Raw genomic sequence first — 111715 nt, forward strand, 5'->3', positions numbered from 1 at the left:
TTTGGCACGCTGTTGAGTTCTCAAGGAACGGACGCTTCCTTCGGACTGCCTTCCAGCAGGCCCTCCGGGCTTCGTTCTTTCGTGTTTCCAGCTTACCAGATGTTTTCCGCTCCGTTTCCGGGGCTTCGTTCATCCAACTCGCCGGTGTCTTCGGGGCTTTGACACCCTGTCCGACGTTTCAAACTCTAGCCGATCCCCGCTCCGAAAAGCGAATCCGACCGCAATCCGATAAAATGCGCACGCCGAATAAGCCCCAGGCCGTCACGCGGAAAAGCGAAACGACCGGCACGAACCGGAAGTGGTGATTCAAAGGATTGGCCACCCGGGGGCCGTCCGCGCAAACGCGTGTCCGGTGCTCCCTGCCAGGCAACTCGAAGAACTCTAGACCTCTGGGGTGGCCGGGTCAAGCGGCGCAAGCGGATTTTCGGCGCCCTCCTCCGCCGGCAGCTGGAAGGCCAGGACGGCGACGTCGTCGTCGTGCTCGGAGGTCACGCCCATCGCCCGGAGCAGCCGGGCGCAGATCACCTCGGGGGCGCCGATCGCGCCGGTCAGGGTGCGGGCCAGGAGGTCGAGGCCTTGGTCGATGTCCTCGTCGCGGCGCTCGACCAGTCCGTCGGTATAGAGGACGCCGGTCGTTCCGGGGAGCAGGCGCAGGGTGTGGGAGACGTGGGTGCCGCCGCCGGTGCCGAGCGGCGGGCCGTTCTGCTCCTCGCTGCGCAGGATGGTGCCGTCCGGGCAGCGCAGCAGCATCGGGAGGTGTCCGGCGGAGGCGTAGGAGAGGGTGCGGCGCCGCGGGTCCCAGACGGCGTAGGTGCAGGTGGCGATCTGGTTGGCGTCGATCTCCATGGCGAGGCCGTCGAGCAGGCGCATGACCTCGTGCGGGGGCAGGTCGAGGCGGGCGTAGGCGCGGACGGCGGTGCGCAGCTGGCCCATGACGGCGGCGGCGCGCAGGCCTCGGCCCATCACGTCGCCGATGACCAGGGCGGTGCGTCCGCCGTCGATGGCGATGACGTCGTACCAGTCGCCGCCGACCGCGGCCTCGGCGCCGCCCGGCTGGTAGGTGGCGGCGACCCGCAGGTCGGCCGGCTGGTCGAGCTTCTGCGGGAGCAGGCTGCGCTGGAGGGTGACGGCGGCCTCGCGCTGCCGGCGTTCGGCTTCGCGCAGCCGGGCCGCGGCGAGCACCTGGTCGGTGACCTCGGCGGCGAAGACCAGCACTCCGGCGGGCGGGCCCTCGGCCGGGGCGTCGCGGTTCTCGCCGGTTCCGAGCGGGACGCAGGAGACGTTGTAGTAGCGGTTGCCGGTGAGGCCGAGGATGCAGCGGGCCTTGACGCTGCGCGGGCGGCCGCCGCGGATGACCTGGTCCATCAGGGGCAGGACGCCCATGGTGCCGAGTTCGGGGAGCGCCTCGCCGGCGGGCAGGCCGGTGGGGCGCTCGCCGAACAGTTCGCGGTAGGCGCGGTTGGCGTAGCCGAGCTGGTGGTGCGGGCCGTAGGTGACGGCGACCGGCGCGGGGATGCGGTTGAGGACCTCGCGCAGGTGCTGCGGCTTGTGCGGGTCGAGGAGCTCGGCGGTGGCGGTGGGGCCGCTCGGGTCACGGGGGCTGGGCACGACGACGCCGTCGGGGCAGGGCGTGCCGTCTCCGGGGCCGGTCCCGTTGGCCGGGACGGCACGCCAGGGGACTCCGGTGAGCCGGGCGCTCCAACGCATGAGGTTCAAACGACGCCCGCTTCCTCGTTTTCCAGGCATATCATCACTTTTTGTGTACGCGAAAGCACACGGGGTAATGACCAGGTCGGGCTGATCCTGTCAGGCGGAGGCCCGGTTCCGGAAGTCGCGCGCCCGGCGTGGCCGCCCGATCCACCACCCGATCCGCCGTCCGATCGACCACGGGCCCGGGTCGGCGGGTGCGGTCACCCGGGGGCATCCGGTCCGGCGTCGGTCTGCCGTCCGGACTTCGGATCGAACCCGCCCTCGAAGGCCGAGCGCGGGTGCTCCATCGCTCCCAGCGAGACCACTTCTCGGGAGAACACCCCGCCGAGCACCCAGTCCATCAGCACCCGGACCCGGCGCTCCGCGCTCGGCAGCCGTCGCAGGTGCCTGGCCCGGTGCAGCCACCAGGCCCGCCGGCCGGTCAGCTTCCCGCCCCGCCGGGTGTGCGCGACGGCCCGGCGCGGGCCGAGCGAGGTCGAGCAGGCGGCGGGCCCCGGCCGGTAGGCCGCCAGGCCCGGGGCGTGCGGCCCGCCGTCCAGGGCGACCACGACGTTGCGGGCGAGCAGCTCGGCCTGGGCGAAGGCGTGCTGGGCGTTGGGGGCGCAGGGGGCGCCGTCCGCGTTCGGATCCGGTACGGCGGCGCAGTCGCCGGCCGCCCAGACGCCGGGCAGGGCGCGGCCGTCCGGTCCGACGGCCTGGAGGGTCGCCAGACATCGGACCCGGCCGAGGGTGTCCAGCGGCAGGTCGGTCTCGCGCAGCAGGGGGGCCGGCCGGACACCCGCCGTCCAGACCAGGGTGCGGGCACCGAAGCGGCTGCCGTCGGAGAGCGCCACGACCCGGTCGGCCGCGGACTCCAGGGTGGTGCCCAGCCGGATCTCGACGCCGCGTTCGCGCAGTTCGCCGAGGGTGTGCTCGGCGAGCTCGGGCGACTCCTCGGCGAGGATCCGGTCGGTCGCCTCGACCAGGACCCAGCGCAGGTCCTCGGGACGGACGTTGTGGTAGGTGCGCACGGCGGCGCGGGCCATGTCCTCCAGTTCGGCGAGCGCGCCGACGCCCGCGTAGCCGGCGCCGACGAAGACGAAGGTGAGCGCGGCCTCGCGCAGCGCGGGGTCGCGGGTCGCGGAGGCGAGGTCGAGCTGCTCCAGGACGTGGTTGCGCAGGCCCACCGCCTCCCCGACGGTGGAGAAGCCCAGGCCGTGCTCGGCGAGGCCGGGCACCGGTGCCGTCCGGGAGACCGAGCCCGGGGCCACCACGAGGACGTCGTAGGGCAGTTCGACAGGCGCGGGGGGTTCGCCCGGGCCGGCGGCGTCGGCGAGCGCCCGGCGGGCGGCGTGTTCGATCCGGGTGATCCTGGCGGTGAGCACCCGGCAGTCCGGCAGGACCCGGCGCAGCGGGACGACCACGTGTCTCGGGTCGATCGAGCCGGCCGCCACCTCGGCCAGCAGCGGGTGGTAGGTGAAGTAGGCCTGGGGTTCGACGACGGTGATCTCCGCCTCGCCGCGCCGCAGCCGTTCCCGCAGGGCGCGCTGGAGGTGGAGTGCGGCGGCCGTTCCGGCGCAGCCGCCGCCGGCGATCAGGATCCTGATGGTGCGCCTCCTGCCGATGTGACGTTTCGCCCCGGCCCCGCGGCCGGGGGTGTCCCCCCGTTCACGCCCCCTATGAAGTACCGGCGGGGGGCGTCTTGTCCACAGTCCGTACGGTGCTGGTTGCGACCCGAGTGGCCACCGGGGCCAGATGTGCTTGCCGGGCGACTTTCTGACGCACTTTCGGCCGCGAAGAGTGGTGAACTATGGTCGGATTGTGTACCGGGGCGGCCGTCGCCATGACAATCGGCGGCGACGCACCGTGGAGCGGCCATTACGGCCAGTTCCAGCGTTGGCGTGAGAACCCGACTGGGGGACAGTCATCCGGGGAAGGGTAGTTCCCGGACAGGGCCCCGGACGGTGCCGACGCGCCGAGCCGGACGTGGACCCGGCACGGCGGCACGAACCGTGGTCACCGGAACGGGACGGGCGGCACGAGCGATGGTTCATCGGGTCATTTCTGACGGGCTGAGCTGCACCGGGGGGTGCAGGGGCGGGCGACGACAGGGTCCGGTTTCGGACGCCTGCGGGGGAGAGTTGGGATGATGGAGCAGGAGCAGGTGTTGGGGCGGGTAGGTGCACCGCAGGCCGGACCGGGCATGGTTCCCGAGCAGCGTGGTCCGGTGGATCTGCCGCCACAGGGCGGATCGGGACAGGCCGCGATGGCGCGGGCCCCCGTGCCGTACCGGGCCGAGCCGGCGCCGGCCGCCGTGCCGGTGCCCGGGGCCCGGCTGCGGGTGGACGCCCGGCGGAACCTGGAGAGCGTGCTGCGGGCGGCCCGCGAGGTGTTCGGCGAGTTCGGCTACGGCGCGCCGATGGAGGAGGTCGCACGCCGGGCCGGGGTCGGGGTCGGCACGGTCTACCGACGCTTCCCGAGCAAGGAGGTGCTGGTCCAGCGGATCGCCGCCGAGGAGGTGGCGTGGCTGACCGCGCAGGCCCGGGAGTCGCTGTACGGCGGCGACGGAGCCTGGGAGGCGCTGGCCGGCTACCTGGCCCGCGCGGTGAGCAGCGGCGCCGGGCGGCTGCTGCCGCCGGAGGCGTTCCGGTACGCGGAGGAACTGGGCCGGGTGCCCGAGCAGCGGGCGCCGGAACCACCCGCGGCCGTCCGCTTCGACCTGCGCGGCGAGGAGGCCCGTTCCGGCGGGGTGGTCGAGCCGTCGGCGGCGGACGCCGATCCCCGGCTGCTGCTCCAGTTACTGGCCGCCCTGGTGGCGCGGGCCGGTGCGGCGGGCGAACTGCGGCCGGGCGTCACGGTGTCGGACGTGGTGCTGGTGCTGACCGCCTCGGTGCCGGTGCACGCGACCCGTGCCTCGGTCTCCGCACCGGCGGCCGGCGGTTTCTCGCCGATTTCTCCGCAGACGGACGGCCAGCCGGCCGCCGGACCCGCGGACCGGCTGCTGGAGATCCTGCTGGACGGCCTGCGGGCGCGCTGACGCCCGGCGGCCGGCCGGGCGTCACCCGCGACGGACACGGGAGTTGGAGGGATGACCGGCGCGCGGCCCGAGTGCGCGCGCCGGGTGTGGGAGTCGCACACCCCGTCGCCGCACGCTGGGCGAACGCACCCGCGACGGCCCCACGGAGGAGGGACGGCGGCCGGTCCGGCTACCGTCGGTCCCTGCGCTATGCCATCCTTTGCCCGTGGTTGGAGTCAATGTCCCGATGCGCGCCCTTCGCGCGCCGTCGGCGCCGTACGTCGGGGAACCGTGCGCCTACGCACTCCCGCGCGCCCTGCCACACTACGGGGGCTGTCGTGGAATCTGGGGTCCGTTGTGAGCGCCGAGGAACAGAACGACTACGGGTACGGGCTCGACTTCGGAGGCTTCTCCGGTAGTACGGCCGGGGGGTCCGCCGCGGGCCCCGGTGGTACCGGCGGTGCGGGCCAAGTGCCGGGCGCCGCCGCGGGTCCGACCGCCGGTCACGTCCCCGACCAGGCCGGGATGCCCAGCCGCGAGTCGCTCTCCGCCTCCGGCGCCGCGCTGCCGCCGGGCCGGGTGCCCGGGCAGGCCCCCGCGGGCCTCGGCGGCGTCGCCCCCGAAGCGTTCGTCGGCGAACCTTTCCCCGGCCGGACCGCCCGGCCGACCGTGCCCGCACCCGCCGACCCGGTGGACGGCGAGCGCCCCGCCTCCGACGCCGAGTTGACCGCCAGGGTGCGGGCCGGCGACGACACCGCGTACGAGGAGATCTACCGTCGGCACGCCGACTCGGTGCGCCGCTACGCGCGCACCTGCTGCCGGGACAACTTCACCGCCGAGGACCTCGCCGGCGAGGTGTTCGCCCGCACCCTCCAGGCGCTGCGGGCGGGCAAGGGGCCCGAGTTCGCCGTCCGCGCGTACCTGCTGACCGCCGTGCGCAACGTCGCCGCCGCCTGGCACCGCAGTGAGCGGCGCGAGCAACTCGTGGACGACTTCGCCGTGTTCGCGCAGACCTCGGCCGCCGTGGTCGACTTCGACCTGGCCGACCCGGGCGCCGACGCCTGGGCGATGGCGATGGCCGACCAGCGGATGGTCATGCAGGCCTACGCCGAACTGCCCGAGGACGACCGGGTGGTGCTCTGGCACACCGAGGTCGAGCGGGAGTCGCCGAAGACCGTCGCGGTGATGCTCGGCAAGACCGCCAACGCCACCGCCGTCCAGGCCCACCGGGCCCGTGACCGGCTCGCGGCCGCGTTCCTCCAGGCGCACGTCTCGGGCAGCCAGGAGAGCGGGTGCGAGGCGTACGCCAACCGGCTCGGGGCGTACGCGCGCGGCTCGCTGCGCAAGCGGGCCTCGGCGGAGGTCGGCCGGCACCTCCAGGAGTGCGACCGCTGCACGGCGGCCTGCCTGGAACTGACCGAGATCAACACCGGGCTGCGCGCCCTGCTGCCCGGCGGGGTGCTCGTCTGGATCGGCGTCGGCGGGTTCGGCGCCGCCGCGGCCGCCGTGGGCGGTGTCGCCGCGGCCGGCGGTGCGGCCGCCGCGGGCACGGCCGCCGCGTCCTCCGGGACCTCGGGCGCCGCCGCGGGTGCGGCCGCCGCCGGGTCGGCCGGTGCGGCCTCCGGCGGGAGCGGGGCCGGCGCGGCCGCGGCCGGCGAGGGACTGGGCACCGCGGCCAAGGCCGGGATCGCCGCCGCGATCGCGGTGGCGGCGGCCGCCGTCGCCGCGTACGCGCTCACCGGCTCGCCCGAGCCGAAGCCCCCGGCGGCCGCTCCGCCGGTCACCAGCGCCCCGGCCGTCCCCGCCCCGGCGCCGCCCGCGACCGCGGCTGCGGCCGCGCCCGCTCCTGCTCCCGCGCCCGCCGATGCCCCCGCCCCGGCGCCCGGCGCCGCCGAGCCGGCTCCGGCGGCACCCGCGACGAGCCCCGGCGCCAAGCCGGCCGACAAGCCCGCCCCGGCGCCCCCGTCCGCCGCCACCCGGGCACCGGAGGAACCCACGACGCCCGCGTCCGGCACCCCGAAGGCGCCGAAGCCGACCACCGCTCCCCCGGTCGTGCCCGTGCCCACCCTGCCGCCGCTGCCCACGCCCGACGTGCCGGTCATCCCGACGCCCACCGTGCCGCCGGTGCCGACCCCGACCTTCACCCAGCCCTCGCCGCCCGCGCCCACGGACTTCTGGGGCAACTCGCTGCCCGTGCTCAAGCCCGGCAACAACCGGGTGCCGCCGCCGGAGCCGAGCATCCGGCAGAAGGGCAGCGACGCGTTCTGGCAGCGTGACGGCGGCTGGATCGGCGGCGACTACCACCAGCACGCGATCACCGTGCACGCCCCGGCGACCACCCTGATCGACCTCAACCGCACCTGTACGTCCTTCGACGCGGTGGCCGGGGTGGACGACGCCACGCTGTCGCCGGGCGGGGTCGTCTTCTCCGTCCAGGGCGGCGACGGCACCACGCTGTGGCGTTCCCGTCCGCTGGCCGTCGGCGACGAGGCGGTGCCGGTGCACGTGCCGCTGGCCGGGCAGAAGTCGGTCAAGCTGGTGGTCGCCCCGGTCAACGGGATCTGGTCGGCGCTGAACGTCGCGAACTGGGCCCAGGCCCGCTTCCGCTGCTCGTGACGAGGGCCCGCGCCGGGCGGTCGTGACGGGCGGTCGTGACGGGCGGTCGTGACGGGCGGTCGTGACGGGCGGTCGTGACGGGCGGTCGTGACGGAGGCCCGCTCCAGGGGTCCTGGAGCGGGCCTCGGGTCCGCGGCGATCCGGGCGGGGGCCGCCCGGGGACGTCAGATGGCGCAGGAGCCGTCCGCGCAGGCCTCCCCGGCCGGGGCGACCTGCACCGGGACGGGGCGGCGCTCGCCGATCTCGGTGGCGACCTGCTCCAGCACCTTGCGGAAGGTCGCGGCGTCCTGACCGCCCTGGACGGCCCACTTGCCCTCGAAGACGAAGGTCGGCACGGCGCTGATGCCCAGCTCCCGGCCCTCGGCCAGCTGGGCGTCGACCTCGGCGGTGCCCTCGTCGCCCGCCAGGTAGCCGGTCACCCGGTCCCGGTCCAGGCCGGCCGACACGGCGACGTCGGTCAGCGCGGCCCGGTCGCCGACGTCCACGCCGTCGGTGAAGTGCGCCTTCAGCAGTGCCTCCTTCAGCCGGCCCTGGACGGCGGGGCCGTACTCCGTCTCGGCGAGGTGCAGCAGGCGGTGGCCCAGGAAGGTGTTGGCGTGCAGCGCGGCGTCGAAGTCGTAGCTGATGCCCTCGGCGCGGCCCAGCTCGGCCACCTGCGCGTCCATCGCCACCGACTGCGGGCCGTAGCGCTCGGCCAGCCAGGCACGGTGCGGGCTCGCCGTCTCCGGGGCGTCCGGGACCAACTGGTGCGGACGGTAGACGACCTCGACCTGCTCCTTGCCTGCGAAGTCCGCGAGGGCCTGCTCGAAGCGGCGCTTGCCGATGTAGCACCAGGGGCAGGCGATGTCGGACCAGATCTCGACCTTCATGCGGATGGCTCCAGGGGACGTCTTGTGGGATGCGGACAAGATGGGTGAACGATGAACCATCTCGGTACATTCCCGGCACCTCATGGGCGTCCCGGCCGGTCAGGCCCCGGACGGGCCGGTCAGACCCCAGGCGGGCCGGTCAGGCCCCGGACGGCGCGGGGACCACCAGCACCGGGCAGGCCGCGTGGTGCACCACCGCCGAACTCACCGAACCCAGCAGCAGCCGGGCGAAGCCGCCGTTGCCCCTGGTGCCGATCACCAGCGTGTGCTGCCGGGTCGCCGCCTCCAGGAGCACCTCGATCACGTTGCCCAGCACCACGTGCAGCGACAGCTCCCCCGCGTACGGCACCGGGCGCTGGCGCTGGACGACGGCCACCGAGCGGCGCAGCCCGTCCGCCATGCTCTCGACCAGCGTCTCCACGCTCTCCTGCACCAGTTCCGCCATCCCCGGCGGGTAGCCGGCCGGCGCCGGGTTGACCACGGCGAGCACGTACAGCGGCAGCCCGAACAGCCCGGCCTCCGTCATCGCCCGGTCCAGCGCCCACAGCGACCCGTCCGACCCGTCGCACGCCACCAGCACCCCCGGCACCCGCCCGGCGGGCGGACGCCCGAGCACGGACAGCACGACCGGCACCTCCCTCCCCGCGCTCCCACCGGCCACCGCACGTCCTCCTCACCCCGGATGCACAACCCCGCCATCATCACCGGCCCCCCGATCCGGAACCGGCAACCGCGCCGCAGGGAGGAGGCGGCCGGAGAGGCGGGCGGCCGGAGAGGCAGCGGGCCCGGACCGGGTCAGGGGCTGAGGGCGGGCTGCCGCGGACCGGGCAGGCCGGTCCAGCAGGCGCCGTGGCGGCGGGCGCGGACGCGGCGGAGCCAGAGTTCGGTGGCGACGAGGTCGGCGAGGCCCGCGAGGGCGAACGGCGAGAGGGCGGAGGGGTCCGCGGAGCGGGCGAGGCCGGCCCGGACGGCGGTCAGGTCGATGAGGCCGGCTTCGGCGAGCAGGGGGGCGTCGAAGAGTTCGGCGAGGCCGTCGGCGGCGAGGCGCAGGCCGGCCCTGGCGGGGGTGGTGCGGTCGGGGCGGGGGGTGCGGCCCCAGTCGGAGGGCAGGTCGGTGCGGCTGGCGCCGGTGAGGACGGCGCGCAGGAGGGCGTGCCGGGCGCCGGGCTGGAGGCGGACGTCGTCGGGCAGCAGCCGGGCGGCCCGCACCACCTGGTTGTCGAGGAAGGGCGCGTGCAGCCGCTGGCCCGGCTGTTCGGCGGCGTGCACGAGCGTGCGGAAGGAGCGCGCCTGCCGGTAGAGGGCGTGCCGGGCCCGATGTGCGCCCGGATGCTCCTCGGGCGCCGGCTTGCGCGCCGCCAGGCGGAGCCGCAGGGCCACCGCGGAGAGCGCCTCGTCGGAGAGCCAGCGGGCGGCCGGGCCCGGCACGCACCAGGCGAGGTCGGCGGCCGAGCGGGCCCCCGCGGTACCGACGCCGTCCGGGACGTGGCGGGCGGTCAGCTTGGCGGCAGCCTCGTCCAGCGCCTCGGCGTAGCGGACCCGGGAGAGCCGGTGGGCGGCCCGGAGCACGGTGAGCGGGGTGCGCAGCGCTCCGGTGAGGACGCCCGCGGCCGCCCGGTCGGCACCGGCCAACGCGGCGACCGGGGGCAGCAGTTCACGCGTCCGGCCGGCCCGGATCAGGTCGGCGAGCCTGGCCGGGTGGCCGTCCAGGACCTGCCGGGCGCCGTAGCCGGTGAGGTGGTCGGTGCCGCCGGCGTCGAAGCGGGCCTCGGCGCGGGCGGCGGCGACGAGTTCGGGCCCCGGCTCGTCGGTGAGCCGGCCGGCCTGCGGGTCGGCGCCGGGGCCGGCGTAGGGGAGGGTGTCGGGGCCGGGGTCGAGCACGGTGTGCCGCAGCCGCGGAGTGTCGGGGGCGAGCGCGAGGCCGGCCGGGGGGTCGGTCTCGCCGAGCGTGACGGCGGCCAGCTGTTCGGGGGCGGCGGGCCCCTGAACGGCGGCGCGGGCCCAGGAGCCCTTGACCGCGCCGCTCCTGGCCCCGGCGGTGGCCACCCGGGCCGCCGCGGTGGCCGAGGGCAACGGTGGCAGCGGTACGGCGGCGGCGAGCAGCGCGACGGTCGCGGAGGCCGTCCCGTACGAGAGGTCGACGCCGAGCCTGGCCCGCCCCGCGGCGTCGAGGGGCGGGGCGGTGGTGCGGACCCGGGAGCGGACGGACTCCAGCAGCGCGCGGGTGAGTTCGCGGACGGCGGGCGCCTCGTCGCGCGGCTGCTCGGCGCCGGCCGGGTCGTCGTAGCCGGACAGGTACGGACGTCCGCCGCGGACGGCGAGCAGGTGGCCGGGCGGCACCTGCTGGACACCGAGGTACGGGGTGCCGGTGCCGAGCGCCTCGGGGGACTCGGGGCAGGCGAGCCGGGCGGCGAGGTGGCCGGTGTCCAGCGGGGCGCCGACCAGGTCGGCCAGTGGCAGGGCGGCGGTGGCGTACGCGGTGCCGCCGGCCCACGGGGTGTGGAAGACCGGCCGGGCGCCGGCGAGGTCGGTGAGCAGCAGGGTGGAGCGGGTGCCGGAGCGCAGCACCACGGTGTAGCTGCCGGGCCAGGCGGTGAGGTGGCGGACGGCGCCGCCGCGGGCGGCGGCGAGGCCCGCGGCGAGTTCGGCGTCGGTGGCGCCGCAGTGGCCGAGGACGGCGAGCCTGGAGGTGGCGGGGGTGTCCTCGGCCTGGTCGGGGGTGGTGGGCCCGGTGCTGACCACGGCGGCGGCACCGGGGCGGAGGGTGACCAGGCGGATCTCCCCCGGGCGCCAGTCGCCCACGGCCCAGAGCGGGTCGGGCCCGGTCCACAGGGGGCGCGCGGCGATCGGCGTGACCGTGCCGAGCACCTCGTGTGCCGGAGTGCCCGCGCTCGGCGCACCCGTGCACCAGCCCGTCAGCCACCGCATCGTGCCTCCACCGGACGAGGACCTGCATCCGTGCGGCACGTTCGCCGCCCGCCGGGCGGCCGGGTGGTGTGCCGTGGCGGCCCGGGCGCGTCCCGACGTGCCCCCGCAGCCCGACGCGCCGTCAGGAGACATCGTGCCATCGCCGGACGCCGCCGTGGCCGGTGTTGCGGGTTCCGCCTCCGTTCGAACCGATCGCGCGACGGCCGTGCCGTCCCCCACGCGGCGTTGCCGCGGCCGTACGGGCCGGAGCGGGCGCGCTCCGCGGCGCCGGGCGGCTCCGCCGGCCGATCACTTCGGGCGGGCAAGTCGGGTGCACCGGCCGGGAGTTCGGATCGTCCTGCGGTTGCGGGGTCGGGCGGGCCGGACCTCCCCCTCCCCGGCCCGGACCGCCCGCGAACACCTTTGTCATGGGCATCGCGAGATGGCCGAAAGGCGTCGCCCAGCCCGGGAGGGCATCCGCATGCCCTCCCGGACTTCACCGCCGCCCGCGGGGATGGAGACGGCGGCTTCCCCCGGCCTGCCGGGTCCTCGACGGCAGGCCGGCCCACGACCACCAGCGAATCGCCGACCAGCCGGTCGGGCCAGGGGGCACGGCCGGGCGCACGTGAACACGGGACCGGAGCACGAGGCTCCGGCGCGCGGCGCGGGCGGCCGGATCCGAGTGGTCCGGACCAACTCCCGTGCGACACCGCCGAGTGCACGATCCCGCCATCCGGAATGCGACCTCTTAACCGTCGGAACGCGTCCGACTACTCTAGGTGCAGCAGCTACGGCCCGGTGCCGCCCGGGCCCCGCGCACAAGGCCGCAGGAGGTGCCGCCGCCACCATGACCGTCAGCCCACGAGGACCGAACGAACGGCTCGGCACGCTCCTGACCCTCGCCCAGATCAGCAACGCCGGACTGGCCCGCCGGGTCAACGACCTCGGCGCCCAGCGCGGACTGACGCTGCGGTACGACAAGACCTCGGTGGCCCGCTGGGTCAGCAAGGGCATGGTCCCGCAGGGGCCGGTCCCGCACCTGATCGCCACCGCGATCGGCGGCAAGCTCGGCCGGCCCGTCCCGCTGGAGGAGATCGGCCTGGGTGACACCGACCCGGCGCCCGAACTCGGCCTGGCCTTCCCGCGCGAGGTCGCCGACGCGGTCCGCTCCGCGACCGACCTGTGGCGGATCGACCTCGACCTGCGCCGCGGCCCCGGCGGCGGCCGCTGGAGCGACAGCCTGGCCGGCACCTTCTCGGTCGCCGCCTACGCGACCCCCGTCTCCCGCTGGCTGATCACCCCCGCGGACGGCTCGGTGGCCCGCGAGGTGCCGCGCTCCCCCACCGACACCTCCTCCTACCGGGTCGGCCACTCGGACGCCGCAAAGCTCCGCGAGGCGGCCCAGGAGGCGCGCCGCTGGGATTCCAAGTACGGCGGCGGGGACTGGCGTTCGTCGATGGTGCCGGAGTGCCTGCGGGTGGAGGCGGCACCGCTGCTGCTCGCCTCGTACAGCGACGCGGTCGGCCGGGCGCTGTTCGGCGCGACGGCCGAACTGACCAGGCTGGCCGGGTGGATGGCCTTCGACACCGGGCAGCACGAGGCCGCCCAGCGCTACTACATCCAGGCGCTGCGGCTCGCCAGGGCCGCCGCCGACGTGCCGCTCGGCGGCTACGTGCTGGCCTCGATGAGCCTCCAGGCCGGCTACCGGGGCTTCGCCGAGGAGGCGGTCGACCTCGCGCAGGCCGCGCTGGAGCGCAACCGGGGCCTGGCCACCGCCCGCACCATGAGCTTCTTCCACCTGGTGGAGGCCCGGGCCCAGGCCAAGGCCCGCAACGCGGCGGCGTGTGCGACGGCGCTCGGTGCGGCGGAGAGCGCGCTCGAACGGGCACGCGCCGGGGATCCCGATCCGGCGTGGATCGACTTCTACGCCTACGACCGGCTCGCCGCCGACGCCGCCGAGTGCTTCCGCGACCTCGGAGTGCCCTCCAAGGTCCGGCAGTTCACCCGCGAGGCGCTGGCCACACCCACCGAGGGCTACGTCCGCTCGCACGGCCTGCGGCTGGTGGTCTCGGCGATGGCCGAGGCGGAGGCGGGCAACCTGGACGCCGCGGTCGCCGCCGGCGAACGCGCCGTCGAGGTGGCCGGCCGGATCTCCTCGCAGCGGAGCCGGGAGTACGTGGTGGAGATGCTGCGGCGGCTGGAGCCGTTCCAGGGTGAGCGCCGGGTGCGGGAGCTGACCGAGCGGGCCCGGGCGGTGATCGTCGCCCCGGCGTGAACGCCGGGGCGAGCAGCGGGCCGTACGGCAGGACGTCGCGGCGGTGCTGCGCCGCGCCGTCGAGCCCGGCGAGCTGCTCGCCCACTGGACCTCGCGGTACGGCCGGGCGCTGCCCAGCCGCTCAATCGCGGCGTCACGGACGCCATCGCGCGCCGGTACGGCGCCCGTTCGCTGCTCGAATACGACACCGCGGGCAAGGGCTACCGCTCCGGCGCTTCTGGCGTCGATGCACCCGGCTCCTGATATTGCGAAACCCTGGGCAGTGCGCGCCGTTCCGTCACCCGCCGGGTTGCCGGCAGCGCCGTCCCGCACCCGACCGGCCGGTCACCTGCCGCCGACCGCGCACGATCCAGGTAGCTTGCAGCAGCTCGAAGCCGTTCAGCCTCGTCGGCGAAGAGACCGAGTGCCGTGTTGCAATTCGAGCAGAGCAATCCACGCGTCGCCCCGGTCGCGTGACAGTGGTCCACCACGAACCGGCTGGCGAAGGCCGTACGGCAGATCGCACACCGCCGCCCCTGTGACTCCCACAGCGCACCGATCTCCGCACGATCCAAGCCGTACTTCCGGGCCCAGATGCGGGCTCGCTCGGCGCCTCGGCATCGCCAACTTCGCTTTTCAGAGGCGAACTTCCGCTGTTCGATTCGCTCACGGATATCTATGGGGCCGCACACCGAACACAGGGCCGTCCGACTCGCCTCGTCTATCTCCGTGAGACAGTGCCTGTTCCGGATGTTCGCCGCGAGCAGATCTGCCAGTTCCGGCGAACTGTACCGACACTTGGGCGAGCAGAATCGCTTGTTGGACGACGGGTAGGCATCGAACGTGGCATCACACTCGATCCCCTTACACACCCGGCTCTGCTTGCTCGACTCCCGAATCGGCCGACGGCCACTCCCAGGCCGCCTGATCCGCACACCGATCCCGCGGAGTGCACTGATCACGGGCTTGTAGGTTTCGAGCCCGCATTCTGTTGCCAGACTTTGCGCAGACTCCCCGCTTTCATAGCGCCGACGGACTTCATCGAACGAGATCTGCCACGGAGTTCGAGGTCGTCCCATACAGGCGATTACGCTGTCGCCGGCTCCGTCGGCTCTGGGATTCGCAACAAGTCATACCGGAGCAATGCGCGAGGCGGCTCAACACCGTTCGGCGCCCCGGACGGACGCCCGCTGGTCCTGGGAGGAGTAGCGGCGGCGCCGGCCGGGGGCCGCCGCCGGGAAGGAGCCACCACAGAGGGGGACTCCTTCCTTCGTCCTCCTCGCGGCCTGGCGGTGGCGGCCCGCAGGGCCCCGCCGGGGCCCGGATGAGCCCGGTCACAGGCCCGGCCGGAGCGCCCCGACAGCCCCGTAGACTCGGGTGATTGTGACTGCCACCGCCCCGATCCCCCAGCCCTCGCCGTCCGCCCGGATGTCCGCCGCGCCGGCCGCCTACCCCGCGCCGATGTACCCGCACAAGGCCACCGAGGCCCAGCACCGCGAGCGCCGCATCCGCAGCTTCCAGCCGCGCCGGGGCCGGATGACCAACGCCCAGGCGAGCGCCCTGGACCGGAGCTGGGAGACCTACGGCATCCCGATCGACGGCACCCCGCTGGACCTGCCGGAGCTGTTCGGCGGGCTGCCGGTGACCCTGGAGATCGGCTTCGGCATGGGCGAGACCACCGCCGCGATGGCCGCCGCCGACCCGGCCATGGGCATCCTCGCCGCCGACGTGCACACCCCGGGCCACGGGAACCTGCTCGGCCTGCTGGAGCGCGACGGTTCCCGGAACGTCAGGACCGCCGCCGGCGACGCGGTGATCCTGCTGCGCGACATGCTCCCGGACGCCTCGCTGGCCGGTCTGCGGGTCTACTTCGCCGACCCGTGGCCCAAGCCCAAGCACCACAAGCGCCGGCTGGTCCAGCCCGCCTTCCTCGACCTGGTGCTCCCCCGGCTCGCCCCCGGCGCCCTGGTGCACTGCGCCACCGACTGGGAGCCGTACGCGGAGCAGATGCTGGCCGTGCTGTCCGCCTCGCCCGAGCTGGAGAACCTGCACCCCGAGGGGGACGGGACCGGCTGGACGGAGCCCGCGGACCACCCGGACGGCAGCATCCCCGGCTACGCCCCGAGGCCGGACTGGCGTCCGGTCACCAAGTTCGAACGGGCCGGGATCGCCAAGGGCCACGTCGTCCACGACCTGCTGTTCCGCCGCCGCTGACCCACCGGCGCCGTTCGAACAGGCGGCCGCGCGGCAGCCGTACGGGCGGGGAGGGGCCGGACGGTTCGTCCCGAGTCCTCCCGGCGGGCCGCCGCGGTGGCCTACCCTGTGCCGCATGGGCAGCCCGTCCGGCGGCGGGTCCGGGACGAACGGCCGGACGACCGGTCGAGCCGCCGCCGACGCAGCGGAGGCGGTCCCGAGCACCGGCGGCACCCGGACCATCCCGGGGCCCCGGAGGCGCCGGGCCCACCGGCTGCTGCCCCGGCCCGCCCCCGCCCTGCCGGTCTTAGCCGAGGCACCCACGGCCGTCCCGGCCGCCGCGGCCCCGGCCGCCGCTCCCGCCCCGGTCACCGCCACCCCCGGGGCCCCGCCGGGCCGCAACCGTTCGGTGGCACTCTCATCCGTCACCGCGACCGCCGTGCTGACCCTGATCGGCTGCGGGGTGCTGATCCTCCACCTGGTCCAGCGGCAGACCGGCACGGTCGGGCTGCTGGTCGGCCTGGGCCTGGCGATGGTGCCGCTGCCGTTCGTGCTCGGCGGCCTGGCCTGGCTCAACCTCACCGCCAGGGTCCCGCTGCGGCACACCGTGTTCTGCCTCGGCTGGGGTGCCTGCGCCGCCACCACCGTCGCCATCCTGGCCAACAACTGGACGGCGAGCTACCTGACCCGGCACCGGGGACCGTTCGGCGAGCTGCTGGGCGCCGGGATCGCCACCCCGGTGATCGAGGAGACCGCCAAGGCCACCGCCCTGCTGGTGCTCCTGCTCCCGCTCGGCCAGCGGCTGCGCTGCCACGGCCGCCGCACCGGGCGCCCCTGCGCGCCGCTGCTGCGCCGGCTGCCCGCGCCCCGCAGCCCCCGCCCGTACCCGCGCCACCCGGTCGGGCCGCACGCCCGCGGCCGGCTGCGGCTGCGCCCGTACCTGCGGCCGCTGCCCTACCTGCGGCCGGCCCCACCCGCCGGTGGCCCGCCGCACCACCGCTCCCGGCCCCGCACCCTGGCCGCCGGGGTGGTGCTCGGCGGGATGACCGCCTGCGGCTTCGCGTTCACCGAGAACGCCCTCTACCTGGGCCGGGCCTTCACCAGCGACCAGCGGCAGCGGCTGGACAGCATCGGCCTCGGCGACCCGCCCAGCCTGCGCGACTTCGACAGCACCGTGCAGACCTTCGTCCTGCGCGCCCTGCTCTCCCCCTTCGCCCACCCGCTGTTCACCGCGCTCACCGGGATCGGCCTGGCCGTCGCCCTCACCACCGCGCGGCGCTGGCTGGCCCGGCTGGCCGTGCCCGCCGGGCTGCTGATGGCGATGACCCTGCACGGCACCTGGAACGCCGCCGCCGACCTCGGCACGGACGGCTTCCTGGTGGTCTACGGGGCGCTGATGGTGCCCTGCTTCGCCGCGCTGGTCTGCTTCGCGGCCTGGGCGAGGTCCCGCGCGTCCCGGCACCCCCCGCCCGGCCGGCGGCAGGCGGAGGGACGGGCGGAGGGACGGGCGGAGGGACGGGCCCGGGGACGCGCTTCCCGGCAGCCCGCCGAGGGCGTCTGAGGAACCGATTTCCCATCTCGGCGACTTCCCCGTATTGTTGTGTTCACCGACGCGGGGTGGAGCAGCTCGGTAGCTCGCTGGGCTCATAACCCAGAGGTCGCAGGTTCAAATCCTGTCCCCGCTACTCAGTAGCCGAAAGGCCCGGAGGATTCTTCCTCCGGGCCTTTCGCGTTCCCAGGTACGGGCAGGGCACGGTCCTGCCACGAACCTGTAACGGCGGCCTGTCCCGTAATCCCCTGTCAGCGGCCTGAACCATACTGAGGAAAAATTCATCCGATTGGGGGCGGCTCGACCACCCCGGACAGGAAGCACCACATGTTGTCGAAGCGACTGGTCAGTACCACCGCGCTCTGCCTCGTCCTGGCAGCCGGCACCGCCGCGTGCGGCAGCTCCACGAGCGACGGCAAGGCCGGCTCCGCGCAGAAGCTCGACACCGACAAGCTCAGCGCCCAGGACATCTCGAAGCAGGCCAAGGAAGCCCTGGCCTCCGCGGGCTCCCTCAAGATGGTCGGCAACATCAGCAGCGACGAGGGCAAGATGGAGCTGAACCTGACCCTCGACAACAAGAGCCAGTGCACCGGCAGCATGTCGATGCCGGGCATGGGCAAGTTCGACATCATCAGCGACGGCAAGACCTCGTACGTCAAGCCGGACACCGCCTTCTGGACCAACATGGGCGGCCCGAACGGCGCCAAGGCCGCCGAGCTGTTCAAGGGCCGCTACCTGACCGGCTTCGAGAACGACCCGTCGATGGGCTCCCTCATCAGCGTCTGCAACCTCGCCGAGTTCAGCAAGAAGATCACCGAGGACAAGAGCAGCAGCGACAAGGTCGAGAAGGGCTCCGCCGGCAACGTCAACGGCGTGAAGACCTTCAGCCTGAAGTCCACCGACTCCGACGGCGAGACCTCGACCATCCACGTCGCCACCGAGGGCAAGCCCTACCCGGTGCGGATCGAGCACACCGGCGCCAAGGACGGCAACGGCCAGATCGACTTCACCGACTTCGACAAGCCGCTGACCATCCAGGTCCCGCCGGCCGACAGCACGATCGACTTCACCAAGTTCCAGGACCAGCTCAAGACCGCCTGAGCGGCGGACGCGGGTACCGCGGAATAATCCGTTGCCCTCCCCCGGGTGCGCTGCCTACGCTGGCAGCACACTGAAGGGAGGTGATCCTGAGTTGAGTTCCATCAGGATGTGTGAGGTGGCTGCTCGCTAGAGCGCCCCTGCCTGCGCAGGGTGAGGCCCCAGGCCTCCGGCAGGCGAAATCCATAGCAGTCACCCGGCCCGCGGGCTCACCGGTTCATCCCCGGTGCCTCGGCGCCTGGCCAGTGCACGGGCCGGCGCGGAGGAGCAGCCCGCGGGTCGTCTGCGTTCCCGGGGAGCTTCCGGCATCGGTTCCGGAGGCTCCCCGCGGCGTGTCCCGGGGGACGGGTCGGGGGGACGGGTCCGGGGGGCGGACCCTGGGAACGGGTCCGGGGGAAGGGCCTTGGGCGTCCGGCGGACGTTCTCGTGGGCGTACAACCGGAGGGACGGCGGCGCTAGAGTTCGGCGCGGGTCCCGGAGCGGAGCCGCGCGGACACAAGGGGTAGGGGATGGCGAAGGCGAGGCGGCCGGGCGGCGGGACGACGCCGCGGACGGCGCGGTGGGGCGCCGGAGTGCCGGCCGGGACGGGGCTGGCCGGGCTGCTGCTGTTCGCGCTCGGCCGGGAGCACGCCTGGCAGGCGATCGGCGGCGGGCTGGTGGTGGCCGGGGCCTCGGTGGTGCTCGGCGGCGGGCTGGGTTTCCTGTTCGGGGTGCCGCGGGTGCGCGGCGGCGCGGGAGAGCCGCAGGGCTCGTACGCGCCGAACACCAATCTGGAGCAGGTCTCCGACTGGCTGACCAAGGTGCTGCTGGGCGTGGGGCTGACCCAGCTGGGCTCGCTCGGCGAGCGGCTGCACGACCTCGGCACCGCGCTGGCGCCCGCGCTCGGCGGGGGCCGGGACGTGGTGCCGTTCGCGGCGGCGCTGGTGCTGTACTTCCTGATCCTCGGCTTCCTGGCCGGCTGGCTGGTGACCCGCCTCGCGCTGCCGCAGGCGCTGACCGAGACCGACCAGGCGCTGGACCTCTTCCTCGCCGGGCAGGACCGCGACCGGCACGGCGACAAGGTGGGCGCGGACGACCTGCGGGTCCGCGCGATGCAGCAGCTCGGACTGCTGGGCGGCAGCGCGGAGCACCCGGCCGCGCTGGCCGGGCAGCTGCCGCCCTCCTCCGGCGCGCCCGCCGGGCCGGAGGGCGTGGTGGCCGAGGTCCGCGCGACCGCGCGGCGCTCGGCGCTGACCGCCGACCAGGTGCGGGCGCTCTTCGCGGACGGCTCCGAGGGCCGGCGGATCCAGGCGCTCGCCCTGATGCAGGGCGATCCGGCGCTGGCGGACCTGACCAGCGTGCTGGACGCGATCGAGCACCCGCGCTCGGGCTTCGAGCAGTACCACGCGCTGCTGGCCGCCCGGGGGCTGCTCTCCCTGCTGCCCGCCGCCGGGGCGCAGCGGCTGCGGGACGCGGTGGCGGCCCAACTGGTCGACCCGCAGGGCATCCCGTACGGGTCGGACCGCAGCTGGCTGGCGGAGAAGATCCTGTCCCGGCTCCCGGCGGCAGCCCTCGTACCGGCCCAGCCGGGCGCTGGGGGCAACTCCTAGACGGGTGAGTCCGGTTGCCGGGCCGAGCGGGCATCAGGGCCTCGGGGAGATGCGGACGGTTCGCCCGTTCGTCTCGTTCGCCGCCGAAGCTCAAGCCGCGCGGGCCGAGTGACCCTCAAGGGAACGGTGGGGTAAACCACCTTCCAACCCCCCTGTACGCAGCAGATATGACTTATCGTCACGACTTTTCCACAGACAGTTCGGCCATGTAGCGTGCGCAGCAACGAAACAACCCCCGCCGGTGCTCGCAACACCGAACGGGGGTCTGACCGACACGATCGACCGACTCTAAGGAATCGATCCTGTGGCTACCCACGACAATACCGCCATGGCCGCCCCCGGGTACGGCAAGCAGTCCGCGCCGGAGCAACTCCCCCGCTCCGCCACAGACTTCGCCCACCTCCCGGCCCGCGAGGCCTACCTCGCCTCGCTCATCGACCACCTCCCCGACGGCGCCGCCATGGACGTCAAGACCCTCGCCGTCCTCCAGCCCCACTACGGCCAGATGGCCTGCCGCACCGCCCTCACCAGGCTCTCCACCGCAGGCCACCTGCGCCGCGTCCGCGAACGCCTCAGCTCCACCGACTGCCGCTGGGTGTTCCACACCTACTTCTCCCGCACCCCCCGCTCCGACGCCTGGTGGAACCACTTCCTCGCCACCGGCGGCACCAACGACAGCGGCGACGCGTCAACGCCCGCCGATCCCGATCCCCCGGACGAGCGAACGCCCGTCCGCAACCACACACCGCTCCCCTCGGCCGCCTACGCCGCCCTCGCCGGCCTCGGCCTCGCCGACCCCCGCCTCGCCCTCTCCGCCGCCGACTGCACCGCCCTCGAACCCCTCGCCGCCGAATGGTTCGCCCGGGGCACCACCCCCGCCCTGTTCACCATCGCCCTCACCAACGGCCTCCCGCCCGACATCCACAGCCCGGCCGCCTTCACCCGCCGCCGCCTGATCGACAAACTCCCCCCGGAACGCCCCCGCCCACCACAGACGACCCGCATCCCCGAATGCACCACCTGCCGCACCCCCTGCCGCCCCCACGCCCTCCTCGGCGGCCTCTGCCGCACCTGCCACGGCACCCCGGCACCCCCACCACCCCGCCCCGGCGCACTCCCCCCGGCCGCCGTCCACCGCCACGCCGCCCACGTCAGAGCGGCACTCAGGCGAAACAGCGCCTCATCCCCGCCTGCGTACGCCTAGCCGGCCCGGACGGTGAAGCGCAGTTCGGGGCGGTCCCAGGTGATCCTCCCGTGGGCGGGGAAGGTGCCGACGCGTTCGGCGCCCACCCGCAGGTAGAAGCGCTCGGCGGGCGGGTTGGAGACCACCCGCACCTCGGTGATCCCGGCGCCGCGGGCCAGCTCCAGCATGTGGCCGATCAACTCGCGCCCGGTGCCGCGCCCCTGGGCCTCGTCGGCGACGAACATCAGGTCCAGTTCGGCCGGTTCGCGGATCAGCGCGTAGAAGCCGAGCAGTTGCCCGGCGGCCCGGTCGGCGGCGAGGAACACCTCGTGGCGGGCGATGTAGTCGGGCGTCACCCGGTAGCCGTCGATCATCGCGGCGTACTCGCCGCGGTAGGCGGAGCAGGTCTGGATCAGGTCGGTGAGCCGCTCGGCGTCGGTCTCGTCGGCGCGCCGGATGGTCGTATCGGTCATGCGGGAGAGTATAGGAGTGACCCCTGACAGTGACTCTTACATGCTCCCTGGGAAAGCGGCCCGGCGGTGGTGGTCGGCGGCCCGCAGCACCAGGAGTCGGAGGGTGCGGCCCTCCACCGGGCCGGAGAGACGGCGGACCTCGCTGGATATCCGGCGCTCGCCGAGCGCGTACCGCAGCCGGTCGAGGTGGCCGCAGCGGCGGCCGTACCCGTCGTTCAACGGCTGCACCCGGACCTCGCCATCCGGGGAGGTGACCCGGACCAGCTCCGCCAGCGCGGCCGACTGGCCCTCCAGGCCGAAGAGTTCGGGATAGGCGAAGAGCAGGTGGCCGCTCAGGGTGAGGGCGAAGGCGCCGTCCGCGAAGGGCAGCCGGGGCAGCGCGGCGGCCACGTACTGCTCGGGGTGGGCGGCCGAGTCGGCGGCGAACAGCCGCCGGGCCCGGTCCCAGCTGCGCAGGTACCGCTCGGCGTGGTCCGGGCGGGGCGCGGGGTAGAGCCGCGGGCGGGCGGCCATCGCGGCGGCCATCGCCACCCGGGCGGCCAGGGCGCGGTCGGCGACCGCGGGCAGCGGCAGCGCGTACGCCGGGTCGACGGCGATCACCCGGCAGCCCAGCTCGCGCGCCTCGGCGGCCAGGCCGGCCGCGCCGCCGGGACAGTCCAGCAGCGGCCCGGGCAGGGCGGCGAGCCGGGCCCGGGTGAGGCCGAACTGGGCGCAGTACTCGTCCAGCGGGCGGGAGGTGACCAGGACGTCCGGCTGAGCGGGGGGAAGGCCGGCGGCAGCCACCCGGTCATCCGAACACGGGGCGGCCCCGCCCGCATCCGGAGGGCGTCCGGGGCGCGGGCGGGGCCTGGGAGTGGGCGGAGCCGGCGGTCAGCGGCCGAGCAGGCCCCGGACGGCGGCCCGGTTGACGTTGGTCAGGCCGCGGACCAGCTGGGTGGTGAGGAAGACCAGCAGCACCCCGAGGAGCGACAGCGCGGCGATCTGCCAGGGTGCCTGGATCTCGTACACGTGCTGGACGCCGTCGCCGTCGCGGAAGTCGAACAGCCGGTACCCGTTCCAGGGGGTGTAGGCCCGGAAGACCCAGTGGTACAGCGGGTAGAGCGCCAGCGACCAGCCGAGCAGCAGGAACACCAGCGTCACCACGAAGCTGAATATCGCCCAGGGGAACATCACCACCTGGTACAGCACGGCCTTCCAGCCGGCCCCGTCCGCCAGCCGCGCGGTGATCGCGCCCCAGCTGCCAGGGCGGACCTGGCGCACCGGCTCCGGGCCGGGGACATCCAGCGCCAGCATGCCGCGCACCCGGGCCCGCTCCAGCCGGCCGAAGCCGCGGGCGAGGCTGGTCAGGGCGCCCAACACGGGCAGGCCGAGGACGGTGACGAAGGTGCCGAGGCCGAAGCAGAACATGGTGATCGAGACGGCGAACCCGGCGATCGCCACCGGCAGGCCGGTGAGCGCGTAGCCGACCTCGCGGTAGTAGTACGCCGAGAACGGCGCCCGCCACGCGGCCGGCCGCTGCCCGGTCCTGCGGGCCGCGGCGGGACGCGGGACGCCACCGTGACCGCCCAGGACGTCCCACTCCCGGTCCTCCATGCTGTGGCTGCTGCTCATGCTCCCGGCCCCTCGTTCTGGCGTTCGTTCGTCCCGCTGACGAGGTCCAGTCTGGTGGACGCGCCGACCGGGCGTGATCCGGAGGCCTGGCGGATCCGGGGTGGGGTTAACCCCCCTCCCCCCGGGCGGCCGGGCCCGGCCACTCGTCGGCGAGCAGCGCGTAGAGGTACGAGTCGGACCAGACGCCGTCCTTGAACCCGTCGTGCCGCAGCCGCCCCTCCCGCCGGAAGCCCAGCCGGGTGAGCGCCTTCACGGAGGCCGCGTTGTCCACGTGGACCCGGGCGGTCAGCCGGTGCAGGTCCAGCGGGCCGAAGGCGAGGCCGCGGAGCAGGCCGACGATCTCGCCCGCGTAGCCGCGGCCCCTGACCTCGTCGGCCAGCACGCACCCCAGGTCGGCGGAGCGGTGCCCGCCGAGGACGAGCGAGGCCTGCCCGACCGGCGGCGCGTCCCGCGGGTCCTCGGCGTCGGCGAGCCTGGTGACGGCGAGCCGGTAGGTGTCCCGCTCCCCGGCCATCGCCTCCTCCAGGTAGAGCTCGATCTGGTCGGCGCAGGCCTCCCGGTCGCACGACCCGAAGGGCAGGTACCGGGTGACCTCGGGGTCGCCGAACAGCGCGTGCAGCGCGTCCACGTCGCCCTCGGTGTGGTGGTACTCGCGGATGGCCAGTCGCGGGCCGGTGAGTCGTACGGGGAGCATGGCTGCCGACCCTATCCCCGCCCGGCGGCTACCGTTCGGACTATGAACGACGAAGACCTGCGGCTCGCCCCCCGCACCAAGGCCGCCGACCTGCTCGCCTGGGCGGCCGAGCAGGGCCGCGCGCCGGTGGCCGAGGGGCCGCTGCGCACGGTGCTGGCGCTGCTGGAGCTGGGCGAGGGCAGGATGCACGACGGCTGGCCGGAACTGACCTCGAACGCGGTGGAGCACCTGCTGTACGAGCGCCTCCACCTGTACGTCCAACCCGCGCCCGAGGAGGACCCGCTCGCGTACGGCGACGCCGTCCGGATGCTGGCCGACCACCAGCGGGCGGCCCGGCGGCTCAACGCCAAGCGCCAGGAGCGGCTGCACGCGGAGGCCGAGTGGCAGGGCGAGGTCGCGGCCGGACTGCTGCGCCGCGCCGACCTGGTGACCTGGCCCCGGCTGTACGCGCTGCTGCTGCACGCGCACGGGGTGGACGTCGCCGACGGGGAGGCGGTGCGGGACTGGCTGGCCGGTTTCGGCGGGCTCGCCGAGGAGGAGCGGCTGGCCGCGTACGAGGACCTGGCGCCGGCCGGCTGGCTGGACGAGCCGGACGAGCAGGGCTGGGGCTGGAGCCGGGTGCTCTCGGTCGGCATGGCCACCGACGGCGCGCGGCGGCTGCTGGAGCAGGGCCTGATGCGGCGCAGCTACCGCAACCTGGCCGAGCTGACCGCGCTGGGACGGCCGATGCCGGACGAACTGGCCGGGGACTTCGGCGAGTTCGAGGACGCGGCGGTCGAGGCGGCGCTCGACCTGTTCGGCGAGTGGACGGTGCCGGGGCTGCCGCGGCTGCTGGTGGAGGAGTTCCCCGAGCTGGCGCCGGAGCCGGGCCAGAAGGAGATCGACGCGTACCTGGCGCAGCTGCCCGCCGAGGAGTGAGAGACCGCGAAGACCCCCGGCCGGGAGCTCGTGCTCCGGGCCGGGGGCCTTCGCGGGGGCGTCTGCGAGCGGGTGCCTCAGCCGGCGGGTGCCGTGAGACCGGGGGCCGTCAGGCCCGGGGCGTCACGGGTTGAGGCCGCGCTGCTGGAGCCAGGGCTCCGGGTCGACCGGGGCACCGCCGCCGGGGCGGATCTCCATGTGCAGGTGCGGGCCGGTGACGTTGCCGGTCGCGCCGACCTTGCCGATCTGCTGGCCGGCGACGACCTTGCCGGAGCCCTTGGTGATCGAGGAGAGGTGGCAGTACCAGATCTCGGTGCCGTCGGGCAGGGTCTCGACGATCCGGTAGCCGTACGAACCGGCCCAGCCGGCCGAGGTGATGGTGCCCTGGCCGAGCGCGTGGACCGGGGTGCCGGTGTCGGCGGCGAAGTCCAGGCCGGTGTGCAGGTTGGCCCAGTAGCGGGCGCTCTGGCCGTAGTGGGCGGAGAGCCGGTAGTCGTCCACCGGCAGGGTGAGGGCGGCGGCCTTGGCCCGCTCGGCCTCCTCGGCGGCGCGCTTGGCCTCGGCCTCCTTGGCGGCGGCCTTGGCCTCGGCCTCCTGCGCGGCCTGGACCCTGGCGGTCTCCTCGGCGGCGGTGCGCTGGCTGTCGGCCTGGTGCTGGATGCGGGCGGCGAGCGCGAGGCCGGGGTCCGCGGAGAGGGCGACCGGGGCCTCGTCCGGGGCTTCGACCGCGGGGGCGGCGGCCGGGGTGGCCGAGGCGAAACCGGTGGCCCCCAGGGTGGCGGCGACGGCGGTGACGCCGAGCAGCGGGGAGGTTCCGCGGGTCTGACGCGGCATCCGGTGGCGGTTGGTCTCGGCCTCCGGGCCGAAGGCGTCGGGGCCTTCCGAGCCGGGGTGGTCGAGGAGCTGGGTACCGGCTGCGGGGCCGGCCGGGTGTGCCGGGGTGTACGTCGACGCCACGGAGGCGCGCTCCTTTCCTTCCTTCGCGCCTACCGGGTTAGCTGACGGGTTCGGAGCAGGAAGGTCTCCTACGGCCGGGCCTGGGCCCCGCCGATTCACCCCAGGGAACGTGGTTCCCCGGCTCCCTGACCTGCCCGGAGGCCGGTCGGTGGGATTAGGCACCGCGCACGGTGCCGTCTGGGTACGGCGTTGACGACCGCGCTGCGTTATCAAACGTTAATCCTAGGAGGCGCCGATTCCAAGCCATCCGGTGGAAGCGACTGTCGACCATATGATCGGACGTCAACGAACGACCCCTCATGCACGGCTCCATCTGAGTACTCCTACTCATGTGCGGTCCGGCCGGGCGGCCGCATCCTGACGCCATGAGCGCACCGATGCAGACCCGCACGACGGCCGCCTACTACATCCAGGCCGTCCTCTCGTTCGCCCTGTCCGGCACCACCCTCGCCGTCGGGATCGCCTATCTGCCGGTCGGCGGGTGGACCCGGGCGTTCCTCGGAATCGGCCTCCTCTACACCGTCACCTCCGCGTTCACGCTGGCGAAGGTGATCCGGGACAAGCAGGAGACCAACGAGATGGTGACCCGGGTCGACCAGGCCCGGCTGGAGAAGCTGCTCAGCGAGCACGACCCGTTCAGGGTCGAGGGCGCCTGACCCGCCCCCTTCCCGGATCGCCGCCCGCCGGCTGCTTGACGGCTAAGGCTATTAGCCTTAGCTTTATGGCTATCGGCAGCAACGCCGATGCCCCGCCCCGGCGGCCCGAGGAGGACCCCCATGAACGGCACCATCACCCCGAGCACCCAGTGCCTGACCGTCCCCGGCGGCCGGATCGCCTTCGACGACACCCGGCAGGGCGACGGCGCCCCCGTCGTCCTGCTCCCGGGCATGCTCGACAGCCGGGCCGCGTACCGGCACCTGCGCCCGCTGCTGGTCGCCGCCGGCCACCGGGTCGTCACCATGGACCTGCGGGGCTTCGGCGAGTCCTCGATCGCCTGGGACGACTACGGCCCGGCCGCCCTCGCCGGCGACGTCCTCGCCCTGCTCGACCACCTCGGCATCGAGCGCGCCGTCCTCGCCGGGAACTCGTACACCGGGGCGACCGTCGTCAGGGCCGCCGGGGATGCGCCCGGGCGGGTCGCCGGGATCGTGCTGATCGACGCCTTCGTCGAGACCCCGCCGCCGGGCGCCCTGATGCGCGCCGCCATGGGCCTGATGGGCGCGGCCCTCGTCCACTGGCCCGCCGCCTGGGGCTTCTACCTGCGCCGGATGGCCTTCCCCGGCGCCAGGCCCGCCGACTTCGACGCGTACGTGGACGGGCTGGTCTCCGACCTGCGCACCCCCGGACGCAAGACCGCCACCCGCGGGTACGTCCACGGCGACTCGGCGCCGGTCGGCTGGACGGCTGCGGTGCGGTGCCCCGCGCTGGTGGTCATGGGCAGCAAGGACCCCGACTTCCCGAAGCCGGAACTCGTCGCCGACCGGCAGGCCGCGGCGCTCGGCGCGCGGAAGGCGATGATCGAGGGGTCCGGGCACTACCCGATGGCCGACAACCCGGCGGCCACCGCGGACGCCCTGCTGCCCTTCCTCGCCGAACTCGGCTGACCGACCGCCGCCCGCCGGCAGCCCGACCGCCGCCCGCACCCGCCCGACTTCCGTACGGAGAGCCCGAACCCATGCCCCGCGTAGGACTGACCCCCGACCAGGTCGTCGACCACGCCCTCGCCCTCATCGACGAGCAGGGCGCCGAGGCCCTCACCCTGGCCTCCGTCGCCGCCAGGGCCGGGGTCGCCACCCCCTCGCTGTACAAGCACGTCAGCGGCGGCCTCGCCGAACTGCGGCGGCTGATCGCCGTCCGGGTCACCGGGGAGCTGGCAGACCGGCTGGCCGAGGCGGCGGTCGGCCGCAGCGGGGACGACGCCGTCGCCGCGGTGCTGCGCGCCTACCACGCGTACGCCACCGAGCACCCGCACCGCTACAACGCCCTCCCCCAGGCCCCGCAGCCCGACGACGACCTGGCCCGCGCGGCCGCCCGGCTCGTCGGCGTGATCATCGCCGTCCTGCGGGAGTACGGCCTCGACGGCTCCGAGGCGATCCACGCCGCCCGCACCGTCCGCTCGCTCGCCCACGGCTTCGCCTCCCTCAGCGCCGCCGGCGCCTTCCGGCTCGCCGAGGACCTCACCACCACCCACGACCGCCTCATCACCACCCTCACCACCGGCCTCCGCGCCTGGCCTGTTTAGCCCAGCCGCCCGGGCCCGGCTCGGTCACCATCCGCCCCCCGGGGAAATGGGGTATCAAGGGTCAGTGCCCCTGGAGCCCGCCGGCAGTCCGACCACGCGCAGCGCGATGCGCTGCGTGCGCCTGCTGCTCGGCTGCACCAGCGCCGCCGGACTGCTCGGCACCGTCCTGGCCGAGGGCCCGGGCTGGATCACCGGCGAGGGGTCCGTGCTCTACCTGCTGGACTCCGCCGGGATGCTCCGGCTGATCGCCTCGCACGGGCTGCCGGACTGGGCGCACGAGCGCTACGGCGTGGTCGACCCCGCCGGTGAGCTGCCCGCCGCGATGGCCCTGCGGCTGCGCCGCCCGTACCTGCTCGGCCCCGAGCACACCAGCGTCGACTACCCGGACGGGAACGCCGGCATGGGCACCGGGATGATCACCGTGATCACCCTGCCGATGGTCGTGGACGAGCGGCCGATCGGCGTCCTCGCCCTCACGCTGGCCCACCGGGGCACCGTGCCGCGCCGCGACCTGGACGTCCTGGAGACGGTCGCCGAGGCCTGCGCCCACCGGCTCTCCCACCTGCTGGACCACGCCGACGCCCACCTCCCGCACGGCACCCGGGCCCCGTACGGCGTCCGGTCGCCCGAGGACCCGCGGGCGGCCGACGGCCGCCACGCCGGGCCGGCCCACCCGCTGCTGTCGCTGGCCGTGCGGGCCGCCGGGCACGGCGCCTTCGAGCGCGACCTGGTCACCGGGGAGAGCTACTGGGACGCCGAGGCGTTCCGGCTGGCGGGCCGCCCGGCCGCCCCGGACGGCACCGCTCCCGAGCTGGACCGGCTGGTCCACCCCGAGGACCTGCCGGACGTGCAGGCCGCGCTGGCCGAGGCGCTGGCCACCGGCGGCCGCTACCGGATCGGCTACCGGGTGGTCCGGCCCGGCGGCAAGGTGGCCCGGGTCGAGGAGTCCGGCGAGGTGATGCTGGACGTGCACGGGCGGCCGGTGCGGATCGCCGGGCTGCTCGCCGACGCCGGGCACCGGGGGCAGCCGCCGGCCGAGGAGCGGAACTCCCCCGCCGCCGCCAGGACGGCGCTGCTGCTGACGCTCACCCGGGCGCTGTCCAGGGCGGTGACCGTCCGGGACGTCACCACCGCGGTCACCGACGTCGCCCGCCCCGCGCTCGGCGCCTCCGGCATCGTCCTGGACCTGGTGGACGAGGGCCGGCTGCTGCCCGTCTCGCACACCGTGTACGGGGGCCCGCGGCGCACCGAGCTCACCCGCCTGGCGGACCTGTCCGAGGACGTGATGCAGCGGTCGCTGACCCGCTCCGCCCCGCTGTTCAGCGACCCCGCGGCGGCCCGCACCCGGCGCGACCCGCTCTCCCCGGCCGCCTGGGCGGTGCTGCCGCTGGTCGCCTCCGGGCAGCAGGTCGGCTCCTGCCTGATCACCTTCGCCGCCGAGCGCGCGTTCGGCCGCGAGGACCGCACCCTGTACTCGGCGTTCGCCGGCATCCTCGCGCAGTCCCTGGAGCGGGCCCGGCTGTACGACACCCACCACCACCGGGCCACCGAGCTGCAGCGCGCGATGCTCCCGCGCACCCTGCCCCGGCTGCCCGGGATCACCAGCGCCGCCCGCTACCTGCCGAGCACCGAGGGCATGCAGATCGGCGGCGACTGGTACGACCTGCTGCGGCTCCCGGACGGCCGGATCGGGCTGGTGATCGGCGACGTCCAGGGGCACAACGCCGAGGCCACCGCGGTGATGGGCCAGCTGCGCAGCGGCCTGCGGGCGTACGCGACGGACGGGCACGACCCGGCTGCCACCCTGACCCGGACCAGCCGGCTGCTGGCCGAACTGGACACCGAGCTGTTCGCCACCTGCCTCTACCTGACCCTGGACCCGGCGGACGGCGTGCTGACCGCGGCCAGGGCCGGCCACCCGGCGCCGGTGCGGATCACCGCCGACGCCGCCGCCGTCGAGCTGGAGCTGGAGGGCGGGCCGCCGCTGGGCGTGGCCCCGGAGCGGCCGTACCCGCTGGCGGTGGGGCGGCTGGCGGTCGGCGAGACGCTGCTGGCGTACACCGACGGGCTGGTCGAGGACCGCGAGGAGGACTACGACGAGTCGGTGCAGCGGATGCTCGGCGGGCTCGAACTGTGGGCCCGGCGGGCCGGTCCGGGACGGGTCGGCCCGGCGTCGGCGCTGGAGCGGCTGGCCGACCTGCTCACCCTGAACGTGACCGAGCGGCGGTCCAGGCCGGACGACGTGGCGCTGCTGCTCCTGCACCGGACGGCGCCTCTTCCGTGACATCGTGCACACAGGTCCCACACATCACCGGACGCGATCCGGCCGACCGGCTTGAATCCGCCGCCTCCCGCGGGACCGGCCGGAGCGTCGCGAGGCCTCGTCAGGCCGTGGGGTCGGGGTCGAACGACTGCCGATTGACGCCGAATTGACTCGATATTGACGAGATCCGGTCACTTGGCGAGATCCGTTCACACCTTCGTAGGATCATCACCCTAGAATTCGCGCGTGACGATGACTCAGTGGTGCGCAACGGCAACCGGCGTGCTCGCCGTCCTCGCCCTCGTGACCGCCGCGCGGTACCGCGCCGTGTCCGTCACCCAACGCGTCCGCGCCGACCGGCTCCACCGCGAACTCGCCGCCGTCCAGGAACAGCTCGCCGCCGGGCTCTCCCGCCGCGGCGCCGAACTCGCCGCCGTCCAGCAGGAGCAGGAGCACACCGCCTCCACCCAGCGGGCCTTCCTCAGCGTCGCCCGCCGGATCCTGGTGATGGCCCACGACCAGCAGGCGCTCCTCGACGAGATGGAGCGCACCCACGACGACCCGGCGCTGCTGGAGGGCCTGCTCAAGGCCGACCACGCGGCCGCCCAACAGGCCAGGCTGGCCCAGACCCTGGCCGTGCTCTGCGGCGCCAGGGCCGGCCGGCACTGGCCGGAACCGGTCGCCCTGGAGGACGTCGTCCGCGGCGCCCAGTCGCGCATCCTGCCGTTCCAGCGCGTGGTGGTGCGCAGCCGGATCGAGACCGCGGTGGTCGGCGCCGCCGCCGAGGCGCTGATCCACGCGATCGCCGAACTGCTGGACAACGCCACCCGCTACTCCCCGCCCAGCACCCAGGTGTTCGTCACCCTGATGCCGGTGCACAACGGCGCCGTCGTCGAGATCGACGACGGCGGCGTGGGCATGCCGGAGCAGGCCGTCGCCAAGGCCGCCGCCGCGCTGGCCGGCGGCAGCACCCTGGAGGTCTCCCGGCTGGGCGAGGTGCCGCAGCTGGGTCTGGCCGCCGTCGGCCGGCTCGCCGAGCAGTACGGCTTCCGGGTCACGCTCAGCTCGGCGCCCTCCCCGTACGGCGGCGTACGGGTGGTCCTGCTGCTTCCGAACGCGCTGCTCACCGAGCCGCTGCCGCCCACCGTCCCCGGCCTCGGGCCGGACGACCGGGCGTTCAACCCCGGGCCCCGGCCGGTCTCCCCCGCCGGTCACCCCATGGTGGAGACCCCGCCGCCGGGACGGCCCGCCGCCGACACTCCCCCGCCGCTGCCCCGCCGGAGCCACCGGCGCGCCCGCACGGGCCGCCCCGCCCAGCACGCCGCTCCCCCACCGCCGCCCGCGCCGCCCTACCGCTCGGCCCGGGACGCGCAGGCGTTCATGGCGATGTTCCAGGCCGGGACCGCCAGCGGCCGCTCGGCCGTCCGGGCCCAGGCCCAGTCCGACCCTTCCCTGCCCGCTTCCCCCCGACTTCCCCAGCGCTCCGGAGAGTTCCATGACCACCACCCCTGATCTCGGCTGGCTGCTCGCCGACATCATCGCCGTCCCGCAGGTCCAGCACGCCGTGGTCGTCTCCAACGACGGCCTGGAGATCGGCCGCAGCGCGGGCATCGCGCGCGAGGACGCCGAACGGCTCGCCGCCGCCTGCTCCGGGCTCCAGTCGCTGGCCCGCGGCGTCGCGACGGGCTTCGGCGGACCGGGCAGCGCCACCCGCCAGATCATCATCGAGTACGGCGGCGGCTACCTCTTCGTCGTCGCGGCCGGGGCCGGCGCGCACCTGGCCGTGGTGGCCGGCGACGCCGTGGACGCCGGACTGGTCGCGTACCAGATGCAGGTCCTGGTCGAGCGGATCGGCAGCCACCTCACCAGCCCGCCGCGCGTCGACCACGCGGCGGGGGGCCACCGGTGAGCGGCCCGGTCCGCCCGTACGTCATCACCGGTGGGCGCAGCCGCCCCACCCGGTCGGAGCTGGCCGTGGAGAGCCTGGTCAGCGCGTTACCCGGACCGCCGGAACTGCCCGAGCACCCGCTGCTGAACCGTGAGCACCGGCGCATCCTCGGCCTCTGTCACAGCCTGCTGTCCATCGCCGAGGTGGCGGCCCACCTGGGGCTTCCGCTCGGCGTCGTCAAGGTGCTGGTCGGGGACCTGTGGGACCTCGGCGCCGTGCAGGTGCTCCCGCCCGTCCCGCAGGCCGAACGCCTGCCCGCAACCCTCCTGGAAGAGGTGCTCGTTGGCCTCCGCCAACTCCGCTGAGACCGTCCCCGGCGCCGCCGGGTCCGCCGACGGGCCGCAGTACCTGCCCTCCTCGGTGCAGGGCGCGGTCAAGATCCTCGTCACCGGACCGTTCGGGGTCGGCAAGACCACCCTGGTCGGCTCGCTGAGCGAGATCACCCCGCTGCGCACCGAGGAGACGATGACCGCCGCCAGCAGCGGCGTCGACGACCTCACCGGGCTCGCCGGCAAGAGCACCACCACGGTGGCGCTGGACTTCGGCCGGATCACGCTCAACTCGCGGCTCGCGCTGTACCTGTTCGGCACGCCCGGGCAGCAGCGGTTCTGGCCGCTCTGGGACGACCTGTCGCGCGGTGCGCTCGGCGCGATCGCCATGGTCGACCTGCGCCGGCCGGACGAGAGCTTCGACGTGCTCGGCCGGCTGGAGGAGCAGCGCATCCCGTTCGCGGTCGCGGTCAACACCTTCCCGGGTACGCCGAGTTACCCGGAGGAGGAGCTGCGCTCGGCGCTGGACCTGCTGCCCGAGGTGCCGATCCTGTACTGCGACGCGCGTGACCGGCGGCAGTCCTACGACCTGCTGATCGACTTCGTCGACCATCTGCACCGCAGCTCGATCCTGGAGCTCCAGCGGTGACCGCCCCCGAGCCCACCGGGGCACCCGGATGCCCCGTCGCCCACGGCGGCGGCCCGCCCGGCGGCCCGTCCGGCCGCGGACTGCCCACGGGCGTCCCGCTGACCCCGCTGTTCGGCCAGTCCGTCGCCGAGGACCCGCACGGCCTGTACGCCCGGCTCCGCGAGCGCTACGGTCCGGTCGCCCCGATCGAGCTGGAGCCCGGGGTCGAGGCCTGGCTCGTCCTCGGCTACGCCGAACTGCTCGAACTCACCCGCAACGAGGCGCTGTTCTCCAAGGACTCGCGCCGCTGGCGGGTGCCCGCCGAGGGCCGGCTGGCCGCCGACTCCCGGCTGCTGCCGATGACCTCCTGGCGGCCCACCCTGCTCAACCTGGACGGCGCCGAGCACCAGCGGCTGCGCTCCGCGGTCTCCGACACCCTCGCCCAGATCGACCACCGCCAGCTGCGCGGGACGACCGAGGCCGCCGCCAACGGGCTGATCGACAGCTGGGGTCCGGACGGCACCGCCGACCTGATCGCCCAGTACGCCCGTCCGCTGCCGCTGCTGGTCTTCACCCAGCTGGTCGGACTGCCGGTGGAGAGCGGGCCGCGGGTGGTCGAACTGATCAGCCACTTCGTGGACAGCAGTTCGCAGTCCCAGCGCGCCGGAGCGGAGTTCCAGGCACTGCTGGTCGACCTGGTGCGCCGCCGCCGGGCCGCCCCCAGCGCCGACCTCACCTCCTGGCTGCTCGCCCACCCGGCCGGGCTGACCGACGAGGAGGCGGTGCACCACCTGGTGGTGCTGCTGGTCGCGGGCAACGAGACCTCGATCAACTGGACCGGCAACACGCTGCGGCTGCTGCTCACCGACCGGCGCTTCCGGGCCACCCTCACCGGCGGCCGGCTGACCGTCTCCGACGCGCTGGAGGAGGTGCTCTGGCGCGACCCGCCGACGCAGAACTTCCCGGGCCGCTGGGCCACCGGCGACACCGTGCTCGGCGGCCAGTACATCAGCGCCGGCGACATGCTCGTGCTCGGCCTCGCCGCGGCCAACGCCGACCCGGCCGCACAGGGCGTCTCGGCCGCCGCGCAGGGCTCGCTCGGCGGCAACCGGGCGCACCTCGCCTGGGGCGCCGGCGCGCACGTCTGCCCGGCCCAGCACCCGGCCAGGATCATCGTCGAGACCGCCGTCGAGACCCTGCTGCACCGCCTGCCGGACCTCCAACTGGCCGTGCCGGGCGGCGACCTGGCCTGGCGCCCGTCCCCGTGGTCCCGGGCCCTGACCGCCCTCCCGGTGCTCTACAGCGCCTTCACCCCGCCCCGCCCGCCAGCCCCCGAGAGGCCCGCATGGACACCGTCACCGACTCCGGAACCCGCGCCGAACCCGTCAGACTCGACCCCTTCGGCCGCGACCAGCACGGCGAGAACGCCCGCCTCAGGGCGGCCGGCCCCGCGGTCCTGGTGGAGCTCCCTGGCGGGGTGGTGGTCTGGGCGGTAACCCACCACGACGCCCTCCAGTCGCTGCTCGCCGACCCCCGGGTCGGCAAGGACGCCCGGCTCTGGAGCACCTTCAGGGAGGGCCGGCTCCCGGAGGGCTGGCCGCTGCTCAACTTCATCGTCGTCCCCGGCATGGTCACCGCCGACGGCGAGGACCACCGGCGGCTGCGCGGGCTGGTCTCGCAGGCCTTCACCCCCCGCCGGATAGCCGCGCTGGCGCCCGCGATCGAGGCCCGGGCGATCGCGCTGCTGGACGAGGTCAGCCGGCTGGAGGGCCCGTTCGACCTGCGCAGGCACTTCGCCTACCCGCTGCCGATGCAGGTGATCGGCGAACTGCTCGGCCTGGCGCTGGAGCAGCAGGACGAACTGCACGAACTGTCCGACACCATGGTCTCCAGCTCGGCCACCCCGGCGGCGGCGCTCGCCGCGCAGCGCGGCCTGAACGCGCTGCTGGCCTCGGTGGTGGCGGCCAAGCGGGCCGAGCCGGGCGACGACCTGACCACCGCCCTGATCGACGCCCACGAGGCCGGCCGGCGCCTCGACCAGCAGCGGCTCAGCGAGGCCGAACTGGTCGGCACCCTGCTGCTGATGCTGGTCGCCGGGCACGAGACCACGCTCAACCTGATCACCAACGCGGTCCGCGCCCTGCTCACCCACCCGGACCAGCTGCGGCTCGTCCTGGACGGGGAGCAGCCGTGGTCGGCGGTGATCGAGGAGACGCTCCGCTACGACTCCCCGGTCGGGCAGTTCCCGCTGCGCTACGCGATCGAGGACATCGAGGTCGGCGACGTGGTGATCCGGCGCGGCGAGGCACTGCTGGCCTCCTACGCGGCGGCCGGCCGGGACGAGGGGCACCACCGGGACGCCGACCGCTTCGACCTCACCCGGCAGCCCGCCAAGCACCTGTCGCTCGGCCACGGCCCGCACTTCTGCCTCGGCTCCGGGCTCGCCAGGCTGGAGGCCGAGACGGCGCTGCGACACCTGTTCGCCCGCTTCCCCGGGCTGGCCCTGGCGAAGGGCGCGACCGACGAGCCGATCGCCTCGTTCGTCAGCAACGGTGTGCGCACCCTGTGGGTGACGGTCTGAGCCGGCGGGTTACCTGAGGGTGGTCCGCGTCGTTCGGCAGGGCATGAAGAAACTCGCCACCCTGGCCGCCCTCACCATGGCGGGCCTCGCCCTCGCCGTCCCGGCGGCTTCCGCCACCACCCAGACCGCCTCCTCGCCGGACGTCACCGGCGGGCTCACCGACGGGCTCGAAGTCTCCCCGGCCGACCTCGCCCTGCGGACGGTGGGCAAGCTCCCGCTGGTCGGCAAGCCCGCCAACGAGATCGAGGCGATCGGGACCAACCAGATGAGCCACCCGGGGCTCAGCGGGCAGGTCCTGAACTGATCCGTCGCCCACCTGCCCGTGGCCGGCCGGCCGACCCCCGAACGGCCGGCCGCCCACGGTGCCCGGCCGCCGGGTGTCCGACTGCCCGAGCTGTCCGGCCGCCCGGGGTTTCCGGCTGCCGTGGTGTCCGACTGCCCGGAGTGTCCGGCCGCCTCGCTCAGCCCGCGGACAGCCGGTTGAGCTCCGGGTAGCCCAGCCCGTCGGCGAGCGCGGTGAACGTGCCGTGCCCGTACACCTCCTCGGCGGCCCGGCGGACCGCCGCGTACGCCACCTCGGCCAGTCCGGGGCCCAGGCTGATCCGGGCCACGCCCAGCTTCGCCAGCTCGGCGACCGACGGGGAGCCGGGGCCGGCCAGCACGTTCAGCGGCGCCGGGACGGCCGCGACCAGCGCGGCGATGGTCTCCGGGTCGGACACCCCCGGGACGAACACCCCGTCCGCACCCGCCTCGACGTACGCCCGCAGCCGCCGCACCGCTTCCTCCGGCCGGTCCTCGGGGGCGCCGATCCCGTGCAGGAAGACGTCGGTGCGCGCGTTGACGAAGAGCGGCACGCCGGCCGCGTCCGCCGCCGCCCTGGCGGCCGCGATCCGCTCGGCGGCCTCCTCCTGCGGACGGCCCTCGTCCTCCAGGTTCACCCCGACGGCGCCGGTGTCGAGCAGCGCGGCGATGGTCTCGCCGACCCCGGCGGCGGTGTCCGCGTAGCCGCCCTCCAGGTCCGCGGTGACCGGCAGGCCGACCGCGCGGACCACCTGGGCGGTCCTGGCCAGCACCTGCCCGGGGTCGGCGCCGCCGCCGTCCGCGCGGCCGAGCGACCACGACACGCTCGCGCTGGCCGTCGCCACCGCCCGTGCCCCGGCGGCGGCCACCAGCCGGGCGCTCGGCACGTCCCAGGCGTTCGCCAGCACCAGCGGCTCGCCCGGGCGGTGCAGCTCGCGCAGCAGCCGGGCCTGCTCCCGCCGGCCGGCCCGGTCGGTGGCGCTCACCTCGCGGCCGGGCTCATGCGGGTGGAGACGCCGATCCGGTTCCAGGCGTTGATCGTGGTGATCAGCGCGATCAGCTGGGCCAGCTCGGTCTCGTCGAACTGCGCGGCGGCCTCCGCGTACACGGCGTCCGGCACGTGGCCCTGGGTCAGCAGGGTGACCGACTCGGTGAGGGCCAGGGCGGCGCGCTCGCGGGCGGTGAACCAGGGCGTCTCGCGCCAGGCCGGGAGGGAGAGCATGCGGTGGTCCTGCTCGCCGTGCTCGCGGGCGTCGGCGGAGTGCATGTCGATGCAGAAGGCGCAGCCGTTGATCATCGAGGCGTGCACCTTGACCAGTTCGGCGATCACCGGGTCGACGCCCTCCCTGGAGGCCCGGTCCAGGGCGACCATCGCCTGGTAGAAGGCGGGGGCGAGCTTGTGCATCGGCATGCGCTGCTCGGGGGCGGGCACCGGGGCCCCGTTCGTCACGGTCGTCTCGTTCGTCGTCATGGCCGCCAGCCTAGGAGCGCGGTGGCCTGCCGTCCTGGTGCATTCGGCCACCCGCATCGTGGGCCACTTCCGGCGTGCGAACGGCCGTGCGAGGATCGCCGGGAGGGGATCTCCGGCGGGTTCACCGGCCGGATCGCCGACCGGACGAGGTCAGGGGCAGCGGGTCGTGTGTACGGCGTTCGTCAGCATCGAGCCGGCAGCGGCGGTGCCGGTCCTGCTGCTGTCCGTCCGGGACGAGTACCTGGGCCGTGCCTGGCTGCCGCCGGACCACCACTGGCCGGACCTGCCCGGGCTGCTCGGCGGACTGGACCTCGCGGCCGGCGGCACCTGGCTGGCCGTCGACCCCGCCCGGCGCACCGCCGCCTGCCTGCTGAACGGCTTCGGCCCGGCCGCCCCCGCCGACGCCCGGCGCACCCGCGGCCGGCTGCCGCTCACCGCCGTCCGGGAGGGCGGGGTCGGCCGGCTCGACCTCACCCCGTACGACCCGTTCCACCTCGTCCTGGTCCGGGCCGACGGAGCCCGGGTGTCCAGCTGGGACGGCAGGCGGCTGGAGGAGCGCGAACTGCCGTCCGGCCTGAGCGTGGTGCTCAACGACGGGCTGGAGGGCCTGGCCGCCGGCCGGACCACCTCGGAGCGGATCCGCGCGCTGATGGCCGCGCGCGCCGCCCACTTCCGGGCCCGGCTGGCCGCCGAACCCCGGCCCGAGCCGACCGGCGCGGGCCCGGCCGCGGCGGCCTGGGGCGGCTGGCTGCCGATCGTCGCCGGGAACGGGCTGGCGCCGGACGCGGACGCCGCGCTGATCCAGCGGCGGGACTTCGGCGACGGGCGGATCTGGGGCTCCTCGTCGATCTCGCTGCTCGCGCTCGGCCCCGGCCTGCTGCGGTACGACTTCGCGGCCGCACCGGTGGCCGCGGACGGAACGGGGTGGCGGCGGGTCGCGGTGGACTGACCGGGGCCGCGTCGGCGGCGGGCGGAAAGGGCTTGAACCTGACGCTGCGGGAGGCGGCATCGTGGCCCGGGTCGAGCCCGAAGGAGATCCCCGTGAACCGCCCCGACCACCCGCGGCGCCCCCGCCGCCTGCTCGCCGTCCTGACCGTCGCCCTGCCCCTGGCGGGCACCCCGGCCGCGGTGACCGCCGTGATGCCGCTCGGCGACGCGGCGCACCGGGCCGTCCCGTCCGCCACCGTGCCGGCCGCCGTGGCGGCGGCGCTGATCGGCCGCTTCGCCCCCGGTGTCCTCCGGCCGTACGGCCGGTGAGGATCCGCGCGGCGGACCCCGGCTTCCGTCCGGGCCGGCCCCGGCCTGCCGTCCGGGCGGGTCTCAGACCTCCGTCCGGGCCGACTCGGCCAGCACCCGGGCGAGTTCGGCCGGCCGGGAGAACATCGGCCAGTGCCCGGTGTCCAGCTCCACCAGCCGCCAGTGGCCGTCCGCGACCAGCCGGGCGACCAGCGGCGGCGGCTCCGGCCAGTCCAGCAGGCACTTCACGTACACCGCCGGGAGCGCGCTCAACGGGCCCTCCAGGACGGCCGGTTCGGTCAGCGAGGGGCCCGGGTGCGGGGTCGCGCCCGCGGTGATCCTGGTGATCTGCTCGACGGTCAGCCCCTGCCCGGCGAACTCGGCCGGCGGCAGCGGCGGCCACCAGCCCCCGTGCGCGGCGAGGTCCGCCCGCAGCCCGGCCGGCTCCGGTATCTGGTCGGCGAAGGACTCCCCCGCCACCGGCACGTTGGCGTCCACCAGGACCAGCCGGGCCAGCCGGTCGCCGATCCGTTCCGCGGCCTGGCCCACCGGGATGCCCGAGTAGCTGTGCCCGACCAGCACCACCTCGCGCAGGTCCAGCCGCTCCACCTCGGCGACGACGTCCGCCACGTGCGCCCGCTGCCCGGCGGGCGCGCCGCTCTTCTCCGCGAGCCCGGAGAGCGTCAGCGGATACGCCCCGTGCCCGGCCGCGCACAGTTCCGCCACGACCTCGTCCCACGCCCGGGCACCGAGCCACGCGCCCGCCACCAGTACAAAGTTCGCCATGGGCGGCACGGTAGCGCGCGGGTCCCCGGACGGCCCCGGAAGCGACGGGAAACAACACGTGGAGGAAGCGTGACGGACCCGGCGGGCCGGCCGGCGGGGTGCCGGCCGGCCCGCGGGCACCGCCGGACGGTCAGGCCGTGAGGCCCAGGGCGGCCAGGCGGACCGGGTCGGTGAGGATGTCCATCGCGGTGATCCGGCCGCCGTGGATGGTGAACGACATGACCGACAGCGGGCGGCCCCCGGCGAAGGAGACCACCCCGGGCGAGCCGTTGACCAGGACCAGCCGGCCGCCGGCGGCGAAGCGGGCGAAGGCGATCGCCTGCGAGGCGACGTCGGCCGCGCCGCGGCGCAGCACGCCCGGCACCAGCGCGCCGCCGTCGGAGCGGGCCACCACCCCGGGGTCGAGCACGGCCAGCAGGGCGTCGAAGTCGCCGCCCCTGGAGGCGGTCAGGAAGGCCTCCACCACCTCGCGCTTGCGGGCGTTGTCGGAGTCCGCTGCCGGGGTGGCGCCCTGGACCCGGCGGCGGGCGCGGCTGGCCAGCTGCCGGGTGGCGGCGGAGGTGCGGCCGAGCACCTCGGCGATCCCGTCGAAGGGCACCTCGAACAGGTCGTGCAGCACGAAGGCGACCCGCTCCGCCGGGGAGAGCGTCTCCAGGACCACCATCAGCGCGATCCCGACCGAGTCGGCGACCAGGATCTCGTGCACCGGGTCCAGCGCCGACAGCCCGCTGACCACCGGGTCGGGCAGCCGCACCTGCCCGTCCTGCTCGGGCAGCGGATCCTCCCGGCGGGAGGCGCGGGAGCGCAGCTGGTCCAGGCAGACCCGGCTGACGACGGTGGTGAGCCAGGCCCCGAGGTTGCGCACCCCGCCCACGTCGCCGCGGCTCAGCCTCAGCCAGGCCTCCTGGACGGCGTCCTCGGCCTCGGCGATCGATCCGAGCATCCGGTAGGCCACCGCGCGCAGTTGGGGGCGCTCGGCCTCGAACCGCCCGGCGAGTTCGGCCGGTTCGGCCGGTTCGGCCGGTTCCGGGTCGTTCCGGGGAATGTCCTCGCTCACCCTGTCACATCCTCGCGTCGGGATCCGTCGGTCCGATGACGGACGCTAACCGACGGGGAGGACACCGTGGCCACCGCCCTCACCGCCCGCACGCGGACCCCGGCGGGCCGTCCGTCCCCGCCCCACCGGGCGAGAATGGGGCCGTGAGCACCTCCTGGACCGCCTTCGGCGGCGACCTGCACCTGGACCTCACCGAGCGGCGGGCCGCCGGCGCCGGGCTGCGGGCCGCCCTGGAGGACGCGCTGCGCGAGGCCGTCCAGGACGGGCGGCTCGCCCCCGGCACCCGGCTGCCGTCCTCCCGGGCGCTCGGCGAGGACCTCGGGGTCGCCCGCAACACCGTGGTCGAGGCGTACGGCCAGCTCACCGCCGAGGGCTGGCTCAGCTCCCGGCAGGGCTCCGGCACCACCGTCGCCCGGCGGGCCGCGCCGGAGCCGGTCCGGGGCAGGCGGCCCGCCGCCCGGCCCGCGCCACGGCGGTCGACCGCCCCGTACGACCTGACGTCCGGCCGGCCCGACCTCTCCCTCTTCCCCCGCACCGCCTGGCTCGCCGCCGCCCGCCGCGCCCTCGCCACCGCACCGCACGAGGCCCTGGACTACGGCAGCCCGCTCGGCCGGATCGAACTGCGGCAGGCCCTCACCCACTACCTGGCCCGGGTCCGCGGCGTCCGCACCGACCCCGACCACCTGCTCGTCTGCACCGGCGTCACCCAGGGCCTCGGCCTGCTCTGCGCCGCCCTGCGGGACCGCGGCGCCCGGTCGCTCGCCGTCGAGGAGTACGGGCTGCCGCCGCAGCACACGGTCGTCCGGGCCGCCGGGCTCGCCACCGTGCCGGTCCCGCTGGACGCGGACGGCGTCCTGGTCGACCGGCTCGACCCCAGGGCCGGCGCCCTGCTGCTCACCCCGGCCCACCAGTACCCCACCGGCGCGGCGCTGGCCGCCGAGCGGCGGGCGGCGGCGGTGCGGTGGGCGCGCGAGCAGGACCGGTACGTCATCGAGGACGACTACGACGGCGAGTTCCGCTACGACCGGCAGCCGCTCGGCGCGATGCAGGCCCTGGACCCGGAACGGGTGGTGTACGCCGGGACGGCCGCCAAGAGCCTCGCCCCCGGCCTGCGGCTGGCCTGGCTGGCCCTGCCGGACGCGCTGGTCGAGCCGGTCGCCCGGCTGAAGGCACTGGCCGACACGATGTCCCCGGTGCTGGACCAGCTGACGCTGGCGGAGCTGATCACCTCCGGCACGTACGACCGCCACGTGCGGCGCTGCCGCCTGCACTACCGGCGCCGCCGCGACCGGCTGGTCGCCGCGCTCGCCGAACACGCCCCGCACGTCCGGGTCACCGGCATCGCGGCCGGCCTGCACGTCGTGCTCCGACTGCCACCCGGCTCCACCCCCGAGCCCGAACTCCTCGCCCGCGCCGAGCACTTCGGCCTCTCCCTCAAGGGCCTCGCCTGGCACCGCGCCGCGCCGGCTCCCGCCGACGCCCCGCCCGCCCTGGTCATCGGCTACTCCACCCCGCCGGACCACGCCTTCCCGGCGGCGGTGCGGGCGCTCTGCGAGCTGCTGCGCACGGCGTGAGGGGGTGAACGGGGGAGCCGCGGGGAGCCCGGCGGGAACGGCAGCGGTCCGCCCGCCTCCCTCGGGGGCGGGGGCGGGCGGACGGTCCTGGGGCGCGGACTACTTGTTGCGGCTGCCGAGTTCGAACAGGAGGATGATGAAGCCGGCGAAGGCGTGACCTCCGACGGTGTAGATCAGCAGGCGGAGGTAGATCCGCTTGTTGGCCCACTTCCCGGCGTCCATGGTCTTCGGGCCGGCGGGAGTGTCGGGGGCGATGGTGGTGGTGGGATCGGCCATGGTGATCTCCTCCAGGGTGTTCTGACGGCGGGTCAGTGGACGGCGGTCGGGCCGCCGCCGAGGCAGAGTTCGCCGCCGGGGCTCTGCAGCAGGGTGTGGACGAAGAGCAGTTCGACGCCGCTGTCCGACTCCGCGGCGATGCAGTGCGGGGTGAGCGAGTCGTAGTGCGCGGAGTCGCCCACCCCGAGGTGGTGGACCCGGTCACCGAGGGTGACCCGGAGCGCGCCCTTCAGGACGTACAGCCACTCCTCGCCCGGGTGGACCCGGACCACCGTGTCCTGCACGCCCGGCGGGACGTGCACCCGCAGGGCCTGCATCGCGCGGCCGGGGGCCCCCGCCCTGCGGTAGCCCCAGCCGCCGGCCCGGCCCGGCTCGATGGCACCGCCGCGGACGACCGGGTCCGGCTCGGCCATGGTCTCGCCGAGGAGTCCGGAGACCGAGGTCCCGTACGCGCGGGCGAGGCCGAGCAGGACGGGCAGCGAGGGCTGCCGGCGGCCGGTCTCCAGCCGGGACAGATAGGCTGGGGAGAGCCCGACCCGGCCGGCGGCCACCTCCAGCGTGAGACGGCTGCTGAGCCGGTGCTCACGGAGACGGGCGGCGAGGCCGGCGACCTCCTGGTCGTCGAGTTGTTCGCCCGTGGTGGCGGCACCGGTGGAGCTGCTGGTCATGTGTCCAGTGGACACCCGGCGTGCCACATGGGCAAGAATTTTGCCTCAGAGGCAATGCCTCCGACGTCCTTGCTCACGGCACCCCCGCTCAGGGCCGCGGGATGTTCCGCAGGTTGCTCCTGGCCAGGTCGATCATGCGCCCGACGCCGCCCGAGAGCACCGTCCTGCCCGCCGCCAGCGCGAAGCCCTTCAGCTGGGCGGCGGTGATGTGCGGCGGGATGGACAGCGCGTTCGGGTCGGTGACCACGTCCACCAGGGCGGGGCCTGGCCGCTCCAGCGCCTCCGCCAGCACCTCCCCGACCCTGGCGGGATCGGTCACCCGCTTGGCCTGGATGCCCATCGCCCGGGCGATCCCGGCGTAGTCCACGTCCCCGTTGTCGATCTCGGACTCCGGGTAGCCGGAGACCAGCATCTCCAGCTTGATCATGCCGAGCGCACCATTGTTGAAGACCACCGTCTTCACCGGCAGCCGGTGCCTGGCCACCGTGAGCAGCTCGCCGAGCAGCATGCCGATCCCGCCGTCGCCCGCCATCGCGACCACCTGCCGTCCCGGGCAGGCCAGCTGGGCGCCGATCGCGTGCGGGAGGGCATTGGCCATCGAGCCGTGCAGGAAGGAGCCGATCACCCGGCGGCGGCCGTTGGGCCGGAGGTAGCGGGCGGCCCAGACGTTGTTCATGCCGGTGTCCACGGTGAACACCGCGTCCTCGGCGGCCACCTCGTCCAGCACCGAGGCGACGTACTCGGGGTGGATCGGCAGGTGCTTCTCGATGTCCCTGGTGTACGCGCCGACCACGTCCTCCAGCGCCCGGCAGTGCTTGCGCAGCATCCCGTCCAGGAAGGCGCGGTCGCTCCTGGCGTCCAGCAGCGGCAGCACGGCCCGCAGGGTCGCGGCCACGTCGCCGTGGACGGCCAGGTCGAGCGCGGTGCGGCGGCCGAGCCTGGTGGCGTCGTGGTCGACCTGGACGGTGTGCGCCTGCGGCAGGAAGGAGTCGTACGGGAAGTCGGTGCCGAGCAGCACCACCAGGTCGGCGGAGTGCAGCGCCTCGTGGCACGCCCCGTAGCCGAGCAGCCCGCTCATCCCGACGTCGTACGGGTTGTCGAACTGGATCCACTCCTTGCCGCGGAGGGAGTGGCCGACCGGCGCGTTCAGGGCCTGCGCGGCCGCCATCACCTCGGCGTGCGCGTCGCGCACCCCGGCGCCGCAGAACAGGACCACCTTGCGGGCCGCGTTGAGCAACCCGGCCAGCTCCTGCACCTGGGACCAGGGCGGCGCGGCCACGGCCTGCTCGGTGAGGAAGTGGCTGGTGCCGGTGGGCGCGACGGCGGAGAGGGCCGCGACGTCCCCGGGGAAGGCGAGCACCGAGACGCCGTGCGAGCCGAGCGCGTGCTGGATGGCGACCCGCAGCAGCCGGGGCAGCTGGCCGGGGGTGGAGAGCATCTCGCACCAGTTGCTGCAGTCGGTGAACACCCGCTCGGGGTGGGTCTCCTGGAAGAATCCGGTGCCGATCTGCCCGGACGGGATGTGCGAGGCGAGCGCGAGCACCGGCAGGCCGCTGCGCTGGGCGTCGTAGAGGCCCTGGATCAGGTGGGTGTTGCCGGGGCCGCAGGAGCCGGCGCAGACCGCGAGCCGGCCGGAGAGCTCGGCCTCGGCGGCGGCCGCGAAGGCGCCGGCCTCCTCGTTGCGCACGTGCACCCAGCCGATGCCCTCGGAGCGGCGGATCGCGTCCACGACGGGGTTGAGGCTGTCGCCGACGACGCCGTAGACCCGCTCGACCCCGGCCTGCCGGAGCACCTCCACCATCTGTTCGGCCACGCTCGCCACGGCTGCGCTCCTTCGGTCGGCACGGGACACCTGCACCCTGCGCCGGGGCCGGGGGCGGCGCAGCCGGGGTGGGCCGGACGGGTGAGCCCGGCGGCGGGCGGGCGAGCGCGCGACGGGCGTGAGAACGCGACGGGCGTGCGGGCGCGAGAAGGGCCCGCCCCGGCTGCGGAGCGGGCCCTTGCCCGGCGGGCTACTCCGCCGCCAGGTGGTCCTGCTGGCCGAGCTTGCCCGCCACCAGTCCCGCCTGGGGCTGGCGGCGGGCGGGTTCGCGGCCCGGCGGCTGGGCGACCCGCTCCTGGGCGGGCGGCAGGGTGGTCGGCAGGGTGACCGGTGAGCCGGCCTTGACCTGCACCGCCTCGCCGTCGTGCCGCAGGTGGACGACCTCGCCGCGGCGCAGCGTGTACGTCGTCCCCCCGTGGCTGATGTCCACGCCGAGCAGCTGCCCGCGCACCAGCAGCGAGAAGCTCAGCCGCATCAGCCCGGACGGCAGCCGGGGCCGGAACGAGAGCGAGTCGCTGTGGTCGCGCAGCCCGCCGAAGCCCGCCACCAGGGCGATGCAGGCTCCGGCGAGCGAGGCCATGTGCAGGCCGTCGCGGGTGTTGCCGCCGAGGTCGTGCAGGTCCATCAGGGCCGCTTCGGCGGTGTAGTCGTACGCGAGGTCGAGCTGGCCGACCTCGGCGGCGATGACCGCCTGGGTACAGGCGGAGAGCGAGGAGTCCCGGACGGTCAGCCGCTCGTAGTAGGCGAAGTTGCGGGCCTTCTGCTCGTCGGTGAAGGCGTCGCCGCGGACCTGCATGGCGAGCACCAGGTCGGCCTGCTTGACCACCTGCTTGCGGTACAGGTCGAAGTACGGGTAGTGCAGCAGCAGCGGGTACTTCTCCGGCGGGGTGTGCTCGAAGTCCCAGACCTGGTGGTGGGTGAAGTCGTCGGCCTGCGGGTGGACGCCGAGGCCCTCGTCGTACGGGATGTACATCGCGGCGGCCGCGTCGCGCCAGGCGGCGGTCTCCTCGGTGTCCACGCCGAGCAGCGAGGCCTCGTGCGGGTGGCGGACGGCGGCCTCGGCGGCGGCGCGCAGGTTGCTCTGCGCCATCAGGTTGGTGAAGACGTTGTTGTCCGCGACGGCGCTGTACTCGTCGGGGCCGGTGACGCCCTCGATGCGGAACTTCCCCGCCACGTCGTGGTGGCCCAGCGAGCGCCACATCCGGGCCGTCTCGACGAGCAGTTCGAGCCCGTACTCGCGCTCGAACTCCTCGTCCCCGGTGGCCCGGACGTAGCGGGCGACGGCGACGGCGATGTCGGCGCCGATGTGGAAGGCGGCGGTGCCGGCCGGCCAGTACCCGGAGCACTCCTCGCCGCGGATCGTCCGCCACGGGAACACCGCGCCGGCCAGGCCGAGCTGGACCGCCCGCTCGCGGGCCAGCGGGAGGGTGGTGTGCCGCCAGCGCAGGGCCTGGTTGACGGCGTTGGGCAGGCAGTAGGTGAGCACCGGCAGGACGAAGGTCTCGGTGTCCCAGAAGCTGTGCCCGTCGTAGCCGGGGCCGGTCAGCCCCTTGGCGGGGATGGCCCGTTCCTCGCTGCGGGCACCGGCCTGGAGGACGTGGAAGACGCCGAACCGGACGGCCTGCTGGAGCTCGACGTCGCCCTCGATCGCGATGTCGCTGGTCTCCCAGAACTCCTTGAGGAAGTCGGCCTGTTCGGCGACCAGGCCGTCCCAGCCGGTGTACCGGGCGGCGGTCAGCGCGGCCTCCACCTGGTCCCGGACGGCGGGCAGCGAGCGGGTGCCGGACCAGCCGTAGGCGATGAACTTGGTCAGCCGCAGCCGCTGCCCGGGCTTGAGCACGGTGGTGACGCTGATCCGGCAGTGGTCGGCCTCGGACTCGGCGACGGTGTCGGACTTCTCCGGGCCCTCGATGACGTGGTCCATCCCGGCCGCGACCCGGATGCCGCTGTAGCGGGTGCGGTGCACCAGGACGGCCTTGGTGGCGCCGGCGTGGTGCGCCTCGGGCTGTAGCGGCGCCTCCAGCACGGCGGCGGCCCGCGGGTCGCCCTCGGGGCCGCCGGGCAGCTGCTCGTTGGCGACCAGCTCGGACTGGAGCACGATCCGCACCGGGCCGTCCACCGCCTCGACGCTGTACTCGACGGCGGCGATGGCGCGCTGGGTGAGCGAGACCAGCCGGGAGGAGCGCACCCTGATCGTCCGCCCGGCCGGGGAGGTCCACTCGGCCTCGCGGTGGAGCAGGCCCTCGCGGAAGTCCAGCCAGCGTTTGTGGCTGATGAGTTCGCCGTAGCGCAGGTCGAAGGGCTCGTCGTCCACCAGCAGCCGGATGATCTTGCCGTTGGTCACGTTGATGACGCTCTGGCTGGACTCCGGGTAGCCGTAGCCGCCCTCGCCGTACGGCAGCGGGCGCAGCTCGAAGACGCCGTTGAGGTAGGTGCCGGGCAGGCCGTGCGGCTCGCCCTCGTCCAGGTTGGCGCGCAGGCCGATGTGCCCGTTGGAGAGCGCGAAGACGGATTCGGCGCGGGCCATCGAGGCCAGGTCCAGGCCCTGCTCGGTGATCTGCCAGGGGTCGATCGCGAAGGTGTCGGCCGGACTCATGCCCGCTCCTCCCCCAGGAGTTCGGAGAGGTCCCGGACGACCACGGTGGCGCCGTCCCTGCGCAGTTCGGCGGCCTGGCCGGTGCGGTCCACCCCGACCACCGCGCCGAAGCCGCCGGCCCGGCCCGAGGCGACCCCGGCGAGCGCGTCCTCGAAGACCGCGGCGTGGGCGGGTTCGACGCCGAGGGCGCGGGCGGCGTACAGGTAGGTGTCGGGGGCGGGCTTGCCGGGCAGGCCCTCGGCCTTGGCGACGTTGCCGTCCACGATCACCTCGAACAGCTCCTCGATGCCGGCCGCCCGCAGCACGTCGCGGCAGTTGGCGCTGGAGGAGACCACCGCGCTGGGCAGCCCGGCCGCGCGCAGCCGGTGCACGTAGTCGACCGAGCCCTGGTACGGCTGGACGCCCTGCTCCCGGATCAGCCGTAGCACGGTGTCGTTCTTGGCCCGGCTGATCCCTTGCACGGTACGGGAGTTGGGCGGATCGTCCGGGGTGCCCTCGGGCAGTTCGATGCCCCGGCTGAGCAGGAAGGCGCGGGTGCCGTCCAGGCGCGGGCGGCCGTCCACGTGGGTGTCGTAGTCGGTGACGGCGTCGAAGGGGACGAACTGCCCGCCGGTGCGGGCGGCTTCGGCGCGCAGGAAGGCGTCGAAGGTGTCCTTCCAGGCCGCGGCGTGCACCTTCGCGGTCTGGGTGAGCACCCCGTCGAGGTCGAAGAGGAAAGCACGGATGTCGTCCGGTAGCCCCAGCATGGGTGCAGTCTTACCCGGGAACGGGGGGAAGCCGCCCATTTCCCGGCGGCGCGTCGCGGGAAGGGCGGCTTCCGGTTGCCCGGCCGTACGGGACGGCGCTACGGCGAGTCGGGCATCTGCGCCTCGGGCGCCTCGACGACCGCGAAGAGCGCGCCCTGCGGGTCCCGAACCACCGCCATCCGGCCGGACTGCATGTCGAAGGCCGGCTGGATCACCGAGCCGCCGGCCTTGACCAGGGCGTCCACCGTGGAGTCGGTGCTGTCCACCGAGAAGTACGTCATCCAGTGCGAGGGCGTGCCCGGCGCCAGGTAGCCGGGGATCTCCTGCATGCCGCCCACGGTGCGCTCGCCGACGTTCAGCGAGACGTAGCCGCCCTGGATGGCGGCCGGACGCAGGCCGAGGGCCGGCTGGTAGAAGCGGCCGGCCGTGCCGGTGTCGGCGGTGTTGAGCTCGTTCCAGACCACCGCGCCGGGCTCGTTGACCACGCCCGCGCCGATGAAGTCCATCGCCTGCCAGACGCCGAACACCGCCCCGGTCGGATCGGCGGCGACCAGCATCCGGCCGACCGTGCCGACGTCCATCGGGTCGTACAGGACCGTGCCGCCGGCGTCGATGATGGACGTCCGGGCCGCGTCGGCGTCGTCCGAGGCCAGGTAGGTGGTCCAGGCGACCGGTGGTTCCGGCTGCCCCTCGGGCGCCATCTGCGCCATGATCCCGGCGACCGGCCGGCCGTTGAGCGTGCACACGGCGTAGCCGCCGAACTCGGCCGGGCCGACCTCGCCCTGCCAGCCGAACAGGTCGCGGTAGAAGTCGAGCGCGGCCTGCTGGTCGCTCGCCATCAGGTCGACCCAGCACGGGGTGCCGGGCTTGTACGGATCGGTGACTACGGGCATTGCTGGGCCTCCCGGAGGCAGTGGTGGCCGGCTGTGGTGGTCGGACCGTCCGGCCGGTCGGGCCGCGTGGGGGCTCGGCCCGACCGGGGCGACGGCGGTACACCGCCACCATCGGCCCGCCGCCGCGATCCCGCCACCGGACGGCGCCCTCGCGGGCGACCCGCGGGCCGCTCCGCCACGGGGTTCCCCCGGGGTCCGTCACGGGGTGCTCACGGGCGCGTTCGGGGCGTGCTCACGGGGCGTCGTGGCGGTGCCCGGTGACGAAGTACGGCTGCACCTTGCCGCTCTGCGCGTAGTCCTTGAGCCGGACCAGCAGTTCGGCCCAGGTGCCGGCCACCGCCGGGACGCCCTCCTCGCTGCCCGGCTGCCAGCCGCCGTGCCGGAACAGCAGCCGGGTGCGCCCGGGCCCGGCCCGGTGGCCGGGCGCGCCGGGTTGATCGGGCGTGCCGGGCTCTGCGGGCCGGTCAGGCGTGCCGGGCTCGGCCGGCCGGTCGGCGAGCTCCCAGCTGATCCAGGTGCCGGCCCAGTGCGGCGGGAAGGCCCCGGCGTTGGTCCACACCACCCGGTCCTGGTCGGCCCGCTCCACCCGCAGCCGGAACGGCTCCGGGACGTCGGGGAAGTCGAACAGCAGGACGTCGCCGTCCCGGTCCACGCCGGTGGTCCACCAGGCGGCCAGCCCGTCGTGGGTGGTGAGCGCGGCGAGCACGACGGCCCTGGGGGCGGCGATGTCGAGCTGGAGGGCGATCTCGGGCATGGGGTCCGCCTTTCACGGTGACCGGTGGGATCCCCGCCCAGGGGCTACGGGCCCACCATGGCACGACCCCCGGGCCCGCGCGCCCCGGAGGGCGCCGGCCCGGGGGTCGTCCCCGCGCTGTCCGGTGCCGGCGGTCAGCCGCCGCTGCCGTAGCTGGTGTTGGCGCAGAGGTCGTCGTCCGCGGAACGGGCTTCGTTGGTGACGCTGGTCGGCAGCGGCTGCGGGGGCGCCTGGACGCCCGGGGTCGCACCGGGCGCGGCGCCGCCGGTGGGAGCGCCGGACGCCAGACCCGTCGCGGCCGCGAAGTCCTGGCCGACGATCACCGAGATGCCCCGCGCGCTGCTGGACTCCAGGCTGGCACCGGGGAAGAGCGCGGCGACCTTCTCGGCGTTCGCCTTCTGCCCGGAGCCGTACTCGATCGAGGTGGTCTTGTACTTGGTGCTGGCCGCCTGGCCCGCCGTGCTGGCGGTGAACTTGGCGGCCTTCAGCTGCTCGGTCCCCTTGCCGGCCAGACCGTTGACGCTCGTTCCGTTGTAGACCGCCACCCTGATCGCGGAGTTGGCGGCGTCCCCGGCCGGCGCGGCCGGGGTGGTGGGCGCGGCCGGCTGCGGGGCCGTGCCGGTGCCGCCGGCCGGGGCGTCCGGCTGCTGGCCGGTGGCGTTCTGGCCGTCGATGGTCTGGTCGGCCTTGAGGGTCTCCCAGAGCTTGTTGGCATCCGGCTGGACCAGGTCGAGGTCCTTGTCCTGGGTGCGGTAGCGCCAGGGCGCCGTCACGAACTTGAGATCGTGCATGTCGATGTTCTTCAGCGACAGACCGAAGGAGAGCAGCTTGTCGGCGGAGTCCAGGCCGGGGTCGACGATCAGTGACTTGGTGGCGGCGTCGGCCAGCGGAAGGAGGGTGGTGGGGTTCATCCCCTCCTTCTTGATCTTTCCGGCGAGCGAGCTCAGGAAGGCCTGCTGGCGCTTCATCCGGCCGATGTCCGAGCCGTCGCCGATGCCGTGGCGCAACCGCACGTAGTCGAGCGCCTTCTGACCGGAGACCGTCTGCTTGCCCTGCGGCAGGACGAGTGCGCCCTTCTTGGGCAGCTTGGGATTGATGTCGCCCTCGTAGATCGGCTGCGGCAGGCAGATGTCCACGCCGTTGACGGCCGAGGTCATGGCGGCGAAGCCGTTGAAGTCGACCACCATCGTGTGGTCGACCCGGATGCCGGTGATCTTCTCCACCGTGTTCTGGGTGCAGGCCGGGTTGCCGTCGTCACTGCCGCCCGTCGAGAACGCGGCGTTGAAGAGGTCGATGTTGCCGCCCTTGGTCCACTTGCCGTTGGGCAGCTTGCAGGAGGGCATCTCCACCTTGGTGTTGCGCGGGATCGAGATGCCCACGGCGTGCTTGTGGTCGGCGTAGACGTGCAGCAGGATCGTGGTGTCCGAGCGCGCGCCGCCGTCCTCGCCGCCGCCGAGGTCGGCGTTGTTCTTGCCGCGGCTGTCCGAGCCGATCAGCAGCACGTTGACCGGCTTGTTGCCGTCCGCGTCGGCCTTCGACTCCGGCGGGCGGTTGGTGGCTATCGCGTCGCCGTCGAAGGACTTGATGTTGGCGTTCAGCTTGAGGTAGATCGCGCCGCCGGCACCGGCTATCAGCACCAGCACGCCCGCCGCCGACCAGGCGACGATCTTCTTCACGTTCTTCTTCGGCTTGGCGCTCTTGCGCGCCGCCGCCCGGCCGCCGCCCGCCGAAGCCGCCTCCGTCCTCCCGCCGCCACCGCCCCGGCCGCCCTTGCCCTGGGCAGCGCGGCGGGCCTCCGCCCGGCCACCGGAACGCGGGGACGGCACGGCGCCACTGCCCTCCGCGCCCTCGGTCGAGAGCGCGGAGGGCACGTCCTCGCCCCGAGCCGGGCCCTCGCCCCACTGACCTGCCATGCGCGTACCTTTCACCGACGGAAGCGACGCCCCTGACGATCCGGCGCACCGCACACAGAGAGACGGTCCGGACCGTTCCCAGGTTGCACATACGACCTTCGGCACCATCCGACGATCGTGGCTTCCGATCATATTTAGGCCCGACACGGTCACCGACCTCCGGCCCTCGGACAACCCCGCCGATCGACGGGCAACACCCCGCCAGAACAGTCGAAAACGCCCGATTCCGACGTGACCCATGCCACTGCGCCGCCCCCGCACCGGCGACGGGTTCCGGCCACCGGCGCGGCCCGCCGCCGGCGCGGACACCTCACCACAACGCCCTTGCGGACAGCGGAGTTGGGCGCACGGCCGACGCCGGCGCCCGGGTCGGCGGCACCGTCCGACGGGGCACCCGTACGAGTGCGCCCCCGGTCTGCGGGACGCACCACGCGGACCCGAAGGAGGGAACGGAAAGAGGCCGGATCAGAGTTCACCTGACCCGGCCTCGGCTCGGTGGGCCGCCAGGGGCTCGAACCCTGAACCTACGGATTAAAAGTCCGCAGCTCTGCCAATTGAGCTAGCGGCCCACGGCCCTCGCGCGCCGGGGGTACCGGATGGGAGGACCACGGCGATCCTACCCGGTGGGGCCCAGGGCTCCGCCAGTGGATTGCACGGGCGTGCCGGGGTTGTCGACCGGTCCTCGAGGCGGCGTGTAGTGGGCGGCACGGACCCGGCGGAGCCAGGCCTCGGCGGGGCGCGGGTCGGCGGCCGCGGGCAGCACGCCGGGGCCGGCGAGGCGCTCGGCGGCGTCGGCGAGCAGCGGCTCGGCGAGGCCGGGGTGGTCGGCGATGCGTTCGCCCAGGTCGCGGACGCGTTCGGGGTCGGGCAGCCGGATCAGGTTGCGGCCGGTCCGGTGCAGGCGGACGGCCTGCTCGACCAGCCGGACCAGGTGCCTGGCGTGCTTGGCGGCCCGGCGGCGGGTGGCCGGGTCGGTCGTGTCGCGGGTCAGCAGCTTGCGGAACTGCTGGTCGGCGTAGCCGAGGTAGGCCTTCCGCACGGCGGGCGCGCTGAGGAAGGAGTCGCGCAGGCCGACCAGTTCGTCGCCGAGCGGGGTGCGGACCTCGTACAGCCCGTCCGGCAGCCAGACCAGCTCGGAGGCGGTCGGGTTGCAGTTCAGCGCCAGCCGGCACCACTTGGCGGCCTCGTGCAGGGTGACGTCGGGCGCGGTGGTGACGTGCGACTCGGCGGGGCGGTGCAGGCCGTGCAACTCCTCGGTGGGGGTGGCGAACAGGCCCAGCCGGTCGAGGTCGGAGCCGGCGTGGGCGAAGCCGTACGCGGTGGAGCCGACGATGCCCGAGAGCAGGACCGTGCCGGGAACGGCCGGGGCGGTGGACATCCACGGACTCCTCTCGGACGTCGAACGGGCGGGCGGGTGCCGCGCCCACGGCCGATCCTCTCCGGAACGGGCCGCGCCGGGCGAGCGAATTCCGCTCCTGGCCCACCGCGTGCCGCCGCCGGGTAGCGTACGGACCATGTCGACCACCACCACCGACGAGGTCCTGATCGTCACCGGCGCGAGTCGCGGCATCGGCGCCGCCACCGCCCTGCTGGCGGCCCGCCGCGGCTACCGGGTCTGCGTCAACTACCGTACGGACGAGGCCGCCGCGGCGGCCGTCGTGGAAGCGATCGGGGCCGCGGGCGGCACCGCCCTCGCGGTCCGCGCCGACGTCACCCGCACCGCCGAGGTGGAGCGGCTGTTCGCCACCGTGGACGCCGAACTCGGCCCGCTCACCGGCCTGGTGAACAACGCCGGCACGCTGGAGAAGCAGTGCCGGCTGGACGAGATCGACGAGGACCGACTGAACCGGATCTGGGCCGCCAACATCACCGGCCCGTTCCTGTGCGCGGCCCAGGCCGTCCGCCGGATGTCCACCCGGTACGGCGGTCGCGGCGGCGCCATCGTCAACGTCGGCTCGGCCGCCTCCCGGATCGGCTCGCCGAACGAGTACGTCGACTACGCGGCCGCCAAGGGCGCGGTGGACTCGATGACCCGCGGCCTGGCCCTGGAGGTCGCCGCCGAGGGCATCCGGGTCAACACGGTGCGGCCCGGACTGATCCACACCGGCATCCACGCGCTCGGCGGCGAGCCGGGCCGGGTCGACCGGGTCGCGCCCGGCCTGCCGATGCGGCGCGGCGGACAGCCGGAGGAGGTCGCCGAGGCGGTCCTCTTCCTGCTCTCCCCGGCGGCCTCGTACACCACGGGGGCGTTCCTGGAGGTCTCGGGCGGGCGCTGAACAGCCTGTTCCGCACCGGAGGGGGCCGGTTTCGGCCGACGTCCCGCGGCCACCGAGCGGCCCCCTCCGGTTTCCTTCCGCCCGCCCGCCCCCGCCCGTACGGTGGTGGCCATGACCGACGCCTTCATCGACATCCCCGGTGTGCGCAACTTCCGTGACGCGGGCGGGATCGGCGCCCTCCGCCGGGGCGCGCTGTACCGCTCCGGCTCCTTCCACACGCTCACCGGGGAGGGTGCCAGGCGGCTCAAGGCGCTCGGCCTGCGGACGGTGGTCGACCTGCGCAGCGCGTTCGAGCTGGAGGTCTGGCCGGACCAGCGGCACGACCTCGACCACGAGACCCTCCACCTGCCGACCCTGCCCGCCGACCGCGGCGACGTCGACCTGCCCTGGCCCGAGGACCAGGCCGCCCTCTACCCCTTCATGGCCGAGACGGCCGGCCCCTCGCTCGCCGCCGTCATCCGCCGCCTCGCCGCGCCCGGGTCACTGGCCGTCGTCGTCCACTGCGCCGTCGGCAAGGACCGCACCGGCCTCACCATCGCCGTCCTCCAGTCCCTGCTGGGCGCCTCCGAGGCCGAGATCACCGCCGACTACCTGCTCTCCAACCTCGGCCTGGGCCTCGACAAGGGCCCCGCCCCGTACATCGACGAGACCGGCGCCGAGCGCCTCTCCCGCCCGGTCGACGCCGAACTCCTCGCCTCCTCCCTGGCCTGGATCCACGGCAGGCACGGCACGATCCCCGACTACCTCCGCCACCACGGCACCACGGACGCCGAACTCGACGCCGTCCGCGCCAACCTCTCCGCCTGACGGACCGCCGGGTCGGCGGGTCGGCGGTCTGGCGGGTCGGTACGGCTAGCCCTTCCGGCGCTCGAAGCGCCACCACTGGGCCGGGACGTCGGCGTCCTCCCGCTGGTGGACGTCGGCCTCCGGGGTGTCGCCCGCCGTGAGGGGCTTGCCGCTGATGAAGCTGGTGACCGTGTAGGTGCCGGGGGCGTCGACGTGCGCCTCCAGCAGCCACTCCTGGGCGCCGAAGGCGTTGGCCGACCACTGCTGGACGCGGACACCGTCGTCCGTGGAGGCGCCGGTGACGTCCAGGCGCTTGCCGCTGCCGGCGTTCTCGAGGTGGAACAGCGCCCCGCCCGGGTGCACGGCGGTGAGGCGCCAGAGCTGGGCGTCGCTGCCGTCGTCCGTGCCGAGGACGATCCGGGCACCGCTGCGCCGGGAGGCGTCGGCGACCCGGAGCAGCAGCCCGCTGCCGACGTTGCGGACGAGGTAGCTGCCGTCGGTGATCGCGGAACTGGCCACTGAACTGGTCACCCTCGAAGTCTGCCACCGGGGGCCGACAGGCCCCCGTGGAGCCGGGGCCTGCCCGGGCCGGCCGGGGCCGCGGAAGCGTTTCCTCCGCACCGGTTCGGCCCCCTATGCTGCGGCGAATGTCCACCGAGCAGATACCGTCGCACCGTCAACAGCCCACCTTCACCGAAGCCGTGGCCGCCCTGGAGGCCGTGGTCGCGGCCGGGGACGACGAGCAGTTCGGGCCCGCCCTCGGGCTGGTCGGCGGACTGTTCGGCGCGGCCGACCCGGCGGAGCCGGTGGCGGCCGGTCCCCGGCTGGCCGCGCTGCTGCCGGACGCCCCGCCGTTCCCCCGCGCGCACCTGGCCATGGTGGTGGGCGCCTGCGTGGAGCACGGCGCCGACCCGGTCGCCTGCTCCGGTCCGGTGCTGGCCGGCCTGCGCGGGGCGCTGACCGGCGCGCAGCTGCTGGTGCGGCGCTGGGTCTCCACCGGCGGCGGCCCGCTGCCCGACGCGGAGGAGGACGATCCGGCCGAGGCGCACGAGCGGATCGCCGACCCCGCGCACCTGGACGAGTGGAACGCCCACCTGGCCGTGGTGGCCTGGTGGACGCTGCACCTGTGGCAGCAGGCGGCCTGGGCGGTGTACGCGCACGCGGCGGTCAGGGCCGAGGCCCGCGCCTCGGGCGTGACCGGGGTGCTCCTGGAGCTGTTCGAGCGCTACCAGGGCGAGCAGCACGACTTCAAGGGCCTGGTCCACCTGGCCCTGATGCTGGACGACGAGCCGTTGCTGGTGCTCGACCGCCCCACCGGCACCGGCTACCTGCTGCGGATGAGCGGCCTGAGCGACACCTTCCAGCTGCACACCCTGCTCGCCGACGTGCTGGTCGGCGGCGGCCACCTGCCCGGCACCCCGCAGGACCCGGAGGTGGTGGCGCTGGCCAGGACGGCGTTCCTGGACGGCCGCCGGGTGATCGCCGCGGGCGCCTTCAACCTGGTCGCGCCGGACGGCTCCTGGATCTGGAACGAGGGGACGCCGAGCGACGTCCCGGTGGTGGACGGCGTGCGCACCCTGGTGCTGGAGCCGCTGCCGTACGAGCGCAGCTGGTCGGCTGGGCGGTTCATCCAGGAGGTCCCCGGCGACCTCCGGCTCGACCGGGTGCTCGACCCGGCGGAGGCGGCCCGGCTGCTGGCCGCCACGGCGCCGGGGCAGACGCCCGCCGAGGCGTTCCGCTAGCAGGCGCCGGAGGCCCCGGCGGCACCGGAGGCACCGGAGGCCCGGGGGACCCGCCGCCCGTTCGCCGGGTTATCGTCGGAAACCGGCACAGCCCCTACGAGTGGAGTCGACGATGGCGAAGGTCCCGAACGTGCTCGCGGCCGCCGCGCCCGCGGCGCTGACCGCCGCGAGCGGTCTGGTCGGCGGTTACGGCGTCGCCCGCTGGAGCGGTCGGCGCGAACTGGGCGGCGCGGTGCTGGCGGTGGCCGGCGCCGGGGCGGCCGCGCAGTGGCGCCGGAGCTCGGGCACCGGCACCGCGGCGGCGCTGACCGGCCTGTACGTGGCGGCCTTCGGCGGCTCGCACCCGCTGGCGAAGCGGATCGGCGCCTGGCCGTCGGTCCTCGCCGTGACCGGCGTGGTCGCGGCGGCCTCCACCGCGGCGACGGCGCTCTCCGCCCGCCGGAAGTAACCGCCTGCCGGCCGGCCCGGCGGGCGGCCGGCTACCGGGCGGCCGCCGTACCGAACCGGGCCTCGAAGGCGGCCCGGTTCGCCGAGACCGGCGTGCGGTCCCAGACCGCGAACACCACCCGCTCGAAGGCCGCCCCGTACCGGGCCAGCGCCCCCTCGAAGGCCTCGGCGACCTGCGCCGGGTCGTTGCCGAACACCCCGCAGCCCCAGGCCCCGAGCACCAGCGTGCGCACCTCGTGCCGGGCGGCCGCCGCGAGCACCCGTACGGCCCGCTCGGCGAGCACGCCCCGGACGTCCGTACCGGGCGAACGCCGTTCCAGCTGGCCCGCGTTGGGCGCGGGCGAGGTCAGGAAGGTGACCGGGTACGGCTGCGCCAGCAGGGCGCCGCGCCCGTCCCTGACCACCGGCACGGCCGGCGAGACGATCACCCGGTGGCTGTACCGGAGGTCGGTGGAGGCCCGGTGGGCCTCGTAGTAGTCCGGCGCCTCCAGCAGGCAGCTGTACAGCAGGGCGCTGCGGCAGAGGTCCTCCTCCTGGGCGCGGGCGCCGCGCAGGTAGCCGCCGCCGGGGTTGCGCGCGGAGGCGAAGTTCAGCACCCCGACCGGCCCCGCCCCGGCCTCGACCAGCCGCCGGGCGGCCTGGATGCTTCCCTCGGCCGTCACCTCGATCCGCCCGTCCGCCGGCCCGGGCCCGCGGTCCCCCGCCGCCGGCAGCGCGTCCAGGCCGCCCGGCGGGTACGACACCGTGCCGGCCCGCGCTGCCGCCAATTCCTCCCCCACCTGCACGAGTTCGCCCCCGGCCGTCCGGTAGCTCCCCCGCTCGGCGATCTCCTCGTTCACCCGTGCCACGTCGTGCAGTCTGCTGCTCATGGCCGCGACGCTACGGGACCGCCGCGCCCGCGCGCCACGGGTTATTCTCACTCGCAGAACAACACCGGGGCCCCGGCGGGATGCCGGGGAGGGGGAAACGCGAAGGGCCCGCTCCGGGGGGAGCGGGCCCTTCGTACGTTCAGCCCGGCCGGCGGGCGATCACCGGCCGTACGGCGTCAGGCTTTTCCGGCCGACGTCAGTTCTTCCAGCGCGGCTTGCGGTCGTCGCCACCGAAGCCACCGGAGCGGCCGCCGCGGTCGTCACGGTCACGACCGGCACCGCCACCGAAGCCACCACGGTCACGGTTGAAGCCACCGCGGTCGGACTGCGGACGGCCGCCGGAACGGTGGTCGTCGCGGCGCGAGAACGGACGGCTGCTGCCGCCGCGCTCGTCACGGTCACGGCCGAAGGACGGGCGGTCACCGAAGGCCGGACGGTCGCCGAAGGAGCGGGCCGGACGGTCGCCGAAGGAGCGGCCGCCGCGGTCGTCGCGGTCACGACCGGCACCGCCGCCGAAGCCACCGGAACGGCCGCCACGGTCGTCACGGTCACGACCGGCACCGCCACCGAAGCCACCACGGTCACGGTTGAAACCGCCGCGGTCGTCACGGTCACGGCCACCGCCGAAGCCACCGGAACGGCCACCGCGGTCGTCACGGTCACGACCGGCACCGAAGCCACCCGAACGGCGGTCGTCACGGTCACGGTCACGGCCACCGCCGAAGCCACCGGAACGGCCACCGCGGTCGTCACGGTCACGGTCACGGTCACGGCCGGAGGCCGGACGCTCGCTGCGGGCCTCACGGTAGGAGGAGGTGCGCTCCTCGGTCTGCGCCGCGGCGGGGGCCTCGGCGGCCGGAGTGGCCTCGGCGGCCTCGCCGGACTCCTCCGAAGCGGCCGGCGCCTCGTCCTCGATGCCCAGCTCGGCGCGCTCGCGCGCGGCCCGGGCGGCCAGGCGGTCGGCCTCCTCGCGCAGCTCGTTGGCGCGGCGCTGCGCGCGCTCCAGCTGGCGGGTCATGTCGGCGAGCTCGCGCTCGGCGGCACCGGCGATGCCGGCCGCGCTCTCGGCCTGGACCTCGATCAGCGAGCGGGCGCCGGTGATCTTGGCGACCTCGGCGTCGAAGGCGTGGTCGAGGATGTGGCGCGAGGCGTCCACGCCCGCGTCCTCCATCAGGCGGAACACGCCACGGCGCTGGTGCGGCAGCACCAGGGTGACGACGGCGCCGGAGCGGCCGGCCCGCGCGGTGCGGCCGGAGCGGTGCAGGTAGTCCTTGTGGTCGCCGGCCGGGTCCACGTTGAGGACCAGGTCGATGCCGTCGACGTGGATGCCGCGGGCGGCGACGTCGGTGGCGACGACGACGTTGACGTAGCCGTCCTTGAAGTCGCCGAGGACGCGGGTACGGGCGCCCTGGGTCATGCCGCCGTGCAGCGCGTCGGCCTTCACGCCGGCCTCGATGAGCTGCTCGGCGACGCGGTCGGCGCCCATCTGGGTGCGGACGAAGATGATCGTGCGGCCCTTGCGGGCGGCGATCGCGTTGGTGATCGGCGCCTTGTCCTTGGGCTTCACCACGAGGATGTGGTGGGTCATGGTGGTGACCGCGCCGGCCGACGGGTCGACCTCGTGGGTGACCGGGTTCTTCAGGTAGCGCTTGACCAGGGTGTCGATCTCGTTCTCCAGGGTGGCGGAGAACAGCAGGCGCTGGCCGCCGGCCGGCACCTGGTCGAGGATCTCGGTGACCTCGGGCAGGAAGCCCATGTCGGCCATCTGGTCGGCCTCGTCGAGCACGACGGTCTTGACGTCGCCGAGCTTGGCACTGCCACGGTTCAGCAGGTCACGCAGTCGGCCGGGGGTGGCGACGAGGACGTCGACGCCGCGCTCCAGCGCGTAGATCTGGTTCGACATCGAGGTGCCGCCGCAGACGACCTTGAGCTTGAGGCCGAGCACCGAGCCGAACGGCTCCAGGGCGTCGGCCACCTGCATGGCCAGCTCGCGGGTCGGGACCAGGATCAGGCCCCGCGGGTGCTTGGGCTTGGTGCGCTCGCCGTCGGCGAGGCGGGTCAGCAGCGGCAGGCCGAAGCTGAGGGTCTTGCCGGAGCCGGTGCGGCCTCGGCCCAGCACGTCCTTGCCGGCCAGGGCGTCCGGGATGGTCGCGGCCTGGATCGGGAACGGGGTGGTGACGCCGCGCTTGGCGAGGGCGCGCACGACGTCGTCGTGCAGGCCCAGGTCGCCGAAGGTGATGGTGGGCTCGGCGGCCGCCTCCTCGGTGGCCTCCACGGCCTCGGCGATCACCTCGTCCGCGGCGGTGTCGATGGTGTCGGTGGTGTCGGCGACATCGGCGGCGGCCTCGTCCGCGGGCATGGCGAAGCGGGCGTCGTCAATGAGAGACATGCAAAACCTTCCGGAAGTGGCACGCGCCAAAGTCCGGGGTTCTGTTTCACAACCGCCTCTATGCGGTCAGCCACGGATCGCCGGAACGCGCCAAGGGCGCCAGATGGGATTAGGGCGCCAGTCAAATGGATCAAACGAACGATCTACCACCATAGACGAACCTGGGGATCGGAGGCAAATTCCCTGACCATCCTCCTAATGTCCGCCCGCCCGGGGGCTGGGGGCCGAGGAACCGGAGCTGTCCGGGGACGGGTCGGGGGCCGGCGGGACAGTCGCCGCGGGCGAGCTGTGCTCGGGCGCCGGGGTGCTCGACGGGTGGCTGCTCGGGGTGGTCGAGGGCGTCCCGGCCGAGGCGCCGCCGGAGCGGCCCTCCCCGGTGCCGCCCGCCCCGCCGGTGCCGCCGGAGCCCGCCGTGCCACCGGTCCCGGCCGGCCCGCCGCCCTGGTGCGGCACCGGACTGGTGTTCACACCGCCCGCCGTACCGCCGCCGGGCCCGCCCTCGGGAGCGCCCGACCCCGGCACCGGGACCACCCCGGCCACCGTGCCGCTCGCCCCCGGCACCGCCTCGCCCGGCGCCGCGGCGGTGGCCCCGCCCGACCCGCTCTCGCCCTGGAGGCCCCCCGGCCGCTCGGGGCGCCCCGGGGGCCCTCCCTGGTGCCCGGCCCCCGGCGAGGCCGAGGGCCCGCCGGTCACCCCCGGCCTGGGCGCCGGACCGACCTGCCCGACCGGCGCCACGCCGTGCTTCTCCTCCGCCGCGGGACCGACCGACATGCACCCGGTCAGCCCGAGCCCGGCCACCGTCAGCAGCGCCGCCGCCCGTACCGCGCGCGAGCGCGGGACCGCCGCCGCCCACCCCGGAGCCGTACGCGCGCCGGCCATCCGTACCCGCACCACCCGTACTGCCCGCACCGCCCGTGCCGCCGCCCGTACCGAAGCCACTGAGGTCCCTCTCTACCGCCCCACCCGGGCCGCCCACTCACGCGCGACCGCTTTCGGTGCCCAACGCGCGCCCGGCCCGGCGGGACACGGGCGGGACGCAAGCTCGCCCCGGCGACGCGGGCGCCACGGGCGGCGCGGACGGCCCGGAAGCCCGCCGGGGCGGACCGCCCGGGCCCGGCGTCCGGTCAGCCCCAGAACGCCGAGGCCAGCTCCGCCCCCGCGTACACGGCGGCCAGCCCGGCCGCCACGCTGCCGGCCACGTTGGCCAGCGCGTACCGCCCGGCGCCGGTCTCGGCCAGCCGCAGGGTCTCGTACGAGAAGGTCGAGTAGGTGGTCAGCGCCCCGCACAGTCCGGTGCCCAGCAGCAGCTGGACCTTCGAGGAGGCCGCGCCCGAGGCCACCGCGCCGGTCACCAGCCCGAGGATCAGACAGCCGGCCACGTTCACCGTGAAGGTCCCCCACGGGAACACCGAGTCGTGCCGGGACTGCACCGCCCGGTCGGTCAGGTAGCGCAGCGGTGCGCCGACCGCCGCGCCCGCCACCACCAGCAGCCAGTTCACCGCGCCGCCTCCCCCGGGCCCCGGTCCGGGCCCGGCTCCCGCCCCGCGTAGGTCACGACCTCGCAGCGGTCCAGCAGCACCAGACCCTCCGCCACCAGCCCGTCCAGCTGTGGCAGGAACGCCCGCACCCGCTCCTCCTCGTCCACGATCACCACCGCCACCGGCAGGTCCTCGCTCAGCGACAGCAGCCGCGTGGTGTGCACCAGCGACGAGGCGCCGAAGCCCTCGATCCCCCGGAACACACTCGCCCCGGCCAGCCCGGCCGCCCGGGCCCGGTGCACGATCTCGCTGTACAGCGGGCGGTGGTGCCACCGGTCGCTCTCCCCGGTCAGCACGGTCAGCCGCAGCGCCGGCCCGCTCAGCCGGCTCACCGCGCACCCCGCCCTGCGCCGCGGCGACCGGCCGCGTCCCGCCCTGCGCCGCGCCGCAGGGCCCGGTGGACCAGCCGCCGGGTCAGCCCGGCCGCCGCCCACACCCCGACCAGCGCGCCCAGCAGGGTCAGCCCCAGGTACACCAGGGCGGGCCCCGGCCGGCCGCCCTCCAGCAGGCGCCGGAGGTCCACCGCGTACGTCGAGAAGGTGGTGAACCCGCCCAGCACCCCGGTGCCGAAGAACGGCCGCACCAGCGGATGCGCCTGCCGCCCCTCGGTGATCACCACCAGGAACACCCCGATCACCGCGCAGCCGGCCACGTTGACCAGCAGCGTCGTCCACGGGAAGGCCGTCGGCCCGGTCTGCCAGCCGAGCCCGGCCGCGTACCGCGCGGTCGCCCCGATCGCCCCGCCCACCGCGACCACCGCCACCGCGGGCCCCTGCCCCCGCAGCACCGGCGGCCGGCGCCCGGCCGGCGCCACGACCGGCGGCACCGTCCGGGCCGGACCGCCCGCGGTATCGCCCGCGGTATCGCCCGCGGCGCCGTCCAAGGCGTCCTCCGAGGTCGTCATAGCCCCATCAAACACCGGGCTCCGTCACCTGGCACACCGTCACCCGACACCCGACAATGATCCGGTGGAGATGACCCGGGAAGAGTTCGAGATGCTGGTCAGCGACGCCCTCGACCAGATCCCCCCGCAGCTCGCGGCCATGATGGACAACGTCGCGATCTTCGTCGAGGACGAACCCGACCCCAGCGATCCCGAACTCCTCGGCCTCTACGAGGGCACCCCGCTCACCGAGCGCGGCGAGTGGTACGCGGGCGTCCTGCCCGACCGCATCCTGATCTACCGCGGCCCCACCCTGCGCCACTGCGAGACCCGCGAGCAGGTGGTCGAGGAGGTCCGCACCACGGTCATCCACGAGGTCGCCCACCACTTCGGTTTCGACGACCACGAGCTGGACGAGCTGGGCTGGTCCTGACCCCCCGGAGACCCCGCCGCCCACTCGGCCGAAACCCGTTTTGGCGATCCGCCCTGCATCCCATATGCTTCTCGACGTCCCCGAGCGCTGGAAACAGCGGGACAGGCCGCAAGCCCTCATCGTCTAGTGGCCCAGGACGCCGCCCTTTCAAGGCGGTAGCACGGGTTCGAATCCCGTTGGGGGCACGCAGTACCCGTAGTAAAGTGCAGTAACGCAAGACCTGAGTGGTTCGCCACTTCCAGGTCCCGTGGAGCAGTTGGTTAGCTCGCCACCCTGTCAAGGTGGAGGTCGCGGGTTCAAGTCCCGTCGGGATCGCTCGTCTCGCAAGAGACGGTGCAGTACGGCCAGGTAGCTCAGTTGGTACGAGCGTCCGCCTGAAAAGCGGAAGGTCGCCGGTTCGACCCCGGCCCTGGCCACAGGCGCCTGAAAAGGCAAAACGGCCCCGGAGAGATCACTCTCCGGGGCCGTTTTCATGTCCCGTACGCCAACCGGTACGCCAACGGCTCAGCCAAGCCTGTCACTCAGCGACCCGAGGGCCTTCCGCTGCTCGTCCAGGGACGCGTGGGCGTAGACCTTCATCGTCACGCCGATGTCGCTGTGCCCGGCGATCTGCCGGACGATGTGCGGCGGGACGCCGAGGTCCAGCAGCAGGGTCAGGCAGGTGTGGCGGAGGTCGTGGAACCGGAGCGAAAGCCCGAGCCGATCCCGGAGCGGGTACCAGCTCCGCCGGAGGTTGTCCGGCTCGATCGGCGTCCCGACCCGGCTCGTAAACACCAGCCCCGTCTCCGTCCACCGCTCGCCGGCCGCCACCCGCTCCTGAGCCTGCCGCTCCCGGTGGGCCCGCAGAGCTTCCAGAACGAGCGGCGGGAGCGGCAGCGTCCGCAGCGAGGACGCCGTCTTGGTCGGGCCGATCTGGAGTGCGCCGTCCACCCGCTGAAGGTTGCTGGACACGATGAGCGTCCCGCGCTCCAGGTCGACCGCTGCCCAGTGGAGCCCCAGCAGAGCGCACCTCTCGGCCGGTCGGACTCCGGCCCCACCTCGAAGCGGCCTTCGAGCAGCAGCAGGTGACTCTGGACTTCGCCGGCTTCTCCAGCGAGACGCTGCACAACGCGCTGCAAGAGCCGCTGGACAAGGTTCGCTCCGGTCGACTTCACCCCGGAGTCCATCACCGTGCGTCTGCTGCTGCCGGACACCACGCTGCCGATGGCCGTCCCCGTGCTGGTCGACGGTCTCAAGGACGAGGTGGCCCTTCGCGAGCGGGCCCGGAACATCGCGCTGACCAACGCCGGGGGCATCGCCCACTCGGTCGAGGTACTGGCAGAACTGGGGCTGGTCCAGTCGGCGAGCGCCCAGGTCAAGGTGCACCGAGGGTCCAGCCTGTTCAAGCTGTACATCCTGAACCGGTCCGGAAGCCTTCTTCGGCTTCTATCCGCTACGTGAGCGGACCATCGCGGTGGACGGCACGGATCACACGTTCTACGACGTCACGGGTAAGGACACCACCCTGTTCCACCACGCCGCCGGACCGGATGACGCCTCGCTCGGATCGCAGTACGTCCAGCAGGCGCAGATGTGGTTCGACAGCGTGTGGAGCACGATCTCCTACGAGCGGCAGCCATGACCACCACACCTCAGCAACTCGCCGATGTACTCCGGCCGGCGAAGCACGTCCTGCTCGACTTCGACGGCCCGGTGTGCTCGGTCTTCGCGGGCCTCCCCGCCCCCGAGGTGGCGCGCCGACTCCGTGAGGGCCTGCTCGCCAGCGACGGCCAGGCCCCGGCCGGGGCTGAAGAGGAAAGCGATCCCCTCGCCCTGCTCCGGCTGGTCTCGGACGCAAGGCCAGACCTCACGGGGAGCACAGACGCCGCACTGGCCGCGCTGGAGACTGAGGCCGTCCGGAAGGGCCGCGCGACCCCGGGCGGAGAATCGGTTCTGCGGTCCTGCGCCCGCTCCGGTCGACTGGTCTCGGTGGTCAGCAACAACGCGGGCGCTGCCATCGAGACCTACCTCACTGAGCACGGTCTCAGCAGCTACGTGGCGGGCGTCTTCGGGCGTACCCCGGGCGATCCCTCATCCATGAAGCCGAACCCCCGTCTCCTGCTCGAAGCCATGGAAGCCGCGGGTACCGAGCCGGGACACTGCGTGTTCATCGGCGACGCCGCCCGCGACGTCGAGGCCGGGGAAGCCGCAGGCATCCCCACGATCGGCTACGCCAACAAGCCGGGAAAGGACGCCAAGCTCACCGCCGCCGCCGACGGCGCCGGCGCCGGCGCCGTCGTGATCGTGGACTCCATGCAGCTAATTGCAGATGCCTTGGCCTAACCATGCTGTCGTCGGCCAGCCCTCACGGCCTGGACAACCCGGGCTGCCCAGGGACAAGCCATTGGGGCCTGGCAGCATTGCTGTCAGGCCCCAACGCTCGGCTACCTCCGCGACAGGCCCTAGCCCGCCCGAAGCTCCTCGACGTCGGCTATGACGTCCGAGATGCGCCGATACAGCCTCTGAGGCCGCTCCGGGTCTTCCCTGCGCATGTCCTTGAATCCGTGCGCCCGATAGAAGCCAGCAGCATTGTCATCGATCGCATCCACCACAAGCAGTCGTCCTGCAGCCATTTGTGCAGCTTCTGCGACCCGCTCAAACGCTTGCGTCAACAAGCGGCTTCCCAGCCCCTTACCGTGCAGGCTCTTGCCAAGAGCGAGCTTGCCCAGCAGATAGCCTGGAACGGGCCGATTCGCCTTGGAGTAGCGGTCGCGGCTCGGTATGCCCTCTTGGACCACCTCGTGGGGAGACAGGGTGAAGTAGGCAATGACCATGCCTGACTTGTCTCGCCAAAGATGCGTCCGCCCCAGACCTACACGTTCCATGGTGATGGCGGTGCTTCGCAGCCACTCATCGAGCACCGGCACACCGGAGTCAAACCCCTCAGCCCCGGTCAGCGGGTCATCTATGGGCTCGGTGTGTAGCGAGTACGTCACTCGTCGGCCGCCCGCTCATCTCGCAGTGCCTTGGCTGCGCGACGAATGCGGTCGTTTGGCTCGGGAGGCCCGTCTAGCGAAGAGAGGATTCGAGCAAACTCCTCGGCGCCCACCTGCGTGGCTCGGTAGTCAGCAATCACGTCCTTCGCGTAGGCCACGATCGCAGCCGTCCCCAGCTCAGAACGGCTGACACCAGCGAGGGCCGCAGCCTCAGTGATCAGGGCGTCGTCCTCTTGCGACAGGCGCATCTCGAATCTTTGATCTTTGACTCGGCGCCCTACTGTCTCCTGTGAATGACTGATGGTGGCGTCCATGCTCCCAACCGTACTACGCCTGTCCGTACAGAGCTATGGCAATGCAGCCCTGAGGAGTGAGCGATCCATCACGTGTTGACTTTGGTCCCTCCGGCGTGCCGAACACCTGCCTGTTGCAATGACTCGTGCCTGGCCACAGCCCCTGTTCACAAGGCGCCTTGTCCTCGACCACCCGGCCAGTGGCTTCTATGCCTGACTAGCAAGCACCATGCACACAAGGAATCGATCACCCGGCCATGGCAGCACTGCCGGGGGTCTCCGGGTCGGCTCAGGGCTGGGCCCGAGAGTAAGCGTCGTACTCCGACCTGTACGCCAACAGGAGCACACAACGGCAAACAGGAGCGGCCTGCCACGGACCAGCTCCCTCTGCGATCGGGCAACGACACCGACGTTCGCGCGGCCTGAAAAGCGGAAGGTCGCCGGTTCGACCCCGGCCCTGGCCACAAACGGGAAGCCCCCGCAGCGAATTCGCTACGGGGGCTGCTTCGCGTCCTCCGATACCCTCCGGCTCCCGTCAAGTACGTGACGTACTTGACGTACGTCCACCGCAGGGCGACCCTGGTTCTCGGACGAGGAGGCTTCCCATGACAGCGGTCCACTACGAGAGCTACACCGAAGCCCGAGCGCACCTGAAGGACCTGCTGGACGCGGCGGGGCAGGGCCGGGTCGCCACCGTTCGCCGAGACGCCGGGTGTGCGGCCGTGGTCGACGCCGGGCGGCTTCGCCGCACCCTCACTGTGCTGTGCCCGTCCAAGGCCGAGGTGGTGGCCGAGGGCGGCGGCTGGTCGGTGTTCTTCCCCGGCCTCCCGGTCGCCGCGGACGGCGGCACGTTCGACGAGGCCATCGACGAGATGGTCGATGCGCTGCGCGAGTACGCGGAGGACTGGCAGGACCGTCTCCGGAACGCGCCGAACCATCGCGACAACTGGGGCCTGGTCCAACTCATCGGCCTCAGCGACGACGCCCAGCTCCGCGACTGGCTGCTCGGAGTCGCGAAGTGACCTGGCCTCAGCCGACACGCGAACGACACGAGCAGTTCTGCAAGGTTGAAGGCTGGCACCGCGTACGTGACGCGCGTGGCCGCACCGGCACCCACCACATCACGTATGAGTTCGGGCTCCCCGATGGGCGGATCCTGCGTACTCGGGTATCCCATCCGGTGGATCGCACCGCGTACGGCGCCGGCATCTGGGCGCACATCCTCCGTGACCAGCTGGACGTGACGGAGGACGTGTTCTGGCCCTGCGTCCTGGACGGCACGCTTCCCGATCGAGGCGCGCCCGAGCCGCCACGCGAGGCGCTTCCCGTAGATCTGGTCCACCTGCTGATCAACCGCGTCGGACTCTCCGAGGACCAGGTCGCCGAGCTGGACAAGGCCCAGGCGATCGCGCGACTCCAGCAGTTCTGGACCGAGGGCCACTGACACGCTGCCGTCGCTGCCGATTCAACGCGCCCAGCGTGCCGAGCTCCGACCCCGGGCCTGGGAGCTCCGAGGCGACTTCACCGCCGCGACGCGGTGCGCATCGCCCTGCCTGGGCGTTTGGAGCGATTCCCCTTGGTCACCGGCCGGCCAGCATCGCGCCCGCCAGCGCCTGCGCGGTGCCCGGTCCCTTGCCGTGGCGCGGTCGTGCTCCGGACAGTGACGGCATGCGCCGGGGAGCGCGTTCCCGGCGGGCCTTCTCGATGACCGTCGTCCCGGTCTCCGCTTCCAGCACGGGGGCGTAGCCTGCGGCCCTGAGCGCGGCAAGGGTCGCCTCGGGCTCGGCCGTGCTGATCAGCACCGTCGGCGCGATCCGTCGCAGCCCGAGCCTGGACAGCGCACGGGCCGCGGCGAGTTCCGACACCAGTGCCTCGTCGTCGGAGCGGATGCAGCAGGCGGAGCGCACCACCCGCATCCGGCCGTGGGTCCGCGCGGTGTCCTTGATCAGGTACTCCAGGGGCTGCGGAAGCGGCCGCCCGCCCTCGGAGACGTCGGCCAGCCGGGCCAGCAGGTCGGCGGCGTCCCATCCCGAGTCCAGCGCCCGGCGGACCGCCGCGGGGGTGATCCGCCACACCACGGCGTGGCCCTCCGACTCCCGGTCCGCGCAGGTGGACAGCAGGTCGGTCAGCTCCGGTGCGACGGCTCCGGCGACCACAGCCGTGAGGTCCGCCTGGAACCGGGCGGTGGTCCGCGGCGCGGGCAGCAGCCCGTCCAGGGCCGTGAACACCTGCCTGACCGCGTCGACCAGAGCCGGACGGTCGCGCAGCGCCGGCCCGGCGCCCGGAACGGCGGGGAAGTGGCGGTGTGCGCCCGCCCTGAGGAGCCCGAGCAGGGCGTGCCCGAGCGGAGTCAGCGCTCCGTGGGCGACGACCCCGAGCAGTTCCGCCTCCGCCAGGGTCGCCTCGACCCGCTCGGCCGCCCACGAGCCCCGGGCGAGGGCGGTCGGGCGGAACCAGGCCGCCGTGGCGACGAGACCGACGAGAGCGGTCGCCGGCTCGCGAGCGGACTTGCCGGTGGCGACTCCCTGCCCGGCCGGAAGGGTGGCCAGAGCCTCCAGAACGGCAAGGCGCAGGTCGACGGCCTCGTCGTCCTCCGGCGTGACCAGCGCGACCGGGGTCTCGTCCTCGTCCGGCCAATGGCTGAACACCTCGGGCACCACCGCCCAGGTGGCGACGAGCGGCAGCAGCCGCTGGGCGGGTGGCGCCGCCAGCCACTCGTCGTACCGCTCGGTGGGCAGCATCCGGGCGGGCGGCCGGGACTCCGGCCGGTGAGCGCGGCCCCGTCCTCTCGCCGGGGCCTCCGCTTCCTCGGCCCAGGGGGTGATCAGGTCCGCGTTGTTCGCCAGGTCGAGCCAGAGCCGGGCCTGTGCCTCCGGCATGCCGGCCGCCTTCGCCAGCCGGCGGGTGTCCCGGACCGCGATTCCGCCCGCCTTGCGCACGGCGAGCGGCTGCACGGCCAGCTGGCGGAGCATCAGCTCGATCCGGGAGGCCGTCTCGGCCAACGCCGCCTGCGCCTGGCTCTCCACCGCACCGTCCGGGATCTCCACCGTGCCCTCGACCGGGGGCGGTGCGGACTGGTAGCCCGGCGCACGGTCGTGGTCGCGCAACGCCTCGCCCACCTCGCGCGGCAGTTCCACCAGGTCCTCGTCCACCGGAAGGACCATGCCACGGGCGGCCAGCCAGTCCGTGCCGGGATCTCCCGAGCCGCTCTCCCGGAAGGTGAACTTGCCTCCGGAGCCCGGGTAGAAGCCGCCGCCGTACCGGGAGACGAAGCAGCGTGTGCGCAGCAGTGGCGGGCCCGGGACCAGGTGGTCCAGCAGGTCCAAGGCCGCCTGCGGCGCCTCGGCGACCATGGCGCGCACGCGCTTCGCGTCCCTGAGCACGTCCACGATCTGCCGCTGCGCCTCGGCCCGGGTCCGTGCCTTCGTGAACCCCAGTTCCTCCGCGATGCGGTGGATCTCCGGAGCGTTGAAGGCCTCGGTGAGCAGGTGCTCGGCGGGCCGGCCGTAACTGCCGCCTTCGTCCGCCTGACGGTGGACCAGGATCGGAACGACGACCCTGCTTCCGGTCGAGGGCAGTACCAGGGCCCGCTCGGTCAGCCGGGACAGCGCCGCCTCGGCCGCGGACCGGCCCGCGCCGTCGAGTTGCAGGAACCGGAAGAGCTGCTCCCGGGTCACGGACCGGTCGGCGGGGTCGACCGCGGGCGCGTCGAGCCGTGGTGAACGGCCGCCGTAGCCCACGAACAGGTGATGAGCAGCCGGGACGGCCGGCAGCGGACCGTGCAACCGTTCGGCCAGAGTCCCCACAGCGACCAGTAGTTGAAGGTCCCCGAGGCCGATCTCGCTCAGCCCCAGGGCCGTCGAGGCGTCCGTCAGCAGGTGGTCGGCCAGGTCGGTCAGGTTCGTCACCCTGGCCGCGTGGGGAAGTTCGCGCTGCTCCAGCAGTTCGGTCAGCTGCTCGGGAGTACGGTCGGCCAGCCAGGTCGCGAGGCTTCGTGCGGCTTTCACCGCACCAAGCGTAGTGAGTCGCCGGCGGGGACGGGCCCGGAGGGTTGAAATCCGTCGCAGCGGGCCGGGCAGGTGCCGGTGATCGTCGCGGAGCACCGCCGGCCGCCGCCGGTGGGGAGGCCGCGCCCGAGTAGGATCGGCCGCCGGGCGGCGGGCTCGGTTCCGTCGAGCCCGCCGCCCGGTCCGTTCAGGACGTCCTGAGCCAGTAGTCCTTGGTGAGCTCCACCGAGCCGTCCGCCTTGTAGTAGGTGACGGTCGCCGCGTCGCTGCCGGGCTTCGCGCCGACGGCGAAGTAGCGGAACGGGGAGTCCCCGACCACGACCGGCACCGCCTCGGTGGTGCCGCCGGTTTTCCAGGCGATCACGACCTTCGTCACCTCGGCGTTGACGCCGTCGATCACCACCGGCGGGACGGCCGACGGGTGGTGGAGGCCGAGCGAGGCGCCGCCGACGGCGGCCGGGAACCCGCCGGGGGCGGAGACCGCGTGCACGGAGTCGTCGGCCTGCCGACGGCCGTCCACGGTGTAGTAGTAGTTCACCTGGTCGAGGCGCGCGTCCCAGTTGGTGTCGATGTCCTGCCGGCTGACCGGCTTCACCTCCGGGTTGGCGGCGTACCGCTCCTCCCGGAGCAGCTGGGCCTGCTTGAGGGCGTCCTGCTTGCTGGAGGTGGTCGGCCACAGCGCGGCCCAGGCCTGCCAGGTGTGGCCGCTCGCGGTGCCTTCGGCGACCTTGACCCGCACGGGCTTGAACGGGTCCCGGTCGGCGGCGGACGCGCCCGCGCCGGCCGCGGCGGCGGGAGCCGCCACTGTGGTGGCCGGGCTGGAGGCCGCCACCACCACGGTCGAGACGGCCTGCCGGCCGCGTTCGCCGATCACCGCCGCACCGCCGGCCACCCCGACGACCAGGGCCGCCGCCAACCCCGCGGTCAGCAGCCGCCGACGCCGCAGCCGCCGCCGGCCCCCGGCGACCAGCCGGTCGTACGGGACCGCCTCGATCTCGACGCTCTCGGCCAGGTCGCCCAGCGCCCGCACGGCCGCCCGGTCCTCCCCGCTCTCAGCGCTCCCTGGCAGGAACTCGTTGCTCATCTTGCTCCTCCGATGCTCGTCAGTCCGATGAGTGAGGAGGCGCCGCGGAGCTTGGCCAGCCCCCTGGCCGCCTGGCTCTTCACCGTCCCGACCGAGCACCCCATGGCCGCCGCGGTCTGGGTCTCGGTGAGGTCCTCCCAGTACCGCAGCACCACCGCCTGGCGCTGGCGCGGCGGCAGGGTGGCGAGCGCGGTGAGCAGCACGGCCCGGTCGTCCGGGTCCGCGCCGGCCGGCGCGGCCCGGTCGGGGACGGCGGTGACCGGGTACTCGACGAGCCGGCGCCGGAACTTCCTGGCGTGCTCGTTGATCACGATCCGGCGCACGTAGGCGTACGGGTCGTCGGCCGCCCGCACCCTGGTCCAGGCCGCGTACGCCCGTTCCAGCGCCTGCTGGACCAGGTCCTCGGCCCCGTGCCGGTCTCCCGCGAGCAGGTAGGCCGTCCTGAGCAGCCGCGACCACGCGCTGCCGACGAACGCCCGGAACTCCTCGTCCCTGGCGGTCTTGTGGGCTCCCATGAGCACCTCCTCACCCCCCAGAGCCCGGGACCGGCACGGACCGTTGCCCGGCGTTCGCGATTCGCCTCCGTCGGCTGTGACACTGGAGGGGCTCGAAAACCGAGGTGCGCTCCGCCGTGCCTCCTTGCGAACCTAGAGGGATGCCCGCAGTGAGTTCTCCCGCAGTCCAGTCCGCCACCGTACCCGCCGAGGGGCCCGGAATCGGTGCGCTGGCCGCCCGTCTGCCCGAGCTGACCCTGCGCGACCAGGTGCGGATCGGGCGCCGGCTGGAGGGGGCCCGCAGGGTCCGCAAGCCCGAGGCCCGGCAGAAGGTCGCCGACGAGATCGCCGCCGACATCGAACGCGCCGAGCTGCTGGTCGAGCAGCGCCGCGGCGCCGTTCCGGCCATCAGCTATCCCGCCGAGCTGCCGGTCAGCCAGAAGAAGGACGAGATCCTGGCGGCGATCCGGGACCACCAGGTGGTGATCGTCGCGGGCGAGACCGGCTCCGGCAAGACCACCCAGATCCCGAAGATCTGCCTGGAGCTGGGCCGCGGCGTGCGCGGCCTGGTCGGCCACACCCAGCCGCGCCGGATCGCCGCCCGCACGGTGGCCGAGCGGGTCGCGGAGGAGCTGGACAGCCCGCTCGGCGAGGCGGTCGGCTGGAAGGTCCGGTTCACCGACCAGGTCGGCCGGGACACCCTGGTCAAGCTGATGACGGACGGCATCCTGCTGGCGGAGATCCAGACCGACCGCGATCTGCACCAGTACGACACCCTGATCATCGACGAGGCGCACGAGCGCAGCCTCAACATCGACTTCATCCTCGGCTACCTCAAGCAGCTGCTCCCCCGCCGCCCCGACCTCAAGGTCGTGATCACCTCCGCGACCATCGACCCGGAGCGCTTCGCCCGGCACTTCGGCGACGCCCCGATCGTCGAGGTCTCCGGCCGCACCTACCCGGTCGAGGTCCGCTACCGGCCGGTGGTCGACGAGGCCGACGACGACGAGGACGCGACCGATGCCGACCGCGACCGCGACCAGGTCCAGGCGATCTGCGACGCCGCCGAGGAGCTCCAGGCCGAGGGTCCGGGCGACATCCTGGTCTTCCTCTCCGGCGAACGCGAGATCCGCGACACCGCCGACGCCCTCGGCAAGCTCAAGCTGAAGAACACCGAGATCCTGCCGCTGTACGCCCGGCTCAGCTCGGCCGAGCAGCACAAGGTCTTCCAGCGCTCGCGCAGCCGCCGGATCGTGCTGGCCACCAACGTGGCCGAGACCTCGCTGACCGTCCCCGGCATCAAGTACGTGATCGACCCGGGCACCGCCCGGATCTCCCGCTACAGCCACCGCACCAAGGTGCAGCGGCTGCCGATCGAGGCCATCAGCCAGGCCAGCGCCAACCAGCGCAAGGGTCGCTGCGGCCGCACCTCGGACGGCATCTGCATCCGGCTCTACTCGGAGGAGGACTTCCTCTCCCGCCCCGAGTTCACCGACGCCGAGATCCTGCGCACCAACCTGGCCTCGGTGATCCTCCAGATGACCGCGGCCGGCCTCGGCGACATCGCCGCCTTCCCGTTCCTGGACCCGCCGGACTCGCGCAACATCAAGGACGGCGTCCACCTGCTGCACGAGCTGGGCGCGCTGGACCCGGAGGAGAAGGACCCGCGCAAGCGCCTGACCCAGCTCGGCCGCAAGCTCGCCCAGCTCCCGGTGGACCCGCGGATGGCCCGCATGGTGCTGGAGGCCGACCGCAACGGCTGCGTCCGCGACGTCATGGTGATCGCCGCCGCGCTCTCCATCCAGGACCCGCGCGAGCGCCCGGCCGAGAAGCGCCAGGCCGCCGACGAGCGGCACCGCCGGTTCAACTCGGAGACCTCCGACTTCCTCGCCTACCTGTCGATGTGGCGCTACGTCCGGGAGCAGCAGCGGGAGCTCTCCTCCTCGGCGTTCCGCCGGATGTGCAAGGCCGAGTTCCTCAACTACCTGCGGATACGGGAGTGGCAGGACATCTACGTCCAGCTGCGCACCGTCGCCAAGCAGCTGGGCGTCACGGTCGAGGAGGATCCCGTCCGGACCGACGGTCACGAAGGGGAGCCGGACGCCGACCGGATCCACCAGTCGCTGCTGGCCGGCCTGCTCTCCCACATCGGCCTGTTCGACGTGGAGAAGCGCGAGTACGGCGGCGCGCGCGGCGCCCGCTTCGCGGTCTTCCCCGGCTCGGGCCTGTTCAAGAAGCCGCCGCGCTGGGTGATGTCGGCCGAGCTGGTGGAGACCTCCCGGCTCTGGGCGCGGATCAACGCCAGGATCGAGCCGGAGTGGGTCGAGCCGCTGGCCGGCCACCTGATCAAGCGCAGCTACAGCGAGCCGCACTGGGAGAAGAAGGCCGGCGCGGTGCTGGCGTACGAGAAGGTGACCCTCTACGGGATGCCGGTCGTCGCCCAGCGCAAGGTCAACTACGGGAAGATCGACCAGGAGCTCTGCCGCGAGCTGTTCATCCGCAACGCGCTGGTCGAGGGCGACTGGGAGACCCACCACAGGTTCTTCGCGGAGAACCGCAAGCTGCTCGGCGAGGTCGAGGAGCTGGAGAACCGGGCCCGCCGCCGGGACATCATGGTGGACGACCAGACCCTGTTCGACTTCTACGACGCCCGGCTGCCCGAGGAGGTCGTCTCCACCCGGCACTTCGACTCCTGGTGGAAGAAGGCCAGGCACGAGCAGCCCGACCTGCTGAACTTCGAGAAGTCGATGCTGATCAACGACGCCGCGGGCGGCGTCACCGAGGCCGACTACCCGGACCACTGGCAGCAGGGCAAGCTCCGCTTCACGCTGACCTACCAGTTCGAGCCGGGCAGCGACGCGGACGGCGTGACGGTGCACATCCCGCTGCCGGTGCTCAACCAGGTCACCGCGGAGGGCTTCGACTGGCAGATCCCCGGCCTGCGGGAGGAACTGGTCACCGCGTACATCAAGTCGCTGCCGAAGGCGATCCGGCGCAACTTCGTCCCCGCCCCCGACTTCGCCAGGGCGGCGCTGCGCGCGGTGAAGGACCGCCAGGAGCCGCTGCTCCCGGCCCTGGAGCACGCCCTGAAGCGCCTGACGGCCGTCACCGTGCCACCGGAGGCCTGGGACGACGAACGGGTGCCCGACCACCTCAGGGTGACCTTCCGGGTGGTGGACGGGCGCCGCAAGCTCGCCGAGTCCAAGGACCTGGAGGAGCTGCGGCTGAAGCTCAAGCCCAAGCTCAAGGAGACGCTCTCCTCGGCCGCCTCCGGCCAGGGCATCGAGCAGAGCGGGCTGACCGCCTGGCCGGCCTCGCTGCCGGTGCTCCAGCGCACCTTCGAGCAGCGCTCGCGCGGCCACGCGATGCGCGCCTACCCGGCCCTGGTGGACGAGGGCCAGTCGGTCGGCGTCAAGCTGTTCGACACCCCGCAGGCGCAGTCGCAGTCGATGTGGGAGGGGACGCGCCGGCTGCTGACGCTGACCACCACCTCCCCGGCCAAGTCGATCCAGGGCCGGCTGGGCAACCAGGCGAAGCTGGCGCTCTCGCACAGCCCGCACGGCTCGGTCGGCGCCCTGTTCGAGGACGTCGTGGCGGCCGCGACGGACCGGCTGATGACCCTGGCCGGCGGCCCGGCCTGGGACGAGGCGGCGTTCGGCAAGCTGCACGACAAGGTGCGCGCCGACCTGTACGACCTGTCCGCGGACACCACGCTGAAGACGGCCACCTCGCTGATCGCCTTCCACAAGGCCTCGACCCGGCTGAAGTCGGTGAGCAGCCCGGTGCTGCTGAACGCGGTGAACGACGTCCGGCTGCACCTGGCCTCGCTGGTGTACCCGGGCTTCGTGACCGCCACCGGCTGGCAGCGGCTGCCGGACCTCAAGCGCTACCTGCTGGCGGTGGACCGCCGCCTGGAGGCGCTGCCCAACCACCCGCAGCGGGACGCCCAGCACCTGCTGAAGGTGCAGCAGGTGCAGCAGGCGTACGGGGAGCTGCTGGCGGCGGTGCCGGCCGGGCACCAGCCGTCCGCGGAGGTGCGGGCGATCCGCTGGATGATCGAGGAGCTGCGGGTCAGCTTCTTCGCCCAGTCGCTGGGCACACCGAGCCCGGTCTCGGAGAAGCGGATCATGAAGGCGATGGAGGCGGCGCGGGCGGCGCTCTGACCCGGGCGCCGCTCGCCCCGCCCGGTGTGTGGCCGTGTGAGCTGCGGCGGGCCTTCGGGAGCCGGTTCGACCTGAGGGCCCACCATGGGCTAGAGTCTGTCTTGTTCGCAGCGCGGCAAGCGAGTGAACGAGATCAGAAAACTCTGGTCCCGTGGAGCAGTTGGTTAGCTCGCCACCCTGTCAAGGTGGAGGTCGCGGGTTCAAGTCCCGTCGGGATCGCCGCAACGCGAGAGGCCCGGAACCGTCAGGTTCCGGGCCTCTCGCTTTTGACCGTTCGGCCCTTTACCCCGACTAGGTCTAGACCACAAGCGACGGGCCGCGTGACGGTCGTCACGCGGGCCTCCTCGGTGCACCCCTCCCGAAGACCCCTCCAGAACCACGTTAATTTAATATGTAAAATTGTACAGGTATTCACTGTAAATCCCCCCCGCCCCACTCGCATCAAATCGTTATCCGGAGTTCAACATTCCGACCACTCGGCCGACCCGAACGCCTCCGGTGAGCGCGACAACGGGTCCGATGGCGGGCACGACAAAGGGGCCGCTTACCGGACCCGGCGGAGTCCGGTAAGCGGCCCCTTTGAAGAGCCTTCGGCCTATCAGGCCTCAGTGCGCTGAGCGGGAATCCCGGCCAGCAGAGCGCGCACCTCCGCCTCACGGTAACGGCGGTGACCGCCGAGCGTGCGAATCGACGTCAGCTTGCCTGCCTTGGCCCAGCGAGTGACCGTCTTCGGGTCCACGCGGAACATGGTGGCAACCTCTGCCGGCGTCAGCAGCGGCTCAGCATCAGGGGTACGAGCGGTCATGAGCGGCCTCCTCGGGAGAACCGAACCAGGGCGGTTCTATCCTTCAAATTCTGCACCTTGGCCCGCGATGCCCGAAATGGCATAGACGGGCCGAGTCGGTTATAGGACGAACGGCTTGTCCTGGTGTCTACAACTACACCATCCGTCCAGCCCTATCGACCAAACCGCCAAAATTGACCCCTCACGGGTTCAAGGCCGACGGATGGCGATGGACCACCCCATAGCGGACAGTCACGCTGTGATGACATCCGGTTACAGGGGGACCAGACCCTCCGTTCCCCCGCAAAGCACGCATCGACTCCAGAACCACCCAAAAGTGGGCACGCTCACGTGAAGTTGGGCTGGTTGTCCCATTTTTGCACATAGGGGTAAGTTCGCGTCAACGGTGAGTAGTGTCACGTTCGACAGGTATTGACCCGAACCGGGACCTTGGTCATCGGACTCGCGGTCCTTAGGACTCTTACAGTCATACACGGGCGGTCGGACGTCAGTTCGCGTGCCGCAGCGCGAGCACCCGACGCCACCGCGCCGTCAGTTCCCCGTACATCCGCAGCGCCTCGGCGGTGTCCCCCGCCCGCAGCGCGCGCAGCCCCTCCTCCAGCTCCCCCGCCGAACGGTCCGCCAGCAACCGCTCCGGGCCCAGCAGATGCACCAGGCCCCCGTAGTCCAGTTCCACCAGCGAGCGCGGATGGAACTCCTCCAGCCACCGCCCGATCCGCTCCGCCCCCTGCACCAGCTCCCCGTCCGGCACCGCCTCGCGCAGCGCCCGGAAGGCCCGCGCCACCCGGCGGCGCGCCTGCGCCATCGGCACCAGGTAGAACAGCGCCGCCGGCCGTCCCCCCTTGTCCTCTGCCCCGCCCTGGCCGTCCCCCTCCTGCCCCTCCCTTTCCTGGTCGTCCCTTTCCCGCCCGTCCCCTTCCTGCCGGGCCACCGGCCCCGCGCCGCCGTCCGGCACGAAGCAGCGGTCCTCGTCCCCGAACGGCAGGAACCAGCGCACCGGCACCTCCCACCGGCTGGTCAGGATCCACGGCCTGGCGTCCGGGTGCCCGGCCCGCCAGCGCTCCCGGTCCGCCTCGGCGGCCGCCCGGGTCACCGGCGGCAGCGCGGTGTCCAGCAGCGCCGCCGGCGCCCCGGTCCGCAGCTCCTCCAGCGCCTGCCAGCTGCGCAGCCTGGTCGCCCACGGGCAGACGTACAGTACGCCGTCCACCACCCGCAGGAACGCCCGTCCGCTCTCCCGCTCGGGCAGCGCCCGCGGCGTCCGGGCGGCCAGCCCGGCGAGCGCCTCGCGCTGCTGCTCCAGCACCGCCGCGGCCACCGGCAGGACCGGCTCCGCGGCGTCGGGGCCGTGCTCCGCCGCGTAGGCCTGCCAGTGCGCCCGCTCGGCCTCCGGATAGGCGGCCAGCGGCTCGTAGACCCGCAGGTGGGCGGCGTAGGGCGGCTGTACGGAAGTACGTACGACGGTCACGTCCTGCATGGTCGCACGCGGCGCGCGGCCCCGGGAGAGCGCGCATCCGAACCGTTCGCGCCCGCATCGCCGACCACGTTCCGTCTCACTCCTCGGACGAACGGAGGCAGGTCGGACAAGACGGCCGATACGCGACGGGCACCCGACTACGCTTCGCCCTAGGCGCCCGCACCACAGCAGCGGGCCTTCGATACTGGAGTCACCACAGTGACCGACGTACAGACCCCCGCCACGCACTCCGCACCCGGCGTGCTCAGCAGGATCTTCCGTACCGAGCAGGACGGCGCCCCCGGCGACGGTCACGAGCAGGTCGTCCTCTGCCACGACCGCAGCTCGGGCCTGAAGGCGATCATCGCCATCCACTCCACCGCCCTCGGCCCGGCCCTGGGCGGCACCCGCTTCTTCCCGTACGCCTCCGAGGAGGCGGCGCTGGAGGACGCGCTGAACCTGTCCCGCGGGATGTCCTACAAGAACGCGCTGGCCGGGCTGGACCTCGGCGGCGGCAAGGCCGTCATCATCGGCGACCCGAACAAGAACAAGAACGAGGCGATGCTCCGGGCCTACGGCCGCTTCGTCGAGTCCCTGCGCGGCCGCTACATCACCGCCTGCGACGTGGGCACCTACGTCCAGGACATGGACGTCATCGCCCGCGAGACCGAGTTCGTGACCGGCCGCTCGCCCGAGCACGGCGGCGCCGGCGACTCGTCGATCCTGACCGCCTTCGGCGTCTTCCAGGGCATGCGCGCCACCGCCCAGGCCCGCTGGGGCCAGCCGACCCTGCGCGGCAGGCGGGTCGGCGTCGCGGGCGTCGGCAAGGTCGGCCACTACCTGGTCGGCCACCTGGTCGCGGACGGCGCCACCGTCGTCGTCACCGACCCCTTCGAGACCGCGGTCAACCGCGTGCGCGCGGCCCACCCGGAGGTGGAGGTGGTCGCCGACACCACCGCCCTGCTCCAGGCCAAGCTGGACGTCTACGCCCCCTGCGCCCTCGGCGGCGCGCTGACCGACGACGTGGTCGCCGCGCTGGGCGAGTCCGGCACCTCGATCGTCTGCGGCGCGGCCAACAACCAGCTGGCCCACGCGGGCGTGGAGAAGGACCTGGCCGACCGCGGCATCCTCTACGCCCCCGACTACCTGGTGAACTCCGGCGGCGTCATCCAGGTCGCCGACGAGATCGACGGCTTCAACTTCGAGCGGGCCAAGAACAAGGCCACCCGGATCTTCGACACCACGCTGGAGATCTTCACCCGGGCCGCCGCCGACGGCGTCCCGCCGGCGGTCGCCGCCGACCGCCTGGCCGAGAAGCGGATGCGCGAGATCAGCGCCCTGCGCACGGTGCTGCTGCCGGGCGCCCGCCGCGCCTGATCCGGCCCGGACCCGACCCCGTGGCGCGCGGGGGGCCTTCCCAGCGGCCCCCCGCGCATCACGATGTGGAACCGGATTCTCACTTCTCCGCCCGAACGGGTGATCCGAGGTCCCCCCAGGGGGGATAATCAGTCCTGGAACGACGGACCTCAGACACCTCCGGACAGCGTGAAAACCGCCGCAAAACCTCCCTTGACCTGGAAAGACCTGGTCTCGGGTGCAGTCGGTGCGCGCCACGTCACACCGACGACGTACCGTCCAGCGGCGGAAACAGGTACCGTTAATGCTCCAAGGGACGGCTTCTCCCATTCGGGCAGGCCGGTCCTGATCATGAACACGTGTCAGACTCGGGGCCGTGAGCCCCATCGTTGAGGGGGTCGACCCATGGGGCGCGGCCGGGCCAAGGCCAAGCAGACGAAGGTCGCCCGCGAGCTGAAGTACAACAGCGGCGGGTTCGACGCTAACCGTCTGTCCAACGAGCTGGGCGTATCGCCGTCCACCTCTCCGATCGAGCCGGAGCCGATCGAAGAGGAGGAGGACGACGACCCGTACGCGGAGTACGCCGCCCGCTACGCCGACCTCGACGACGAGGACGACAACGAGCCGGGTGCCGGGGCCTCGCAGGCCTCCCGCCGCTCGTAACAGCAGCTCCACCGGACCGGTCCGGGTGCCCAGGGCGCCGGGCCGGTCTTCGGCGTTCCCGCGGACCGTCCGTCCGGCGTCCCCGCCGGGTGGGGCCCGTGGGACACGAGAAGGGCCCCTCCGGCGCGCCGGAGGGGCCCTCTCACCACCGGGTCCGGGTCAGACCGCCCGGAAGCCCTCGTAGGCGTTGTAGAGGGCCGCGCCGCCCTCGTGCCCGTCGGCGCGCTCGACGATGTCACCGAGCAGCCAGGACTCCACGCCGCGGTCCTCCAGGATCGACAGCACGACGTCCACCGAGTGCGGCGGGACGACCGCGACCATGCCGACGCCCATGTTCAGCGTCTTCTCGATCTCCAGGGTGGCCACGTCGCCGACCTCGGCGACGGTCCGGAAGACCGGCAGCGGGGTCCAGGTGCCGCGGTCCAGGCGGGCGTGCAGGCCGTCCGGGATGACCCGGGCCAGGTTGGCCGCCAGGCCGCCGCCGGTGACGTGCGAGAAGGCGTGGACCTCGGTGGCGCGGGTGAGCGCCAGGCAGTCCAGCGAGTAGATCCGGGTCGGCTCCAGCAGCTCCTCGCCGAGGGTGCGGCCGAACTCCTCGACCTTGCGGTCGAGCTTCCAGCCGGCCTGGTTCAGCAGCACGTGGCGGACCAGCGAGTAGCCGTTGGAGTGCAGGCCGGAGGCGGCCATCGCGATCACCACGTCGCCGGCCCTGACCCGGTCTGCGCCGAGCAGCGCGTCGGCCTCCACCACGCCGGTGCCGGCGCCGGCCACGTCGTACTCGTCCGGGCCGAGCAGGCCCGGGTGCTCGGCGGTCTCGCCGCCGACCAGGGCGCAGCCGGCCAGGGCGCAGCCCTCGGCGATGCCCTTGACGATCGCGGCGACCCGCTCCGGGACGACCTTGCCGACGCAGATGTAGTCGGTCATGAACAGCGGCTCGGCACCGCACACCACCAGGTCGTCGACGACCATGCCGACGAGGTCGTGGCCGATGGTGTCGTGCTTGTCCATGGCGGCCGCGATGGCCACCTTGGTCCCCACGCCGTCGGTGGCCGAGGCCAGCAGCGGCCGCTCGTAGTTCTTGAAGGCGGACGCGTCGAAGAGGCCGGCGAAGCCGCCGAGACCGCCGACCACCTCGGGGCGGCTCGCCTTCTTCACCCACTGCTTCATGAGCTCGACGGCGCGGTCGCCCGCCTCGATGTCGACACCGGCGGCGGCGTAGGTGGCGCCGTTCTGGTTGCTGGTCACTGCGTGCGGCCCTTTCGGGTCAGGTGGGGGTGGTTCTTCGGAACAGCAGGGGTGGAACAGCGGTGGGGCCCCGGTTCGCGGGACCCCACCGTCGGTTCGTTACGGCCGGCGCAGCGCGTCGGCCGCGCCCGCCCCGCCGAGCAGCGACTGGACGCCGTCCAGGTCGCTGCCGCTGGTCGGCTTGCCGCGGACGGCGGGCTGCTGCCGGCCGCCCTTGATCTCGGCCTCCAGCAGGAGCTTGCCGAGCAGCGCCGGGTCCGGCAGCTCCATCGGGTACTCGCCGTCGAAGCAGGCCCGGCAGAGCCGGTCCTTGGGCTGCGTGGTGGCCTCGATCATGCCGTCGATCGAGATGTAGGAGAGCGAGTCGGCACCGAGCGTGCGGCCGATCTCCTCCACCGTCATCCCGTTGGCGATCAGCTCCGCGCGGGTGGCGAAGTCGATGCCGAAGAAGCAGGGCCACTTCACCGGCGGCGAGGAGATCCGGATGTGCACCTCGGCGGCGCCCGCCTCGCGCAGCATCCGCACCAGCGCGCGCTGGGTGTTGCCGCGCACGATCGAGTCGTCCACGACCACCAGGCGCTTGCCGGCGATGACCTCGCGCAGCGGGTTGAGCTTGAGCCTGATGCCGAGCTGGCGGATCGTCTGGCTGGGCTGGATGAAGGTGCGGCCCACGTAGGCGTTCTTCACCAGGCCGGAGCCGTACGGGATGCCGCTGGCCTCGGCGTAGCCGATCGCGGCGGGGGTGCCGGACTCGGGCGTCGCTATCACCAGGTCGGCCTCGACCGGGGCCTCCTTCGCCAGCCGGCGGCCCATCTCCACGCGGGAGAGGTGCACGTTGCGGCCGGCGATGGTGGTGTCGGGGCGGGCCAGATAGACGTACTCGAAGACGCAGCCCTTGGGCTTGGCCTCGGCGAACCGGGAGCTGCGCATGCCGTTCTCGTCGACGGCGATGAGCTCTCCGGGCTCGACCTCGCGGATGAAGGAGGCGCCGCAGATGTCCAGCGCCGCCGTCTCGGAGGCGACCACCCAGCCGCGCTCCAGCCGGCCGAGCACCAGCGGGCGGATGCCCTGCGGGTCGCGGGCGGCGTAGAGCGTGTGCTCGTCCATGAAGACGAGCGAGAACGCGCCCTTGACCTTGGGCAGGACGAGCTTGGCCGTCTCCTCGATGGAGAGGTCCGGGTGGCCGGCGAGCAGCGCCGTCACCAGGTCGGTGTCGTTGGTCGCGGCCGTCCGGCCGGAGCGCGAGACGTGCTCCTCGCCGGGCAGTTCGGCGACCATGGCCGCCAGTTCGGCGGTGTTCACCAGGTTTCCGTTGTGCCCGAGGGCCAGCGAACCGTGAACGGTCGCCCGGAAGGTCGGCTGGGCGTTCTCCCAGACCGAGGAACCGGTGGTCGAGTAGCGGGCGTGTCCGACGGCGATATGCCCGTGCAACGACCCCAGCGAGGCCTCGTCGAAGACCTGGGAGACGAGCCCCATGTCCTTGAAGACGAGAATCTGGGAGCCGTTGCTCACTGCGATGCCCGCGGATTCCTGACCGCGGTGCTGCAGGGCGTAAAGGCCGAAGAACGTGAGCTTGGCGACCTCCTCGCCGGGAGCCCAGACACCGAAGACGCCACAAGCGTCCTGGGGGCCTTTCTCACCGGGAAGAAGATCGTGGTTGAGTCTTCCGTCACCACGTGGCACGCCTTCGAGTCTAGGGCAGTTGACTCGGGCTTCCGGAACCCGGGACTGCGGCTTTGTCCGCCGACGGTGAGTTGATGCGCGTAGACAAAACCCCTTACGGGGCGGGGATTTCGGGTGGGGGGAATTCCCGGGGGCGGCGGTTGGCCTTGTGGTTCGCGCCTGTTGGGGAGTTCCGTGTGCGCGGCGGCGGGGTTCCGGGCCCGGCCGAACGTGAGCCTGCTCACCCGGGGTTCACCGGGCGGTCATGCGGCCGGTTCCGGGCCGTTCCGCGCCGCACGGCCTGGCTGTTCCCCGCTGTGCGGCCGCGTCGCCTGACCGTTTCCCGCCGCGTCGCCTGGCCGTTTCCCGCTACGCGGCCGGCAGCAGCAGGCCCCAGGCGCCCGGGTGCACCGTCCAGGTCCTGGCGCGGACCGGGCCGACGGGGTGGCCGTCCGCCTCGTAGCCGAAGCCGCGGCCGACCACCGAGACGCTCGCCGCCCTGGCGCGCACCATGGCTCCGGAGGCCGCGACCACGACCTCCATCTCGCCCGTCCCGTCCGAGGCGCCGGTCGGGAGCGTGACCTGGACCAGCCGGACCGGCCGGTGGACGTCCGCGAGCAGCCGGCCGTCGGCCTCGACCCTGACCCGGGAGCTGTGGTCGGCACCGTCCGGGGTGAGTGCGTTCGCCTGCTCGGCCGCAGCCAGTTTCGCCCATAGCGAACGCCAGCCACCCGTTCGGCCCACCGGACGACGGGTGCCCCCACCGGTGATCCGCACCCCGCCGAGCGCCACCCCGCCACCGTCGTCCACCAGCAGGTCCAGCCGGCGCGGGGCACCGGACAGCACCGCCCGCGCGGCCCGGACCGGCTCCCCCGGAACCCCCAGCGCGCGGGCCGTCGCCAGCTCCTCGGCCCGCCCTACCGGAACCATCCCCACCGGTTCGGTGCCCAGCTCACGCTGGCGGTGCAGCGCCTGGAGCACCCGCTGGAGAGCGAGGTCGGAACCGATCACCACCGGCCGCCGTCGACCCCGGTGCGAAAGCATCCGGTCGAGTTCGGAAGGGCTCTCCGGAAGGACCACCTTGACGTCCGTGCCCCCGCAGAGCACGTCCTTCGCGATCCGCACCGACTCGCCGTCGGTCTGCCGGGCCACCGGGTCGAGGAGCAGCAGGAGCGGCTCCGGGCCGCCGGTGGCAGGCGTGGACAGGGACGACACGACCGGTCCTTCCTCAGGTAATCTCTCGGTGCAAGAGCCCCTTGCGCCGTTGCGCCAGGGGCTTCGTCTATCTCGGGGCAGACTGCGGCCTACGCAGGATGCCCCAACCGGAAGGGGTGTACGCCTGTGCCGGCACTCGTGCTCGTTGGCGCTCAGTGGGGAGACGAGGGCAAGGGGAAGGCCACCGACCTCCTCGGCGGTTCCGTCGACTACGTGGTCCGCTACCAGGGCGGCAACAACGCCGGTCACACGGTGGTCATCGGCGACCAGAAGTACGCCCTGCACCTGCTCCCTTCCGGAATCCTCAGCCCGAACGTGACGCCGGTGATCGGCAACGGCGTCGTGATCGACCCGGCCGTGCTGCTCTCCGAGCTGGCCGGCCTGAACGAGCGCGGCATCGACACCTCGAAGCTGCTGGTCTCGGGCAACGCCCACCTGATCACGCCGTACCACCGCACCCTGGACAAGGTCACCGAGCGCTTCCTCGGCAAGCGCCGGATCGGCACCACCGGCCGCGGCATCGGCCCGACCTACGCGGACAAGATCAACCGCGTCGGCATCCGGGTCCAGGACCTGTTCGACGAGTCGATCCTGCGCCAGAAGATCGAGGCGGCGCTGCACGACAAGAACCAGATCCTGGTCAAGCTGTACAACCGCCGCACCATCCCGGCCGACCTGGTGGTCGAGGAGTACCTGGGCTACGCGGACAAGATCAGGCCCTTCCTCGCCGACACCACCCTCGTCCTGGACGAGGCGCTGAAGGCGGACAAGGTCGTCCTGCTGGAGGGCGGCCAGGGCACCCTGCTCGACGTCGACCACGGCACGTACCCCTTCGTGACCTCGTCGAACCCGACCGCGGGCGGCGCCTGCACCGGCGCCGGCATCGGCCCGACCAAGATCGACCGGGTCATCGGCATCCTCAAGGCCTACACCACCCGCGTCGGCTCCGGCCCGTTCCCGACCGAGCTGCTCGACGAGGACGGCGAGGCCCTGCGCCGGATCGGCGGCGAGCGCGGTGTCACCACCGGCCGCGACCGTCGCTGCGGCTGGTTCGACGCGGTGATCGCGCGCTACGCGACCCGGGTCAACGGCCTCACCGACTTCTTCCTCACCAAGCTGGACGTGCTGACCGGCTGGGAGCAGATCCCGGTCTGCGTCGCGTACGAGATCGACGGCAAGCGGGTCGAGGAGCTCCCCTACAACCAGTCGGACTTCCACCACGCCAAGCCGATCTACGAGACCCTGCCGGGCTGGACCGAGGACATCAGCAAGGCGAAGACCTTCGCCGAGCTGCCGAAGAACGCCCAGGCGTACGTGAAGGCGCTGGAGGAGATGTCGGGCGCGCCGATCTCGGCCATCGGCGTCGGTCCTGGCCGCGACGAGACGATCCAGATCAACTCGTTCATCTGAGCCCGACCGCCGGCCGACCGCCTGTCGGTCGTCGGCCGGTCGCCGGCCGGCCGCTTCGAGGGCCTCGCGGGATCCGTCCCGCGGGGCCCTTCGCGCACCCTGACCCCCGATTTTGCACTAGTTCAAACATCTCTTGCATCTAGTGCAGAGCGCCACTACGTTCTGACCATGACCGCGAAGCTGCCCTCACCCGTCGTCCTCACCGGCCAGCGCATCCGCCTGGAGCCGCTGGAGCGCCGCCACCTCGCCGACCTCTGGGCCACCGTCGGCTCGGACCCCGAGGTCTGGCGCTGGACCATGTTCCTGCCGCCCGCCTCACCGGAGGAGTTCGGCGCGATCCTCGACGGCCGCGTCGCGGAGGCGGCCTCGGGCGAGTCGGTGAACTTCGCCGCCGTCGACCTCGCCACCGGCCGGGCCGTCGGGGTCACCGGCTACCACGACTACAGCGCGCGGGACGAGTTCGTGGAGATCGGCGGCACCTGGTACGCCCGCTCGGTCTGGCGCACCGCCGTCAACACCGAGGCGAAACTGCTGCTCCTCACCCACGCCTTCGAGGACCTCGGCATGGGCCGCGTCTTCTGGAAGACCGACGCCCTCAACGAGCGCTCCCGCACCGCCATCCAGCGCCTCGGCGCCCAGTACGAGGGGACGCACCGCCGCCACCGCCTGCGTCCCGACGGCAGCTGGCGGGACAGCGCCTACTTCTCGATGCTCGCCGACGAGTGGCCGGCCGCCAAGTCCCGCCTGACGGACCGGCTTTCGCGAGGCTGAACGGCGACCGGGCCCAAGCCCGGCCGAGTGCGGAGGCACGGCCGGGCGCCGGGGCACGGCCTCATGTCCGCTCGCCGGGGGCGGGGTGGGCGGGGGCGAACTCGTGGGGCGCCGGGTGGGGTTCGAGGGCCTGGATGTTCACCAGCCAGACCAGCCAGCCGACGAACAGGACCGCGAGCAGGAGTGCCGACAGTCCGGCGACGAGAAGCGCATTCACCGGGATACGGGAATGCGCTGGGAAGGAAGGGGCCGACGGGGGCGGAGAGGCGAGGGGAGGGGCATGGCTGTCTCCGATCGGTGATTTCGGGCGCCGCGACCATGCATCTGCCGTGTCATTACGGCCGATTGACGACTGTTTGACGACTGTTTAGGCGGCAACAAGTCAGCGAGTGACACGGATGACCATAGGGTCAGGGTGCCAGAGTTGCTACCGAGCGGGAGGACGTTCACTCCATCGTGGGGTATCCCCCATTTTGGTAGCTAGGGCCGGGTATGCGCGGCACACTTCACCGGAAGCATCGCCGCAGCCGCGACCCGGAGAAGAGAGTCATGCCACCCCGCTTGTCGCCGACCGTGCGCCAGCAGCGCCTCGGGATCGAGTTGCGCAGGATGCGCGAACGCGTGGGCGTCACGCCCAAGAGCCTGGCCGCCACCATCGGCACCGACCTGCCCAAGATCTCCCAGATGGAGAACGGGAAGTCGGGCATCAGCGCCGAGCGGCTCCGGATCTGGGCCGGTACCTGCGGCTGCGAGGACGGCCCTTACCTGGACGCGCTGTTGGCGATGACGCAGGACCGGCGCAAGTACTGGTGGGACGGCTACCGCGGACGGCTGCCGAACGGGATCATCGACATCGCGGAGATGGAGCACCACGCGGCCTCCCTGTCCATCCTGAACAGCACCTTCATCCCCGGCCTGCTGCAGACCCCGGCGTACGCCGCCGCGGTGTTCGAGCGGCTGCCCCCGCAGTACCGGCAGGAGGCTGACGTCCGGAAGGCCTTCCGGATCCGGCGCCAGCAGATCTTCGTCGACCACCCGAAGCCGTACAGCGCGTTCCTCCACGAGTCCGCGCTGCGCATGCAGTTCGGCGGTCCCGACGTGCTGCGCGACCAGTTGCTGGGCCTGCTGGAGAACTCCGAACGGCCCGGGGTGGAGATCCGGGTGATCCCCTTCAGCGTGCCCACCTACACCGGCTCCGGGGAGAGCCTCTACCTCGCCCGCGGGCCCGTCGCGGAGCTAGACACCGTCCAGATCGACCTCTCCCACGGGCCCACGTTCGTGCACACCCAGGCCGAACTGGCCTCCTACCGACGGATCAAGGAGGAGACCGCGAGGATCGCGCTCGGGACGGACGAGTCCCGGGAGTTCATCCGGTCCTTGCTGAAAGACTTCGCATGAGTACCTGGCGCAAGGCGTCCGCCAGTGGCGAGAGCACCGACTGCGTCGAGGTGAGGGCGACCGGCGGGCTGGTGGAGATCCGCGAGTCGGACCGGCCCGAGGTCGTCGTGCGGACCACGCCGCGCAAGTGGGCCGCCTTCGTCCGCGGGGTGAAGTCGGGGGAGTTCGACCGGTACGGGGACTTCACCCGGCCGTGAGGCCCGGCCCCTGTCCAGAGGAGCCCAGGGCGTGCGGAGTTCGGCCGTCGGGCCGTCGGGCCGGACCTCCGGCGACCGCTAGGCTGACAGCCCACAGTGGACCCCTGCCCCCGGCACGGCACTCCGGGTGGGGTGCGTGCGGGAGAAACCGGAGCAGCCGAGGATGGCTCGCCACCTGATCACCAGCGCCCTTCCGTACATCAACGGGATCAAGCACCTGGGCAACATGGTCGGGTCCATGCTCCCGGCGGACGTCTACGCCCGCTACCTGCGCCGACGAGGGCACGAGGTGCTGTTCGTCTGCGCCACCGACGAGCACGGCACACCCGCCGAACTCGCCGCCCAGGAAGCCGGGTTGCCGGTCGCGGAGTTCTGCGCCAGGGCGCACGGCGCGCAGCGTGCGGTGTACGACGGCTTCGGGCTCTCCTTCGACCACTTCGGCCGCAGCTCCTCGCCGCAGAACCGGGAGATCACCCAGGAGATCGCCCGCGAGCTCCAGCGCAACGGCTTCATCGAGGAGCGCGCGATCCGCCAGGTGTACTCCAACGCCGACGGCCGCTTCCTGCCGGACCGCTACATCGTCGGCACCTGCCCGCACTGCGGCTACGACAAGGCGCGCGGCGACCAGTGCGAGAACTGCACCCGGGTGCTGGACCCGACCGACCTGCTGGAGCCGCGCTCGGCGATCAGCGGCAGCGCCGACCTGGAGGTCAGGGAGACCCGCCACCTGTTCCTGCTCCAGTCCGAGCTCACCGAGGAGGTCGAGGACTGGATCGCCGCGCACGCCGACGACTGGCCGGTGCTGGCCTCCTCGATCGCCCGCAAGTGGCTGACCGAGGGCCTCCAGGACCGCTCGATCACCCGCGACCTGGAGTGGGGAGTCCCGGTGCCGGCCGACGTGTGGCCCGAACTGGCCGCCGAGGGCAAGGTGTTCTACGTCTGGTTCGACGCTCCGATCGAGTACATCGGCGCCACCAGGGAATGGGCGGACGCGGCCCCGGCCGGGCAGCTGCGGGACTGGAAGTCCTGGTGGTACGAGGTCGACGAGACCGTCCGCTACACCGAGTTCATGGCCAAGGACAACGTCCCGTTCCACACCGTGATGTTCCCGGCCACCCTGCTCGGCTCACGCCGCCCGTGGAAGAAGGTCGACTACGTCAAGGCCTTCAACTGGTTGACGTACTACGGCGGGAAGTTCTCCACCAGCCAGAAGCGCGGCGTCTTCACCGACGTCGCGCTGGAGCTGCTGCCCGCCGACTACTGGCGCTACTTCCTGATGGCGCACGCGCCCGAGTCGGACGACTCCAGCTTCACCTGGGACCTGTTCGCCTCGGTGGTCAACAAGGACCTCGCCGACACCCTCGGCAACTTCGTCAACCGGGTGCTCACCTTCAGCCGCAAGCGCTTCGGCGACGACGTCCCCGGCGGCCACCCGGCGGGCGAGGCCGAGCAGCGCCTCGGCGAGCAGATCGCCGGCCTGCTCGCCGAGTACGAGGCCCAGTTGGAGGCGCTCAACTTCCGCAGGGCCGCGCAGGCCCTGCGCGCGCTGTGGAGCGCGGGCAACGCCTACCTGGACGCGAAGGCGCCCTGGCTCCAGGTGAAGAGCGACCCGGACGCGGCGGCGCTGACCCTGCGCACGGCGATGAACCTGATCCACCTGTACGCCGTGGTGTCCGAGCCGTTCGTCCCGGCCACCGCGGCGGCGATGCGCGGGGCCTTCGCGCTGCCCGAGGACTCGCCGGCCGCCACCCGTGACTGGGTCGGCCCCGAGGAGGCGCGAGCGCTGGACCTGGTGCCGGCCGGGACGGCGTTCACGGTGCCGCCGGTGCTGTTCGCCAAGATCACCGACGAGGACCTGGCCGCCTGGACGGCGCGCTTCGGCGGCTCGGCGCACTGATCCGAGGCCCGTACGACGACACACCACGCGGGCCCCGACCGCGGCGAACGGCCGGGGCCCGCGTCGTCGGTACCGGGGGCCGCTACCCGGCCGTCTCCTCCGCCACCCAGGCCAGGTAACCGGGGCTGCCGGCCACCACCGGCACGGCGATCAGCTCGGGCGTCTCGTAGGAGTGCCGTCCGGCCACGAACTCGCCGAGCCGGTCGGCGAGTTCGGCCCTGGTCTTGAAGTCGATCCGCCACTCCTCGGCGTCCCGCACCTCGCCGTCCCACCAGTACACCGACCGTACCGGGTACACCTGGGCGCAGGCCGCCAGCCGCTCCCGCACCACGGCGGACGCCAGGGCCCTGGCCGGCTCCTCGCTCTCGTGGGTGGTGGTCACCACCACCAGGCGCTGCTCGCTCGCTGTCATGCCCCGACGGTATCCCGGGGCCGGGCGCCGGTCCCCGTCGCGGCTCACCCCGGGGACCGGCGGGAACCCCCGGCTCAGTCCCTGCGGGCCGTGTGGACGGTCATCGCGGAGAGGTAGAAGGCGTCCGGGCGGCGCAGGATGCCGGTGGGGGCGTCCTCGGCGAGCAGGGCTTCCAGGGCGGCCCGGTCCTCGGCGTCGAGCTGCTCGGCGAGTTGGTCGCGCCGCCGGGCCAGCTGGGTGTGCAGGTAGCCGCGGAGGGGGCCGGCGAGCGGGGCCGGGTGGTCGACCAGGAAGGTGCGGGTGCCGGTCGGGGTCAGCCCGGCCCGCCCGAGCATGGCCGGCCAGTCCTCGATCTCCTGGATGCTGCCCGGCAGTTCGGCCCGCATGGTGCTGAAGCCGTCCTCGTGGGCGGCGTCCATCCGGGCCTGGAGCCCGGGCCGGCCGAGGCCGAAGTCGCGCGGCAGGTAGCGCGCCGGCAGACCGCGCTCGGCGACGGCGAGCAGGCCGCCGGGCCGCAGCAGTCCGGCGAGCGAGGTGAGCGCGGCCTGCTGGTCGCCCAGGTGGTGGATGGCGTTGCCGGACCAGATCAGGTCGGCCTCGCCGAGCTTGTCGAACTCGGCGGGCAGGTCGGCCTGCCGGGTGCCGAGCCGGCCGCCGGAGCGGGTCCGGGCACGCTCCAGCAGGGCGGCGGACTGGTCGACGGCCACCACCTCGGCCGCCGGGAAGACGTCCGCCAGCAGTCCGGCGATCACGCCGGGCCCGCTGCCGACGTCCAGGACCCGTCCGACCGGGCCCTCCCCATGCAGGCCGGCCAGCCACCGGGCGGCCTCGGTGACGGCGTCGGCCCGCAGGTCGGCCTCCAGCTCCAGGTGCGCGGCGAGCGCGTCCCAGTCGAGGTCGGCGGCGGGGACGTGCGAGTGGGAGCCGTGCGCGTGGGAGCCGTGGGAGTGGGAGCCGTGGGAGTGGGAGTGGCCGTGCTGGTTCGCTGACATCCGGGTTCTCCGATCGTGGATTGACGAAAGTTTCCCGCTCAGGCGGGCAGGGCGGCACCGGAGGCGCGGTACCCCGCGACGGCCCGGTCGATCTCCTCCGCCACGAGGTCGTGGTCGAGCGCGAAGGCCGCCGCCGCGCCCGCCCCGGCGGCGGTGACCACCTGGGCGCGCGGGTCGGCGACGTTCCCGGCCGCCCAGACGCCGGGGAGGCTGGTGCGGCCGGTCCGGTCGGTGGTCACCCAGCCGTTGTCGTCCCGGTCGCAGTCGAGGCCGAAGAGCAGCGCGTCCCTGGGCACCGGCTGCGGGAAGACGAACACCGCCTCCCGCGGCACCACTTGTCCGTTCGCGAGTTCGACGCCGCGCAGCCGCCCGTCGTCGGACACCAGGCGGACGATCCGGCCCTCGACCACCCGGACGTCCCGGGCGGCGAGCCGCTCCCGCTCGGCGTCGGTCAGCGCGAGGGTGTGGGCGAGCAGCACCACGTCCGCCGACCACTGCCGCAGCAGCAGCGCCTGGTTGACCGCCCCGGGGCCGGTGCCGAGCACCCCGAGCGGGCGGTCGCGGACCTCCCAGGCGTGGCAGTACGGGCAGTGCAGCACGTCGCGGCCCCAGCGCTCGGCCAGGCCGGGCAGCTCCGGCAGTCCGTCGCGCAGGCCGGTGGCGACGACGATCCGGCGCGCGTGCAGCACCGGGCCGCCGGCCAGGTGGACCACGAAGCCCGGCCCGGCGGGCCCGGCCGGCTCGACGGGCTCTGCCGACCCGACGGGCTCAACGGGCTCAACGGGCTCAACGGGCTCAACGGGCTCGATGTGCTCGACCCGGCCGTCGATCAGGTCCACCCCGTACCGGGCGACCTCCTCCCGCCCGACCGCCAGCAGCGCCGCCGGCGGCATGCCGTCCCGGCTCAGGTAGCCCTGCATGTGGGCGGCGGGCGCGTTGCGCGGCTCGCCGGCGTCCACCACGGCGACCCTGCGCCGGGCCCGGCCCAGCACCAGCGCGGCGTTCAGTCCCGCCGCTCCGGCGCCGACCACCACCACGTCGTAGCGCTCGTTGTCCCTGATCCCGGTCGTCCCGGCCGTCCCGGTCGTCTCGCCCATGGCGCTCACCTCCACCGCCAGGCTGCGGCCCCCCTCGCCACATCGGCAAGCTTTGTTGCCGCCTCAGCAAACACTCGCGGGGTCACACCCCGGTCCGCCGCCAGTACGACCGGGCGGCCACCGCCAGCGCGACCCCGTACCCCGCGAACCCGCCGATCCCGACCCAGGCGGTCTCCAGGGCGCTCTGCTCGTCGGCGAAATCGCCCAGCCTGATCCGCGTCACCCCGGTGGTGCACAGCGCCAGATAACCGATCCCGACCACGCCGTACGGCGCCAGCGTGGCCGCGCCCAGCAGGGCCGGGGTGAGCGGCAGCCAGCGCGGCACCCGACGGCCGCGCAGCGGCCCCGTCCAGCGCGGGAAGACCTGCCCCCACGGCCGGACCAGCCCCCAGAGCAGGAACACCCCGAGCAGCGCCAGCAGCATGGTGCCGTCCAGCCCCCGGCGCTCCAGCGCGAGCCAGAGCCCGGAGGAGCCGTTGCGCACGTAACCGGCGTACATCCGCTCGCCGCTGACCCCGGCGAAGCTGCCGCCGAGCGCCCAGAGCAGCTTCATCAGCACGTACGGGACGAACGCCGCGGTGCCCGCCCAGGCGGCCAGCCGGACGAACGCCGGAGCCGGGGCGGGTTTCGGCGCGGGTGCCGGCACGCCCCGTCCGACACCAGCGGGACCGCCGGCGCCATCGCGGGCCCCGCGGCGCGGGCCCAGGGCGGCGCGGGCCAGCAGCACCGCCCCCACCGCGGCCAGAGCGCGCTCCACCGTGTCGGGGACGCTGTCCACCCGCTGCCCGAACAGCAGCGTGACCAGGTCCATCAGCAGGCTCCAGGCCCCCAGGGCGGCCACCCCGCAGAGCAGCCACAGCAGCCGTCGCACCGGCTGTCGCCGCACCACCCCCGCGCCGGCGGCGGCCGCGACCGCCCCCACGCCGGCCACCGCCCACCCCGGCCACCGCGCGCCGAACAGCTCCGTCCCGCTCAGCGCGCACCCCAGCCCGAACCCGGCGTACCCGACGCCCCAGCCGGCCACCGTCCACCCGCTCCTCATCATGCCGCCAGGCTCGCCCGCCCGGCCCGGCCGGTCCTCCCCCGGCACGGTGATCCGGCTCCCCCGCCCGAGGGAGCCCGCACCGGGGCGGGCTTGGGGCGGGGCGGCCGGGCGAGGCGGGCGGGGCGCGCTTCACCCCCGTGGAGCGGCGAAGCAGTGGACGGTGACGGTGCGCCCGGAGGCCCAGCGCTGGTCGCCGCCGCCGAGGTGGGTCCAGCCGAGCCTGCGGTACAGGGCCACCGCGGCGGTGTCGGTGGCGAGGACGTCGAGAACGGGGTGCAGGCCGAGCGCCCGCGCGTGCGCCACCGCGCAGGCCAGCAGCCGGGCGCCGACGAGGCGGCCGCGCGCCGCGGGGGCGACGTAGAGGCGGCCGATCACGCTGGTGAGTTCGGGGGGCCCACCGGTGCGGCGGCTCCACAGCACGGGGGCGAGGTCGCCGGGGGCGCTGCGGGCGAGGCCGACGTGTCCGGCGATCCGGCCGTCCGACTCGGCGACCCAGGCGGCGAGCAGGCCGTCCGGGGTGAGCCAGCCGGCGGGCCGGTCGGGCCAGTCCACGGGATAGCCGTCGACGGCGTGGACGTCGCCCAGCACCCGGACGCAGCCGGCGAGGTCGTCGGCCCGGCGCGGCCGGACCACCACCCCCGCCCCGGCCTGCCGTGAGTCGGACGCGACGACAGTGGCGCGTTCTTCGAGGTCTGCCATGCCGGTACGTTACCGGCCCGCCCTCACCGTCGCAGCAGGTCGACGACCCCGGTCAGGTCCTCCCCGCCATGGCCGATCTCCAGCCGACGCTCCATCAGCCGAAAGTACGGATCCAGCAGTTCGGTGCTCACCCGCTGCTCCTCCGCGGTGCGCAGCAGGGTGCCCTTGCCGGCCACCTGCATCGCCAGGCCGGACACCACGTCCCTGGCGTAGTCACCGCTCTCCAACCGCTCCGCCGTCCGCGTCACCGAACCGGACATCGCGGTGAGCCAGCTCCCCAGCAGCGGCGCCAGCTCGGTCGGTGCCACGGCCTCGCCGCGGACCAGCGCGAAGGCGTGCGCGACCCCGGCGAACATCCCGTACATCGCGCTGAGCAGCGCCACGTCGTGCAGTGCCGCGGACCCGGCGTCCGCGCCCACGTACCGGGTGCCGGCCGGGACGGCGAGGGTGCCCCGGTGCTCCTCGAACAGCTCGGACGAGCCGCTGTAGAACACGTACGCCCCGGCCGCCGGGGCGCCGATCATCGGCGGGACGGCCATGATCCCGCCGTCCAGGTAGCGGGCACCGCGCCGCTGCGCCCAGGCGGCGCGGACCCGGGCCTGCCCGGGGGTGCCGGTGACCAGGTTGACCAGGTCCTTGCCGGCCAGGTCGACGCCGTCCAGGGCCTGTTCCACGGAGGCGTCGTCGAGCAGGCAGACGACCACCAGCCGGTTCGCCGCGACGGCCTCCGCGGCGGTGGCGGCGACGGTGGCCCCGCGGGCGGCGGGCCCGTCGGCGCGGGCGGCGGTGCGGTTCCAGACGGTCAGCGGGTGCCCGGCGGCGAGCCAGGCCCCGGCCAGCGCGGTGCCCATCGCGCCGAGGCCGAGCAGGGTGAGCGGGGTGGGTGGGATGTGCGAGGTGTGCGGGGTGGGTGGGCTGTGCGGGTTCCTGGACGTGTTCTCAACGGGGTTGGTTGCCATGGCAGTCAGCCTCCGCGCCGGCCCCGGAAACGATCAAGTACGCACTTCGAAGTGGGTGGTTACCCTGGAGTGAGCATCGAGGTCGGAGGGGCCGGAAAGGGCCGGAAGGGATGGGCATGGCGACCGTACCGAGGCCGGGGGCGTACGTCTGCGGGACCGACGCCGCGATGGACGTGATCGGCGGCAAGTGGAAGGTGTCGATCCTCTGGGCCCTGGGCGAACGCCCGCGCTGCCGCTTCGGCGAGCTGCGCCGGCTGCTGCCGGGGATCACCGAGAAGGTGCTGGCCGCGCACCTGCGCGAGATGGAGGCGCACGGCATCGTGCACCGGGAGGCGTACGACGAGGTGCCGCCGCGGGTCGAGTACGCGCTCACCGAGGCGGGGCACCGCCTCAACACGGCGCTGGGGCCGCTGGGGGACTGGGGCCGGGAGCACGTCCTGGGCAAGGCGCCGTACCCGGCGTAGCGCCCTCGGAGGGGTCAGGCGATCGCGGCCGACACCACCGCCGCCACCGCGATGTTGCAGGCCGCCGACACCCACACCGCCGGATGCGGCTCCGGATCGACCAGGATCTCGCCGAGCCTGCCCGGGGTCAGCAGGTCCACCAGCCAGAACGCGACGGCCATCAGCGCCAGTCCCAGCAGGCCGTAACAGGCCGTCGAGACCAGGCCCTTGCCGAAGTCCGCGTAGGTGTACATGATCGCGGTGAAGACGATGCCGCCGATGCCGAGCAGCGCGGAGCTGAGCAGGAGGGCGGCGTTGCGGTTGCGCTCGACCCAGATCTGGTGGCCGAGCCGACCGGGCGTCAGCAGGTCGACCAGGCCGATGCCGAGGAGCAGCAGCACCACCCCGAGGGCGCCGTAGGCCGCCGCCGCACCGAGCCCGTGCAGAATGTCGTTCATCGTGGTTCCAGCCCCCGGTCCGCTCTCGCCGTCCCCCTGACCGGCACGGTCAAGGGCTGGCAAAAGATACCCCACCCGGGTGAGGGGCGGACCGGGCGCCGAAGCCGGCGGCGGTCAGTCCTCCTCGTTCACCAGGTGGTCGACGCAGGCGGCGACGGCGAGCAGCAGACCGGTGTCCGCGCCGTCGGCGACCTCCACCCCGTAGGTGTCCCTGATCCGGAACCACTTGCGGCTGATCCTGGCCAGCTCGTCACCGTGCTGGTTCTCGATCCGGTAGTCCTTGTCGATCAGGCTGCCGTGGATCTTCAGCTCGCCGCCGGAGGCCAGATCCACCAGGTACTTGTCGCGGAACGGGGTGAACAGCTTCTCCCGGACGGTGGCGATCACCTCGCCGTCGGCGTCCTCGATCTTCATCGCGTCGCGGACGGTCAGCATCTTCTCCCTCACCACCGCGACCACCCGCCCGTGCGCGTCCTTCAGCTCGAAGGTGTCCCGCAGCCGCAGCACCTTGCCGTCCACCAGGTACGCCTTGCGGCCCCGGTCGTCCTCGATCCAGTAGTCGTCGCCGACCGCGAACAGCTTCTCCCTGACCAGATACCGCACGTGCGACCTCCTCCGGGCCGGCTCCACTGCCGGCCTCGCCCCATTCGACCCCGATCCGCCGCCCGCGGAAAAGCACCGCCACGAAGCACCGCCACGAAGCACCCCGCGGAAACCCCGTGGCACGGCGGGCCCCGATCACCTTCAATACCGCCATGCGCCCCGACCTCACCACCGCCGAGCTGCGCAGCGAGCGCCTCGACCTGCTGCCGATCGCCCCCGAGCACGCCGAGGAGCTGGCCGCCGCACTCGCCGACCCCGCTCTGCACGCCTTCACCGGCGGCCGCCCGGCCACCGCCGGGGAACTGCGCGCCCGCTGCGAGCGGCTCGCCGCCGGCTCCCCCGACCCGGCCGAGTCCTGGGGCAACTGGGTGCTGCGGCTGCGCGCCGACGGCGCCCTCACCGGCTACGTGCAGACCACCGTCCGCCCCGGCCAGGCCGAACTCGCCTGGGTGGTCGGCACCCCCTGGCAGCGCCGCGGCCTGGCCACCGAGGCCGCCCGCACCCTGCTCGCCCACCTCACCGCCGCCGGGGCCACCACCGCCGTCGCCCACATCCACCCCGACCACCACGCCTCCGCCGCCATCGCCCGCACCCTCGGCCTGCACCCCACCACCCACACCCAGGACGGCGAGACCCGCTGGCAGGCCGACCTCCTCCCGAACACCCCCGGCTGACCCCGCCCCGTCCGCAACACGGCACGCCCGGAATGCGGGCACCCGGCGTGCGGTTTGATTGACGCATGGCATCTCGTGCACGTGTACGCGCCCCCGAGCTGGTCGGGGCAGGCGGTTGGCTGAACACCGGCGGCAGGGAGCTCACGCTCGCCGACTTCCGGGGCAAGATCACCATCCTGGACTTCTGGACCTTCTGCTGCATCAACTGTCTGCACGTCCTGGACGAGCTGCGGGAGTTGGAGGAAAAGCACCGCGACACCCTGGTGATCGTCGGGGTGCACTCGCCGAAGTTCGTGCACGAGGCCGACCACCAGGCCGTCGTCGACGCCGTCGCCCGGTACGAGGTGCATCACCCGGTGCTGGACGACCCGGCGCTGGTCACCTGGAAGCAGTACGCCGTACGGGCCTGGCCGACGCTGGTGGTGATCGACCCGGAGGGCTACGTGGTCGCCCAGCACGCCGGCGAGGGCCACGCCCACGCGCTCGCCCGGCTGGTCGAGGAGCTGGAGGCCGAGCACGCCGCGAAGGGCACGCTGCGCCGCGGCGACGGCCCGTACGTGGCGCCGGAGCCGAGCGCCGGGGACCTCAAGTTCCCCGGCAAGGCGGTCCGGCTGCCGAACGGCCACTTCCTGGTCGCCGACTCCGGCCACCACTCGCTGGTCGAGCTGGCCGAGGACGGCGAGACGGTGGTCCGCCGGATCGGCGACGGGCAGCGCGGCCTGGTGGACGGCACCGGAGCTGACAGCACCGGCACCAACGGCAATGGCACCGACAGCACCGGCCCGCGGTTCAGCGAGCCGCAGGGCCTCGCGCTCGTCCCCGAGGGCCACGGCTTCGACGTGGTCGTCGCCGACACCGTCAACCACGCCCTGCGCGGCGTCCGCCTCGCCGACGGCCACGTGACCACCCTGGCCGGCACCGGCCGCCAGTGGTGGCAGGGCTCGGCGACCGAGGGCCCGGCCCGCGAGGTGGACCTCTCCTCGCCGTGGGACGTCGCCTGGTTCGACGGCCGGGTGTGGATCGCGATGGCCGGCGTGCACCAGCTGTGGTCGTACGACCCGGCCACCGGCACGGTCGCGGTCGCGGCCGGCACCACCAACGAGGGTCTGGTGGACGGGCCGGCCGCCGAGGCCTGGTTCGCCCAGCCGTCCGGCCTCGCGGTGTCCGCGGACGGCGAGCGGCTCTGGGTCGCCGACGCCGAGACCTCGGCGCTGCGTTCGGTTTCACGTGAAACCAAGACGGTCGAAACCGCCGTCGGCACCGGCCTGTTCGACTTCGGTCACCGCGACGGCGCCGCCGGCCAGGCGCTCTTCCAGCACCCGCTGGGCGTCACCGTGCTGCCGGACGGCTCGGTGGCCGTCGCCGACACCTACAACCACGCGCTGCGCCGCTACGACCCGGCGAGCGGCGAGGTCAGCACGCTGGCCACCGACCTGCGCGAGCCGTCCGGCACGGTGCTGGTGGACGGCGACATCGTGGTGGTCGAGTCGGCCCGGCACCGGCTGACCAGGCTGCGGCTGCCCGAGGAGGCGGTGCGGGTCGAGTCGGTGGCCCACCGCACCCGGCGCGCGGCCACCGAGGTCGCCCCCGGCGCCCTCCGGCTGGACGTGGTCTTCGAGGCGCCGAACGGCCAGAAGCTGGACGAGCGCTACGGCCCGTCCACCCGGCTGCTGGTCAGCGCGACCCCGCCCGAGCTGCTGGTCTCCGGCGCGGGCGCGGACTCCGACCTCTCCCGTGAGCTGGTGCTCTCCGGCGAGGTCGCCGAGGGCGTGCTGCACGTCTCGGCGATGGCCGCCTCCTGCGACGACGACCCGGAGATCGAGTACCCGGCCTGCCACGTGCACCAGCAGGACTGGGGCGTGCCGGTGAAGCTGGTCGACGACGGCGCCCGCCGCCTGCCACTGGTCCTGGCCGGGATGGAGTAGCGCGGACCCACGCGAAGGGGGCCCGGCGTTCGTCCTCCGGGCCCCCTTCGCCGTGTCTCAGCCCTCCAGGAAGGCCTTGAGCGCGCTCGCCAGCAGGTACGGGTCCTCCGCCCCGCACAGCTCGCGCGCCGAGTGCATGGACAGCGCCGCGATGCCGCAGTCCACCGTCGTGATGCCCAGGCGCGCCGCCGTGATCGGGCCGATCGTCGTCCCGCAGGGCATCGCGTTGTTGGACACGAAGGCCTGCCACGGCACGCCCGCCTTCTCGCAGGCGGCCGCGAACACCGCCCGGCCGACGCCGTCGGTCGCGTAGCGGTTGTTGACGTTGACCTTGAGGATCGGCCCGCCGTTCGGCACCGGGTGGTGGCCCGGCTCGTGCCGCTCGCTGTAGTTCGGGTGGACGGCGTGGCCCATGTCCGAGGAGAGGCAGATCGTGCCGGCGAGCGCCCTGGCCCGGTCCTCGGTGTTGCCGCCGCGCGCGTGGATCGTCCGGTCCAGCACGTTGCCGAGCAGCGGGCTCTGCGCGCCGGTGTCGGACTCGCTGCCGGTCTCCTCGTGGTCGAAGGCGGCCAGCACCGGGATGTACGGCAGGTCGGCGGCGCCGTCGGCGGTGGCGACGGCGGCGAGCGCGGCGGTGGCCGCGTGCACCGAGAGCAGGTTGTCCAGGCGCGGGGCGGCGATCAGTTCGCGGTCGCGGCCCAGGTAGGAGGCGGGCTGGACGTCGTGCGTCATGAGGTCCCAGCCGGCCACGTCGGCGGCGTCCAGGCCGGCCCGCCCGGCGACGTAGGAGATCAGCGAGCCCTCGTCGACCGGGCCGAGGCCCCAGATCGGGGTGAGGTGGCGCTGCTTGTCGAGCTTCATGCCCTCGTTGACCTGGCGGTCCAGGTGGATGGCGAGCTGCGGCACGCGCAGCAGCGGCTCGTCCAGCTGCACCAGCCTGGCGGTGCCGTCCTTGAGCGCGAGCCGGCCGGAGAGGCCGAGGTCGCGGTCCAGCCAGGTGTTCAGCGGGACGCCGCCGTAGATCTCCACCGCGACCTGCCGCCAGCCCGCCGAACCGGTGTCCGGCACCGGCTTGACCCGCAGGTTGGGCGAGTCGGTGTGGGTGCCGACGATCCGGAACGGCGTCTCGGGGCCCGTCCCCTCCGGCAGGTACCAGGCGATCAGCGCGCCCCCGCGGATCAGGTAGCGCCCGCCGGCCGCGGTGTCCCACGCGTCCGTCTCGGCGACCTGCCGGAAGCCCGCCTTCTCCAGCCGCTCCGCGGCGCTCGCCACCGCGTGGTACGGAGACGGCGAGGTGCCGAGGAACGCGATCAGGTCGTCGCTGTGCGTCCGGTCGAAGAATGCCTGGCGGGCGGCGGTCGACATACTGCTCCTGGGTCGAGTGAGGGCCGAAGCCGGATGGGGAGTCGGCTTCGCACCTGAGCATATGCCCGTACACGGACAGGGCATTCGGAACACCTCGTCCGGTGCGCAACCCGGACACAACCGTGAACGGCCCCGCACGACCCGAGCGTTCCCGCCGGTCATCCGGGCTTTCCGCGTCCGGGTTTCCCGCGGGAAACACCGAAGGGCCCGGTGGCAGCCGGGCCCTTCGGTGCGAGGGTGTGTCAGTCAGTCGAGGAGGTGTCACCCGCCGCCGCCCCGGGAGGGGCGGCGGCGGGTGACGGGTGGGCGCGGCGGCTCAGAAGGCCTCCTCCGCCAGCTCCATGATCTCGTTGTCGATGCCCTCGGCGATGAGGCGCTGCGGGGTGATGGTCGGCAGGACGTTCTTGGCGAAGAAGCGGGCCGACGCGACCTTGCCCTGGTAGAAGGCGACGTCCTTCTCCGGGGCGCCCGCCTCCAGCTTGGCCAGGGCCACCACGGCCTGGCGCAGCAGCAGCCAGCCGACCACGACGTCGCCGGAGACCATCAGCAGGCGGGTGGTGTTGAGGCCCACCTTGTACATGTTCCTGACGTCCTGCTCGACCGAGGTGAGGTCGGCCAGCAGCTTGCCGACGATGGCCTCCAGGTCGCCCGCGGCCTTGGCCAGCAGGTCGCGCTCGACGGCCAGGGCGTCGCCGCCGGCCGCGGAGCCGAGGAACTTCTGGATCTGCTCGGACAGCGCGGTGAGCGCCTGGCCGCCGTCCTTGACGATCTTGCGGAAGAAGAAGTCCTGGCCCTGGATCGCCGTGGTGCCCTCGTACAGGGTGTCGATCTTGGCGTCCCGGATGTACTGCTCGATCGGGTACTCCTGGAGGTACCCGGAGCCGCCGAAGGTCTGGAGCGACTGGGCGAGCTGCTCGTACGACTTCTCCGAGCCGTAGCCCTTGACGATCGGCAGCAGCAGGTCGTTGAGGCGCTCGGCGGCCTCGTCGCGCTCGCCGCGCAGCGCGGCGGCCGTCATGTCGTCCTGGACGGACGCGGTGAACAGGACCAGCGCGCGCATGCCCTCGGCGTAGGCCTTCTGGGTCAGCAGCGAGCGGCGCACGTCCGGGTGGTTGGTGATGGTGACGCGCGGGGCGGTCTTGTCCAGGAACTGCGAGATGTCGGCGCCCTGCACGCGCTCCTTGGCGTACTCCAGCGCGTTCAGGTAGCCGGTGGAGAGGGTGGCGATGGCCTTCGTGCCGACCATCATGCGGGCGAGCTCGATGATCTTGAACATCTGGCGGATGCCGTCGACCTTCTCGCCGAGCAGCCAGCCCTTGGCCGGGTGCTTGGCGCCGAAGGTCATCTCGCAGGTGTTCGAGGCCTTGAGGCCCATCTTGTGCTCGACGTTGGTGGCGTAGACGCCGTTGCGCTCGCCCAGCTCGCCGGTCTCCCAGTCGAAGTCGAACTTGGGGACGATGAACAGGCCCAGGCCCTTGGTGCCCGGCTTTCCGCCCTCGGGGCGGGCCAGCACCATGTGGACGATGTTCTCGGACATGTCGTGCTCACCCGAGGTGATGAAGCGCTTCACGCCCTCGATGTGCCAGGAGCCGTCCTCCTGCTTGATCGCCTTGGTACGGCCGGCGCCCACGTCGGAGCCCGCGTCGGGCTCGGTGAGGACCATGGTGGAGCCCCACAGGCGGTCGGTCATCCGCTTGGCGACCTCCAGCTGCTCCTCGGTGCCCTCCTCGGCGATGACGCCGGCGAAGGCCGGGCCCGAGGAGTACATCCAGATGGCCGGGTTGGAGCCCAGGATCTGCTCGGCGAAGGCCCAGATCAGCGAGTTCGGGGTGACCTGGCCGCCGATCGACTCCGGGATGCCCAGCCGCCACCACTCGGCGTCCATGAAGGTCTGGTAGCTCTTCTTGAAGGCGGCCGGGATCGGCGCGGTGTTGGTCTCCGGGTCGAAGACCGGCGGGTTGCGGTCGGTGTCCGTGAAGGACGCCGCGAGGTCGTTCTCGGCGAGGCGCGAGATCTCGCTCAGGATGTTCTTCGCGGTCTCGACGTCCATGTCCGCGAACGGTCCGGTGCCGTACACCTGGTCGCGGCCGAACACCTCGAAGAGGTTGAACTCCACGTCCCGCAGGTTGGACTTGTAGTGACCCATGGCCGTTATCTCCGGTTCGTCGCTTCCGGGAGACCGCCGCGTTCCGGCGTCCCGTACCCACCAGTAGGCATCATGATGCTACCCAGCGGTAACTTGAGCAAGCCCCCGCCGGCCAAACCTCTATGAACGTGGTCACGTCCCACAGGCGGGGCGACCACTCCTTGTCAGGATCGATGCCAGCAGAGAAGGGCGCCCTCCCGCTAGCCTGTCCGTGTGTACGGATATGACCAGAACACATACCCGGGAGATCCCTACCAGCAGCAGGCGGGGCCGCAGCCGGGCATGAACGGCATGCCCGGACCCGACGCCTACGGCGGGCAGTCGCAGACCCCCCAGCAGTCCCTGTACCCCGAACCCTCGCCTCCCTCACTCGCGGACGCGGTCCGGGCGTTCACCACCGGCTCGATGGCGGTCGAGGACTTCCAGGCGATCTTCATCACCTCGAAGGTGCACTGCCCCCGCGGGGAGCGCCCCGGCTTCCTGGCGCTGCACAACACCCCGACGCCGGTGATCCCGATGTTCAGCTCGCTGAAGGAGCTGCGCCGCTACGCGGGCAAGGACTCCAAGCACTTCACCGTGACCGGCGCCGAGGTCCTGGACCTGCTGCCGACCGGCTACGGCTTCGCGCTGGACATGGAAGGCGAGCACCGGATGGTGTTCGACGCCAAGGCCGTCGAGCAAATGGTGGACTTCACCATGCGCCGGATGTACGGCTGACCGGACGGCCCGCCGGAGCCGCGGACGGCCGGCCCAGCCGACCGGAGCCGCAGCCGACCGAGCCGCGGACGGCCGGCCCGCGATGCGGCCGGCCCACCCCTGACCCATCCTGGAGGAGGAGCCCCGCGCTCCTTCGTCACTGCATAGTTCAATTTTCAACTTGCTTGTTGTTGATGATTGAACTAACCTCGTGCACGTAGGCCAGACCACCCCCCGAAGGAGGCCGACATGCCCGCCGTGACCGTCGACAACCCACTGACCCTTCCGCGCGTCACCACGCCGGACCCCGCCGTCACGAGCGCCCGGCCGGTCCTCACCGTGGCCACCGCGCCCGAGGGCTTCGAAGGCGAGGGCTTCCCCGTCCGCCGCGCCTTCGCCAAGATCAACCAGAAGTACCTCGACCCGTTCATCATGATGGACCAGATGGGCGAGGTGGATTACGCGGCCGGCGAGCCCAAGGGCACCCCCTGGCACCCGCACCGCGGCTTCGAGACCGTCACCTACATCATTGACGGAACGTTCATCCACCAGGACTCGCACGGCGGCGGCGGCACCATCACCGACGGCGACACCCAGTGGATGACGGCCGGCTCCGGCCTGCTGCACATCGAGACCCCGCCGGAGTCGCTGGTGAAGTCCGGCGGCCTCTTCCACGGCCTCCAGCTGTGGGTGAACCTGCCCGCCTCGGACAAGATGATCGCCCCGAAGTACCAGGACATCCGCGGCGGCAGCGTCAGGCTGCTCAGCACCGCGGACGGCGGCGCGCTGCTCCGGGTGATCGCGGGCGAGCTCGACGGCCACCAGGGCCCCGGCACCACCCACACCCCGATCACCATGATCCACGCGTCGGTCAGCCCCGGCGCCCAGATCACCCTGCCCTGGCGCTCCGACTTCAACGCCCTCGCCTACGGCCTGGCCGGCAGCGGTGCGGCCGGCACCGAGCGCCGCCCCTTCCACCGGGGCCAGGCGGTCGTCTTCGGCGACGGCGACTCGATCACCATCCGCGCCGACGAGAAGCAGGACTCCCGCGACAACAACTTCGAGGTCGTGCTGCTCGGCGGCCTCCCGATCCGCGAACCCGTCGCCCACTACGGCCCGTTCGTGATGAACAGCCACCGCGAGCTCCAGCAGGCCATGGAGGACTTCCAGGCCGGCCGCCTCGGCACCATCCCCGCCGCCGGTCACTGACGGCTCAGGAGGCAGGGCCGGCTCGGCGACAGGAACGACGGAGCCGGAACAACCGGGCGGCCGCAGGCAGTGCCTGCGGCCGCTCCGCCGTCCTCGTCGCCGAGCCGGCTACAGCAGCGCGTACAGGGCCGAGGCGTCGTCGTGCGTCCTGCCCCGCGGCCAGCGCTCGCAGGTCGGGTCGGCCCGCTCCGCCGCCCGGACCCTGGCGATCAGTTCGCCCGGCCCCGACTCGGCGAGCAGCCTCAGCGCGTCGCCCCAACTGCCCAGCCCGAAGCGCTCGGTGTAGCGCGAGGCGCCGGCGGTGAGGGCGGCCAGCGCGTGCAGCCGGTCCAGCCGGACGAAGCCGGTCTCGGCGTGCTCGGCCGCCCGCGGGCCGGCGGCGGCGATCCACGGGCCGGTACCCCGGTTCCTGGCCGCGCGCACCGCCAGCGCGTACTCCAGGCGCAGGGCGGCCCGTTCGGCCGAGCCGGGCACGGTCTCCCTGACCTGGCGGCGCAGTTCCTCCCCGCCGGGGAAGCGCTGGTTGTCCCCGATCACCTTCGGCGGGCCGTCCCGGTGCTCCAGCACCAGCAGCGAGTCGCCGAGCACCAGGTACTCCAGCGACTCGCCGTGCCGCCGGGCCGCGACGACCATCGCGGCGGGGGTGTTGGGGTGGGCCAGGTCGCAGCGGCCGCCGTGCAGCGCGGCCGTCTCCACGATGGCGTCGGCCAGGCACTCGGCGATCGAGCGGTCCGTCCGGTCGGTGAGCCTGGCCAGCAGGTGCACGCCCAGCCGGCGCACGTACCAGGCCGTCCCGTGCCGGCACCCCGACTCCAGGCCGGCCGGCGAACTCGCGCCGTCCAGCAGGACCAGCGCCTCCGGCGAGGCCGCCGCGAAGTCCTCGGTCTCACGGTCGGGACGGCGGGCTTCCCCTGCGAGCTGTAGCTGCATACCGGCAGTGTGGCCGCCGCTCCGGGCCCGCGCCCGGACCCGTGCGCCGGTGTGGCGGGCCCGGGGCCGGGCGCCCGGTGGCAGCCGGTGTGATTCGGCCATACCGTCGGACAGTGACCGGACGATTCGGCCAATCGGAGCGGGTCGGGTTTGGGATCACCTTCGGGTGTCCGCGGCGCCCGCGACTGACGAGGAGCGGAAGATGTTCTGGCAGTTCATCGTGGTGCTGGCCGCCTCGACCGGCTTCCCCACCGCCGCGCTGCTCTTCCTGATCGGCGGGCCGCGCTTCCCCGACGAGCAGCGCGGCCGCGGCCCCCGGACCGGCGGAAGCACCCGCGGCTCCTAGGGCCCGGGGTCCCGGGAGCACAGGGGATCGCGGCGCCGCGCTACGGCTTCCAGGCCGGGTCACGGCCGAGCAGGGCCAGCGCGCGGCCGAACCGGCCCGCGCCGCCGCCGGGTTCGAGCCGCGGCCCGAAGGCACGTCCCGGCACCCGGTGCTCCGGGCCGGCCGGAACGGCCTCGGCCACCTCAGCAGCACGGCGGCCAGTTCCTCGTCGCCGTCCACCGCCGCGGCCGGCCCGTCCCCGGTGCCGAGCGCGGCGGCGACGTCCCAGCCGTGCACCAGGGTGTCCAGCAGGTGGAAGCCCACCGCCTGGGCGCACGGGAAGGGCGCCCCGTCGTGGAGTTCGGGCAGCCAGATCGGCCGTCCGGCGGCGGCCGCCTCCCGGAAGGCCTCGGTGAGGTCCTCGCCGGTGCGGCGGAAGACGCCCGCCGGGTCGGCGCCGAGCGGCGCGTCCGCGAACAGCGCCGGGTCGGGCCCGGCGCCCCGGGCCGCCGCGGCGAAGCCCCGGTGCTGCCCGACGCAGTGCTCCAGCAGGGTCCGCAGCGTCCACCCGGCGCAGGGGGTGGGCAGGTCCAGCTCGTCCGGCCGTACGCCGTCCACCACCTGGGCGGCCGACTCCACGGCCCGCGCGTGCAGTTCGACGATCCTCATGCGGCGGCGGCCGCCGTTCCCGCGGAGACGAACCCGATCACCTGGTCGACGACGGCCGGCTCCGCGATGATCCTTCGGTGGCCGAGCCCCTGGGTGAGCACCAGGTCGAGCCGCTCCCCGTACGCCGTGCGGAGCCGGTGCGCCTCGCTGGGCGGGACGACGCGGTCCCCCTCGTCGTGCACCACCAGGACCGGCCCGCCGACCGCCTCGACCTGACGGACGGCGTCGAAGCGCTCCCAGCCCCCGGCGTCCCCGCCGAACAGCTCCCGTTCGATCCGCTCCCGCAGTGCCCGCTCGACCTCGGCGTTCAGCCCGAGCCCGGCGCAGAAGGCGGCCGGGAAGAAGCCGACCCCGGACACCCCGGAGACGGCCGCCAGCCGGCCCGCGCTCAGCCCGTCGGCGAGCGCTCCGAAGGCCGCGCAGACGCCGAGCGAGTGCGCCACCACGGCCTCGAACGGCCCGTACCGCTCCTGGAGTCGCAGCGCGAGCTCGCGGAACTCCAGCACGCTGGTGGTGCGGCCGCCGGAGTCGCCGTGGCCCGGCGCGTCGAAGGCGACGGCGCTCAGCCCGAGCGCCCGCAGCCGGGACACGTACGGGGCGAACCGGGAGGCCCGGGAGCGCCAGCCGTGCAGCAGCAGGACCGGCCGCTCCCCGTCGCCCCAGCGGTAGCCGGCCACCGCCTTGCCGTTCACGGTGAGCCGCTCGACGGCGGCGCGCCCGTGCACCTCGCGCTCCGACTCGCGCACCCGGCTGCGCCGCAGCGGGTGCGCGAACAGTTCGAAGGCCGCCCGACCGGCCAGGCCCGGGGCGACGCGGGCGGTGGGGTTGAGGGCCGTACGGATCAGTGCCCGGGTGGGGTCCATCGGGTCTCCCTGCTCTCTGCGCTCCTTGTCCTGCCTTGCTCGCGGCGAGATATTAGCACGACCGTTCGTGCAATTTCCTGGCGTTTCCGAGGCCGCCACCGGTGCACCCACTACCCTGGGCGACACGCCACGACGAGCAGAACGGGGACGGACGATGGCCGGACCGACCACCGACGGACGAGTCCTGCGCGGCGAGGAGACCCGCCGGGCGGTGCTGCACCGCGCCGTCGGGATCGCCTCCGTCGAGGGCCTGGACGCGCTCTCCATCGGCCGCCTCGCCACCGACCTCGGACTCAGCAAGAGCGGCGTCTTCGCCGGCTTCGGCTCCAAGGAGGAGCTGCAACTCGCCACCGTCCGCGCCGCCCGCCGGATCTTCGCCGACGCCGTCGTCACCCCGGTCGCCGACGCCCCGCCCGGCCTCGCCCGGGTCCGCGCCCTCTGCGAGAGCTGGCTCGCCTACTCCCGCGCCCGGGTCTTCCCCGGCGGCTGCTTCTTCTACGAGGTCACCGCCGAGTTCGACGCCCGCCCCGGCGCCGTCCGGGACGCCCTGGCCGGCTGCGCCCGGGAGTGGTCCGACACCATCGCCGCGGCCCTCGGCGACGCCAGGGCCGCCGGCGGCCTGCGCCCCGACACCGACCTCGGCGACCTCGCCTTCGCCCTGGTCGCCGTCCTGGAGACGGCCAACTCCCAGGCCGTGCTGCACGACGAGGACGTCCCGTACCAGCGGGCCGGCCGCCTCCTGCTGCGCCTGCTGCGCGCCGAGGCCGCCGACCCGGCCGACCCGGCCCTCGCCTAACGCTCCGTCAGCACCCGTTCCAGCAGGGCGGACCGGGCCAGCAGCTGCTCGTCCCCGCCCTCCGCGCCGACCACCTGGAGCCCGAGCGGCAGCCCCTCCCCGGTCCACCCGGCCGGCAGGCTCAGGGCCGGGCGGCCGAGGAAGCTCCACGGCAGCGACATCACCGCGTCCCCGGTGCCGTGCAGGCCCTCCGGCGCGCCGCCGGTCGCCGAGGGCGCCAGCCACAGGTCCACCCCGGCCGCCGTCTGCGCCGCGGCCACCCGCTCGCGCAGCCGCTCCCGGAAGCGCAGGGCGGCCGCCCTGTCCTCGGCCGCGACGCCCTGCCCGACCCGGATGCCGGCTGCCGTCTCCGGCCGGTAGAGCCCGCCGAAGCGGGCGAACCAGTCGGCGTGGCCGCGGGCCAGCTCGAACCGGTTGACCGTCTGCAACTGCCGCCTGACCTCGGCGAAGTCGGGGAACAGCTCGACCCGGCGCACCGTCAGCCCGGCCCTCACCAGCCGGGCCAGCTGCTCCTCGAAGGCGCGCAGCGCGGCCGGCTCCGCCCACTCCAGGTATGTCCCGTCCGGCACCCCGAGCACCGGCTCCGAGTCGTCCGCCGGCCGCCAGTCGTCGCAGAGCAGCGGGGCCACCAGCGCCGCGCCCGCCAGGTCGGCGGTGAACACGCCCAGGGTGTCGAAGCTCGGCGCGTTCGGGATCACCCCGTCGATCGGGATCCGCCCGTACGTCGGCCGGAAGCCCACCACCCCGCAGTACGCGGCCGGGCGGACCACCGAGCCGACGGTCTGGGTGCCGATCGCCAGCGGCACCAGCCCCGCCGCGACCGCCGCCGCCGAACCGCTGCTGGAGCCGCCCGGGGTGTGGCCCGGATGGTGCGGATTGCGGGTCGGGCCCGGGGCGCTCGCGGCGAACTCGGCGGTCACCGTCTTGCCCGCGACCAGTGCCCCCGCCGCCCGCAGCCGGTCCACCACCGGGGCCTGCGGACCGGCCAGCACCCCGGGCGGCAGCGCCGAACCGCCGTGGGTGGGCAGCCCGTCCACGTGCACGATGTCCTTGACCCCCACCGCCACCCCGTACAGCGGCGGCCGCCCGTCCGGCTCCGGGTACCGCGCGGCCAGCTCCCTCGCCTGCGCCCGCAACCGCCCGTGCCGTCCGGGCTCCGGCACGAACGCGTGGATCAGCGGGTCCACCCGCTCGACCAGCGCGCACAACCGGTCGACGTACTCGGGCAGTTCAGGCACGCCGGCACGCAGCCCGGCGGCCTCGGGGGTCAACGGCCGCGGCCGGACGAGGGGTTCCTCCATGCCGGGCAACGGTAGCGCCGCCTACGGGTGTTCGGCCGCCAGGTACGGGGCCTCGCGCAGGAAGTACGCCCCGCAGGTGTGGCAGCACAGCTCCGGGGTCTTCCCCCAGTCCACCGCCGACCGCACCCGCGCCGCCGGATCGAGCTCCCGCCCGCACATCGCGACGCTGTCCTCACCCCGGACCACGTGCCACAGCCGCACCCCCTCGGCCTCGCCGCCGGCGCCGTACTCGGCTCGCATCTGGTGCATCATGCCCCCATCGTCCGGTCCGCTCCCACGCCCGGCAACCGCAGTGCGGTCCGACGGAGGAGCACCGCCAGCGACTGGTCCGGCCCTCAGGACGCGGCGCGCAGGAGGGCGTTGTCCTGCCACTTGAGGATCTTTTGACCCCCGCAAGCCAGTGACCTGCGGGTTCAACCAGAAAAGTGCCGCTGACCAGGCGAAACTACCTTCAGTAGTTCGCACTGGTCAGCGGCACTTTTGGGCTTCATGTGCCCCCGATGTGCCCTGCAGGGCACCGTTCACCGTCTACCTGGTGACACCGGCAACGACTCGCTCAACACGTTCCCGCACCACGCGGGCTCGCTGGAGGTCAGCCATCCACTGATCTCCGTCTGCCTCCCACGGCGCGAAGAACAGTTCGAGCGCCTCGCTGCCATGTGTGGCAGCGAGGCGCAGCCTACGCGGAGACCTCAGCGAGCGGGCGCTGGTTTGCATGGGGAGCCCAAAGCGGGGATCAGTGAGCGCGGCGGCAAGTTCTTCCATGCGCGGCGGAAGGTCCGGGTAGCAAGCCAGGTCGAACTTCCACAACAGCTCGCTGGACAGCCCTCGCCAACCATCAGCAGCCCAGGGAATGGCGGTGGTGTGGAAGAGGGCAATTCGACGAAGCAACCCGCTGGCCAGCCAGGCGCCACGGCGGGCAAGCCCGGTGTACCAACCTTCGTCATCCCTCTCCTGCAAGCGTTCCACTTCGGTCCAGGCATCAGGGTGGGTACGCCAGCAAGCCCGGTAGCCGGAATCCTCAAGGTCGTCCACAACCTGCTTCTCGGCCCGGCGCCAGACGGCATGCGGCGCACCAGCGAGGCGGACAAGCGTGCGCTGACCCGGGCGGTGCAGTTCCAGGCCATCGTCCCGCCACCTCAAGATTCGCAGGCCCTCGACGCCCTGAACCTCTTCACCTTCTCGGTCTGCACTCGGCAGCAGGTCACGCAGCATGTCGAACACCAGACGCTCGGAGGTGTCGACCACGAGCACAAGGCTCTCGGGATAGGGCCGCGTCTGGGCGATGCGTAGTGGATGCAGGCCGAAGCGGTACGGCTTCAGGATGTGCGCGAAGATGGCCGCTTCGAAGAGTTCTTGGTCTCCCCCTGCCGCCGGAAGCGGGCAGGAGCCGGGAGATAGCTCACGGATGGCCTGAAACGCGATGCGGTAGCGCTCGTTCGTGTAGACCATGCGCTGCCTGGCGAGGTCGCCGAGGACACTGTGGGGCACTGGAACTCCGTCGCCGCACCGCCGACCAGAGCGCGGAGTCGTGTGCGTCCGCAGAGACCGTGTGGTGGGTGCTGATCTCCCTCCCAAGAGGGGCGGATGGGGCCAAGCCCCTTGCCTGCCCTGCTGGCCCTGTAGGTCGGCGAGCCGTGAGCCGGAGTCGGCTTCCGCAAGCCGACTTGGTCGAGCCTAGAGGATGACTCGGCCGATACATCTTCGGCACGCCGAGGCAGCCGACGCGATGAACGGACGACGCGGAGAATTCATGGTTGAATCCCACCAGGCCGGACAGCGGCCATCCCAGGCGCTCGGCCCGGCCGTCGACGTCGCGGGAGAAGGAGCAGGGCTCACCTGGTTCATCTCCACCTTCAACGTGCTTCACAGAGCAGCAACTCCTCGTTGATACCGGGCCGGCGGTCAAGGAGTTCGACATGCCTCGCGACAACGTTTCCCGTCTGACCAGGGTCGTACGCGCTTACACCGGCGAGTCCCATCAGAGGCTGCGGGAGCGGATCGAAGGAACCCCACGA

107 protein-coding genes, 6 tRNA genes, 2 pseudogenes and 1 riboswitch (1 of these 116 cut by a window edge) are annotated in these 111715 nt (G+C 73.6%); of the genes and pseudogenes, 54 read left to right on the top strand and 61 right to left on the bottom strand.

What is annotated here, in order from left to right; translation table 11 throughout:
• Positions 1–414 precede the first annotated feature (414 nt).
• Both ACIQOW_RS26370 and ACIQOW_RS26375 read right to left on the bottom strand, forming a co-directional pair.
• Positions 415–1716: pseudogene (locus ACIQOW_RS26370) on the bottom strand (PP2C family protein-serine/threonine phosphatase); the annotation flags it as partial.
• A 194-nt stretch (positions 1717–1910) separates the two neighbouring features.
• On the bottom strand, positions 1911–3296 hold the full coding sequence (locus ACIQOW_RS26375; protein ID WP_401089269.1) for an NAD(P)/FAD-dependent oxidoreductase: 1386 nt from the start codon (positions 3294–3296) through the stop codon (positions 1911–1913).
• 620 nt (positions 3297–3916) lie between these two features.
• Between ACIQOW_RS26375 and ACIQOW_RS26380 the strand changes: the two genes are divergently transcribed.
• Together ACIQOW_RS26380 and ACIQOW_RS26385 are read left to right on the top strand one after the other, a co-directional pair.
• Positions 3917–4726 carry a TetR/AcrR family transcriptional regulator gene (locus ACIQOW_RS26380; protein ID WP_401088912.1) on the top strand — a complete coding sequence of 270 codons (810 nt, stop codon included), beginning with the start codon at positions 3917–3919 and terminating at the stop codon, positions 4724–4726.
• A gap of 504 nt (positions 4727–5230) precedes the next feature.
• Positions 5231–7321: a sigma-70 family RNA polymerase sigma factor gene (locus ACIQOW_RS26385; RefSeq protein ID WP_401088914.1), complete on the top strand. Its 2091-nt coding sequence runs from the start codon at positions 5231–5233 to the stop codon at positions 7319–7321.
• A gap of 164 nt (positions 7322–7485) precedes the next feature.
• Here the strand turns inward: ACIQOW_RS26385 and ACIQOW_RS26390 are convergent, their stop codons facing one another.
• The 3 genes from ACIQOW_RS26390 to ACIQOW_RS26400 all read right to left on the bottom strand — a co-directional run bounded on the left by ACIQOW_RS26390 (position 7486) and on the right by ACIQOW_RS26400 (position 11118).
• Positions 7486–8190: a DsbA family oxidoreductase gene (locus ACIQOW_RS26390; RefSeq protein WP_401088916.1), complete on the bottom strand. Its 705-nt coding sequence runs from the start codon at positions 8188–8190 to the stop codon at positions 7486–7488.
• A gap of 139 nt (positions 8191–8329) precedes the next feature.
• Complete coding sequence (locus ACIQOW_RS26395; protein ID WP_401088918.1) at positions 8330–8851, bottom strand: universal stress protein; 522 nt, start codon at positions 8849–8851, stop codon at positions 8330–8332.
• Positions 8852–8985: 134 nt separating this feature from the next.
• A complete protein-coding gene (locus ACIQOW_RS26400) occupies positions 8986–11118 on the bottom strand; it encodes an asparagine synthase-related protein (protein WP_401088920.1) in 2133 nt (710 codons plus the stop codon).
• Positions 11119–11944: 826 nt separating this feature from the next.
• Here ACIQOW_RS26400 and ACIQOW_RS26405 point away from each other — a divergent pair.
• Positions 11945–13372 carry an MFS transporter gene (locus tag ACIQOW_RS26405; RefSeq protein ID WP_188297284.1) on the top strand — a complete coding sequence of 476 codons (1428 nt, stop codon included), beginning with the start codon at positions 11945–11947 and terminating at the stop codon, positions 13370–13372.
• Positions 13373–13572: 200 nt separating this feature from the next.
• Here ACIQOW_RS26405 and ACIQOW_RS26410 read toward each other — a convergent pair whose 3' ends face one another.
• Entirely contained in the window at positions 13573–14430 is an 858-nt protein-coding gene (locus ACIQOW_RS26410; protein WP_401088923.1) for an endonuclease VII domain-containing protein, read from the bottom strand.
• A 349-nt stretch (positions 14431–14779) separates the two neighbouring features.
• Between ACIQOW_RS26410 and trmB the strand changes: the two genes are divergently transcribed.
• The 6 genes from trmB (at position 14780) to ACIQOW_RS26440 (ending at position 20984) form a co-directional block, all read left to right on the top strand.
• The gene (gene trmB / locus ACIQOW_RS26415) at positions 14780–15565 is read left to right on the top strand and encodes a tRNA (guanosine(46)-N7)-methyltransferase TrmB (RefSeq protein ID WP_401089271.1); all 786 of its coding nucleotides are present in this window, start codon (positions 14780–14782) and stop codon (positions 15563–15565) included.
• 115 nt (positions 15566–15680) lie between these two features.
• Positions 15681–17105, top strand: coding sequence for a PrsW family intramembrane metalloprotease (locus tag ACIQOW_RS26420; protein WP_401088925.1), 1425 nt, complete (start codon positions 15681–15683; stop codon positions 17103–17105).
• Positions 17106–17155: 50 nt separating this feature from the next.
• A tRNA-Met gene (locus ACIQOW_RS26425) sits at positions 17156–17229 on the top strand.
• Between the two features lie 191 nt (positions 17230–17420).
• Entirely contained in the window at positions 17421–18194 is a 774-nt protein-coding gene (locus tag ACIQOW_RS26430) for a hypothetical protein (RefSeq protein ID WP_401088927.1), read from the top strand.
• Between the two features lie 506 nt (positions 18195–18700).
• Positions 18701–19780: a hypothetical protein gene (locus ACIQOW_RS26435; protein ID WP_401088929.1), complete on the top strand. Its 1080-nt coding sequence runs from the start codon at positions 18701–18703 to the stop codon at positions 19778–19780.
• 328 nt (positions 19781–20108) lie between these two features.
• Complete coding sequence (locus ACIQOW_RS26440; protein WP_401088931.1) at positions 20109–20984, top strand: hypothetical protein; 876 nt, start codon at positions 20109–20111, stop codon at positions 20982–20984.
• On the opposite strand, the gene ACIQOW_RS26445 is transcribed toward ACIQOW_RS26440, so the two are convergent.
• The 4 genes from ACIQOW_RS26445 to ACIQOW_RS26460 form a co-directional block, all read right to left on the bottom strand.
• Positions 20981–21436: a GNAT family N-acetyltransferase gene (locus ACIQOW_RS26445; RefSeq protein WP_401088933.1), complete on the bottom strand. Its 456-nt coding sequence runs from the start codon at positions 21434–21436 to the stop codon at positions 20981–20983. The genes ACIQOW_RS26440 and ACIQOW_RS26445 overlap by 4 nt on opposite strands.
• Before the next feature lie 36 nt (positions 21437–21472).
• Entirely contained in the window at positions 21473–22219 is a 747-nt protein-coding gene (locus ACIQOW_RS26450) for a hypothetical protein (RefSeq protein WP_401088935.1), read from the bottom strand.
• 87 nt (positions 22220–22306) lie between these two features.
• Complete coding sequence (locus ACIQOW_RS26455) at positions 22307–23047, bottom strand: sensor domain-containing protein (RefSeq protein WP_401088937.1); 741 nt, start codon at positions 23045–23047, stop codon at positions 22307–22309.
• A gap of 106 nt (positions 23048–23153) precedes the next feature.
• Positions 23154–23741, bottom strand: a complete 588-nt coding sequence (locus tag ACIQOW_RS26460) for a GNAT family N-acetyltransferase (RefSeq protein WP_401088939.1) — start codon at positions 23739–23741, stop codon at positions 23154–23156.
• A gap of 42 nt (positions 23742–23783) precedes the next feature.
• On the opposite strand from ACIQOW_RS26460, the gene ACIQOW_RS26465 reads away from it, so the two are divergent.
• Entirely contained in the window at positions 23784–24659 is an 876-nt protein-coding gene (locus ACIQOW_RS26465) for a hypothetical protein (protein WP_401088941.1), read from the top strand.
• A gap of 123 nt (positions 24660–24782) precedes the next feature.
• Here the strand turns inward: ACIQOW_RS26465 and ACIQOW_RS26470 are convergent, their stop codons facing one another.
• Entirely contained in the window at positions 24783–25616 is an 834-nt protein-coding gene (locus ACIQOW_RS26470; RefSeq protein WP_401088943.1) for a M23 family metallopeptidase, read from the bottom strand.
• 12 nt (positions 25617–25628) lie between these two features.
• Positions 25629–25787: riboswitch (cyclic di-AMP (ydaO/yuaA leader) on the bottom strand.
• Between the two features lie 194 nt (positions 25788–25981).
• Between ACIQOW_RS26470 and ACIQOW_RS26475 the strand changes: the two genes are divergently transcribed.
• From ACIQOW_RS26475 to ACIQOW_RS26525, 11 genes are all read left to right on the top strand, one after another.
• Entirely contained in the window at positions 25982–26272 is a 291-nt protein-coding gene (locus ACIQOW_RS26475; RefSeq protein WP_188300943.1) for a YiaA/YiaB family inner membrane protein, read from the top strand.
• 120 nt (positions 26273–26392) lie between these two features.
• On the top strand, positions 26393–27220 hold the full coding sequence (locus tag ACIQOW_RS26480; protein ID WP_401088946.1) for an alpha/beta fold hydrolase: 828 nt from the start codon (positions 26393–26395) through the stop codon (positions 27218–27220).
• A 71-nt stretch (positions 27221–27291) separates the two neighbouring features.
• Positions 27292–27858: a TetR/AcrR family transcriptional regulator gene (locus tag ACIQOW_RS26485; protein WP_188300942.1), complete on the top strand. Its 567-nt coding sequence runs from the start codon at positions 27292–27294 to the stop codon at positions 27856–27858.
• A 64-nt stretch (positions 27859–27922) separates the two neighbouring features.
• Positions 27923–30142 carry a SpoIIE family protein phosphatase gene (locus ACIQOW_RS26490; protein WP_401088948.1) on the top strand — a complete coding sequence of 740 codons (2220 nt, stop codon included), beginning with the start codon at positions 27923–27925 and terminating at the stop codon, positions 30140–30142.
• A gap of 231 nt (positions 30143–30373) precedes the next feature.
• Positions 30374–31633 carry an ATP-binding protein gene (locus ACIQOW_RS26495; protein ID WP_401089272.1) on the top strand — a complete coding sequence of 420 codons (1260 nt, stop codon included), beginning with the start codon at positions 30374–30376 and terminating at the stop codon, positions 31631–31633.
• Positions 31617–32030, top strand: coding sequence for a roadblock/LC7 domain-containing protein (locus tag ACIQOW_RS26500; RefSeq protein ID WP_188300939.1), 414 nt, complete (start codon positions 31617–31619; stop codon positions 32028–32030). Before ACIQOW_RS26495 ends, ACIQOW_RS26500 begins: the two co-directional genes overlap by 17 nt.
• Positions 32027–32374, top strand: coding sequence for a DUF742 domain-containing protein (locus tag ACIQOW_RS26505; protein ID WP_401088951.1), 348 nt, complete (start codon positions 32027–32029; stop codon positions 32372–32374). Before ACIQOW_RS26500 ends, ACIQOW_RS26505 begins: the two co-directional genes overlap by 4 nt.
• Entirely contained in the window at positions 32352–32987 is a 636-nt protein-coding gene (locus ACIQOW_RS26510) for an ATP/GTP-binding protein (RefSeq protein ID WP_188300937.1), read from the top strand. Before ACIQOW_RS26505 ends, ACIQOW_RS26510 begins: the two co-directional genes overlap by 23 nt.
• Positions 32984–34462, top strand: a complete 1479-nt coding sequence (locus ACIQOW_RS26515; RefSeq protein WP_401088953.1) for a cytochrome P450 — start codon at positions 32984–32986, stop codon at positions 34460–34462. Before ACIQOW_RS26510 ends, ACIQOW_RS26515 begins: the two co-directional genes overlap by 4 nt.
• A complete protein-coding gene (locus tag ACIQOW_RS26520) occupies positions 34447–35547 on the top strand; it encodes a cytochrome P450 (RefSeq protein WP_401088955.1) in 1101 nt (366 codons plus the stop codon). Before ACIQOW_RS26515 ends, ACIQOW_RS26520 begins: the two co-directional genes overlap by 16 nt.
• A 19-nt stretch (positions 35548–35566) precedes the next feature.
• Complete coding sequence (locus tag ACIQOW_RS26525; RefSeq protein WP_401088957.1) at positions 35567–35851, top strand: hypothetical protein; 285 nt, start codon at positions 35567–35569, stop codon at positions 35849–35851.
• 157 nt (positions 35852–36008) lie between these two features.
• Here the strand turns inward: ACIQOW_RS26525 and ACIQOW_RS26530 are convergent, their stop codons facing one another.
• Both ACIQOW_RS26530 and ACIQOW_RS26535 read right to left on the bottom strand, forming a co-directional pair.
• Complete coding sequence (locus tag ACIQOW_RS26530; RefSeq protein ID WP_401088959.1) at positions 36009–36833, bottom strand: isocitrate lyase/phosphoenolpyruvate mutase family protein; 825 nt, start codon at positions 36831–36833, stop codon at positions 36009–36011.
• Complete coding sequence (locus ACIQOW_RS26535; RefSeq protein ID WP_401088961.1) at positions 36830–37318, bottom strand: carboxymuconolactone decarboxylase family protein; 489 nt, start codon at positions 37316–37318, stop codon at positions 36830–36832. The genes ACIQOW_RS26530 and ACIQOW_RS26535 overlap by 4 nt, the downstream gene beginning before the upstream one ends.
• Before the next feature lie 166 nt (positions 37319–37484).
• On the opposite strand from ACIQOW_RS26535, the gene ACIQOW_RS26540 reads away from it, so the two are divergent.
• Positions 37485–38267, top strand: coding sequence for an NRDE family protein (locus ACIQOW_RS26540; RefSeq protein WP_401088963.1), 783 nt, complete (start codon positions 37485–37487; stop codon positions 38265–38267).
• Positions 38268–38359: 92 nt separating this feature from the next.
• A complete protein-coding gene (locus ACIQOW_RS26545; protein WP_401088965.1) occupies positions 38360–38575 on the top strand; it encodes a hypothetical protein in 216 nt (71 codons plus the stop codon).
• Between the two features lie 63 nt (positions 38576–38638).
• Here ACIQOW_RS26545 and ACIQOW_RS26550 read toward each other — a convergent pair whose 3' ends face one another.
• Both ACIQOW_RS26550 and ACIQOW_RS26555 read right to left on the bottom strand, forming a co-directional pair.
• Positions 38639–39340 carry an alpha/beta fold hydrolase gene (locus ACIQOW_RS26550; protein ID WP_401088968.1) on the bottom strand — a complete coding sequence of 234 codons (702 nt, stop codon included), beginning with the start codon at positions 39338–39340 and terminating at the stop codon, positions 38639–38641.
• A 130-nt stretch (positions 39341–39470) separates the two neighbouring features.
• Positions 39471–40397 carry a sigma-70 family RNA polymerase sigma factor gene (locus ACIQOW_RS26555; RefSeq protein WP_401088970.1) on the bottom strand — a complete coding sequence of 309 codons (927 nt, stop codon included), beginning with the start codon at positions 40395–40397 and terminating at the stop codon, positions 39471–39473.
• Between the two features lie 143 nt (positions 40398–40540).
• On the opposite strand from ACIQOW_RS26555, the gene ACIQOW_RS26560 reads away from it, so the two are divergent.
• The gene (locus ACIQOW_RS26560) at positions 40541–41971 is read left to right on the top strand and encodes a PLP-dependent aminotransferase family protein (protein WP_401088971.1); all 1431 of its coding nucleotides are present in this window, start codon (positions 40541–40543) and stop codon (positions 41969–41971) included.
• 99 nt (positions 41972–42070) lie between these two features.
• On the opposite strand, the gene ACIQOW_RS26565 is transcribed toward ACIQOW_RS26560, so the two are convergent.
• The 10 genes from ACIQOW_RS26565 to ACIQOW_RS26610 all read right to left on the bottom strand — a co-directional run bounded on the left by ACIQOW_RS26565 (position 42071) and on the right by ACIQOW_RS26610 (position 53017).
• Positions 42071–42247 carry a DUF6126 family protein gene (locus tag ACIQOW_RS26565; RefSeq protein ID WP_223245213.1) on the bottom strand — a complete coding sequence of 59 codons (177 nt, stop codon included), beginning with the start codon at positions 42245–42247 and terminating at the stop codon, positions 42071–42073.
• A 32-nt stretch (positions 42248–42279) separates the two neighbouring features.
• Positions 42280–42915 carry a helix-turn-helix domain-containing protein gene (locus ACIQOW_RS26570; RefSeq protein ID WP_188300254.1) on the bottom strand — a complete coding sequence of 212 codons (636 nt, stop codon included), beginning with the start codon at positions 42913–42915 and terminating at the stop codon, positions 42280–42282.
• An 88-nt stretch (positions 42916–43003) separates the two neighbouring features.
• Positions 43004–44737 (bottom strand): pyruvate dehydrogenase, encoded by a 1734-nt coding sequence (locus ACIQOW_RS26575; RefSeq protein ID WP_401088974.1) that lies wholly within the window; start codon positions 44735–44737, stop codon positions 43004–43006.
• 190 nt (positions 44738–44927) lie between these two features.
• Complete coding sequence (locus tag ACIQOW_RS26580) at positions 44928–47333, bottom strand: glycoside hydrolase family 65 protein (protein ID WP_401088976.1); 2406 nt, start codon at positions 47331–47333, stop codon at positions 44928–44930.
• A complete protein-coding gene (locus tag ACIQOW_RS26585; RefSeq protein WP_401088978.1) occupies positions 47330–48079 on the bottom strand; it encodes an HAD family hydrolase in 750 nt (249 codons plus the stop codon). Before ACIQOW_RS26585 ends, ACIQOW_RS26580 begins: the two co-directional genes overlap by 4 nt.
• A 98-nt stretch (positions 48080–48177) precedes the next feature.
• Positions 48178–48972 (bottom strand): VOC family protein, encoded by a 795-nt coding sequence (locus ACIQOW_RS26590; RefSeq protein ID WP_401088980.1) that lies wholly within the window; start codon positions 48970–48972, stop codon positions 48178–48180.
• Between the two features lie 232 nt (positions 48973–49204).
• A complete protein-coding gene (locus ACIQOW_RS26595; RefSeq protein WP_401088982.1) occupies positions 49205–49726 on the bottom strand; it encodes an SRPBCC domain-containing protein in 522 nt (173 codons plus the stop codon).
• 134 nt (positions 49727–49860) lie between these two features.
• Complete coding sequence (locus ACIQOW_RS26600; RefSeq protein ID WP_401088984.1) at positions 49861–51639, bottom strand: LCP family protein; 1779 nt, start codon at positions 51637–51639, stop codon at positions 49861–49863.
• 496 nt (positions 51640–52135) lie between these two features.
• A tRNA-Lys gene (locus ACIQOW_RS26605) sits at positions 52136–52208 on the bottom strand.
• A 47-nt stretch (positions 52209–52255) separates the two neighbouring features.
• A complete protein-coding gene (locus ACIQOW_RS26610; protein WP_401088985.1) occupies positions 52256–53017 on the bottom strand; it encodes a DNA polymerase beta superfamily protein in 762 nt (253 codons plus the stop codon).
• Positions 53018–53153: 136 nt separating this feature from the next.
• Between ACIQOW_RS26610 and ACIQOW_RS26615 the strand changes: the two genes are divergently transcribed.
• Together ACIQOW_RS26615 and ACIQOW_RS26620 are read left to right on the top strand one after the other, a co-directional pair.
• Positions 53154–53915, top strand: a complete 762-nt coding sequence (locus tag ACIQOW_RS26615; protein WP_401088986.1) for an SDR family oxidoreductase — start codon at positions 53154–53156, stop codon at positions 53913–53915.
• 111 nt (positions 53916–54026) lie between these two features.
• A complete protein-coding gene (locus tag ACIQOW_RS26620) occupies positions 54027–54722 on the top strand; it encodes a tyrosine-protein phosphatase (RefSeq protein ID WP_401088988.1) in 696 nt (231 codons plus the stop codon).
• Between the two features lie 45 nt (positions 54723–54767).
• Here ACIQOW_RS26620 and ACIQOW_RS26625 read toward each other — a convergent pair whose 3' ends face one another.
• Positions 54768–55232: an RICIN domain-containing protein gene (locus tag ACIQOW_RS26625; protein ID WP_401088990.1), complete on the bottom strand. Its 465-nt coding sequence runs from the start codon at positions 55230–55232 to the stop codon at positions 54768–54770.
• Between the two features lie 116 nt (positions 55233–55348).
• Here ACIQOW_RS26625 and ACIQOW_RS26630 point away from each other — a divergent pair, with 116 nt between their 5' ends.
• The gene (locus ACIQOW_RS26630) at positions 55349–56443 is read left to right on the top strand and encodes a hypothetical protein (protein WP_401088992.1); all 1095 of its coding nucleotides are present in this window, start codon (positions 55349–55351) and stop codon (positions 56441–56443) included.
• Positions 56444–56555: 112 nt separating this feature from the next.
• On the top strand, positions 56556–56891 hold the full coding sequence (locus ACIQOW_RS26635) for a hypothetical protein (RefSeq protein WP_401088994.1): 336 nt from the start codon (positions 56556–56558) through the stop codon (positions 56889–56891).
• A 31-nt stretch (positions 56892–56922) separates the two neighbouring features.
• On the opposite strand, the gene ACIQOW_RS26640 is transcribed toward ACIQOW_RS26635, so the two are convergent.
• The 6 genes from ACIQOW_RS26640 to crcB (ACIQOW_RS26665) form a co-directional block, all read right to left on the bottom strand.
• A complete protein-coding gene (locus ACIQOW_RS26640; protein ID WP_401088996.1) occupies positions 56923–57759 on the bottom strand; it encodes a TIGR02452 family protein in 837 nt (278 codons plus the stop codon).
• 196 nt (positions 57760–57955) lie between these two features.
• On the bottom strand, positions 57956–60148 hold the full coding sequence (locus tag ACIQOW_RS26645; RefSeq protein ID WP_401088998.1) for a DEAD/DEAH box helicase: 2193 nt from the start codon (positions 60146–60148) through the stop codon (positions 57956–57958).
• Between the two features lie 195 nt (positions 60149–60343).
• Complete coding sequence (locus ACIQOW_RS26650) at positions 60344–61027, bottom strand: hypothetical protein (protein WP_401089000.1); 684 nt, start codon at positions 61025–61027, stop codon at positions 60344–60346.
• Positions 61028–61272: 245 nt separating this feature from the next.
• Entirely contained in the window at positions 61273–61647 is a 375-nt protein-coding gene (gene crcB / locus ACIQOW_RS26655; protein ID WP_401089002.1) for a fluoride efflux transporter CrcB, read from the bottom strand.
• On the bottom strand, positions 61644–62018 hold the full coding sequence (locus ACIQOW_RS26660) for a DUF190 domain-containing protein (protein ID WP_401089003.1): 375 nt from the start codon (positions 62016–62018) through the stop codon (positions 61644–61646). The genes crcB (ACIQOW_RS26655) and ACIQOW_RS26660 overlap by 4 nt, the downstream gene beginning before the upstream one ends.
• Entirely contained in the window at positions 62015–62590 is a 576-nt protein-coding gene (gene crcB / locus ACIQOW_RS26665; RefSeq protein ID WP_401089005.1) for a fluoride efflux transporter CrcB, read from the bottom strand. Before crcB (ACIQOW_RS26665) ends, ACIQOW_RS26660 begins: the two co-directional genes overlap by 4 nt.
• 70 nt (positions 62591–62660) lie before the next feature.
• Here crcB (ACIQOW_RS26665) and ACIQOW_RS26670 point away from each other — a divergent pair, with 70 nt between their 5' ends.
• From ACIQOW_RS26670 to ACIQOW_RS26685, 4 genes are all read left to right on the top strand, one after another.
• Positions 62661–63002 carry a metallopeptidase family protein gene (locus ACIQOW_RS26670; RefSeq protein ID WP_188295177.1) on the top strand — a complete coding sequence of 114 codons (342 nt, stop codon included), beginning with the start codon at positions 62661–62663 and terminating at the stop codon, positions 63000–63002.
• Positions 63003–63114: 112 nt separating this feature from the next.
• A tRNA-Glu gene (locus tag ACIQOW_RS26675) sits at positions 63115–63187 on the top strand.
• Between the two features lie 56 nt (positions 63188–63243).
• Positions 63244–63317: transfer RNA gene (locus tag ACIQOW_RS26680), tRNA-Asp, on the top strand.
• 27 nt (positions 63318–63344) lie between these two features.
• Positions 63345–63418: transfer RNA gene (locus ACIQOW_RS26685), tRNA-Phe, on the top strand.
• 88 nt (positions 63419–63506) lie between these two features.
• Here ACIQOW_RS26685 and ACIQOW_RS26690 read toward each other — a convergent pair.
• Entirely contained in the window at positions 63507–64004 is a 498-nt protein-coding gene (locus ACIQOW_RS26690) for a site-specific integrase (RefSeq protein WP_401089274.1), read from the bottom strand.
• Between the two features lie 168 nt (positions 64005–64172).
• On the opposite strand from ACIQOW_RS26690, the gene ACIQOW_RS26695 reads away from it, so the two are divergent.
• Genes ACIQOW_RS26695 through ACIQOW_RS26705 form a run of 3 tightly spaced genes read left to right on the top strand, consistent with a single transcriptional unit; the run spans position 64173 to position 65324 of the window.
• Positions 64173–64442 (top strand): hypothetical protein, encoded by a 270-nt coding sequence (locus tag ACIQOW_RS26695; protein WP_401089288.1) that lies wholly within the window; start codon positions 64173–64175, stop codon positions 64440–64442.
• 13 nt (positions 64443–64455) lie between these two features.
• The gene (locus ACIQOW_RS26700) at positions 64456–64623 is read left to right on the top strand and encodes a hypothetical protein (RefSeq protein WP_401089007.1); all 168 of its coding nucleotides are present in this window, start codon (positions 64456–64458) and stop codon (positions 64621–64623) included.
• Positions 64620–65324, top strand: coding sequence for an HAD family hydrolase (locus tag ACIQOW_RS26705; RefSeq protein ID WP_401089008.1), 705 nt, complete (start codon positions 64620–64622; stop codon positions 65322–65324). The genes ACIQOW_RS26700 and ACIQOW_RS26705 overlap by 4 nt, the downstream gene beginning before the upstream one ends.
• Before the next feature lie 119 nt (positions 65325–65443).
• Here ACIQOW_RS26705 and ACIQOW_RS26710 read toward each other — a convergent pair whose 3' ends face one another.
• Together ACIQOW_RS26710 and ACIQOW_RS26715 are read right to left on the bottom strand one after the other, a co-directional pair.
• Positions 65444–65902, bottom strand: coding sequence for a GNAT family N-acetyltransferase (locus tag ACIQOW_RS26710; protein ID WP_401089010.1), 459 nt, complete (start codon positions 65900–65902; stop codon positions 65444–65446).
• Positions 65903–65973: 71 nt separating this feature from the next.
• On the bottom strand, positions 65974–66291 hold the full coding sequence (locus ACIQOW_RS26715; RefSeq protein ID WP_401089012.1) for a DUF1778 domain-containing protein: 318 nt from the start codon (positions 66289–66291) through the stop codon (positions 65974–65976).
• Positions 66292–66875: 584 nt separating this feature from the next.
• Between ACIQOW_RS26715 and ACIQOW_RS26720 the strand changes: the two genes are divergently transcribed.
• Positions 66876–67292, top strand: a complete 417-nt coding sequence (locus ACIQOW_RS26720; RefSeq protein ID WP_401089013.1) for a prevent-host-death protein — start codon at positions 66876–66878, stop codon at positions 67290–67292.
• 158 nt (positions 67293–67450) lie between these two features.
• On the top strand, positions 67451–67714 hold the full coding sequence (locus ACIQOW_RS26725; protein ID WP_401089015.1) for a hypothetical protein: 264 nt from the start codon (positions 67451–67453) through the stop codon (positions 67712–67714).
• A gap of 136 nt (positions 67715–67850) precedes the next feature.
• Here the strand turns inward: ACIQOW_RS26725 and ACIQOW_RS26730 are convergent, their stop codons facing one another.
• The 3 genes from ACIQOW_RS26730 to ACIQOW_RS26740 all read right to left on the bottom strand — a co-directional run bounded on the left by ACIQOW_RS26730 (position 67851) and on the right by ACIQOW_RS26740 (position 71876).
• Entirely contained in the window at positions 67851–70277 is a 2427-nt protein-coding gene (locus ACIQOW_RS26730; protein ID WP_401089017.1) for a helicase-associated domain-containing protein, read from the bottom strand.
• 187 nt (positions 70278–70464) lie between these two features.
• Complete coding sequence (locus ACIQOW_RS26735) at positions 70465–71361, bottom strand: hypothetical protein (protein WP_401089019.1); 897 nt, start codon at positions 71359–71361, stop codon at positions 70465–70467.
• The gene (locus ACIQOW_RS26740; protein ID WP_401089021.1) at positions 71358–71876 is read right to left on the bottom strand and encodes a SigE family RNA polymerase sigma factor; all 519 of its coding nucleotides are present in this window, start codon (positions 71874–71876) and stop codon (positions 71358–71360) included. Before ACIQOW_RS26740 ends, ACIQOW_RS26735 begins: the two co-directional genes overlap by 4 nt.
• Before the next feature lie 140 nt (positions 71877–72016).
• Here ACIQOW_RS26740 and hrpA point away from each other — a divergent pair, with 140 nt between their 5' ends.
• The gene (gene hrpA / locus ACIQOW_RS26745; RefSeq protein WP_401089023.1) at positions 72017–76018 is read left to right on the top strand and encodes an ATP-dependent RNA helicase HrpA; all 4002 of its coding nucleotides are present in this window, start codon (positions 72017–72019) and stop codon (positions 76016–76018) included.
• Between the two features lie 145 nt (positions 76019–76163).
• Positions 76164–76237 (top strand) — tRNA-Asp (locus ACIQOW_RS26750).
• 379 nt (positions 76238–76616) lie between these two features.
• Here the strand turns inward: ACIQOW_RS26750 and bldC are convergent.
• Positions 76617–76823: a developmental transcriptional regulator BldC gene (gene bldC / locus ACIQOW_RS26755; protein WP_014137253.1), complete on the bottom strand. Its 207-nt coding sequence runs from the start codon at positions 76821–76823 to the stop codon at positions 76617–76619.
• Positions 76824–77310: 487 nt separating this feature from the next.
• On the bottom strand, positions 77311–78288 hold the full coding sequence (locus tag ACIQOW_RS26760; protein WP_401089025.1) for a hypothetical protein: 978 nt from the start codon (positions 78286–78288) through the stop codon (positions 77311–77313).
• Positions 78289–78495: 207 nt separating this feature from the next.
• On the opposite strand from ACIQOW_RS26760, the gene ACIQOW_RS26765 reads away from it, so the two are divergent.
• The gene (locus tag ACIQOW_RS26765) at positions 78496–79653 is read left to right on the top strand and encodes a Glu/Leu/Phe/Val dehydrogenase dimerization domain-containing protein (RefSeq protein ID WP_401089027.1); all 1158 of its coding nucleotides are present in this window, start codon (positions 78496–78498) and stop codon (positions 79651–79653) included.
• Between the two features lie 384 nt (positions 79654–80037).
• Complete coding sequence (locus ACIQOW_RS26770; protein ID WP_188295183.1) at positions 80038–80295, top strand: DUF3073 domain-containing protein; 258 nt, start codon at positions 80038–80040, stop codon at positions 80293–80295.
• 159 nt (positions 80296–80454) lie between these two features.
• On the opposite strand, the gene purM is transcribed toward ACIQOW_RS26770, so the two are convergent.
• From purM to ACIQOW_RS26785, 3 genes are all read right to left on the bottom strand, one after another.
• The gene (purM, locus tag ACIQOW_RS26775) at positions 80455–81540 is read right to left on the bottom strand and encodes a phosphoribosylformylglycinamidine cyclo-ligase (RefSeq protein WP_401089030.1); all 1086 of its coding nucleotides are present in this window, start codon (positions 81538–81540) and stop codon (positions 80455–80457) included.
• A 99-nt stretch (positions 81541–81639) separates the two neighbouring features.
• The gene (purF, locus tag ACIQOW_RS26780; RefSeq protein ID WP_188295185.1) at positions 81640–83223 is read right to left on the bottom strand and encodes an amidophosphoribosyltransferase; all 1584 of its coding nucleotides are present in this window, start codon (positions 83221–83223) and stop codon (positions 81640–81642) included.
• Positions 83224–83571: 348 nt separating this feature from the next.
• Complete coding sequence (locus ACIQOW_RS26785) at positions 83572–84417, bottom strand: diacylglycerol kinase family protein (protein WP_317619933.1); 846 nt, start codon at positions 84415–84417, stop codon at positions 83572–83574.
• Between the two features lie 126 nt (positions 84418–84543).
• Here ACIQOW_RS26785 and ACIQOW_RS26790 point away from each other — a divergent pair, with 126 nt between their 5' ends.
• Together ACIQOW_RS26790 and ACIQOW_RS26795 are read left to right on the top strand one after the other, a co-directional pair.
• Positions 84544–85827: an adenylosuccinate synthase gene (locus ACIQOW_RS26790; protein ID WP_401089032.1), complete on the top strand. Its 1284-nt coding sequence runs from the start codon at positions 84544–84546 to the stop codon at positions 85825–85827.
• 168 nt (positions 85828–85995) lie between these two features.
• Positions 85996–86598, top strand: coding sequence for a GNAT family N-acetyltransferase (locus ACIQOW_RS26795; RefSeq protein WP_401089034.1), 603 nt, complete (start codon positions 85996–85998; stop codon positions 86596–86598).
• A 61-nt stretch (positions 86599–86659) separates the two neighbouring features.
• Here the strand turns inward: ACIQOW_RS26795 and ACIQOW_RS26800 are convergent, their stop codons facing one another.
• Positions 86660–86815: a hypothetical protein gene (locus tag ACIQOW_RS26800; protein ID WP_188295188.1), complete on the bottom strand. Its 156-nt coding sequence runs from the start codon at positions 86813–86815 to the stop codon at positions 86660–86662.
• Between the two features lie 332 nt (positions 86816–87147).
• Between ACIQOW_RS26800 and ACIQOW_RS26805 the strand changes: the two genes are divergently transcribed.
• The 3 genes from ACIQOW_RS26805 (at position 87148) to metG (ending at position 90090) form a co-directional block, all read left to right on the top strand.
• Positions 87148–87996 (top strand): helix-turn-helix domain-containing protein, encoded by an 849-nt coding sequence (locus ACIQOW_RS26805; protein WP_401089037.1) that lies wholly within the window; start codon positions 87148–87150, stop codon positions 87994–87996.
• The gene (locus tag ACIQOW_RS26810; protein ID WP_188295190.1) at positions 87993–88193 is read left to right on the top strand and encodes a DUF397 domain-containing protein; all 201 of its coding nucleotides are present in this window, start codon (positions 87993–87995) and stop codon (positions 88191–88193) included. The genes ACIQOW_RS26805 and ACIQOW_RS26810 overlap by 4 nt, the downstream gene beginning before the upstream one ends.
• A 163-nt stretch (positions 88194–88356) precedes the next feature.
• Positions 88357–90090: a methionine--tRNA ligase gene (metG, locus tag ACIQOW_RS26815; RefSeq protein ID WP_401089039.1), complete on the top strand. Its 1734-nt coding sequence runs from the start codon at positions 88357–88359 to the stop codon at positions 90088–90090.
• A gap of 82 nt (positions 90091–90172) precedes the next feature.
• Here the strand turns inward: metG and cutA are convergent, their stop codons facing one another.
• The 6 genes from cutA to ACIQOW_RS26845 all read right to left on the bottom strand — a co-directional run bounded on the left by cutA (position 90173) and on the right by ACIQOW_RS26845 (position 95186).
• Positions 90173–90502 (bottom strand): divalent-cation tolerance protein CutA, encoded by a 330-nt coding sequence (gene cutA, locus ACIQOW_RS26820; protein WP_188295192.1) that lies wholly within the window; start codon positions 90500–90502, stop codon positions 90173–90175.
• 74 nt (positions 90503–90576) lie between these two features.
• Positions 90577–91494: a class I SAM-dependent methyltransferase gene (locus tag ACIQOW_RS26825; RefSeq protein ID WP_401089041.1), complete on the bottom strand. Its 918-nt coding sequence runs from the start codon at positions 91492–91494 to the stop codon at positions 90577–90579.
• A gap of 38 nt (positions 91495–91532) precedes the next feature.
• Positions 91533–92591: an NAD(P)/FAD-dependent oxidoreductase gene (locus ACIQOW_RS26830; protein ID WP_401089043.1), complete on the bottom strand. Its 1059-nt coding sequence runs from the start codon at positions 92589–92591 to the stop codon at positions 91533–91535.
• A gap of 82 nt (positions 92592–92673) precedes the next feature.
• Positions 92674–93636: a hypothetical protein gene (locus tag ACIQOW_RS26835; protein ID WP_401089045.1), complete on the bottom strand. Its 963-nt coding sequence runs from the start codon at positions 93634–93636 to the stop codon at positions 92674–92676.
• A 129-nt stretch (positions 93637–93765) separates the two neighbouring features.
• Entirely contained in the window at positions 93766–94335 is a 570-nt protein-coding gene (locus ACIQOW_RS26840) for a GNAT family N-acetyltransferase (RefSeq protein WP_401089047.1), read from the bottom strand.
• 23 nt (positions 94336–94358) lie between these two features.
• Positions 94359–95186 carry an NAD(P)-dependent oxidoreductase gene (locus ACIQOW_RS26845; protein ID WP_401089276.1) on the bottom strand — a complete coding sequence of 276 codons (828 nt, stop codon included), beginning with the start codon at positions 95184–95186 and terminating at the stop codon, positions 94359–94361.
• Between the two features lie 224 nt (positions 95187–95410).
• On the opposite strand from ACIQOW_RS26845, the gene ACIQOW_RS26850 reads away from it, so the two are divergent.
• On the top strand, positions 95411–95758 hold the full coding sequence (locus tag ACIQOW_RS26850) for a helix-turn-helix domain-containing protein (RefSeq protein WP_188295197.1): 348 nt from the start codon (positions 95411–95413) through the stop codon (positions 95756–95758).
• A gap of 14 nt (positions 95759–95772) precedes the next feature.
• On the opposite strand, the gene ACIQOW_RS26855 is transcribed toward ACIQOW_RS26850, so the two are convergent.
• Positions 95773–96195: a DUF350 domain-containing protein gene (locus ACIQOW_RS26855; RefSeq protein WP_401089049.1), complete on the bottom strand. Its 423-nt coding sequence runs from the start codon at positions 96193–96195 to the stop codon at positions 95773–95775.
• Between the two features lie 114 nt (positions 96196–96309).
• Positions 96310–96798 (bottom strand): LURP-one-related/scramblase family protein, encoded by a 489-nt coding sequence (locus ACIQOW_RS26860; protein ID WP_401089051.1) that lies wholly within the window; start codon positions 96796–96798, stop codon positions 96310–96312.
• Between the two features lie 152 nt (positions 96799–96950).
• On the opposite strand from ACIQOW_RS26860, the gene ACIQOW_RS26865 reads away from it, so the two are divergent.
• A complete protein-coding gene (locus ACIQOW_RS26865) occupies positions 96951–97472 on the top strand; it encodes a GNAT family N-acetyltransferase (protein WP_401089052.1) in 522 nt (173 codons plus the stop codon).
• 65 nt (positions 97473–97537) lie between these two features.
• On the top strand, positions 97538–99397 hold the full coding sequence (locus ACIQOW_RS26870) for an NHL domain-containing thioredoxin family protein (RefSeq protein ID WP_401089054.1): 1860 nt from the start codon (positions 97538–97540) through the stop codon (positions 99395–99397).
• Positions 99398–99454: 57 nt separating this feature from the next.
• Here the strand turns inward: ACIQOW_RS26870 and ACIQOW_RS26875 are convergent, their stop codons facing one another.
• Together ACIQOW_RS26875 and ACIQOW_RS26880 are read right to left on the bottom strand one after the other, a co-directional pair.
• The gene (locus tag ACIQOW_RS26875) at positions 99455–100762 is read right to left on the bottom strand and encodes a M18 family aminopeptidase (RefSeq protein WP_188295203.1); all 1308 of its coding nucleotides are present in this window, start codon (positions 100760–100762) and stop codon (positions 99455–99457) included.
• Between the two features lie 316 nt (positions 100763–101078).
• Positions 101079–102908 (bottom strand): acyl-CoA dehydrogenase, encoded by a 1830-nt coding sequence (locus tag ACIQOW_RS26880; protein ID WP_188295204.1) that lies wholly within the window; start codon positions 102906–102908, stop codon positions 101079–101081.
• A 213-nt stretch (positions 102909–103121) separates the two neighbouring features.
• On the opposite strand from ACIQOW_RS26880, the gene ACIQOW_RS26885 reads away from it, so the two are divergent.
• Both ACIQOW_RS26885 and ACIQOW_RS26890 read left to right on the top strand, forming a co-directional pair.
• Positions 103122–103625, top strand: a complete 504-nt coding sequence (locus ACIQOW_RS26885; protein WP_401089056.1) for an SseB family protein — start codon at positions 103122–103124, stop codon at positions 103623–103625.
• Between the two features lie 228 nt (positions 103626–103853).
• Positions 103854–104813 carry a pirin family protein gene (locus tag ACIQOW_RS26890; RefSeq protein ID WP_401089057.1) on the top strand — a complete coding sequence of 320 codons (960 nt, stop codon included), beginning with the start codon at positions 103854–103856 and terminating at the stop codon, positions 104811–104813.
• 108 nt (positions 104814–104921) lie between these two features.
• On the opposite strand, the gene ACIQOW_RS26895 is transcribed toward ACIQOW_RS26890, so the two are convergent.
• Positions 104922–105743: an integrase gene (locus ACIQOW_RS26895; protein ID WP_401089059.1), complete on the bottom strand. Its 822-nt coding sequence runs from the start codon at positions 105741–105743 to the stop codon at positions 104922–104924.
• Between the two features lie 202 nt (positions 105744–105945).
• On the opposite strand from ACIQOW_RS26895, the gene ACIQOW_RS26900 reads away from it, so the two are divergent.
• On the top strand, positions 105946–106089 hold the full coding sequence (locus ACIQOW_RS26900; protein ID WP_401089290.1) for a hypothetical protein: 144 nt from the start codon (positions 105946–105948) through the stop codon (positions 106087–106089).
• 40 nt (positions 106090–106129) lie between these two features.
• On the opposite strand, the gene ACIQOW_RS26905 is transcribed toward ACIQOW_RS26900, so the two are convergent.
• From ACIQOW_RS26905 to ACIQOW_RS26915, 3 genes and pseudogenes are all read right to left on the bottom strand, one after another.
• Positions 106130–106270, bottom strand: a complete 141-nt coding sequence (locus ACIQOW_RS26905; protein ID WP_401089292.1) for a hypothetical protein — start codon at positions 106268–106270, stop codon at positions 106130–106132.
• Positions 106234–106737 (bottom strand): annotated as a pseudogene (locus tag ACIQOW_RS26910) (TIGR03086 family metal-binding protein); the annotation flags it as partial. The gene ACIQOW_RS26905 and the pseudogene ACIQOW_RS26910, both read right to left, overlap by 37 nt.
• Positions 106734–107600 carry an alpha/beta hydrolase gene (locus ACIQOW_RS26915; protein ID WP_401089061.1) on the bottom strand — a complete coding sequence of 289 codons (867 nt, stop codon included), beginning with the start codon at positions 107598–107600 and terminating at the stop codon, positions 106734–106736. The gene ACIQOW_RS26915 and the pseudogene ACIQOW_RS26910, both read right to left, overlap by 4 nt.
• Positions 107601–107754: 154 nt before the next feature.
• Here ACIQOW_RS26915 and ACIQOW_RS26920 point away from each other — a divergent pair, with 154 nt between their 5' ends.
• On the top strand, positions 107755–108396 hold the full coding sequence (locus ACIQOW_RS26920; protein ID WP_401089063.1) for a TetR/AcrR family transcriptional regulator: 642 nt from the start codon (positions 107755–107757) through the stop codon (positions 108394–108396).
• Here the strand turns inward: ACIQOW_RS26920 and ACIQOW_RS26925 are convergent.
• The 3 genes from ACIQOW_RS26925 to ACIQOW_RS26935 form a co-directional block, all read right to left on the bottom strand.
• On the bottom strand, positions 108393–109697 hold the full coding sequence (locus ACIQOW_RS26925) for an amidase (RefSeq protein ID WP_401089065.1): 1305 nt from the start codon (positions 109695–109697) through the stop codon (positions 108393–108395). The genes ACIQOW_RS26920 and ACIQOW_RS26925 overlap by 4 nt on opposite strands.
• Positions 109698–109718: 21 nt before the next feature.
• The gene (locus tag ACIQOW_RS26930; protein WP_188300991.1) at positions 109719–109949 is read right to left on the bottom strand and encodes a hypothetical protein; all 231 of its coding nucleotides are present in this window, start codon (positions 109947–109949) and stop codon (positions 109719–109721) included.
• Between the two features lie 276 nt (positions 109950–110225).
• The gene (locus ACIQOW_RS26935) at positions 110226–111149 is read right to left on the bottom strand and encodes a hypothetical protein (protein ID WP_401089067.1); all 924 of its coding nucleotides are present in this window, start codon (positions 111147–111149) and stop codon (positions 110226–110228) included.
• 467 nt (positions 111150–111616) lie between these two features.
• On the opposite strand from ACIQOW_RS26935, the gene ACIQOW_RS26940 reads away from it, so the two are divergent.
• A protein-coding gene (locus ACIQOW_RS26940; protein WP_401089069.1) for a hypothetical protein crosses the window boundary here: on the top strand, positions 111617–111715 show its beginning. 864 nt of this gene lie beyond the right edge of the window; the window shows 99 of its 963 coding nt (coding positions 1–99); its start codon is at positions 111617–111619; its stop codon lies beyond the right edge, outside the window.

Origin of the sequence: Kitasatospora sp. NPDC091335 (assembly GCF_044757205.1) — a bacterium.
GTDB lineage: Bacteria > Actinomycetota > Actinomycetes > Streptomycetales > Streptomycetaceae > Kitasatospora.

Coding starts and splice junctions, on each gene's coding strand:
- ACIQOW_RS26590 (WP_401088980.1), bottom strand. CDS start 48,972: ATGCCCGTAGTCACCGATCCGTACAAGCCCGGCACCCCGTGCTGGGTC.
- ACIQOW_RS26620 (WP_401088988.1), top strand. CDS start 54,027: ATGACCGACGCCTTCATCGACATCCCCGGTGTGCGCAACTTCCGTGAC.
- ACIQOW_RS26585 (WP_401088978.1), bottom strand. CDS start 48,079: ATGCTGGGGCTACCGGACGACATCCGTGCTTTCCTCTTCGACCTCGAC.
- ACIQOW_RS26580 (WP_401088976.1), bottom strand. CDS start 47,333: ATGAGTCCGGCCGACACCTTCGCGATCGACCCCTGGCAGATCACCGAG.
- ACIQOW_RS26915 (WP_401089061.1), bottom strand. CDS start 107,600: ATGGACCCCACCCGGGCACTGATCCGTACGGCCCTCAACCCCACCGCC.
- ACIQOW_RS26825 (WP_401089041.1), bottom strand. CDS start 91,494: ATGTCAGCGAACCAGCACGGCCACTCCCACTCCCACGGCTCCCACTCC.
- ACIQOW_RS26845 (WP_401089276.1), bottom strand. CDS start 95,186: ATGGGCACCGCGCTGGCCGGGGCCTGGCTCGCCGCCGGGCACCCGCTG.
- ACIQOW_RS26810 (WP_188295190.1), top strand. CDS start 87,993: ATGAGTACCTGGCGCAAGGCGTCCGCCAGTGGCGAGAGCACCGACTGC.
- ACIQOW_RS26565 (WP_223245213.1), bottom strand. CDS start 42,247: ATGGCCGATCCCACCACCACCATCGCCCCCGACACTCCCGCCGGCCCG.
- ACIQOW_RS26650 (WP_401089000.1), bottom strand. CDS start 61,027: ATGGCCGGCGCGCGTACGGCTCCGGGGTGGGCGGCGGCGGTCCCGCGC.
- ACIQOW_RS26440 (WP_401088931.1), top strand. CDS start 20,109: ATGGCCGCCCCCGGGTACGGCAAGCAGTCCGCGCCGGAGCAACTCCCC.
- ACIQOW_RS26855 (WP_401089049.1), bottom strand. CDS start 96,195: ATGAACGACATTCTGCACGGGCTCGGTGCGGCGGCGGCCTACGGCGCC.
- ACIQOW_RS26385 (WP_401088914.1), top strand. CDS start 5,231: ATGCCCAGCCGCGAGTCGCTCTCCGCCTCCGGCGCCGCGCTGCCGCCG.
- ACIQOW_RS26535 (WP_401088961.1), bottom strand. CDS start 37,318: ATGACGACGAACGAGACGACCGTGACGAACGGGGCCCCGGTGCCCGCC.
- ACIQOW_RS26480 (WP_401088946.1), top strand. CDS start 26,393: ATGAACGGCACCATCACCCCGAGCACCCAGTGCCTGACCGTCCCCGGC.
- ACIQOW_RS26715 (WP_401089012.1), bottom strand. CDS start 66,291: ATGGACGCCACCATCAGTCATTCACAGGAGACAGTAGGGCGCCGAGTC.
- cutA (WP_188295192.1), bottom strand. CDS start 90,502: ATGACAGCGAGCGAGCAGCGCCTGGTGGTGGTGACCACCACCCACGAG.
- ACIQOW_RS26740 (WP_401089021.1), bottom strand. CDS start 71,876: ATGGGAGCCCACAAGACCGCCAGGGACGAGGAGTTCCGGGCGTTCGTC.
- ACIQOW_RS26430 (WP_401088927.1), top strand. CDS start 17,421: ATGTTGTCGAAGCGACTGGTCAGTACCACCGCGCTCTGCCTCGTCCTG.
- hrpA (WP_401089023.1), top strand. CDS start 72,017: ATGCCCGCAGTGAGTTCTCCCGCAGTCCAGTCCGCCACCGTACCCGCC.
- ACIQOW_RS26880 (WP_188295204.1), bottom strand. CDS start 102,908: ATGGGTCACTACAAGTCCAACCTGCGGGACGTGGAGTTCAACCTCTTC.
- ACIQOW_RS26455 (WP_401088937.1), bottom strand. CDS start 23,047: ATGAGCAGCAGCCACAGCATGGAGGACCGGGAGTGGGACGTCCTGGGC.
- ACIQOW_RS26500 (WP_188300939.1), top strand. CDS start 31,617: ATGACCACCACCCCTGATCTCGGCTGGCTGCTCGCCGACATCATCGCC.
- ACIQOW_RS26420 (WP_401088925.1), top strand. CDS start 15,681: ATGGGCAGCCCGTCCGGCGGCGGGTCCGGGACGAACGGCCGGACGACC.
- ACIQOW_RS26895 (WP_401089059.1), bottom strand. CDS start 105,743: ATGCAGCTACAGCTCGCAGGGGAAGCCCGCCGTCCCGACCGTGAGACC.
- bldC (WP_014137253.1), bottom strand. CDS start 76,823: ATGACCGCTCGTACCCCTGATGCTGAGCCGCTGCTGACGCCGGCAGAG.
- ACIQOW_RS26835 (WP_401089045.1), bottom strand. CDS start 93,636: ATGATGAGGAGCGGGTGGACGGTGGCCGGCTGGGGCGTCGGGTACGCC.
- ACIQOW_RS26550 (WP_401088968.1), bottom strand. CDS start 39,340: ATGGCGAACTTTGTACTGGTGGCGGGCGCGTGGCTCGGTGCCCGGGCG.
- ACIQOW_RS26630 (WP_401088992.1), top strand. CDS start 55,349: ATGTCCACCGAGCAGATACCGTCGCACCGTCAACAGCCCACCTTCACC.
- ACIQOW_RS26705 (WP_401089008.1), top strand. CDS start 64,620: ATGACCACCACACCTCAGCAACTCGCCGATGTACTCCGGCCGGCGAAG.
- trmB (WP_401089271.1), top strand. CDS start 14,780: ATGTCCGCCGCGCCGGCCGCCTACCCCGCGCCGATGTACCCGCACAAG.
- ACIQOW_RS26875 (WP_188295203.1), bottom strand. CDS start 100,762: ATGTCGACCGCCGCCCGCCAGGCATTCTTCGACCGGACGCACAGCGAC.
- ACIQOW_RS26635 (WP_401088994.1), top strand. CDS start 56,556: ATGGCGAAGGTCCCGAACGTGCTCGCGGCCGCCGCGCCCGCGGCGCTG.
- ACIQOW_RS26475 (WP_188300943.1), top strand. CDS start 25,982: ATGAGCGCACCGATGCAGACCCGCACGACGGCCGCCTACTACATCCAG.
- ACIQOW_RS26405 (WP_188297284.1), top strand. CDS start 11,945: ATGACCGTCAGCCCACGAGGACCGAACGAACGGCTCGGCACGCTCCTG.
- ACIQOW_RS26640 (WP_401088996.1), bottom strand. CDS start 57,759: ATGAGCAGCAGACTGCACGACGTGGCACGGGTGAACGAGGAGATCGCC.
- ACIQOW_RS26435 (WP_401088929.1), top strand. CDS start 18,701: ATGGCGAAGGCGAGGCGGCCGGGCGGCGGGACGACGCCGCGGACGGCG.
- ACIQOW_RS26485 (WP_188300942.1), top strand. CDS start 27,292: ATGCCCCGCGTAGGACTGACCCCCGACCAGGTCGTCGACCACGCCCTC.
- ACIQOW_RS26850 (WP_188295197.1), top strand. CDS start 95,411: ATGGCGACCGTACCGAGGCCGGGGGCGTACGTCTGCGGGACCGACGCC.
- ACIQOW_RS26570 (WP_188300254.1), bottom strand. CDS start 42,915: ATGACCAGCAGCTCCACCGGTGCCGCCACCACGGGCGAACAACTCGAC.
- ACIQOW_RS26805 (WP_401089037.1), top strand. CDS start 87,148: ATGCCACCCCGCTTGTCGCCGACCGTGCGCCAGCAGCGCCTCGGGATC.
- ACIQOW_RS26770 (WP_188295183.1), top strand. CDS start 80,038: ATGGGGCGCGGCCGGGCCAAGGCCAAGCAGACGAAGGTCGCCCGCGAG.
- ACIQOW_RS26930 (WP_188300991.1), bottom strand. CDS start 109,949: ATGATGCACCAGATGCGAGCCGAGTACGGCGCCGGCGGCGAGGCCGAG.
- ACIQOW_RS26445 (WP_401088933.1), bottom strand. CDS start 21,436: ATGACCGATACGACCATCCGGCGCGCCGACGAGACCGACGCCGAGCGG.
- ACIQOW_RS26460 (WP_401088939.1), bottom strand. CDS start 23,741: ATGCTCCCCGTACGACTCACCGGCCCGCGACTGGCCATCCGCGAGTAC.
- ACIQOW_RS26920 (WP_401089063.1), top strand. CDS start 107,755: ATGGCCGGACCGACCACCGACGGACGAGTCCTGCGCGGCGAGGAGACC.
- ACIQOW_RS26600 (WP_401088984.1), bottom strand. CDS start 51,639: ATGGCAGGTCAGTGGGGCGAGGGCCCGGCTCGGGGCGAGGACGTGCCC.
- ACIQOW_RS26595 (WP_401088982.1), bottom strand. CDS start 49,726: ATGCCCGAGATCGCCCTCCAGCTCGACATCGCCGCCCCCAGGGCCGTC.
- ACIQOW_RS26925 (WP_401089065.1), bottom strand. CDS start 109,697: ATGGAGGAACCCCTCGTCCGGCCGCGGCCGTTGACCCCCGAGGCCGCC.
- ACIQOW_RS26735 (WP_401089019.1), bottom strand. CDS start 71,361: ATGAGCAACGAGTTCCTGCCAGGGAGCGCTGAGAGCGGGGAGGACCGG.
- ACIQOW_RS26610 (WP_401088985.1), bottom strand. CDS start 53,017: ATGTCCACCGCCCCGGCCGTTCCCGGCACGGTCCTGCTCTCGGGCATC.
- ACIQOW_RS26670 (WP_188295177.1), top strand. CDS start 62,661: ATGACCCGGGAAGAGTTCGAGATGCTGGTCAGCGACGCCCTCGACCAG.
- metG (WP_401089039.1), top strand. CDS start 88,357: ATGGCTCGCCACCTGATCACCAGCGCCCTTCCGTACATCAACGGGATC.
- crcB (WP_401089005.1), bottom strand. CDS start 62,590: ATGACGACCTCGGAGGACGCCTTGGACGGCGCCGCGGGCGATACCGCG.
- ACIQOW_RS26495 (WP_401089272.1), top strand. CDS start 30,374: ATGACTCAGTGGTGCGCAACGGCAACCGGCGTGCTCGCCGTCCTCGCC.
- ACIQOW_RS26615 (WP_401088986.1), top strand. CDS start 53,154: ATGTCGACCACCACCACCGACGAGGTCCTGATCGTCACCGGCGCGAGT.
- ACIQOW_RS26465 (WP_401088941.1), top strand. CDS start 23,784: ATGAACGACGAAGACCTGCGGCTCGCCCCCCGCACCAAGGCCGCCGAC.
- ACIQOW_RS26720 (WP_401089013.1), top strand. CDS start 66,876: ATGACAGCGGTCCACTACGAGAGCTACACCGAAGCCCGAGCGCACCTG.
- ACIQOW_RS26935 (WP_401089067.1), bottom strand. CDS start 111,149: ATGGTCTACACGAACGAGCGCTACCGCATCGCGTTTCAGGCCATCCGT.
- ACIQOW_RS26900 (WP_401089290.1), top strand. CDS start 105,946: ATGTTCTGGCAGTTCATCGTGGTGCTGGCCGCCTCGACCGGCTTCCCC.
- ACIQOW_RS26400 (WP_401088920.1), bottom strand. CDS start 11,118: ATGCGGTGGCTGACGGGCTGGTGCACGGGTGCGCCGAGCGCGGGCACT.
- ACIQOW_RS26830 (WP_401089043.1), bottom strand. CDS start 92,591: ATGGGCGAGACGACCGGGACGGCCGGGACGACCGGGATCAGGGACAAC.
- ACIQOW_RS26390 (WP_401088916.1), bottom strand. CDS start 8,190: ATGAAGGTCGAGATCTGGTCCGACATCGCCTGCCCCTGGTGCTACATC.
- ACIQOW_RS26840 (WP_401089047.1), bottom strand. CDS start 94,335: ATGGCAGACCTCGAAGAACGCGCCACTGTCGTCGCGTCCGACTCACGG.
- ACIQOW_RS26795 (WP_401089034.1), top strand. CDS start 85,996: ATGACCGCGAAGCTGCCCTCACCCGTCGTCCTCACCGGCCAGCGCATC.
- ACIQOW_RS26645 (WP_401088998.1), bottom strand. CDS start 60,148: ATGTCTCTCATTGACGACGCCCGCTTCGCCATGCCCGCGGACGAGGCC.
- ACIQOW_RS26890 (WP_401089057.1), top strand. CDS start 103,854: ATGCCCGCCGTGACCGTCGACAACCCACTGACCCTTCCGCGCGTCACC.
- ACIQOW_RS26870 (WP_401089054.1), top strand. CDS start 97,538: ATGGCATCTCGTGCACGTGTACGCGCCCCCGAGCTGGTCGGGGCAGGC.
- ACIQOW_RS26865 (WP_401089052.1), top strand. CDS start 96,951: ATGCGCCCCGACCTCACCACCGCCGAGCTGCGCAGCGAGCGCCTCGAC.
- ACIQOW_RS26410 (WP_401088923.1), bottom strand. CDS start 14,430: ATGGGACGACCTCGAACTCCGTGGCAGATCTCGTTCGATGAAGTCCGT.